Origin of the sequence: Acinetobacter sp. CE-15, assembly GCF_051059255.1 — a bacterium.
In the GTDB taxonomy this organism is placed as follows: domain Bacteria; phylum Pseudomonadota; class Gammaproteobacteria; order Pseudomonadales; family Moraxellaceae; genus Acinetobacter; species Acinetobacter guillouiae.
Window position 1 is genome coordinate 2,306,240 of the sequence record NZ_CP192737.1, and the last position, 115,343, is coordinate 2,421,582.

Consider the following 115,343-nt stretch of genomic DNA (forward strand, 5'->3'; position numbering starts at 1 on the left):
TTGTGGTTGGTGCTGGTCAAGCTGGAGTCGCGATGAGTGAGCACCTGACAGAGCTTAAAATTCCACATGTGGTATTAGAAAAAAACCGTATTGCAGAAGCTTGGCGTACACGCCGTTGGGATTCTTTGGTAGCGAATGGACCTTGCTGGCACGATCGCTTTCCCAATATGGAATTTGATCTTGATCCAGATAGTTTTGTACATCATGACCAAGTTGCTGAATACTTTGAAAAATATGCCAAGCGCTTTAATGCACCGATTTATAGCAATGTTGAAGTTAAAAGGGTCCAAGCAAATGCGCAAGCTGCGGGTTTTATTGTTGAAACCTCTAAAGGCACTTTAACAGCACAACGTGTTGTTGTAGCAACAGGGCCTTTCCAAAAAGCCATTATTCCTTCGATTGCACCTCAGCAAACGGGTTTATACCAAATTCATTCAGACCAATATAAAAATCCACAACAAATCCCTGAGGGGGCTGTTTTAGTGGTGGGTTCAGGTTCTTCAGGTATTCAAATCGCAGATGAATTAAATCGTGCTGGTAAAAAAGTTTATTTGTCCGTGGGAGCGCATGAACGTCCACCACGTGTTTATCGTCAACGCGATAATGTTTGGTGGCTCGGGGTGTTGGGCGGATGGGATAGCATAAAAACCGATACAGGGCCGTTGAAAGGTTTGGCTGTGAGTGGTGCTCATGGTGGGCATTCCATTGATTTTAGACGTCTCGCACAACAAGGCATCACTTTACTGGGGATGACAATGCAATTTGAAGCTGAGCGGGTTCGTTTTCAAAATGATTTGCAACAGTCATTGGCCGACGGTGATAAAGCGTATTTTGAGTTTTTAGATGCTGCGGATGCCTATGTTCAGCGTACCGGTATAGATTTACCTGAGGAACCAGAAGCTCGGATTGTTTTAGATGATGCTGAATGCATTCAACAACCTATCTTAGAGCTCAATTTAGCCCAAGCAGGGATCACCTCAATAATTTGGGCATCTGGCTTTGGGTTTGATCATAGCTGGTTGGAAGTCAATGCTTTTGATGCAAATGGTCGTCCTAACCATAAGCTTGGTGTTTCAACAGAACCGGGGATTTATTTTATTGGTCTGCCTTATTTATCTGGGCGTGGTTCAAGCTTTATTTGGGGCGTTTGGCATGATGCAAAACGCGTGGCAGGCCACATTGATATTCAACGTCAGTATTTAAAGTATCAAGATAAAACTCAAAGAAATTTAATCAATAAAGAAGAAAAAACCGCATGAAATAAGTTTTTAAATTTCCAGTTTTAATGCCCACTCTAGGAGGGAGGAGCACATGACAGGCAAGAACAATCAGCAAGGAAGTCGTTTAATCGATCAGGCAAAAAAGGTAAATGAAAAACAGTTAACTTTGTTTAATTTAATCGCTATTGCGGTTGGTTTAGTACTATCGCAAGGTGTGATGGTGATTATTTTGCAAGGATTTGGCTTAAGCGGAATAAGTTTTTTTATTCCGTTGATTATCGGATTCTTTTTAGCACTGAGCTATGCGACCTCTTTTGCAGAGTTGGCATTATTAATTCCTAAAAGTGGCAGTATCAGTGATTATAGTCTAGTTGCAACAGGGCATTTACCCGCAATGCTTTCGGTGTTTTGTGGTTATATTTTGGTGGCGATGTTTGCTGTTTCAGCGGAACTGATTTTAATCGATGATGTAATCAAAAAAATATTTAAACTGGATGTTCCCTATTTTGGTATTGGCTTTTTGATTTTATTTATTTCAGTGGGTTTAAATCTGCTGAAAATTGATATCTTCTCCAAAGTTCAAAATACCGTAGCTTTTGTCATGGTGGTTTTATTACTTTTGCTCGGTATATTTGCGATCAGCGGCTGGGTTTATCCGCATACACAAGTGGTTGATTATACAATTACTTTTGATACAAATACCGTGGCACTGGTTGCGTTGGCTTTTTGGGGATTTGTCGGGGTCGAGTTTGTTGTTCCGATGATCGAAGAATCCAAAAATCCCAGTAAAAATATTCCAAGATCGATGTATATCGGTTTAACCACGATTTTTATCACCATTTCTTTATATGGCGTGGGTGCGCTGTATTTCTTACCCCAAGAGCACTTGGTTAATTCTTTGACCCCGCATATTGAATATGCAACGGCGGTATTTGGCCCGACAGGCTTACTCGTTATTGCGATTGGTGCTTTATTTGCCACCTTAAGTACCTTAAATGCGACTTTAGCTGCCTTACCGCGTATGTTGCAGGGCATGGCAAGCAATAAACAAGTGTTATCAATTTTTGCCCGAGTCAATCAGAAGAATAATGTGCCTTGGGTGGGCGTTGTATTTGTTGCTGTCATCATCATGATACCAATGCTGTTCTCACAGAATGAAACCGAAGTGATAAAGGTGCTGTTAACAGCCGCATGTATCTCTTGGTTGATCGCTTATGTGATTGCACATATCAATGTGATTGTGTTGCGTAAACGCTACCCACAGATGGCAAGACCTTATAAAGCACCATTTTATCCATTCCTGCAAATCATTGGCATTATCGGGATGGTACTTACGATTTTCTATGCTGTGCCTACCCCAGATTTGAGAGTCAAAATATTTACTTGGGTCGGAATTGTGATTGGTTTTACCACAATCATCAGTATTCTTTGGATCAAATTGGTGATGAAAAGACAACTCTTTCAACCAGAATCCATCGAAAGTTTGACCAAATAAAAGCAGAATTTTAACAAGGAGTTATCTTATGAAGCAGTTATCAACAACAGAAATTACAGAAGTTTGGAAAAAAGATAAAGATCACCATATTCATCCATGGACTGACTTTGCAACCTTTAAAGATGAAGGTGCCATGATTCTTGCACACGGTGAAGGGTGTTATGTTTTTGATGCTGAAGGCAATAAATATTTGGATGGTATTGGTGGTTTATGGTGCGTCAATGTGGGTTATGGGCGTCAAGAAATTGCCGATGCCATTTCAGAACAGATTATGCAAATTCCTTATTATTCTGCATTTGGTCACCATACTTCGATCCCCGCTGCAAAATTATCTGCAAAACTGGCTGAACTGGCACCTGGAAATTTGAATCATGTACTGTTTGGTTGCGGAGGTTCAGTTGCCAATGATACTGCGGTACGACTCATTCACTTTTATTTCAATCAACTTGGTCAACCAAGCAAGAAAAAATTAATCTCGCGCAAAGATGGTTATCATGGCAGTACCTATATCAGTATGTCATTGACCGGTGTTGAGTTTGACCATATCGGTTTTGATATCGATCGTGAATTGGTCCACCAGATTTCATGCCCAAATCCATACCGTAGAGCGGAAGGTCAAAGCTTAGAAGCGTTCTGCAATGAAAAGGTACAAGAGTTAGAAAATAAAATTTTGGAATTGGGCCCAGAAAATGTCGCTGCGTTTTTTGCAGAACCAATCATGGGTGCTGGCGGTGTTATTGTACCTCCGCCGGGCTATCATAAAAAAGCCCTTGAAGTGTGTCATAAATATGGGGTTTTATATGTGTCCGATGAAGTTGTGACTGCGTTTGGACGCTTAGGGCACTTTTTTGCTTCAGAATCCGAGTTTGATATCGTTCCAGATATTATTACTTGTGCCAAAGGCTTATCTTCAGGCTACTTACCTTTAGGTGCAACGATTATATCTGATGATATCGCAAAAGTGATTGGCAAACCTCAGGCGGATGGAGCGTTATTTACCCATGGATTTACCTATTCAGGTCATCCAGTTTCTTGTGCAGCGGCATTAAAAAATATTGAAATTATCGAACGTGAAAATTTACTGCAACATGTCAATGATGTAGGCCAATATTTTGAAGATCAATTACACACATTGGTGGACTTAGACATTGTCGGTGAGGTTCGTGGTAAGAAGTTTATGATGTGTATTGAAAACTTAGCCAATAAGCAAACCAAGGAACTTTTCCCAAGTTCAGTCAATGTAGGTTCTCGAATTGCCGATTATTGCCAGAAAGATGGGTTAATTATTCGTCCAGTTGGCCATATGAATATCATGTCACCACCCTTAATTTTAAATAAACAACATGTAGACTTTATCGTGACCACATTACGTAAAGCGATTCTGAGTACCACGGCGGATCTTAAACGTGAAGGTTATTTGTCTGGTTAAACTTACAGATAAATCTAAGCAAACAATTTAAGCGATTTATGGCCCTAAACTGAATCCAAAGTAGCGGGGCCATTTACTGAGTTGACCATTCAATATGGATTAAATACAGCTTAAGCTGTTGAATGATTGCTTGGATGGTATTTATTTAAAAATGCTTGCAGATCGGCAAGCATTTAATTTAACACACTGAATAGCTTGTCTTTTAATTGTTGCCAATTTGTCGAAATCCAACACACTAAAGAGCCTGAAGTCACCAAGATCACGCCATACCAAAACTCTGTTGGTAGATTGGTTTGTAAGATAAACATTGAAATCAAAGTTGAAATGACTGGACTAAAATAAGATAAAGTCACCAAAATCGTAATATTGCCTTTGATAATGCCAATATTCCAAGCGGCATAACCCAAAGCCATCACCACTGAAACAATGCCTAATAATCCAATTGTTGTAAGTTCAACTTCTGGAATTGCATTTAGACTCAACCCATGTGACCACAAGTATTTAGTCCACAGCACTATACTGATCGCCACAAAGAAAAAAGAAATTGGATTATGCCCATCACTATATTTTTTGGTAATGACACAATATAAGGACCACAGCGTTGCCCCAACAAATGCCAAAATATAACTGATTGGATTTTCAAGAATATTGGATAAAATATTAGACCAAGTTAAAGCACCTTGCCCGGTTTGAATCAAAATAATCCCACTTAAGCTGATGGCTAAACCGACAATAACAAAGACATTAAATTTAATTTCTTTAAAGAGGATCAGCATCGCAACAGTTAAGCCCGGCCACAGGTAATTGACCAGACTGACTTCTATGGCTTGTTGGGCGGTTTGTGCCAGTGCAATGGCATAAGAAAAACATAATTCATAAATAACAAACAATAAGGTAGAAAAAATCAGATATTTTTTTGAAATTAATTTTAAATTTGGGATTTTAAAAAATATTAATAAAATACACGTGCTCAGTGTATACATCAGCAGCACAGCCAACTCAGCGCCCAAACTAAAACTAATTTTTTTCAATAAACCGACAATGGAAGACCATTGTAAAATGGCACTTAAACCAATCAGGGTTGCGAGATTTTTTGACATATTGGGCTTTAAAATCTGAGGATTCAGATTAAGGTAAGTAATGAAACAATTATAGCTTAGAATTCTGCGATTATTTTTAAAATATCACCCAGCATAAAACAAATAATATGTCAGGATAAGTTCAATTTAAAAACAGCAGATTTAAGCAAAATTTGATATTTGGATAAAAAATTAGGTATTAAAAATGATAAAAAAGCTTTGTTTTTAGTTCAATTTTTTATATAAACATATGCATAAAGATTAAAAATTAACGAGACATTAAACAGAGATAAACAAATGAGAAGATTACCCGTATATTTATTATTAGATACCTCAGGTTCGATGCATGGTGAACCGATTGAAGCCGTTAAAAATGGTGTTGAAATACTGGTTTCCTCACTCAGACAAGATCCTTATGCGCTTGAAACAGCCTATTTATCTATTATTACTTTTGATACTCAAGCCAAACAACTGATTCCCTTAACTGAAATTGCGATGTTTCAACCCCCTCAATTACAGGCAACGGGGACTACACAGTTGGGCGAAGCACTTGGATTACTGGCAGATAAAATTGATCAGGAAGTGCAAAAAACCACACCAGACACCCGTGGTGACTGGAAACCCTTAGTTTTTATTATGACAGATGGTGCACCAACGGATGACTGGACCAAAGGATTTGCAAAACTAAAACAAGCTAAGACGGGGATGATTATTGCTTGTGCTGCGGGACATAATGCAGATAGTAGTATTCTCAAACAAATTACAGAAGTTGTGGTAGAACTTGCAACCGCAGATTCAAACACCATTAAAGCTTTCTTTAAGTGGGTTTCTGCAAGTATTTCTACAGGAAGCCAAAAAGTAGATGCAGGTCAAAAAGAAGTCACAGGTTTAAATGATCTTCCACCACCGCCACCTGAAGTAAATGTGGTTTTATAAAAATAAAGGAAACTAGCATGGCAATTACATTGGCGAAAGGTCAAGGACTCAGCCTTGAAAAATCTAAACATGATTTAGAACGAGTGACGATTGGACTCGGTTGGGATATCACTGAGCAAAAGAAAGGCTTTTTAGGCGGATTATTTTCAGGTGCAAAGAGCGAAGAACACGATCTAGATGTGGTGGCATTTTTATGTGATGCCAGTGGAAAAGTAAAAGATCTGGGCTGGAATGCCGCAGGTCAAGCCACACTCGAAAATAGTGATGTTATCTTTTTTAATAATTTAAAGCATCGTTCAGGACAAATCTGGCTGACTGGAGATAACCGTACGGGTGCTGGTGACGGCGATGATGAGCAAATTATTGTCAAATTAAATAGCTTGGCAGCTGAATATCACAAGATTGTTTTTATTGTGCAAATTTACAATGGTGCAAAAAATAATCAGCATTTTGGTCAGGTGAAAAATGCCTTTATTCGTGCTGTCGATGGTACTGGCAAAGAAATGGTGCGTTTTGATTTATCAGGTATCGGTCAATATGATCAACAACGTTCATTATTATTTGCTGAACTGGTCAGAGAAAATAGTGGTTGGAAATTTAATGCGGTTGGTAATGCATCACCCGCGGATAATTTCGTGGAATGGTTAAAAAAATATAGTTAAAAAATGAGAATATAATGCGCCGTTTACCTGTATATATTTTATTAGATACATCTGGCTCAATGCGTGGAGAGCCAATTCACTCGGTGAATGTGGGCTTGCAGTCGATGCTTAGTGCATTAAGGCAAGATCCTTATGCGCTTGAAAGCGTGTATTTAAGTGTGATCACCTTTGATATTGAAGCAAAAGTTTATTTACCGCTTACCCCTTTGGATCAAGTTCAAATTCCAGATCTAGATGTGCCGAATGTGGGTGCAACATTTATGGGTGCAGCATTGGAATTACTGGCACAAGAAGTACAACAGAATGTGCAGAAAAGTAGCAATGATGTTAAAGGCGATTGGCGCCCGTTATTGTTTTTGATGACAGATGGTTCACCCTCAGATGTCTATGCTTATCAGCAAATCGTTCCCACAATTAAACAGCTTAATTTTGCCACGATTGTCGCTTGTGCTGCGGGGCCAAAAGCGAAAACTGAATCCTTGTTGCAACTGACGGATCAAGCAGTTGTGTTAGACACCATGGACTCAAATAGTTTTGCCAGCTTCTTTAAGTGGGTTTCTGCAAGTGTAGTCGCTGGCAGCAGTAGTGCAGGGGTATCCGATTCAATTTCTTTACCACCACCACCCGCCGAAATTCAGTTGGTTTTATAACTGAAGATTATGTGACGATAAAAATGCTAAATCAAACAGATCAGCGCTTATCTTTTTGATTTAGCTATTTGAATAATATGATAAAAATAATGTAGGTGAAGTTATGCGCCGTTTACCGGTATTTTTTGTTCTTGATTGTTCTGAATCAATGGTCGGGCAGCCGCTTGAATCAGTTCAAGAGGGTGTGGAATTTATTTTAAGCAGTTTAAGAAAAGATCCTTACGCACTTGAAACTGTATATGTTTCAGTGATTGCATATGCAGGGATTGTCAGAACATTGGTCCCTTTAACTGAGTTATTTGCCTTTAATCATTTTAATTTGCCCTTGGGTGGTGGGACACATTTGGGTAAAGCTTTAGATCATTTGGGTCAGGAAATTGATCGTTATGTGATGAAAACCACCAGTGAAGTCAAAGGCGACTGGAAGCCAATGGTCTATATATTTACCGATGGTCGTCCAACCGATGAATATGATCAGGCAATTCAACGTTGGAATGCCAAATATGCGCATAAAGCGACGGTTGTCGCCATTGGTCTAGGTGCAGATGTTGATTTTTCTGTGCTGAGTAAGATCACTGAAAATACTATTTCAATTGATCAGATCAATCAAGAATATGTCAAAGGTTTGTGTAAGTGGATCACAGCCTCTGTAGTGTCACAAAGTATCAGTATTGGTAGCCATCAACAAAAAGATGACCTGTTGCCGATTGATGAGCGTTATATGCGTTTGGCAAAAGATGCATTATCTCTACAAAAAAATAAAGCCGATGATCATTGTGCGATATTTGTCGGTCGCTGCCAAAAGATGAATAAACCTTATATCATCAAATATATACGTAATTTACAGTACAAAGGTCCAGCTGATTTAAATATCAATATCTATAATTTTAAGTTAGATACCTGTAGTGCGATATCTGAGGAGTATTTTACTTGGTCAGATCATAATGCATCCAATAAGCAGATCAATACGGCTGAACTCGATGGTTTCCCTGAATGTCCACATTGTTTTTCTGAGACCGCTTTTGCGGTATGTGGATGCGGTAATTTGATGTGTTATGACGGCTATCGGGAATCTGTGGTTTGCCCGTGGTGTCGTCGACAAATCAGTTTCTCGTCTGGTGATGGAGATTTTGATTTAACCCGTGGGCAAGGTTAGGCTTTATCGGTTGATGTGTTGATACATGATTAAAGCATTGCTGCATTGAACAATATTAAAAATCTATATCGCTTAACGCTTAAGTGCATCGTGATTGGTGAGTGACCAAGTGACCAAGCAAATAGAATAGAAAAATGAGTAGAGGGTAAAATGGACAGTGATGTATGCAAATTAAAGCAAATTTTGGAACAAAATCCTGCTGATTTCAGTGAGGATTTTTCACAATTTTTATTAAGTGATCCACAAAATCTCAAACAACTTTCAAAACTCATCAACGAATTGGAAAAAGTGAAGATAGCTGCACCGCGTTTGAGCAATATTCATGAAGCTGATTTATTGGATAATGCATCTACTACACAGTCTCAGCATGAAACTATAAGCTCGGATACAACCCAAGCCACTGTACAAAAGAATGTTCAAGAGCAAGTCGGTCTTAATCAGCAAACAGAAACCAATCAACACGCTAGAGTTGATGAACACGTCAAGCTTGATGAAAATATTCAACAAAATTGTGCTGAGCCTTTAGTCAATCTGGATCAATTCCACACATCATCTGAAAACACCAACTCAGTTGGAGCAATTTCCGAAACGCAAAATATCACTTTAGATCTTCACACAACATTGCAACTGGCACCAATTCTACAAGTTGAACAGCAAGTTGTTGCAGATCAAGCCGAGCAAACATCAGCCTTTGCAACTGAACCCAATTTAGAAAACAAGCCGACGATTGATTCTGAAAATATAAGTTCAACCCCTGAAATAATATCTTCTGAGACTGAGAAGAATAGATTAGAGATCGAATCTGTGTTTAGACGAAGTAAATATGAAGACATTAAATTTCAGGTTGAAAATGCCCGAGTTGGACAACACTATCAATCTCAAATTTCAGTGATTTCACAACATGATGTCAATCAATTAACGTTCAAATCTGAAAGCTTTAAATTTCCAGATACAAGTTTTTATTTCGATGAAGCCACACAACGTATTCATGGTGAACCACTACAAGCAGATTCAATCGAATTTTCTTTTCAGTTTATCGCTGATGGAGAAACACGCTCCGCCCAGTGTCGGTTGAATATCATTGCAGACCCACGTAGTTTATGGAAAGTCATTGAACCAGAGTCTGGGCAAAAATTTAGCAAGCCACATTTGGATCAAGCCTTGATTGATGCCGTGGACTATAAAATTATCGCTGCAAGTCGTCGTGGCCGTTCACATGAACATGCAGGCTTATTTAGAGATGACGATTTTTCTATTACCTTAATCGACAATACACCTTGGTCGGTTTTAACTGTGGCAGATGGTGCAGGCAGTGCGCAATACTCCAGAGAAGGCTCTCGAATTGCGGTAGAGATTGTTGAAAATGAGTTTAAAAACTATTTAAACCCACACACGGTTGAAAGCCTGATTGCTGATTTAGAAAAGTGGGAAGTGAGCAGTCAGGATGCTGAAACTGTTGCAGTTGCCAAAAAGTTAAATGAGCAGTTTCATCATGTATATTATGAAATTTATAAATCAATTATTAACCAAATCAAATTACAAGCAGAGCAGATTGGGGCAAATACTAAAGATTTTTCAACCACATTGCTGGTTGCGGTCGTATGTAAATTAGCTGACAAAACCTTTATCAGCGCATTCTCAGTTGGAGACGGTGCAATCGCAGTATATAGCGAGGACAATGTGCGCCTGATGAATGTTCCAGATGGTGGTGAATATGCAGGACAGACCAAGTTTCTAGATCTGAGTATTGCAACAGAATTTCCAAACCGTTTAAAAATAGGCTGCTTTAAAGATACTCATGCGATTATGTTGATGACAGATGGTATTTCAGATCCAAAATTTGAAACAGATTCTGGCTTATCCAACTTTGACAAATGGCAAAGTTTATACCGTGAACTGGATCCGTTGCTACAGGATGAAGCAGCTGATACTGCGTTGTTGGAATGGATGCATTTCTTTACAGCTGGGCATCATGACGATCGTACCATGGCCGTATTATGGAATAAGCATTCAACAATATCTGTATAAATAATATCTAAGTATTTGAAAAATATAGTGTAAGGTGGCAAGTATGTCAGCAAAAATTATTAAATGTACCACCGTTGATGGACGTGAAATAGAATTTGTAGATGAAATTATCGGTTCAGGTGCAATGAAAGATGTATATTTTTCACCTGATCGTAGCTATGTGGTGTGCTTTTTCAGTAAAGAAAAAAATAAGTTTTATGATTCTAAAGCCACCTTTGAGCAGCAAAAAGATCGTTTAAAAGAAATTGTAGGCAATAAATGGCAAAGTATCTTTAATGGGATTGGTGGGGACTATTGGAAAAATATTTTCTGTTGGCCCGACGGTTTAGTTGAATATAATAATTTGCTTGGGATTACCGCCCCAACCTATAGAAAACAATTTTTCTTTGAATATGGTTCAAAAAATAATGATTTTCTGCAAATCAAAGGCAAAGAAAAAGAAGGGAAATGGTTTGCAAGTGCAAATAACCAAAACAGATTTCTCGACGACAAAGAAAAAGGCACTTGGCTAAATTACCTTAAAATAGGAATTCTAATTTCTCGCGCAGTACGCCGTATGCATGCTGCGGGTTTGGCCCATTCAGATTTATCTTATAAAAATATTTTGGTCGATCCTGTTTCTGGGAGTGCCAGCGTTATCGATGTTGATGGTTTGGTGGTACCAGGAAAATACCCACCTGATGTTGTCGGTACTCCTGATTTTATTGCGCCAGAAGTGGTACGCACCAGTCATTTATCCAAGGATAATCCCGATCGTTATTTACCCAGTATTGCAACAGATAAACATGCTTTGGCGGTATTGATTTATATGTATTTGCTCTATCGACATCCGTTACGTGGTGGAAAAATTCATGATATGAATGATCCGCAAAAGGATGAAACGCTGGGAATGGGTGAAAAAGCGCTGTTTATTGAACACCCAACAGATCATAGTAATCAGGTGAAACCGACTCAACTTAAAGTCAGTCAGCAACCGTGGGGGGATCCTGCAAAAGTACCATTTACAGTGACTGGACCGTATTTGTCTGAGCTCTTTATCAAAAGCTTTGTCGACGGTTTACATGATCCTGCCAAGCGCCCCTCAGCCAACGACTGGGAAACAGCTTTGGTTAAAACAGTGGATTTGATTCAGCCGTGTCATAATCACCGTTGTGGTCAAAAGTGGTATGTCTTTGATAATTCCACTAAACCTGAGTGCCCATTTTGCCATACGCCGTTTAAAGGTAAATTACCTATTCTCAATTTATACTCAGCACGGCAGCAAGGTAATTTTAGACCCGATAATCATCGTTTAATGGTGTGGACAGGCCAATCTATTTACGCATGGCATACCAATAATATGATTGCACCGAATGAACGCTTGACTGCAGAACAGACCAAGCGAAAAGGCTATTTCGTCTTACATAATGATGTATGGTGGTTGGTCAATGAAGATATGCCTGATCTTACCGATGTTGCCAATAAAACGCAGATTCCGATTGGCGGTAAAATTGAATTAAAAGATGGTGTTCAAATTTTATTTTCTAAACAAGATGGCGGTCGTTTAGCTGTAGTACAAATGGTTGAAGCATAATTTGCTGCTTCAACCTCTAATCAAGGCTTATACCACCAATATTTTGTCATGTGTTGAACACGATGATTTGACCAAACCAAAAGTTTTATATCTAAGTAAAATCATTTCAGCCCAGTTTTTATGGGTTGCAGGTTCGATCATTGAACCATGACATTTAAATACACTTTTAGCATCGTGGGCTAAGATTAACTGAGCCTCATGAAACTCTTCTGGTTGAACTTGTAAGGCATGATGAATATGACCAATTTGAGCAGGATGAATTGCCGTTTTGGTATAAATTCCATTATTCATGTCTTGTTCCAGCTCTTGCATCAATAACTGTGTATTTTCAAAATGTTCACAGACGGGTGAACTCAGCTGAAAACCATTGGGAATAAATAATCCCGCCAATTGTGAAATCAAAATGCCCACAGGCGTTTGATAAATCGTGGTGTTTTTGGGTCTACGCAGATTTAAACAGGACAAGAGGTCATTGCCACCAATTCTTAAACATAATGTTTTATGAAAGTCATATTTAAGGGCTTGGTAAAGTTCAATATTGTGTGCCACATCAAAGATTTCTTTGGTTTCAAGTGTCGGCATATATTGCAAATTGGCAGGTAATACATTCATCCAATTTTTTAAATTAAATACATTAAACTTAGGTAAAATCATGCCATTAAATGTTTGATTTAGATCCCAGTCGACAATGTGCTTTGCCATTTCCATATTTCTTGGGCGGATAAAAATGGCAGGGGCTTTTAAACTGGGTTCATCCAGTCGTCTTTGCAATAAATGTTTTAAATTCACCATCGCCGTTTGAACATCTGATTCGAGTACAGCATCTTCAAGGCATACCGCAATTGATTTAATCTGCGGAAATTTAATTCCTTGGGTAACTTCCCACAATTGTTCATGTGTTGCTGGAATATACATGGTCGCGCCAAGTTCAATGGCGTGTAAAAGTGGCTTCATTTGTTCTTCTCTACTTTTTTTATCAATGTTGCTGCGTGATAAGGACCTAATTTTGTTCCCAGAATATCGACTGGAATATTTCGCTCACGTGCAAAGTGCAATAATAATTGTACATGAGGATTAGATTCGTCTTTTAATAAGATTCGCTCAGGTACGCGTCTTAAAACTGCACGGGTTGCTTCAGCAATACTGGGTTTTATATGGTTAATATTTTGAATCGCATATTGTGCTGCAATCCAGTCAATCGTTTCTGCACATTGCTGCTGTTGTACTAAACGAATTTGATTGTTCCAGTTCACCTGTTTATCCGTTGGGTTTTGTTCAATCAACAGTCGTATTTTCTCAATAAAATTAACAGAAAGGTCATAAGGTTTTAACTGATCATAGATCAAACAACTATGCCATTTTTGTGTCTGGTAGCAATTGTTTCGGGCATCTTGCTGTTCTATGCTTTCTTTCAAAATCGTCCGAGAAGTCAGCCCAGAGATCACTGAACCCAATATCCCAAATGGAATCAACCAATCATCTGTACTGGCACTTAACCAAGAATAACCACCCAAATCAGACAGGGTAACTAAACGCGGGATCTGCCAATTTTTATCAAAGAGCTCAGGAATGTCTTGTAGATTTTTTGTGAGTTCTTTGCATATCGCGCCTTTACCTGTCCAGCCATCTACAAAAACGATATTTTCAGCACCATGTTGTTCAATAATCGCTTGCAGTGCAGCAAAGTCGACACCACGATCACGAATAATACTAATACCATAGTGATAGCAAGACTGATGCTTTTCAAGGTAATGCTTAAGTAAAACACCTAAAGGAACACCAGCACGAACCAAGCTCACCAAAACAATCTCTTGTTTGGGAAAACGTTGCATCAAACTGTTGCCAATTTTCTGAACTTCTTGGGCAAGGCGCTGTGCACCTTGTTCAAAGGCATGCTGATAATGTTGCATCTGTTCATCCGTTGGTGGATGTTCAGCACTGATCATTTGTGAATAGTGCATTTTTCCTGACTGGATCAGATATTCTTTTTCTTCAACTGCAGTGGGTTGAATATCATCAATCTGCATCAAAAAAGTGACATCTTCGGAACGATATGAACCGTGAAAGCCAAGTTCGCTCAAGATTGGATTGAGTGGTGTAATCAATGCATTAGACATGACCTAAATATCCTTTAGTGTCAAAATCATGGCTTAAATGGGTATTGAGAAACTTATCCAACTGACTGCTTTTCGGCATTCCAAACCAATCACAACAGCTGAGGAATCCGGCATCCGATAGACTATCGCCCCAACCTAAAATAATACGTTCCCGTTGCGGATCATGTTTTTGAATATAAAACTCAACCGCGCTTTGTTTGCTGACATGATGTGGAATAATCGCCAGATTATTGCCATTGATATGGATATAGCACTGTTCCAGTAGCGGTTTAGGTAATTTCTCAACAAGCCGATCTAAAAATAACGCACCAGCTTGCTGTTGCTTCGCAACAGCATAAATACTCAGTTCATTTTCAACTAAAGTCCAAGTTCTGACTTCACCCAAATCTTTGGCATAGTCATGCAAAGCTTCTGGCAAGTCAGTTAATATGCCATTGAGTTGAATTTCATGTTGTTTTTGAAGATCAAACCAGTCAGTATCCACAGCTAAATTTTGATCCAGAATCGTGCCACCATGGGAACAAATCGCACCATATTGAAAGGGGATTTGTACACGTTTAAAGCCTTCAACTGAGCGAGCAGTCACAGGCACAACTTCAGCAGATTCAAGCAACCAATTCAAAAAAGACTGCTGTTTTGGACTCATATATGAAAGCGGTTGTCCTGAAACATCTGTAGTCACCATTTGATGTTGTGGAGTCGGTTGCTGTTTTCGATAAGTTTGAAATAAAGTGTCATCCAAGTCGACAAAGACTAAAGGTTTAGGGTTCATAACTGATCACTTCCAAATTTTTAATTTGTTCAAACAAGCTTGGGTCTACGCTATCTTGGTGTGTTTCAATCACCAAAAGCACCCGATCAAATTCTTGATGTTTTACGTTATAAGCAAAGTTTTGGATATTTAACCCATAATTATCATGAAACTGGCAAATACTTTTTATCGCATGTCCTTGCATGATCGGTGAACGTGTTGTTGAACTAAAGTAAGTTTCAGCACCTTGTTGTTCCAACTGTTCTGCAATAAGAAAAGGGATCCAACTAAACTCACCTGAACCCAGTACAAGTATTTTTTCGCCTGGATGATTAATGTGAATATGTTCCCATGGCGTACATTCTAAATAACCTGGCTCACGTCCCCAATTATTTGGTGCAATAATTTTCTGTGCATGTTGCTCAGTGGAGCTGACATTGGGCATATTAATCTGAATATTGTGCTGATTCGCTTGCCACTGCCAATTCCCTTGCAATAATGAAACCACTTCCACAGGGATATCAAGCTCATCCGTTGCAAGACTGTGCTCAGCCCAGTTCACCAACGTGACCAAGATCACGCGTTCAACTTGCTGCAAGCCGGAATTGGTTAAGCTGTTGATCAGATTTTTAAAGGTTTTTCCTGTTGAAATTTCATCATCAACTAAAATCAAAGTCTTTGAATCAATCACTTGCTGATGTTTGGCTAAATCATGACTACTTAGAATAAACTGATCCTGAGCATGGCTATGTTCTTCTAGAAAAAGCCCCAACGTGGGTAAAGTCGATACAGGGTGTCGTGTTGTCGTTAAGAAAATCGCATTTTTGCCATGTTGTTTTTTTAATTCACGATAAACACCAGCACCTAAACCGACGGCTGTTTCGGCCATACCAATGACACAGATTGACCCAGCCAAATCTGTAGGTACTAAACTGGCTAAATCGCTATAGCTACGCTGCATGACAGAGGGTGCAACAGGAATATGTTTCCCCAATACTTTGGAAACAAATAAAAATGCTCTTTTAGGATTAATTCTTTCTGCAAAATCTAATAAATCATCTAAAGCCCAGTGGCTATGTTGTTGGTTAACTTGAACAGTGATTCGCCCACGACTTAAATCTATATGCTTCATCTATATTACAAATCCAATTTTATACTATGGGCAATCGGTAAAGCTTTAACAGGCGATTGTTGCGGTGCTCGAACTAAGTTCAAATTTAATTTTTCAGCAATCAGTTCGGCAATTAAATTGACTCCCGTATGTTGTGTATAAGCAAAACCACCAGCAGGGCGTGGATTAATCTCAAGAATATGCCATTGCAAGCTTTCATCTTGTTTAAATTGGATGTTAATTAGTCCATCACATTGAAAATAATCGACTAAATCTATACAAATTTGATGACAAGGATGTTGCAAAAAACACTCTTGAAAATAAACATGTTTGATTCTGGTTACTTGAGCAATGATCTTTCCTTGACTACAAGCAATATCAACTGAACATTCTTGCCCAGCCAAATAAGGCATAATCAGATATTCAACAGGCTCTTCCTGTTGATTATATGCCTCTATAAATTGCTGGGTATTACATTTGGTTGGTGAGCTAAAGTTTTTAAAGTACGACACATGATTCTGTAAACGGACAAAACCTGCACCATAAACCCCATAAACAGGCTTAGCGCAGATCTCACTATGTTGTAGCTGCAATGTTTCAATAGATCTTTTCAGCGTTTCTGTGGAATTTGCTAATAACGCTGGAATGACAGATAAATTTTGCGCTTCGCAATGTAAGGTAAACTGGTATTTATTGTTCATCAACTCATGCTGTTCTGAGCTGAGTGTACCAGTAATCAACTGAATAGCATGTTGTTCAAATTGGGCTCTAAACGGCTCAATATGTTGGCTGTGCTTTCCACAGAAGAGCAGTTGAATATTATGTTCAATACATTGTTCTAATAACCATTCAGCGCTCTTTGAAATAGCAGGTTGCTGAAGATAAACATCAGCACTTAAGGCAAGTTCGGGGCGATTACGGCTATGAGAACAAAATATAGTCAGTTGTTTTGATATATTAGAACTTTTCAGTAATTGAATCATATCATTTTGACAGGAATAACACTCGGCGATCCAAATTTTATATTGCTGTAGCACGGCTAATTTAATCTCAAATTTTTATAAAGAATAACGAAGTTTTTAAAGCGATTAATCTGATGCGCTGGAAAATATAACAATTCCCCGTAGTGATACAATATTTAATTTTAATATTTTGTAAAAGTAATCAAACACCAAGAAAAAAAACACTGAAACACTTGAGATTAGTCATTTTTATGGTAAAACATAACACATCTATTTTTATTTGTTTTTTATAAAGAAAGTTAATTTAAAAAAACTTCATTTGAATAACATATGATTTTAAACTCATTTTATCAAAAAGCGATAATATATCTATAAAGTGGAGGGTTTATGCAGCTGGTTGCTGGTGGAAATATTCAAATACCTGCTCAGGATATTGAAATTTGTATTAAAACAGGTTTTTCTTCTGAGATTGAATTAGATGTTACTGCGTATTTACTGGCCCAAGGCACGCTTAAAGTGCGTGGTGATCAGGACATGATTTTTTATGGGCAACGTCAAACATCCAATCAAAGTGTGGTTTTGCTAGAATCGTCATCTAAGAATCCAAATCTCACCAAATTAAAAATCAATACTGCACGTCTAGATGCACAAATTCAAAAAATCGCCATTTGTGTCACGATCAATGAACCAAACACTATTGGAAATATTGTTCCGATTGATATTGAGCTTTATGTAGCACAACAGCGTATTGCGACTGCACATTTGGACACTCGCAATAGAACTGAAAAAGCCTTAATCCTTGCCGAGATTTATTTACATAACAACCAATGGAAGTTTCGCTTTGTTGGCCAAGGATTTAATGGTGGATTAAAGTCATTGGCAGAAAACTTTGGTGTTGTGATTGCCGATGAAGTGAAAAACACTACACCTACACCTACACCTACACCTACACCTACACCTACACCTACACCTACACCTACACCTACACCTACACCTATACCTATACCTACAAATTCAAATATTAATTTGTCTAAAATCAGACTAGATAAAAACAATTCAACCATCAATTTAAGCAAAAAAGGCAATGGTTTTGGGAAAATCTCAGTCAATTTAAACTGGAATAAAAGCCAGCCCAAATCCCAATCATTTTTTCAGAAACTATCGGGTTCAAGTGCAATAGATCTGGATCTTGGTGCGATGGTACAACTTAAAAATGGTGAAATTGATTTAGTGCAACCGCTGGGCAATCGTTTTGGTCGTTTTGAGATCAAACCATTTATTCAGCTTGATGGCGATGATCGTACGGGTTCATCTGTACAAGGTGAAAATCTACATATCAATGGTAATCAGTGGGATCAAATTGAACGCATTGTGATTTATGCTTATATTTATCAGGGTGCTGCGCAATGGGCTGCAACAGATGGTGTGGTCACCATCAAGATCCCAGACCAACCTGAAATTGAAGTTCATTTGACGGATGGTAATCAATTGACAACATGTTCTATTGTAGAATTAAAGAATAACAATGGCACTATACAAGCCAACCGAGAAGTTCGTTATTTTAAAGATCAAAAATATTTAGATGAACATTATGGTTTCGGTTTCCGATGGACACATGGTTCTAAAAATTAATCGACTGCATATATTTAAACAATCAATGCACACTGCAATAAAGTAGAGGAAATATAAATGGCAATTTCATTAAACAAAGGTGGCAACTTATCTTTAAGCAAAACTGACCCAAGTTTAAACCAAGTTTTGGTCGGCTTAGGTTGGGATGCGCGTGCAACTGACGGAACAGATTTTGACTTAGATGCTTCGGCATTTTTATTAAGTGAAAGCGGTAAAGTCCGTGGTGAACATGATTTCATTTTCTATAACCAAACCCGTTCACCTGAAGGTTCTGTTGAACATACAGGCGATAACCGTACAGGTGCGGGTGATGGTGATGATGAAGCGGTTCGTATTAATCTGGCGAAAGTACCTGCAGATGTTCAAAAGATTGCGATTACAGTTACCATTCATGAAGGCGAAAGTCGCGGTCAAAATTTTGGTCAAGTTCAAAATGCGTTTATTCGTGTGGTAAATGATCAAAGCAATACTGAAATTGTTCGTTTCGATTTGAATGAAGATTATTCAACAGAAACTGCCATGATTTTTGGTGAATTATATCGCCACAATGGTGAGTGGAAGTTTCGAGCTGTAGGACAGGGTTATGCTGGCGGTTTAAGCGCAATGTGCCAACAGTTCGGTATAAGCATCTAATATAAGAGTTCAATGGATGAAACATTTTCGCTTTTCGATTCTTTTTACCATCATTTGTTTAGCAATTTCAGCGTATTGGGGTTTTACACATGGACCCCAAGCCGGCTTAATGACCATGTTCAAGGCATTGGCAATTACTGCAATTCTTGCAGTAATGGAAGTTTCTTTATCATTTGATAATGCTGTGGTAAATGCTTCAGTACTTAAGCACTGGAATCATTTCTGGCGAACCTTATTTTTGACAGTCGGTATTGTTATCGCTGTATTTGGTATGCGTTTAATCTTTCCATTACTCATTGTTGGCGTCACTGCAGACATGGGGATGATAGAAGTCGCAAAACTCGCGTTGAACGATCCGAAAACCTACTCTGAAAAACTCATGGCACATCATGCTGAAATTGCAGCATTTGGTGGTATGTTCTTACTTTTGGTGTTCCTTAACTTCTTATTTGATGATGAAAAAGATGAGCATTGGTTCCATTGGTTGGAGTCAAAACTCGCTGATCTAGGCAATATTCAAGCGATTTCAGTGTTTATTTCATTATGTGCATTATTGGTTATGGCTAATTTTGTACCTGAATCTTCTCGCCTTGTTGTAACTATGGCAGGGATCTGGGGAATTGTGGTTTATGTCGGTGTTCAGGTGATCGGACACTTGCTTGAAGGCGGTTCACATGATGATGAGCAAGAACCAGCGACTGAACAAAGCAGTTCAAATAATGGTGCACCTGTAACAGGTACAATTATCAAAGGCGGTATCGGTGGCTTCTTGTATCTTGAAGTACTTGATGCGTCTTTTAGTTTCGATGGTGTAATCGGTGCTTTTGCAATTACCAGTGATGTGGTAATTATTATGCTGGGCTTGGCAATCGGTGCAATCTTCGTGCGTTCGATGACGGTTTACCTAGTAGAAAAAGGTACACTTGATGCTTATGTTTATTTAGAACATGGCGCGCATTATGCGATTGGTGCACTTGCATTCATCATGCTTGCAAGTGGTACAGGCTTACATGTACCTGAAGTCGTAACAGGCCTGATTGGTGTCGCGTTTATTGTTTGGGCAGTGATCTCATCAATTTCTTATAGTAAAAAACAATCTCTTGAAACAACAACTGACAAAGGAAACTAAAAATGGCTATTAATTTATCAAAAGGCGGTAACATCAATCTGTCTAAAACAGCGCCTACAATGAATAAAGTAGACTTAGGTTTAGGCTGGAATCCTCGTGTGACAGATGGTAAAGCATTTGACTTGGATGCTGTTGCTTTTCTGACTGGTGAAAATGGCAAAGTTCGTTTAGATGGCGACTTCATCTTCTTTAACCAAAAAACTTCTCCTTGTGGTTCTGTCAACCATAACGGTGATAACCGTACAGGTGACGGTGATGGTGATGACGAAACAATTTCAGTTGATTTATCTAAAGTTCCAGCAGATGTGGCTAAAATTGTATTTGCTGTAACCATTCATGAAGGCCAACAAAATGGTCAAAACTTCGGTATGGTCGACAAAGCCTATATCCGTGTAATCAATAAAGATAGCAATGCAGAAGAACTTGCTCGTTTTGACTTATCTGAAGACGGTAGTACAGAAGTTGCGATGATCTTTGGTGAATTATACCGTCATAGCGGTGAGTGGAAATTCAAAGCAGTTGGTCAAGGTTTTAACGGCGGCTTAGGCGCTTTGGCTGCAAGTTATGGTGTTGCAGTTTAATTTTCAAAATCAGTACTAAAAGATTTATCTTTTAGTACTTGAAAGTGATTCGGTTTAAATCGGTTCATTTATGGACACAGTAAAAATTATTTTCAAGTACTAAATAGAGAACAACAATGCAATTCATCACTGGCCAAAAAATGGCACTTCACCAATTGTTGCAGACAGAGACACAGTTTAAAGTACGTGTACAAGTTCAAGCACCTTTTGAAATCGATATTTCTAGTTTTGGTATTGCGCCAAACGATAAACTTTTCCATGATGATTATATGACTTTCTATAATCAGCCACAGACTCCGAAAGGCGAAGTTCAATATCAGCTTCAAGGCAACATACATAATTTTACCTTTGATTTAAACAAGATAGATGCAACACGAACGTCACGTTTTGTTATTTGTGCAACCTTAGCCAATGAACAGTCTCAAATCCAAAATATACAATCGATTCAGGTTGAGTTATCTAATCAACAGGGTCAGGTTGTTGCCAGTTATGTTTTAAATGGTTCTAATTTTAGCCAAGAAAAAGCTGTGATGCTGACTGAGATTTACTTTAAAAGTGATGCTTGGCGTATCGCTGCAATTGGTCAAGGTTTTAATGGTGGCTTAAAGGCTTTAGTTGAGCACTTTGGGGGAGAAGTTGAAGAAAGTGCAACAGCTACTCCATCAACAGCAAACCCATCGATAAGCAATAGCGCATCTACGATTGATCTGAAAAAGAAAGTGGTATTGGATAAAATCCAAAATGCAGCACCACACTTGGTAGATATTACTAAAAAGTCTTTGATCAGTTTAGAAAAAAATAATTTACTCGATGTAAAAGCTCGCGTAGCTTTGGTGCTCGATTATTCTGGTTCAATGCACCAACAATATATAAAAGGTGATGTGCAAAAAGTACTCGACCGAATTATGCCATTGGCAGTCAATTTTGATGATGATGGTAGTTTTGAGTGCTGGGCATTTGCAGAAAAATCCTTGCGTTTAAGCGATGTAACCTTGAACAACTTAGAAAATTTTGTCAATACAGATCAAGGCGGTCATCCAAAGTGGAAAGCGGGTGCACGTTATAATAATGAACCCGCTGTACTTGAAGCCGTGATCCAGTATTTCACCCAAGAAAATCCATCTCATTTACCCGTATACGTGGTATTTGTTTCAGATGGCGGGGTCAGTGAAAGTAAAAAGATTAAAAATATTCTTAAAAATGCATCCAGTTTTCCTATTTTTTGGCAGTTCGTGGGTATCGGCGGCCGTAACTATGGTGTGTTGGAACAACTCGATACCATGGATGGGCGAGTAGTAGATAATTGCAATTTTTTTGAAATGAGCAATATTCAAAGTATGCCTGAAGCACAACTGTATGATGCGCTGCTTCAGGAATTTCCACTGTGGTTAAAAGAAGCGAAAAATAAAAACATTATTCGATAAAGTGAGGACAATCGATGGCTAAATTTGAACTTGTAGGCAGCCCAGAACCATTTCTATTGGTCGATTTGGTACAGGGAGAAAAAATATTTTGTGAATCTGATGCAATGGTCATGATTGAACAAAATTTAGAATTGGCAGGGAATTTACGTGGCGGCTTATTTCAATCATTTATGCGTAGATTTACCACAGGTGAATCGCTGTTTCAGCAAGAAATCAAAGCATCATTTGGTCATGGACAGTGTCTACTTTCTCCAAACATAGATGGTGATATGCAAATTCTTAACATTGGCCCTCAGCAATACACTTTATCTGATGGGGCTTTTGTTGCAGCAACAGAACATGTCAATGTCAAAGCCAAGATTCAAGCAAATTTAGGTGGTGGTTTCTTTGGTGATACGGGTGGTTTTGTGGTGATGGAATCATCTGGACAAGGTCAATTGTGTATTTCTGGTTGTGGCACCTTAATGGAAGTTGATGTAAGCACTCAGAATGGAGAAACCACCATTGATAATGGTCATGTTGTGGCATGGGATTCGTCTTTAAGTTACAACATTGGTATGCCAAGTTCACAAAACCGCGGAATTGTTGGAAATCTTTTAAACAGTTTTACCAGTGGTGAAGGTATGGTGCTTAAGTTTAGAGGCAATGGCAAAGTCATTATTTGTTCCCGAAATCGCAAGAGTTACCTCACCTGGTTATCTTCAGCTTTAAATTTAAATAGAAACAATTAAATCTATGAGGGAAACACATGAGTATTAGTTTAGTAAAAGGTCAAAAAATCTCTTTAGAAAAAGGTGATGGTTCATCTTTGACCAAAATTTATCTTGGTGCAGGCTGGGATGTGGCTAAGAGTGGCGGATTTTTAAGTGGCCTTTTTGGTGGCGGTGGTGGTGATTCAATCGACCTTGATGCGTCTGTCATTATTTTTGATGAAAACAATCAACCGCTTGATGCAGTATGGTTCGGTCAATTAAAAAGTAAGGATGGCAGTATTTGGCATTCAGGGGATAATCGGACAGGTGCTGGTGATGGCGATGATGAAGTGATCCATGTTGATCTAACCAAAATTCCACCGCAAGTCAAAGCACTGGTTTTTACAATTAGTAGTTTCCGTGGTCAAACTTTTGAAAAAGTTGAAAATGCCTTTTGTCGTTTAGTTGACTCAAATACCAATACTGAAATCGCAAAATATAACCTTTCAGCAAAAGGTAATTATACTGCTTTGATTATCGCTAAAGTCTATCGCCACAATGGTGCATGGAAAATGTCTGCGATTGGCGATACCTGCAATGGTAAGACCATTCATGACATGCTTCCTTCGATCATTCCAGTGCTTTAAGCGCGGCTGTAAAAATTTTTAATCAACAAAGCCATTTCTAGAAATGGCTTTTGTTTAAAGTATTTTCAATCTTTCCATTCTAAAGTTATCAATTGTGTAAAATAATTCTATAATAGCGTCCATTATTACTGACCTCAGTTGAGGTTGGTTCGTTTTAAGTCAATTTCTTCTCCGTGATTCGGCTTATTTTTCAATATTTAAATTTTATGTGTCCATGCCAACACATAAGAATATTTAGGTGCCCACATGGAAATCAAAGTCAATTACCTCGACAATCTTCGACAAGAAGCCAAGTTCGATGACTTTACAGTAATTGCTGATCAACCCATTCGCTATAAAGGTGATGGCTCTGCGCCGGGTCCTTTTGATTATTTTCTTGCATCATCTGCTTTGTGTGCTGCTTACTTTGTAAAAGTGTATTGTGCAGCTCGTGATATCCCAACAGATAATATTCGTTTATCGCAAAACAATATTGTCGATCCTGAAAACCGCTATAAACAAATTTTTAAAATTCAGGTTGAGCTGCCTGCGGATATTTCGGATAAAGATCGTCAAGGTATTTTGCGTTCGATCGACCGTTGTACTGTTAAAAAAGTCATCCAAACAGGTCCTGAATTTGTTATTGAAGAAGTTGAAAGTATTGATGCCGATGCACAAGCATTGCTCATGCCCAACTTAGCACAAGAAAGCTCAACTTATATTGAAGGTAAAGATCTGCCTTTAGAGCAAACTATTGCCAATATGTCAGAGATTCTGGCAGGTTTGGGAATGAAAATAGAAATTGCCTCATGGCGAAATATTGTTCCAAATGTATGGTCATTACATATTCGTGATGCGCAATCTCCAATGTGTTTTACCAATGGTAAAGGTTCAACCAAAGAAAGCGCTTTGGCTTCGGCATTAGGCGAGTTCATTGAGCGTTTAAATTGTAATTTCTTCTACAACGACCAGTTTTGGGGTCAAGACATTGCCAATGCTGAGTTTGTACATTATCCAGATGAAAAATGGTTTAAACCAGGACCAAATGGAGCGCTACCTAAAGAAATACTGGATGAATATACATTAGAGGTATATAACCCAGACAATGAATTGTTAGGTACGCATTTGTATGACACCAACTCTGGTAATACTGAGCGTGGGATTTGTTCATTACCGTTTGTACGCCAATCAGATCAAGAAGTTGTATATTTCCCATCAAATTTGATTGAAAACTTATATCTAAGCAATGGTATGAGTGCAGGAAACACCTTAGCCGAAGCTCAAGTACAGTGTTTATCTGAAATTTTTGAACGTGCGGTTAAACGTGAAATTTTAGAGGGAGAAATTGCACTTCCAGATGTACCTGAAGACGTTTTAGCAAAATACCCGCGTATTGTTGAGGGCATTAAAGGCCTAGAAGAACAGGGCTTTCCAGTCTTGGTTAAAGATGCATCGTTGGGTGGTGAATTTCCAGTGATGTGTGTCACGTTGATGAACCCACGTACAGGTGGCGTATTTGCATCGTTTGGTGCACACCCTAAGCTTGAAGTTGCTTTAGAGCGTAGCTTAACTGAATTGTTACAAGGTCGTAGTTTTGAAGGTTTAAATGATTTACCAAAACCAACCTTTAGCAGTAATGCGGTGACTGAACCGAATAATTTTGTTGAACATTTTATCGATTCAAGTGGTGTGGTGTCTTGGCGTTTCTTTAGTGCAAAATCAGATCATGACTTTGTTGAGTGGGATTTTAGCAGTGCGGGTGAAAATGCCAATGCTGAAGAAGTAAAGACCATGTTGAACATTCTTGAGGAAATGGGCAAGGAAGTCTATATGGCTGTCTATGAGCACTTAGGCGCGACAGCTTGCCGTATCATTGTGCCTGATTATTCTGAAATTTATTTGGTTGAAGATTTAATTTGGGACAATACCAACAAAGCATTGTTATTCCGTGAAGATATCTTAAATCTTCATCGTTTAGATGATGAGCAACTAGAAGCTTTAGTTGAACGTCTTGAAGAGGTTGAAGTGGATGATTACACCGATATCGTGACTTTAATTGGGATTGAATTTGATGATAATACTGTGTGGGGACAACTGACCATCCTTGAGTTAAAACTGTTGATTTATCTTGCTTTACAACAGTTTGAAGAAGCCAAAGATTTAGTTGAACAATTCCTGCAATACAATACCAATACTGTAGAACGCGGCTTGTTCTACCAGTGTATGAATGTAATGCTTGAAGTTGAACTAGATGACGACATGGATTTAGATGACTATGAAGCGAATTTCCGTCGTATGTTTGGTGATGAACGAATGGATGCAGTTATTGGTTCTCTAGACGGCAGTATGCGTTTTTATGGTTTGACTGAAACCAGTATGCAGCTTGAAGGGCTTGATCGTCATTTAAGACTTATTGACAGCTATAAGAAATTACATAAGGCACGTGCTAAAGCTGTTGGCTTAGCAAGTTAAACGCATATTATTAATAACTTAAGTGAAAAACCCAAGATTCGTCTTGGGTTTTTATTTTTAAAAATAATATCAATAATTTAAATTTATATCTCTCTATGAATATTGAATTTGGAACACAACAATAATCCAGTAAATTTGAGCCATACTAAATTTTATGTTAAGTTTTACTTACCAATTGTAAGGCTATAATAATAAAATGTTGAATAATATTTCTATCTTCTTGGATAAGTTTGGCTTCGGAACTCAAAAACGTGCGATGAGTGTCCAGTTTTCAAATTTTGAACTCAATTCCCAGATCATGTTGCAACGTATTGATGGCTATCATGCTGTCAACGAGGGCTTATCCGCAGAACTGATCTGTTTATCCTTAAATCCATTTATAGAATTAAAACAATTCATTGGTTGTCAGGTGAGTGTGGACCAAGTTACAGATTCAGGCAGGTTGTTTAGAACGACAGAGATTATCACAGGTGCAAGTCAGGGACAATCCGATGGTGCGTTGAGCCTTTATCGCTTGACCATGCAAGATCCAACCAGTTTATGGCATAAAAGACGTAATAGCCGCGTGTTCATGGATAAGCGTGTTGTGGAAATTTGTGAAATTATCGTAAAAGAATGGCAATCCAAAAGTGCCTTGTTTGCAGCAAGTTTAATACTGGATAGCAGTGGCTTAACCAAAGACTATGATGTTCGTCCATTCTCCATGCAATCAAACGAATCTGATTATGAATACCTTACTCGAATTTTACGTGAAGAATCAATTAACTGGCTGATTGATGAGTCGAATTACTTGGTTTCTAGTAATAGACATAGTATTGAACCACAGAAACTAAGATTAATTGATGACAATGCCCAATTTAAGGCCCTTGAGCGTAGAACCATTCGTTATCATCGATCGAATGTGACGGAACAGTATGACAGTATCACCAGTTTTATCGCAAAGAGACAATTACAATCTACAGCAATCCACGTCCAGCGTTGGCAAGCAGACAGTTTAACTCAAGAAGACGCCAGTGGTTCCGTCCTCAGTTCACACAAACACAGCGCACAACGCGACAATGAGAGTCTAAGTCTAGAACAAGCTTGGAATATCTCTCCTGCATGGATCCGTGACCTTAAAGGTGAAGACCAAGCCACAGCATCAGGAAATAGCCAACTCGATAAACTGAATAAACAACTGAATCAATATCAAGCTTTGCAAGCCAAATACTTTACCGCGCATAGTAGTGTCCGTGATACACAGGTTGGCTATTGGTTTCAATTGACTGATCATCCAGAGTTGGACAGAAATCATCGTGGAAGTGATAAGGAACTGCTTATACTGAATAAGCACTTTTACCATCAGAACAACTTTCCCAAAGATATTCAAGATCAAGTTGAAAAACTCTTAACTTTAAGTCATTGGCAAAGCAATAAAGACAGTAAACAAGAACGTCAAGCCAATGAGCTTACCTTAGTTCGTCGTAACATTGATATCGTTCCAGAATATGATCCTTTAAAACATCGCCCAACGGCTCACGTACAACGTGCCAAAGTGGTCAGTGATGGTGAAGAAATCTATGTGGATGAATGGGGGCGGATTAAAGTTCGTTTCCTGTTTACTCGAATTGAAGATCATGTCCATGATGGAGGTGCTGGTTCAAACGATACTGATACTGATTCTGCATGGGTCGATGTACTCACGCCATGGGCGGGTGAAGGTTATGGTGCAAGATTTCTACCTCGTGCTGGTGAGACGGTAGTGATTGATTTTTTTGATGGTAATCTTGATCGTCCATTTGTGACAGGTCGAATCCATGAAGGACATCGAAGTCCAACCCAATTTGATATCAAAGGTAAACTGCCAGAGACCAAAAAGCTGAGTGGTATTCGATCAAAAGAGATTTCGGGGGAAGGCTTTGGGCAACTCAGATTTGACGATAGCACTGGGCAACTGAGTACACAGCTACAATCTAGCCACGGTGCAACACAGCTAAATTTAGGCAATCTAAGTCATCCCAAAGAAACCGCAGAAAGTGATGGCCGTGGTGAAGGGTTTGAGTTAAGGACCGATGATTGGGGCGGAATACGTGCGCCTAAAGGAATATTAATTACAACAGAAATAGCGAGTAATGCTGCTGGAAACCAACTTGATCGCGACAATCTTCAAAATAATATCGAAAAATTCTTAGCAACTAATCAAGCCATTCAGGAAGCAGCGAAACAACACCAAACTTCTGCGCCAGAATTGGAGTTACAAGAAGCCATAAAAATAGCGCTTCCAAACTGGAATGAATCAGATTCAACTCCTTATATTGCAATCGATGCAAAGGATTCACTTATTTTCGATGCAGATAAAGGCATAATTGCCCAAGCCAAAGAAAACATTGATATAACTTCAGAACGTAATGTTCAAATTTTTTCAGGTCGAGCTTTTCTGGCAAATGTTTTAGATAAAATTTCACTCTTTGCTCAAGCAGCGGGTATCAAAATCAAAGCTGGACAAGGTGCAGTCGAAATTGAGTCACAAGCAAGCAGCATGAAAATCGCCTCACAAGAACTGATGCATATTTATGCGATTAATGACTTTGTCAAAGTCGAAAGTGGTAAAGGAATATTGATCTCATCTGGTGGTGGTTTCATTAAAATTGAAGATGGCAATATAGATATTGTTTGCCCAGGCACCCTATCCTTAAAAGCAGGGCAAATTAAAACCATGCCAGGCAGTACTTTAACTACTGATTTAGCAGCCATGCCAAAACTTCAAATGGATTATGGTGAATGCTTTGTGTTACGTAATAAAGCAGGCAAAGCCATGCCAAATATGAAATATAAAATAAAAACAGAAGATGGCAAAACCATCGAAGGTATTACGGATTCCGAAGGTAAAACAGAGAAAGTAACGTTACTGGCTATGACCAAAGCAGTCATTACATTATTAGGATATGTCGATGAATAAATTACGCTCTTGTTTATTATTCACTATTTGTATGATCAATACAGGATGTGCATTTGCAAAATCAGAAATAAAAAATACTGGAAATAACATGATCAATTTAGAAAAAACCAAAACTTATTGCATTGGGCGCTATGTGGTTGATATCCCCGCTGAAGCGAATCCATTAGAACGTTATGATAAATATGATTCTTTTACCATTAAGGCTCAAACTAAAGCAACACGTCAAGATTTTGATACTGCTATTCAAAAAGTGAGAAAAGAATATTCTGATGATGGTTGGTTTATCACCGATGATCCTCAAGAACAAAAAATTGATGGACGTATTTCTAAAATTATAAAAGGAAAAAAATCGAAAGATAAGGGGCATCCTTTTACGGTCTTTGGATTTGTACTTGATAAAAATACGTTATTTTTAATTGAAGGCGGACATAGTGACTCCCCAGAAAGAACCAAGAAAAGTAATGAAGCGATTCAAAATTTAGTGAAAAACTTACGCTATCGTAATGAACATGAGATTCCCAAAGAAATAGGACAATGTATTTATCAGGGTTTTATTAAAGATGAAACTAGACAGTACCGCTATAGTATCCAAAAGCTTGGTTTTAGATTTAAGGACTATCCAACAGTGGTGTTACGTTTTGAAGCAGAAACAAATGATGAATATGTCTTAGCAATGATTCCCCGGATAGAAAAAAAGTTTAAAGAGGTTGGGCAAAGCCAACGTCAAATTGATAAAGGCAATATTCGTAAAGGTGAAAAAAATACGGCTCATTTAACAGGGCAAGAATGGATCTCAGTTGAAAAAATGAAAGGCAAAAATGGCATTAGCGCCCTATGGGAACATACGGGCAGCGCCAATAATAATCAAGATCCATTGATTAGTTTTGAGGTAGATACAGCACGTTCATCTCCGCTTACACAGAGTAGTAGTTTACAACAATATGACGCCTTAAAACTTTATGAGTCGATTTTAAAAACCATACGTAAATTCTGAGAATAACAATGTCAAATCATATACATCGTCATGAGGCCTATGAAAGGCTTTATAAATCTGGAAGTGTTTCCTATGTTTCACATACCACACCGGATAGTGTTAATACCGAGTGTGAAATCCCAGCACCTGTAACACATGTCGTGCCGATTATTTTTATTCCAGGCATTATGGGCTCAAATATTAAAGATACCGCAGATGATAAAGAGGTTTGGTATCCTCGAATATCACTTTCCACCATTATTGAATACAGTAAACGAGATGCACGAGAACGACAAATTGCCTTGAATCCAGCAACAACTCAGGTGGGTTATGATGGCGATGTAAAAATAAGTAAAAAGCGAATTCCACATATCACCAAAGACGTGGCTTTGGCACGCGGTTGGGGCTCAGTGATTACCATTGGTTATGCAGATTTATTGATTTTTATGGAAAGTCAGCTTAATCAACCCTTTAAAAAGTTAAGTGAGCACAAAAAAGACCAGTTTAATGGTACAACTGAATGGGAAAAAATTGTCCATCCGGGCAATAAAGCAACTGAAAAAATACTTAAAAATTGGTCTGCTGAAAAAACAGTTGAATTATTAGGTTTAGAAAAGCATGAGCAATTGGCTGATTATGCTTTTCCAGTGTTTGCCTGTGGCTATAACTGGTTACAGACCAACATGAAGTCAGCGGATCATGTTGCGGACCGACTCAATAATGAAGTTATGGCACAAGTTAAAAATGAATTTCCTAGCGCAAAATTTAAGAAATTTATTATTGTCAGCCACTCTATGGGGGGATTGGTGACTCGTGCCTTGATTCAAAATGAAAAAGTTAAAGATAAGATTGCCGGTGTGGTACATGGTGCGATGCCTGCCAGTGGAGCACCAGCGGTATATCAGCGTCTCACTGTAGGCTGGGATGGTTGGAAAGCTTCAACAGGACTCTTTAAAAGTGCTGCTGCATGGGCAACTAAATTTATGTTTGGAAATACTTCTGAACGTCTCACCGCAATATTGGCAAATGCGCCTGGGGGATTAGAACTATTACCTTTCTCAAATTATTCCAATACTGTGGATTTTCCCAAAAATCCTAAAGCATGGTTAGTCATTAAAGCCAAAACACCTAGCGGTGAAATTACCGCCACATTACCAAAAAGTAATGACCCATATAATGATATTTATAAAAGAAAAGATTGTTGGTGGGCGATGATCAATCCTGATTTTATTGATCCTGCTGGATTGGTTGCAAAAACTGTAGATAAAGACGGATATGATAGTATTTTTGATGTTTATAGAGATACTTTAGTTATTGTCAAAAAATTACATGATCATATTAAAGATGCTTATCATCCCAATACGTATGCCAATTATGCTGCTGACAATAGTTTTAAAGCATTTGGTCAGGTGGTGTGGCGCTGTAAAGAAGAGTTAAATATTAGCAGTGAAAATGAATTGATTGAATTAATGAGCTTATATGGCAAGAAAAAATTAATCCAGTTCCCGGATATCAAAGATCGAAGTGATATTAAAGAAGCTGATCCCAATAATCCTCCAGAAAATGATGCAGATTTAAGCATTAAAGGCTCGAAAACTCATAATTTACAAGACAACGCCTATAAAGAAGATGGTGTAAGAGAAATTTTGCTTGATGAAAAATCTAAAATTTCTAAAACCAATAAAGCCACATTTTATTTAGATCTTAAACCCACTTCAAAAGGAGATGGAACGGTATGTTATCAGTCTGGGCAAGATGTTCGTGCAGATGGGCGTAGTCCAATTGAAACCTTTATTATCAATGGCTATGAACATGCAAAGAGCTATGACGATAAACATGTCCAATTGAATACAATATACTGCATTGCAAACATCATCGATATTATTAAACAAACTTCAACATCAGAAAAATGCGAGAGTGAAACTAAGCGTTTATAATTTTATATGAGTTTAAGGACTTCTAAGGTTAACAATAGAAGTCTAATTTTATCTGGTCTTAATTATTTTCAATATTCCTGACTTTATATTAAGGGAAAATTTGAAGACCATTTAGGCAATATTTTATAAAATCAATAATTTAAATAAATTTAAATTCTACCGAAAATCTTTAATCCATCAATAAGTTTTGATATTTATCAGCTTGTGTTCTTAAAAAATCCCAAACCAATTTTATACGTGGTTCATGCTGTAAATCGACTAAAGTTAGCATCCAAAAAGTATGAATAAAACGAACTTCATCTTGTAATACCTGTTTAAGTTCTGGCTTATTTTCTGCCAAAAACTTCGGCAAAATTGCCAATCCAGCACCTGCACTCACAGCAACTTGTTGGGCCAAAATACTGCTACTTCTAAAATTTGCATTGAGCTGTAAGGGCAGACGTTCTAAACAATACAGTTCAGGGCTATAAATTAAATCGTCAATATAGTTTACAAACTGATAGTTTTTTAAATCTTCAAGTTTTTTAATCGCTTGGGTACTTTCTAAATAGCTTGTACTGCCATAAATTTTAAGACAATAATCGGTTAAACGAGTAATGATATAAGGTCCTGACTTAGGACGATCAATGGAAATCACAATATCAGCTTCACGATGCGACAGCTTAATCATTTTTGGAACCGGGATAAGATCAATCGTGAGTAAAGGGTATTGTTTAGACAGTTCTGCCAATAGCTGGGCTAAAAATGCTGTTCCAAAACCCTCAGGTGTGCCAATTCGCACATGTCCTTGTAAAGGTAAGTTGGGCTTTTCAATTTGCAAGAATGCTTGTTCCATTTGCTCAACACGGGGCACCAGTGCCAAGCCTTCCATAGTCAGTTCATAGCCTGTGGCTTCTCGTCTAAACAACGGCGTTCCTAAAGCTAATTCTAGCGCCTGTATCCGTCTAGACACGGTACTGTGTTCGACCCCAATAATACGAGCTGCATTGGTTAACGTCTTGGCACGCGCTAAAACTAAAAAAAACTGTAGGTGATCCCAATCGACTTTCATTGTGTATGACATCCTTGTGCATATTTGCACATTCATTGTGCGTTAATTTCTATTGGTCATCTATATTTTCTTTGTTAGTTTGATTTGAAACAGCACTGATGAAAATACTGCTTTTGGCTATTTTCTAAAAATGTAACAACAAAAAATATTGCCTATGGAGAGGTTATGAACACAATGTCAAATATTCATTCGACGACGGCTAAATTATTAATTAATGGAAAATTTACCGAATCAAATACTACTGAATGGCAAGACATTCTAAATCCAGCGACCCAAGAGGTGCTTGGTCGTGTCCCAATGGCAACTCTAGACGAAGTTGATGCTGCAATTGATGCTGCACAAGAAGCATTTAAAACTTGGCGTTTTACACCGATTCAAGCCCGTATGCGTATCATGCTGAAACTGCAAGATTTGATTCGTGACAATATGAAAGATATCGCCCGTGTTTTGACCGCAGAACAAGGTAAAACCTTGGCTGATGCAGAAGGTGATATCCAACGTGGCTTAGAGGTGGTTGAACATGCTTGCTCGATTGGCACCTTGCAAATGGGTGAATATACTGAAGGTGTAGCTCGTAGTGTAGATACTTATACCTTGCAACAACCATTGGGTGTATGTGCTGGAATTACCCCGTTTAATTTTCCTGCCATGATTCCACTATGGATGTTTCCAATGGCGATTGTTTGCGGCAATACCTTTGTACTTAAACCGTCTGAGCAAGACCCATTATCGACCATGATGCTGGTAGAATTGGCATTACAAGCAGGTGTACCTGCTGGTGTACTTAATGTGGTACATGGTGGCAAACAAGTGGTAGATCGTCTATGTACGCATCCAGACATTAAAGCCATTTCATTTGTAGGTTCAACAGCGGTAGGCACGCATGTCTATAACTTAGCGGGTCAGCATGGTAAACGTGTGCAATCGATGATGGGTGCAAAAAACCATGTCGTGGTGATGCCAGATGCCAACAAAGAACAAACCTTAAATGCTTTAGTTGGTGCTGCATTTGGTGCGGCTGGACAACGGTGTATGGCATTGTCTGTTGCTGTCATGGTCGGTGAAACTAAAAACTGGGTGGATGAATTGGTTGAAAAAGCCAAAACACTCAAAGTCAATGCTGGGCATGAACCGCAAACAGATATTGGTCCCGTGATCTCACCACGTGCTAAAGCTCGTGTTATAGATTTGATTGATAGTGGTATTGAACAAGGTGCACAACTCTTACTCGATGGTCGAGGCGTACATGTCCAAGGCTACGAAAATGGCAATTTTGTTGGTGCAACCATATTCAATCAAGTTACTACCGATATGCGTATCTATACTGAAGAAATTTTTGGCCCTGTTTTAGCCATTATTCATGTTGATACGCTTGAACAAGCCATTGAATTGGTCAATGCCAATCCGTTCGGGAATGGTGTGGGTTTATTTACTCAAAGTGGTGCAACTGCGCGTACTTTCCAAAGCACCATTGATATCGGTCAAGTTGGGATCAATATTCCAATTCCTGTGCCGGTTCCATTCTTTAGCTTTACTGGGTCAAGAGGTTCAAAATTAGGGGACTTAGGGCCTTATGGTAAACAAGCAGTACAGTTCTATACTCAAACCAAAACCATTACCAGTCGTTGGTTTGAAGACACACAAGAAAAAGGTGAAGTGAATACCACCATCAGCTTGCGCTAATACAGGAGTTCAAGGATGAATATTGCATTTATTGGTTTAGGCAATATGGGCGGTAAAATGGCCCATAATTTACTCAAAGCAGGCTTGACGGTTTATGGCTTTGATTTAAGTGATGTTGCAATCGCACATTTCACCGAAGCAGGCGGAATTGCCTGTAATAGTCCACAGAAAGCAGCAGCAAATGCAGATGTGGTAATTACCATGCTGCCAGCCGCAAAGCATGTTAAAGAGGTCTATTTGGATGAAAATGGGGTACTTGCTGTGCTTAAACAAGGCAGCTTATGTATCGACAGCAGTACCATTGATCCACAAACTATTAAAGATATTGCTGCAATTGGTGCAGAGCAAGGAATTCAAATTTGTGATGCACCTGTTTCAGGTGGCACGATCGGGGCTCAAGCAGGTACGCTAACCTTTATGGTAGGAACTGATGATAAAGCATTTGAACAAGTCAAATCTGTGCTTGCACCAATGGGTAAGAACATCGTGCACTGTGGTGAAGTAGGTGCAGGGCAAATTGCTAAAATTTGCAATAATCTCATTTTAGGTATTTCAATGGCCGCAGTGGCTGAAGGCATGGCGCTCGGGGCAAAACTCGGTATCGATGCACAAGCGTTGGCAGGCGTAATCAATAGTTCGAGTGGTCGTTGCTGGAGCTCGGAAGTGTGTAACCCATGGCCGGGTATTTCGGCTAATGCACCTGCTGGACGTGGTTATAGTGATGGCTTTGCCTCTCAACTGATGCTTAAAGATTTGGGTTTGGCTGTTGAAGCCGCAGGCCAAGTCAAACAACCTTTGCTTTTAGGTGGTTTGGTACAGCAGCTTTATCAGCAACTGTGTATGCAAGGTAATGCTCAACTCGATTTTTCCAGCATCATTCAGCAATATTTGCCTAAAGAAACTTAATCATCAATCGAAGCACAGTCAATTTCACCACCCATGGGTGGTGAAAAAACAATAGGTTCACTCGTGTCATGAATAACAATAAATCCAGGCCGGAGTATATAATATGTTGAATTATCATGATGTTGCTAAAACATTTAATTTAGATGGTGCGGTTCAAGAAATGCTCTCAGGTTCGGTTGATCAACTGAATGCCTGTTATGAATGTTGTGACCGACATGCGGAAGCAGATCGCGAAAAAGTTGCCCTATATTGGCAAGCTAAAGATGGCCGTAAAGAACAATACACCTTTGCTCAACTGAAAAAATGGTCGAGTCAGTTTGCCAATTTTTTAAAGTCACAGGGTATTCAAGCAGGTGATCGTATTTCGGGTTTATTACCAAGAACTCCCGAATTATTGGTGGTGATTCTCGCTGCTTGGCGAATTGGTGCAGTTTATCAACCGCTATTTACGGCATTTGGCCCAAAGGCGATTGAACATCGAGTTCAGCTGGCAAAAAGCAAATTGGTTGTGACCGATATCGGCAATCGTAGCAAACTGGATGAAGTTGCACAGTGTCCACAAATTATGACTGTCGCTGATCGACAGGGTCATGCTGTACAACAAGGCGATTTAGATTTTTGGAAAGAACTCAATCAACAGGCTGAACAATGTGATCTGGTCATGCAAAGCATTCAAGATCCATTTTTACTGATGTTTACCTCGGGCACCACGGGGCCTGCAAAACCTTTGGAAGTTCCACTCAAAGCCTTAATTGCTTTTGGCAACTATATGAAAGATGCGATCGGCTTACGCGCAGATGATGCATTTTGGAATATTGCTGATCCAGGTTGGGCGTATGGACTTTATTACGGTATCACAGGACCATTATTGTTAGGCCATGCCACTTTGTTTTATGAAGGTGGTTTTAGCATAGACAGTTTGTGTCAAATTATTGATGATTATAAAATTAATAATTTGGCAGGTGCACCTACAGCATATCGGATGATGATGGCCGCGGATCCCACTCAAATGGCACAACTAAAAGGTAAATTCCGGGTTGTGAGTAGTGCTGGTGAACCTTTAAATCCTGAAGTTTTTCGTTGGTTTAAACAAGTGCTTGATGCGCCTATTTTTGATCATTATGGACAGACAGAGGTGGGCATGGTGGTTTGCAATCATCATGGTTTAAGCCACGACGTCCGTGCAGGCGCTGCTGGTTTTGCCAGCCCAGGTTATCGTGTTGCTGTGGTAGATGATCAAGGCAATGAGTTGCCTGCCGATACCGCTGGAATTTTAGCGGTAGATATCAGTCAATCACCGATGATGTGGTTTGGTGGTTATAAAGAAAGTCGTAAATCACCATTTATCAAAAATTATTATTTGACCGGTGATACTGCTGAACTACATGCAGATGGGAGTATGAGCTTTGTTGGACGTAGTGATGATGTGATTACCACCTCTGGATATCGTATTGGACCTTTTGATGTAGAAAGTGCATTACTTGAACATGAGGCAGTGATTGAAGCTGCTGTTGTTGGAGTCCCCGATCCAGAGCGAACAGAAATCGTTAAAGCTTTTGTGATTTTGGCAGAAAATAAAACACCATCTGAGGAATTGGCTGAACAACTTGGGCAATTTGTCAAAAAACGTCTGTCTGCCCATGCTTATCCAAGACAAGTTGAATTTGTTACTGAACTACCCAAGACCCCAAGTGGCAAGATTCAACGCTTTTTACTACGAAATCAAGAAATTGCTAAACAACAATTAAGTGCATAAAGCGAGTAAGGATCATCCTACACAAGCTAAACTTGCCGAATGTAGGATGTTAAATGATGCTAAGGAATATGAAATGCAATTTACTGAAGAACAATTATTGATTCAGGACATGGCGAAAAGTTTCGCCCAAGAACAAATTAAACCAAATGCAGCGGAATGGGATAAACACAGCATTTTCCCCAAAGAGACCTTGTCACAAATGGGGCAATTGGGATTTATGGGGATGCTGATTTCAGAGCAATGGGGTGGTTCAGATACTGGTAACTTAGCCTATGTTCTTGCACTTGAAGAAATTGCGGCAGCAGATGGTGCAACCTCCACTATCATGAGTGTACATAATTCAGTTGGTTGTGTTCCGATTGCTAAATTTGGTAGTGAAGAGCAAAAACAAAAATATTTAATGCCTTTGGCACAAGGTGAAATGATAGGTGCTTTCGCATTGACCGAACCGCATACTGGTTCTGATGCAGCAGCACTGAAAACCCGAGCTGTCAAAGATGGTGAGGATTGGATTATTAACGGTGCAAAACAATTTATTACTTCAGGAAATAATGCTGGTGTAATTATTGTATTTGCAGTGACCGATCCAAGTGCTGGTAAAAAAGGTATCAGTGCCTTTATTGTGCCACGGGAAACTGCGGGCTATGAAGTGATTCGGACTGAAGAAAAACTGGGATTGCATGCTTCAGATACCTGTCAAATTGCATTGACTGATGTGCGTGTACACAAAAGCTTAATGTTAGGTCAAGAAGGTGAAGGGCTTAAAATAGCACTGTCTAATCTGGAAGGTGGTCGTATTGGTATTGCTGCGCAAGCGGTGGGTTTGGCACGTGCTGCCTTAGAAGAAGCCAGCAAATATGCCAAAGAACGGATTACTTTTGGAAAACCGATTTTTGAACATCAGGCAATCGCTTTTCGTTTAGCCAGTATGGCAACAGAAATCGAAGCAGCTCGTCAATTGGTCCATCATGCTGCACGCCTAAAAGAAGCAGGCAAGCCCTGTCTCAATGAAGCCTCTATGGCAAAATTATTTTCCTCAGAGATGGCAGAGCGAGTCTGTTCAGCAGCTTTACAGGTCTTCGGCGGCTATGGTTATTTAAAAGATTTTCCAATTGAACGGATTTATCGTGATGCACGTATTTGTCAAATCTATGAAGGCACCAGTGACATACAGCGTTTGGTGATTGCGCGAAGTTTATAAATAGAGTTAATCGCTGTGTATCAGATGATAGGATAAAACAGATAAGGAAATGAATATGCAATTTGAAACCATTTTACTGGAAAAACACAAAGGCGTAGGCTTAATTACACTCAATCGCCCAAAGGCTTTAAACGCATTAAATTCAAAATTAATCCAAGAAGTAAATTTAGCTTTAGATGATTTAGAAAAAGATCAGGATATTAGTTGTATGGTGCTGACTGGTTCAGAAAAAGCCTTTGCAGCAGGTGCTGATATTAAAGAAATGGCGGGATTGAACTTTCCCAATATTTATTTTGATGATTTTTTTAATCTTGCCGATCGAATTGCGCAACGCCGTAAACCCTTAATCGCAGCTGTCAGTGGTTATGCCTTGGGTGGTGGTTGTGAGTTGGCACTGATGTGTGATTTTATTTACTGTGCGGATAATGCCAAATTTGGCTTACCTGAAGTCACTTTAGGCGTGATTCCAGGCATTGGGGGTACGCAGCGTTTAACCCTTGCCATAGGTAAAGCCAAAGCGATGGAAATGTGTTTAACCGCTCGACAAATGGGGGCAATTGAGGCAGAACTGAGTGGTTTAGTTGCCCGTGTGTTTAGCCCCGAAGAGCTTTTATCCCAGACTTTAAGTGCTGCTGAAAAAATTGCTGAAAAATCATTGGTGGCAACAATGATGATCAAAGAATCAATTAATCGTGCCTTTGAAGTGAGTTTGGCGGAAGGTTTACGTTTTGAACGACGAACCTTTCATTCAATTTTTGCTACTTTGGATCAAAAAGAAGGCATGCAAGCCTTTGTTGATAAACGCCAAGCCAACTTTAAAAATCAATAATAGGATGAAGATGGGATGAATACTGAAAATCATTTAATCATCGAACAGAACGCAGCGCTGGGTATAATTACTTTAGATCGAGTGTCCAGCCTAAATGCACTGACTTTGGATATGATCAATGGTATCCGTACTCAAGTTGAAACTTGGCAAAATGATGCTGGCATTCAAGCGATACTGATCAAATCCAATAGCCCAAAAGCATTTTGTGCAGGCGGTGATATTCGTTATCTTTATGATTGTTATCAAAATGGTACAGATGGCCATAAAGGCTATTTTATTGCTGAATATGACATGTTGAATAGCATTCGCGCGTCTAAAAAACCGATTGTGGTATTGTTAGATGGCTATGTCTTAGGTGGCGGTTTTGGTCTGGCGCAGGCCTGTCATATTATTGTTAGCAGTGAAAAATCACGTTTTGCCATGCCTGAAACAGCGATTGGTTTCTTTCCTGATGTTGCAGCAACGCATTTCTTGTCGCGTTTAGATGATATTGGGGTCTATCTGGCAACCACAGGCGACCAGATCAGTAGCAGTGATGCCTTATATTTAGATTTGATTGATTATCATGTTCCTAGCCAACAGTTTAATCCCTTACTTGATGCGCTGAGCCAATCAAGCAATTTAAGCAAAGACCATATTGAACAGATAATTTCTAAATTCATTACCCGTCCTGTAGAAAGTGAACTCAGTGCATCGGTCGAAAACATTCGTAAGCATTTTGGCTTTGAAAATTTGCAAGATATTGAAAAAAGTCTTGAAAATGAAAAAGACCAACAGCATCAAGCCTGGGCAAGCAAAGTCTTAAGCACTTTGCAACAACGTTCTTGGGTGGCGAAAAAGACCAGTTTAAGACTGCAATACTTGGGACGGGGATTGTCATTACAACAATGTATGCAGCTGGAACGAAATTTACAGGATATCTGGTTTGAACATGGTGATATTCTTGAAGGTGTTCGCGCTTTAATTGTCGACAAAGATAAACAGCCCAAATGGCAGCAACAGAATGCAACGCTAGATAAAATATTGGCTGAATTAGGTTAATATCTTTAATGCGTATATCAGTTCTGTTTTATAAACATTCAGATACTTTTAAAGGCAACAAAAAAGGAAATCACGCGATTTCCTTTTTTCACGATGATCAAAAGCACCTATAAATCAATCTTATCGTATATAGCGTTGGCTTTCTCTGTGATTGCAGTCATATGGATTGCACCATGAATCATTCCTGCTAGAAAATCAAATTTCACCGAGACACCAGCATCTCTCAATCTTTCAGCATATTGTTCACCATCATGGCGCAGTGGATCATATTCACAGACAAAAATTGTTGCCTCAGGTAAGCCTTGTAATGACTGTGCCAGTAGGGGGCTCACCAACTCATTGGTTTTGTCAGAATCACTATTTAAATATTGATCCCAACAATACGCCATTGTTGCAGTGGTTAAGCCATAACCATCCGCATAAGTTTCATAGGATTTACCCTGCATCGTGGCATCTAAGGCTGGATAAAACAGCAGTTGTTGACTAATCTGGATTTCTGGATGCGCTTTAGCGAGTAAGCATGCAGCCGCTGCAAGGTTAGCGCCCGCACTATCACCGCCCACAGCAATACGAGTTTGATCAAGACCTAAACTTAAAGCCTGTTCTTGAATATAACGAAGTGCTGTAAAAAAATCTGTCAACGGTACTGGAAATTTGAATTCAGGCGCTAGGCGATAATCCACTGAAAAGATAACATGCTGTGTTGATTCTGCCAGTAAACGACATGAACGATCCCATGCATCTAAACTCCCCAAACACCATCCGCCACCGTGGGCAAATACTAAAGCTGGGTTGCTTTGTAGCTGCACCAAAGCATAGGGCGTATATACCCGAACTTGGATTTGAGCTTGATCAGAAGTTGTGACCCAAAAACTGAATTGATAGCTGGGATCTTGCTCAATACCTTGCTGTTGTATGATGTCCTGATTTACCTGCGCTCTTAATTCACAAAGTGTGTTTGCAGTTGTTGCAGCAGGTCTAGCGTTAAGCCAGTCTGCAATTTGATGATCTAAAGACATCTTATTGCTCCTGTTGTAGAAATTCTAAAATCAGGGAACAAAACGCTTCGGGTTGTTCCTCCATAATAAAATGACCACAATCTTTGACAATTGCACTGGTTAAATGTGGTGCAACTTTTTTCATGGTTTCATAAGGTGCATCATTGGTTGCCTGTTCTGCACCAATCGCCAATACAGGCATTTCTAGATTTTTAGTTGCGCGGATTTTATTTTGATGAATGGTTTCGGGGATTGAACGATAGTAATTAAAACCTGCTGTTAAACGTCCCGATACTTTATAAGCCTCAATATAAGTTGCAGCGGCGACTTTATCTCTGTGCCACGACCACTTATCAAAAATATAATTAAGATAAGTTTCTTCACGTCCACTGACCAAAGCTTCAGGTAAGTCCATCACTTGATTAAACATGAAATGCCATAGAAAAATATTTTCATCAGCTGAAACAAAAATAGGCGGTGGCGTTGCCAATCCGGGAATAACGGCTTCAGTCACAGCCAGAGAAGTAACAGATTGGGGAAAATCAGCTGCAAGTGCATAAGCAACCCACATCCCGATATCGTGACCAATCACTGAATAAGTATCATGTCCAAGTTTTGACATTAAGCTGGATAAAATTGTCGCAATTCGCCCCGTATCATAACTTCCATTCAGCGGAACAGAATATCCCGTCCCCGGTGGATCCACAGCAATTGCCTGATAACCGTTGGCTGCCAAGACGCTCATTACATTTCGCCATGCGTACCATGTTTGTGGCCAACCGGGGATAAGTAATACAACAGGACCACGGCCTGTAGAGACATAATGAAGTTTTTTACTGTCGATATGGATGTAATGATGCTGAAATTGATCGACTAAATTTTCATGTGTTGTAATGCTTGTCATAGTAAATTCCAATCGCTGCCTTAGATACCCAAAAGTTGATTTATTTGCAATTGATTGACAGGCGCTGCGGCAAAATCATCAAAGGTTTTATCAGTAACATGGATAATATGCTGTTGAATAAACTCAGCACCTTCACTTGCACCATCCTCTTTATTTTTTAAGCAACATTCCCATTCCAAAGTTGCCCAGCCCTGATAGTCGTTATGTGCAAATTTTGAGAATATTGCTTTAAAATCAACCTGACCATCTCCAGTAGAACGGAATCGACCTGCACGATCTCCCCAATTTTGATAGCCCCCATACATCCCTTGGCGACCTGTCGGGTTAAACTCAGCATCTTTAACATGGAACATCCGAATAAAATCTTTATAGATATCGATGTATTCCAAATAGTTCAGTTGTTGCAGCATAAAATGACTCGGGTCAAAAAGAATCTGACAACGTGGATGGTGTTGTGTCCGTTCTAAGAACATTTCAAAGGAAATGCCATCATGTAAGTCTTCGCCAGGATGAATTTCGTAGCACAGATTGACATTATGTTCATCACAAGCATTGAGGATCGGCATCCAACGACGTGCAAGTTCATCAAAAGCAGTTTCAATAAGTCCAGCGGGGCGTTGAGGAAAAGGAAAGATATAAGGCCATGCCAGTGAACCTGAAAAAGTTCCCATATCTTGTAAACCTAAACGGGCAGATGCTTGCACAGAAGCCAACATTTGTTGTTCAGCCCATTGAGTTCTAGCTACTGAATTTCCATGTAAATGTGAAGGTGCAAAACCATCACATAAAGCATCATAAGCTGGATGCACAGCCATAAGTTGGCCAAAAATATGCGTTGTCAACTCACTAATTTCTAAACCATTATTTTGTAAAATCCCTTGTATTTCATCGCAATAATCTTGACTTGTGGCTGCTAAATTAACATCAAATAAACGCTTATCCCATGCTGGCAGTTGTACGGCCTTAAAGCCTTTATCGGAAACCCATGCGGCAATGCCCTCTAAATTATTAAATGGGAAAATATCATCACTGAATTGTGCGAGATGAATACTTGGACCTTTGATGGTTTGCATAGCTAAACTCAATTGGTTGTCGATCGACAAACAATAGGCTTTCTTTTGAATAAAAACAACAAGTTTTTAAAAAAGAATCTAAAAAAGGGCAGCCTCTCCAACAAATCCTATTGATTTATTTGCGAAATTTATTTTTTCGAATGATAATAAAAAATACTAAATCGGATTGAAGCGTCGTTATGGCTGGTAGACCAAGAGAATTTGATAGGGAAAAAGCACTGATTCAAGCGCGTGATTTTTTCTGGCAACATGGCTATGAAGGGACTTCGATGTCAGATTTAGTCGAGGTCTTAGGTATTGCTTCAGCACGTATTTATAAAGCCTTTGGCTCTAAAGAAGCGTTGTTTCGAGAAGCTGTTATACACTACGAAGAAAATGAAGGCGGCTTTGCGATCCACGCTTTACAACAAGCAAATATTAAGGATGCGATCAGTCAATTATTTCAAGATGCAATCAAACTCTATACCCAGAATAACCATTCATATGGCTGTATGGTTGTGTCATCTGCAAGCGTATTAAGTCAGGAAAATCAAAGCCTTTTAGACTGGATGAAGCAACAACGTATTGAACGTGGTCAAAGTCTGGTTAAGCGCTTTAAACAGGCGAAAGCGGATGGGCAATTATTAGAACATGCTGACCCTGAAATATTAGGGCAGTATTACGGACTAGTACTACATGGATTATCCGTTCAAGCCAGAGATGGTTATTCAGAGCAAATGCTTTTGCAAATCATCGATTTTTCCCTTAAAAATTTAGATCAATATCTAGTTTCATCTTCAAAAGCTTAGACCTAGATCAGCAATAAAAATGTATAAGTGATGAATATTGACTTGGAATATACATCGTATGATTGCGACTTATTTTGTTGAGTTTTAAGCCTTGCTTTACGGCGAATAAATTGGCGTTTCTTCACTTTGAAAGGGCAATATTGAATGGGTTTTAATTGATGAACAAATTAAACTTTAACAATATATTTCAATAAATTATAAAACTTCATGAGCTAGGCTCTATGTTATTCAAAATAATATTAAGAATTATTTTAGCGATTTAACACGAGATAAAGTAAACATAAAAATTAATCTGAAAAAATCTGTTTTAGTCCATTTAAAATTGATCAATTTAAGCACTGTTTTTTTTGGTAAAGAATCTATCTTGACACAGCTAAAATATTCAATATATAGTTAGTCACCATACTATATGGCTAAATACTAAATGAGTCTAGAACAGAAATACACCGCGCTTTTGCATGAAGCGCAACGCCGTAAAATGGCAGATATTGAAAATTTACGCCTCTGTTTTCAAACGCTTTCACTCGCTTCAAGTATTGATCGAGACTGTGCCGCACAGCTTGCGCCTTATGGCTTATCTGAAGGGAGATTTGTGCTTTTATTTCTCCTTGATGCAGCTAATGATGCTGTAGCGCCTAAAACTTTGGCTGAACAAGCGGGAATTACCCGTGCCACAGTCACTGGACTACTGGATGGTTTAGAACGTGAACAATTGGTAGAACGTCACGCAGATCCGGAAGATCGTCGCGCGTTATGTATTCAGCTGACGGCAAAGGGCAAGCAAGTCGCAAAAACTGTGTTTGATCAGCATAGTCGCTGGATTGCCAGTCTGTTTGCTGGGTTAACCCAAGCTGAACGTGAACAATTAACAGGTTTACTTGAGAAAGTGGCGAAAAATCTTGTTGATAAGCGCTTATAAAATATTTATATAAAAATCTTTTTAAATTATCGATATAAAACGTTGAATTAAATCAAGGAATAATCATGAATCACTATCTCATTGAACTCTATACACCCAATGCAGTTTGGCAAGCTTTACCTATACAAGAGCGTCAACAATATTTGGCTGATGTTGGCGCAGCTATGGGAGGCTTGTCTAGTCTGGGTGTCGAGCTTTTAACACTCACCGAGATTGATACTGTAGTTGATCAAAGTAGTTATCATCGCTTTATGGGGATTTGGCGCTTTCCAAATCAACAGGCACGTGATGCATTGTTAACAGGTATTCAAGCAAGTGGTTGGTATGATTACTTCGATCATGTAAATGCTGCAGGGACGGAAGGTGATTTCCAGCAACACCTTGATGCTTTAGCAAAGTTTTAGCTTAAGAAGTAAGGGCTTATGATAAAATATTTTGTTCTAAATTATTAATTAACTTTATTATTAAGTACAATTTATGACTTAAATTAATGAATTTATATTTAGCAGGAAGGACAACAATAAAGTGGTTGAAAACTTATATAATATGGAGAGGATTTGAGCAATGGCGACTAGTCTAAGTGGTTCTTTGGATTTAACCCAAATCGCATTAAAAATAATTGAAAATACTTATGGATTAGTATTTATCAGTGTGCTTTTGGCTTTAATTACATTTGGTGGTTTTGTTTATCTTCTCTCGAAATCTGGTGTCTTCTCCAGTTTTGCAACTTATACAGAACATACGAGTAAAAAGTTTCACAAAGAAATTGAGTATAAAGAAAAGCTTATAGATGATACTTCACTAAGTGAGTTTAAAAGTGCTATGGAGCACCACATAAAAGTATCTAAACTTGAAAATTTTTTAAAGTATAAGAATAAAGATATTGATGTATTGAAATATGCTCTTTTAAGTATGGATAGCAAAAGAGCTTTGAAACTTTATAAACGGGGTAAAGATTTCTTAGTAAAAGATCCTCAGACAAAAATGTTTAAGCTTAAAGAGGGGATGACACTGGAAAAGATTAAGCGGAGAGAAATATTTGGTCTATGTGTATACATTTTTATTAACTTGATTGGTGCTGCGCCTTATTTGGTACAAGTTATTATTACTCTATTTAGGATCAAAGGAATTCAGTGGTTTAGTTTATTCGATCAACTCATGATTTTTATCGCATTTTTAATCCTCTCGCTGATAATAGTGGCATTTTTGTTTAACCCAAGAGCAGCTCAAAGCTTCCTAGAAATCGAAAAAATTTAATCTAAATCAAACCAAATTGATATACAACATATTCAAGTTGCATATCGAATTTGAAACAATGAGGCATAAATTCCTCTCGAGAATTTATATCTATTCCACTCTATCGAAATATTTTTTAAAGCTTAAATATCTTATAGAAATGCTTGTTCAATCGAAGAAAATTGTGAATACTCATGCGCATAAATTTAGGCTGTAAGATTATCTTTGGGGTTAGACAATTACTGTGAAAACGTATCCATTTTCTCGTTTACAAAAAGCATTACTGGCAATTGGTTCATTTTCATGTCTAGGGCTAAGTTCAGCATTGGCACATGCTGATACTGAAAAAGATAAACAACAGCTTAAAACGATTAAAGTAAGTGTTCAAACAGAAGAAACAACATCAACTGCTTATTATCAACCCAAGGTAAATTTATCAGGATTTACTCAGCAAAATCTTGCTGAGATCCCTGCATCTATCAGTACAGTCACCGCTGAACGTATCGTTGACCAACATGCAAAAAACCTGACGGATGTTGTTAAAAATGATGCTGCAATCGGTGATGGCTATGCGCCCATTGGTTATTATCCAAACTTTATTATGCGTGGTTTTGGGTTAAATCTTGGATCAAGTTATTTGCTCAATGGTCATTTGTTGCGTGGCGAGCAAAATGTGGCGCTTGAGAACAAAGCACAAGTTGAAATTCTAAAGGGTATAAGTGCAATCCAAAGTGGGATGTCAACACCGGGTGGTGTCATCAATTATGTCACTAAACGTCCAGAAGACATTCATGCTATTACCGTTGAAGTAGATAGTCATGGTGGCAATCGTGTCGCAACTGACTTGGGTGGCTGGTTGGGAGAAGAGCAGCAGTTTGGTTATCGACTGAATCTGGCCAAAGAGGAAATTCATCCTTATGTTGAGCATGCAGATGGGCAGCGTTTATTTGGTGCTTTGGCTTTAGACTGGAAGATTTCAGATCGCTCAAAATTAGAATTTGACATTGAACCACAGCGTCAACGTCAGCGCTCAGTCGCAGGTTATCAGTTACTGGATGGTACAACTGTACCCACTGGGGTTAAATGGGATCGTTTACTTGGCTATCAAAGCTGGAGTAAACCAGTGACCAATGAAAGCCTAAATGCCAGCTTAAAATATATTTACCAAGTCAATGACAACTGGACAACAAATCTGTCTGCTGCACAAAGCCGTGTCGTGATTGATGATTATTCAGCATTTCCGTGGGGTTGTTATAGCAGTACTTGCCAAACGACAGGTTTAGGTAATACTTTTGACCAAAATGGTAACTATGATATTTACGATTTCCGTAACCCTGATGACAGCTTCTTAACCAATCAATTTAAAGCAGGATTAAACGGCAAGTTTAGCACTGGGGCTTGGCAGCATAAGCTAAGTTTAGAACTGTCACATACAGGGAAACGGCATACACAATATAATGCAATCAATGAATTGGTCGGTACAGGAAATATTTATAATGATCCTATAACGTATGCGCCTACTGATAAAACTTTAGGTAAACATTATAAATCATTAGACAGTCAACAAACTGCACTGAACTTAATTGACCAGATTGACTTTAACGCTGAATGGTCAATGCTGTTGGGTGGTAAATTGATGCACTTAAATGAAAATGCCTATGATGAAGATGCAAACAACATCCGAGAGACCAATTTTAATCGTTTCTTGCCACAGTTTGCGTTGATGTATCAACCTTGGGAACAGACTCATCTCTATGCTTCTTATGCCAAAGGATTAAGTGATGGTGGACAAGCCCCTTGGTTTGCTACTGGTATTCCTGATCAAGGTATTGAAGGTAATGCTTTTAAAACGTTAGCACCGATAAATTCAACTCAGTATGAATTGGGTCTTAAGCAGCAGTGGCAAACATTACTGTTTACCGCGGCATTGTTCGATTTAACCCAAGACAATCAATACACCAACGCAGACAAATACTTTGTCACGGATGGTAAGCAACATAACCTTGGTTTGGAATTGGGCTTACAGGGACGCTTCGGGCAAAATCTAGATATGACTTCTTCTTTAGCTTTGATCCGTTCACGTTTAAAAGAAATACAAGTGGCAGATTATCAAAGTCATCAAACTCAGAATGTACCAAGTGTCCGTTTTGCTAATCATCTGTCGTATCGAGTACCACAAGTAGATGGCTTACGTTTATTGGCTGGCATGCAATACAGCAGCAGTAAATATGCCAATAAAACAGGTACAGTAAAAGTATCAGGCTATAGCGTGTTTGATATAAGTACAGCTTATAACTTCCGTGCTTATGGTTATGACAATACGCTTCGATTCAACATTGATAACGTGTTTAATAAAAAATACTGGCGCGATGCGGGGAGTTTTTTAGGCGATGACTATTTATTTCTTGGTGCACCACGTACAGCACAACTCTCGTGGACTGTGGGTTTTTAAAGTAACTTGCTGAGCCTATTGGTAATTTAAATTGAGATGTAAACTAAGTTAATATTTGACAGTTAGATAATTTAATTAACGAACCATCAATAGCATCTCATTTTTTATTAGCGTAGAAGTTACCCATGTTGTTATAATAGAGGGGCAGTTTTATTAAGGAACTTTGTGATGCTGAATGTGAATGAAATTCCACATAAAGGGTTGAAAAGATATATAGCGAAACTTGCACGTCAAAACCATATAAGCTATATCAATACTAGAAGTAGTCTATTGGCTCAAACGATTACTCGTTTAGCTGATGATGATGTTAAACCAGACGAAACTGAAAAATTAGTGATTGCTTTACGTCGAGCAAATGTGATCGATGGTTCACAAATGTTGATTTTGCTTGGCCGTTATTTTGATGAAACTCAACATGTTTGATCCCTTTAATGATTTTGAGACAAATGGTTATTTACGCAATTTCAGAAAAGATAAAAATTTAGAAATCGTTAAGCGTTTTGAACATGCTTATTTTGAAGCGAATATTGATACAGCCTTAGATTTTTTAGCATCATGTCCACGAATAACTTATGCGGACTTCCTAAAAGTTCATCATATTTTGTTTTCAGATTATTATCCTTGGGCTGGCCAAGATAGATCAATCACTTCACCAAATTGCGCGATAAAAAAAGCAGATACATTATTTGCACATCCTATGTCAGCACAGCTTGCTATAGAACAAGGCTTAAGTCTAGCCAATGATCCTAAAATGATGAATCACAAGTTTGGCGAGACCATGGGATTATTTGCATATGGCCATCCTTTTTTAGATGGAAATGGTCGTACTATGCTGCTAGTTCATATTGAACTTTGTTATCGTGCAGGATTCTCAATAGAATGGGATAGAACAAATAAAATAGATTATCTCGTAGCATTGAGTAATGAGATTGATAAACCAGGTAAGGGAATCCTAGATAATTATTTACTCCAATATAAGACGACTGCCGCAGACCGTACTTCTTGGAGCAATCACATTTCAGCAATTCATGGCTTAAATGGAATTCATGGTGATGTTCAAATTGGTGAGGATTTATCTGATCCAACAATTGCCGAAAAGTATGAAAAATTTGAAGAACAGCGTGGTTACACGTATATCAATGTAACCTCTGAAAAGTCTAAATCTAAAAAGTGATCTCAATAAGAAAAATAGTGTTGTATAGACAAGGTTCTTAAATATTTTATTTAAGTCTCAAATAAATTTATGAAACTAAGCGTGATATTTAAAACACTCTTCAAGAAATAGAACAATAATTTAGTTATATCAATACCTTAGAATTTTTCAAAAAGTCCTTTTTTAAAACTATAAATCAACATAAAATTCCCCTAATCCTAGCTTTTCCCGTGGGGAGAAGGAACTTTCAATACCAATATGATTCACTCAACATGATCATTTTTTGCTTTAGGAAAGAGATTTATTTAAATAAATATCAAAAATTTAGATAGTATAAACTTAAAAATATAAATTGGATTTATTCTAAAAAATAACCAATCATAGAATTCTAAGCGATTTAGTAAGGAATGCTAAAAATGGACAAAAAAATTAGAGTTGCTGTGATTGGTGGCGGTATTGCTGGATTAGCACTCACGACTCAATTGGTCAAAAATAAACATTTAGATGTACATCTCTTTGAATCCGCATCGCAGTTTTCCGAGATTGGTGCAGGGATTTCGTTTGGTGCCAATGCAGTTAAAGCCATTCAATTATTAGGTCTAAGTCAAGAATATGAATCTATTGCAGATCAGGTAAAGGCACCATACACCGATATTTGGTTTCAATGGCGTAATGGTTATACCGATGAGTATCTATCCGCATCGATTGCGCCACAAGTCGGACAATCTTCGGTACATCGTGCAGATTTTCTCGATCGTTTAATTCCGTTAGTGCCTTTAACAAATGTACATTTTAATAAACGTGTACAAGAAATTGAGGCAGATGAAGAACAAGCGACAATTCACTTTATGGATGGTCAACATATTACATTTGATTATGTGATTGGTTGTGATGGGATCCGTTCAGTCGTCCGAAACCATGTGCTTGACTCTAATCAATTAGCGCGTGTTGAACCACAATTTTCGGGGACTTGGGCATATCGTGGAATTATTAAATTTCAAGATTTTAAGCAAGCTATTGCAAAACTGGGAAATGATGCAGAAATTGCCGATGTACCGCAAATGCTTTTAGGGAAAGATAAACATATCTTAACTTTCCCAATCCGTCAGGGTGAAGAAATTAATATTGTCGCGTTTAAGTCAGATCGCACGCAAACCGTATTAGCAGAGAATACACCATGGACATCGCCTGTTTCAAAACAAACGATGCTGGCTGATTTTGCAGACTGGAGCGAGAGTTGTAAGGCATTATTAGATCTGATCGACTCACCAACAATTTGGGCATTACATGAAATTCAACCTTTAGAAACCTATAAAAACAAAAGCAATAATGTGATTTTGATTGGCGATGCTGCTCATGCCATGTTACCGCATCAAGGTGCTGGTGCCGGACAAGGTTTAGAGGATGCTTTGATTTTAGCTAAATTATTAGAAAACCCTGAGCTGACATCTGAATCTATCAAAGCTGTATCTGAAATCTATGAGCAAGTTCGATTAGCGCACGCCGTGAAAGTTCAAAATACCTCGCGTGAATCAGGTGAAATCTATGAGCTATATTCATCGAAATATCCTGATTTTGAATCAATAGGGCAGCATCTGGCACAGCGTTTTGACTGGTTGTGGCAGCATTCGCTTGAAAATGATATTCAGACAGCTAAAGCAGCATTAGCAAAACAACTACAACACACTGAAATGACGACTTAAACAACAAAGATTACAAACAGGACAATATGACCAGGGAGGTCTATTATGCAAACCATAAATGCAAATGAAATTATTGATCATGCCAAATTAAAAGCCATTCATTGGCGGGTGATTTTACTCAGTGCATTGATCATTATCTTTGATGGTTATGATTTAGTGATTTACGGTGTTGCTTTACCCAAGTTGATGGCAGAATGGAAAATTGACAGTATTACGGCTGGATTTCTGGGCAGTGTCGCTTTATTTGGGATGATGTTTGGTGCAATTATTTTCGGTAGCCTGAGTGATAAATTAGAAAGCTATGGATTTAGCCGCAAAAAATTAATTATTTTATGTATCTGTTTATTCAGTGGTTTTACTTTACTTTGTGGTTATGCCAATAATCCACAAAATTTTGCAATCTTTCGGTTTTTGGCTGGTTTGGGTTTAGGCGGAGTCATGCCAAATGTAATCGCCTTGATGACGGAATATGCACCTAAAAAACTACGTTCAACCTTGGTTTCCTTAATGTTTAGTGGTTATGCAGTTGGTGGGATGTGTTCAGCTTTATTAGGAATGTGGTTAGTCCCGCAATTTGGTTGGAAAATCATGTTTATTCTAGGAGGCACACCACTTTTACTCATTCCCATAATCTGGAAGCTGTTACCCGAATCGATTGATTATTTGGTACGCCGTGATAAAACCGACCAAGCCATTGAGATTCTTAAACAAATTGACGGCAATATTACCTATACGTCTCAGACTCAAATTGGTCTTCATCAAGACAATCAATCCACCTCTAAAACCCCGATCAAGGATTTATTTGCAGAAAATCGTGGGATGGTAACACTCTTATTCTGGGGCAGCGTATTTATGGCGCTTGTACTGGTCTATGCTTTAGGTAATTGGTTGCCTAAATTAATGGTAGAAGCAGGCTATGATTTATCGACCAGTCTGGTTTTTCTATTGGCTTTAAATATTGGGGGAATGCTTGGTGCAATTTGTGGTGGCTACTTAGCGGATCGTTTTAATCTGGCAAAGGTATTATGCTCACTGTTTTTAAGTGGCGCGATCGCATTAATCTTACTGAGTTATAATTTACCAATGGTCATTCTTTATTTTTGTATTGCGGTTGCAGGTGCTGCATCAATTGGTGGGCAAATCTTATTATTGGCGTATATGTCCCAATTTTATTCATCCAATATTCGCGCAACAGGCTTAGGAATGGCTTTAGGTGTGGGACGCTTAGGTGCAATCTTAGGGCCAATCTTATGTGGTTGGTTGCTAAGCTTAAGTCTGCCCATTAATTATAATTTTATCGCATTATCAATCCCCTGTATTATTGCGGTAATGAGTGTTTCAATGATTCACTTACGCTTGAAAAAAAAATTGGCGGTGAAAGCGCTACAAATCTAAAAGTAGAGCAGGGAGGTCTACCTCCCTCATTCAATAGAGATATTACAATTGATTGATCTAAGTCTTATTAAAGTTTTTATTATCGTTTTTGAAACTAAAAATATTAGTCATGCGGCTGAGCGCCTCAATTTAAGCCAACCTTCTGTCACCTACAATCTAAATCGCCTACGTAAATTTTTAAATGACCCTTTATTTGAACGAGACAAATTTGGGGTCAAACCGACCAAGTTGGCACAAAGTTTATACCCAAGCTTTAGACAAGCAATTACCGATATTGAAATGGCAATTACAGCGTCTAAATACTTTGACCCAAAAACCTCAACTCGGATATTTCGTTTAGGCTTATCTGATTTAGGTGAAATATGTCTACTACCTTCGTTAATTCAATACCTTTCTAAAGAAGCACCATTTATTAAGGTGGAAATTGAAGAAATTCAATCGCATAAAGTAGAAGACTGGCTGACTGAAGGTTTTTTAGATGTTGCTGTATTCAATAGTAGTTATACCGTTATGCCTAAAATTGAATCACGTAATTTATTTGAAGAACGCTATATGTGCATTGCGCATAAGTACCATCCACGTATCAGGGATACACTGAGTTTAGAACAATATTTTCAAGAAAATCATGCTGCTATTAAATCTTCAACGGGTCATATTGAAATTGATCAAAGACTGAAAGAACTGTCCTTAAAAAGAAAAATCATGCTTGAGCTTCCTCATTTTAGTGTTTTACAAGATGTTGTGACCAGTTCTGAATTATTAGTGACTTTGCCTTCACGGGCGGCAAAAGTTTATGCGCGTAATGGTGATGTCAATATTTTTGAATTACCATTTTCAGTTAAACCATTTAATGTGAGTGCCAATTGGTATAACCATCGAGATGACATAGAAGCCAGAACATGGTTTATCCAAACCCTACAAGAACTTTTCCAATCGCTATAACGCCGTATTCTTATTTGCAATGCATTAAAAAAACAGTGAATAGAGCCATAACTTATCTGAACTACTCTTAATTTGAATGAGAGTTTCAAGTAATCAGCACTAAGAATTAAAAATCTATTTATCTTGTCAAAAATAGAATATCATTCCAATCATAGATAAATCAGTGACTCATTTTTTTAATTTCTTATATAAAGTGAACTGCATGAAATTACAGCTAGATAAATACGATCGAGGCATTTTGGAACTATTACAAAAAGATTGTACCTGGGCGATTGGCGATATCGCAGATCGTATTGGATTAAGTAATACAGCATGTTGGCGACGCATTCATAAAATGGAAGAAGAAGGCATCATTCGCGCTAAAGTTGCTTTATTAGATCGTAAAAAACTAAATATCAATGTGATTGTCATGGTTTTTATTAAAACAGCACAACATAATGCAGAATGGATTGAAAAATTTCACAATCATATCCATACAATCGATGAAGTTATAGAAGTGTACCGAATGGCTGGAGAGACTGATTATTTGTTAAAAGTCGCTGTACCCGATGTGCTTGAGTATGACAAAGTGTATAAAAAAATAATTCAAATTTCTGGTCTTACTGATGTGAGCTCCAGTTTTGCGATGGAGCAAATTAAGTATACAACTGAATTACCTTTAAATTTTCTTTGACCATTGATATTTTTCATGAAAATTGAAGAAATCTCTTGATTGAGGCAATTAGAAAATATGTGGGTGGGTATTCCAAGCTTCTATCCAAGTTATAACTTAAATGTAAGGAACAGCAAGAAATTTAAACTTTTAAATATTCAACAGCAAAATCATACGCCGTTAATGCTTTAACAAGGGAAAAATACCAATTGATCACTATAACCAGCCATTTTTCCTCGCTATGGCAACAGCTTCTGTACGAGAGTGTGCATCCAGTTTAGAGTGTATACGTCTAAGATGGGCCTTAACCGTTGTTACTGCTAAAAAAATTTTATCTGCAATTTCTTGATTACGTAGTCCTTCAGCGGCATGACTTAAAATTTCTAATTCTCGTTTGCTTAAAGCTTCATAAAATACATTTTTTCTATTTGGAGGTGTTTCTTTGATTGTAGAATAATCGACTAGCGAAATTAAAATTTCCAAAATTTTACGAGTATTTGAATCTAGATGAAATGATTCCCTATAATTTTCATAAAAAGCATAAATCAATTTATGCATAATAGGACCTTCATCTAAAAAGCTTCTAAGGTACTTTTCATTACCAATATCTAACAATATGCTTCTAAAACAATCAAATGCTTGTTTCTGATTATTTTCGCTAAAATAAAGAGTAGAAAGTATCATTTTTAATTTAATTGCACGTCTTTCATGAAGTAAATTTTTTGTATGTTTAATTAAATCTTGAATTTTTCGCTCATGCTTTTTCCCGTCACTGTGACTTATATCAATTCGCCATATAAGCATTTGAGGGGTATCAAGATACTGAGCTGGCATATAAAAATTATCTAGCGTATGCCAAATATCCCAAGCAATGATTTCATTCAAAATGTTCCGCGCAAGATAATAATCTTTATTCAGCCAATGTATTCGCGCTTGTTCAAGGAGAGCACTGGCCTTAACACGCATAAAGTTAAAATCTGCTCCAATATATTCTAGTTCTTTAAGACAACATAGTGCTGCTGTTTTGTCATGATGTAATGAATATTCAATTTTAGCGGATAGTGTATAGGCAGATATTAATGAATCTATATGACCATTTTGACGTGCGTAGGCAAGACAATTTTTGACTAAACTTAATGATTCTTCTAATTGATTTCTTTCATATAAAATTTCAGCTAAAGGAACTCCAATCATTGCTTGACCACCAGCTACATCATTTTGATGATCTCGCCAACTCCAATTATAATTTGTATACAATCGAATATAAGCCTGATTTAAATGCCCGTGTTGTAACTCTATACATGCTTCATTGTACTCATAAATAGTTTGTATAAAAGCATTTCTATTATATCGAGAATTATTAATAATTTTATGAGTTATTTTTCGAGCATAATCAATTTTGTTATTTGCGATTAAATAATGGCAATAAATTAAAATAAAAAAATGATTCAACAAGTTATCATATGTATTTTGATCTTTATAAATTATTTTACAGATAGCAAAACTTTCCTCGATATGATCAGTCATTGTGAGCCATATGCAATCTAATATTTTAGTTTCAATATAAGATAGCAATTTTTGCTTTTTCATTTTATCGATCACATATTTAGCTTCAGCATAACGATGATTTAAAATTAAAGCCAATGTATATGCTGTTTGTAAGTGTTGCAAATTCTCAAAAATATGGGTTGGTATTTGATCCAAACAGCGTAATAAAAACCGTATTCTACCTTTTTCTAGCAATGTTTGGCTATGTAGAGTCAAAATCTCGATGCACTTGCCAAACGCTTTTGCTAATAAATAGTGTTCAATCGCTTCAATCGGTTGGTTTAAATAAAGTAGACGCTCTGCAGCACGTAAATGCAGTGATTTAAATTTTATAGGGTATAAACTTTGAAACTGATTCCGTAAATAACTTAAAAATAAACCATGGAAACGATATTTTTCATGTTGCTGATCCATAGGAATAAGAAAAAGGTTTTTTTGCTCTAATTGTTTAAGTAAATAAGCACTATTATTTATTTTGAGCAACCAATCACAATCGGCCACAGAAAATTGCGAGTAGACACTACAATTCAATAAAAAATCCTGAAGATTATTGGGTAATTGATTTAAAATTTCTTCGCTTAAAAAATGATTCAGTTCACTATGATGAATTGAAAACTTCTGAATCTGTGTATGTAGAGAATGTCTCGAAGTTAACGTTAAACCGAATTGCTGAATAGCAATAATCCAACCTTCTGTTTTTTTGAGTAATAAATTAATTTCATTTGGATGAAGCTGAAATCCATAATTGTTTAGGACCAGCTTATTTATCTCATCTGCACTAAAACTGAGTGCTTCTTGAGTAATTTCTAGTATTTGACAATGAATACGTAATGAGGCAATTTTTAAAGGCAATAACTGGCGGGAGCTGATGATAATTTGGCTATGTAAGGGTAAATAATCGATGATCTGCTGTAAAAAATTGAGCGTTGATACATCATAAATATGTTCTGCTTCATCCAAAAAAATTGAAAAAGGTTCTGAATACTGAGTAATATTTTCAAGAAAATTACTATTAAAAGCTTGATTAGTCGTTTTAAACCAAATATATGATAAATGTTGAATAAAATGATTGCAGTCATTGTCTGCATTATCAAGCGTCATCCAAATGACTTTACGATATTTCTTTTGATGAATATAAATTTGGCTTAAAAATGCTGTTTTACCAAATCCAGCAGGTGCCATCACAGAAATCAATTTAACCTTGGTATTTTTGTTTAAATGATTAAATAAGTGAGTTCGTTTAATCTGTGGTTTTATTGATATTGGTGGAATGAGCTTTGTCATCAAAATATTGTTATTTAAGCTTGTATTTGAAAAAAGATTGTCCATTTTCTCACTCCTTGAAAAAATAAATCTTTAGAACACTTACAATGAGGCAAAGATCAGTCATTACAGATTGATTGCCTCGAAATGAGTTTTAAAATATTTCCTCAAAATCTTCTTTAGTTGCACCACAATCTGGACACATCCAATCATCTGAAAATTGATCCAGAGATGTTCCTGGTGCTATCCCGTCTTCAGGAATTCCAACTTTTTCGTCATAAATAAATGAACAAAATCGACATTGCCATTTTTTCATCTTATGTACTCACATCATTTGTCGTTTTTGACTGGTCATTTTTTACTGGCGCAAGACCAAAAGTTTTTATGATCAACGGGTCATTTGCTATATGATGGCCATGTTTTAATTCCCACAATTTCAACATGCGGTAGAAGGGTGCAGTAGGATAAAGATGATGCATTAAGTGATAATTTTGGTACGCAAGTAGTGGCGTAAGTAACCATTCAGCACCTGGGCGCACATTAGTTGCCCGATACTCATTTTCTTTGGCTGTACTTTGAAATGGTTCATGTGGCAAGAATACAAATGCAGTAACAAATAAGAATGAACTAATTCTTGTTGGTAAAATCCATAGCATAAGCGCTTCAAGACCATATCCAAAATAAATTAGAGCTGCTAATACAGCAATGATTGAAGAGAAATGAATGACCAAGTGAGGTAGTAAACGTTTACGCATTGCCTGACTAGCACGTAAAAAGAAATATTTTGAATAATAATAGTCAAAATTGCTCCAACGTAATGGAAAAAAAATATCCATCTTGTGTCCAAAATAATCTGGGTCATTTTCTTTTTCATTGGTACAGCGATGATGCTGCATATGGATAAAACGTGCTAGATTAAATGGCGCGATCGGACCAAAGAAAATCATACCAATATGACCTGGAATTTCATTGATCCATTTTATTTGCGAAAATGCTCCATGAGATGCATCATGTATTGGGCTAAATAAAAAATAGATTGTAAATCCATTAATGATCATACCTACCCATAGTGGAATCATCCCAAGGATTACACAGTAATCAACAATTGCCAGAATGGCTAGGCAGATAATAAACAAGAATAAAGTTGGTAAAGCAATTAAAGGGGCTTTAGTTAACTCACGTAATGCGTGATCGAATGGCTTAGACTTACTGATCGTTCTCATTGTCATTTCCTTGGTTTTCACCCTGATGCAATTTGGTATCTTCATCAAGATGACAAAAAAATGGAGAAAATAAACCTGAGAAAAAGGTTGGTTTTTGTCATTACGTTTTTTTGATTCGTTATTTCTACTTGGCTAATGGCTAAAACTTAAGGCAGGTAAAACTATAAATTAGTTCTTTGTGATGAATAAATCAGAGCCACCTTTTGTTAGCTTGCCTTTTGTTTGTTTTTAATCCAGTTATTAAAAAACAATAAATTTTCTGAAACTCATATGAGTTTAGCTTCTGGCTTGGAAATAAGGCCATAAATAAAAGGATACGTTTATGAATAAAATTTTAATTTTCGTAGCAAGTGCTTTTCTAGCTTCTGCTTCTTGGGCAAATGATTCGATTCAAGGCACAAAGTGGAAGACCATTGATGATAAAACTGGCAAACCCAAATTTCTTATAGAAATTAAAAAAGTAAAAGACAATATCTATAATGGCAGTATTGTAGATGTCTTCGATGTAGAGAACAAATTGACTTGTAAAAGTTGTAACGGTAGGTTAATGGGAAAACGCCTACAGGGTACAACCGTAATTAATAGTTTAAAATTAGTAGAAAGTGGAAAATTTAAAGATGGAAAAATTTTAGATCCTGATTCTGGTCGTATTTATAGCTTGGAAGGAGAATTAGTTGAAAACGGGAAAAAACTTAAGCTTCGAGGCTATTTAGGAATTTCAGCATTGGGTAGAAGTCAAACTTGGTTAAGGGTTAATTAAATATAAATTCTCCCATACCGATTCTGGGTGTTGCAAATTTAGTTCAATACCTAGAATTAAACTTTCTCAATAATCGTAATTTGAATACAATCTTTTTTGTCATATTGAATTTGCATGCCATATCTTGCCTGAGTAGTTATTAATGCATGGCATAGCGTCGTCATCATACGTGTACTTATAGATCCACATGATTCACCAAGGGCTAGTGTCCCACCATGAATATTTAATCTATCTGGGTCAGCCCCAAGAACACTCAACCAAGCGAGTGGAAGAGGGGTAAAAACCTCATTCATTTCATAGAGATCAATTTGATTAATGGTCAATCCTGTTTTTTCTAATGCATTTTGTGTGGCAAAAAATATATTTGCATCGATGTCATTGTGGTTGGACTGCAAGCTATTCATATACAAAATTCGAGCAATTGGCGGTGTTTTCAATAATTTTAGACCTCGATCATTAACAATGATTAATCCTGATGCACCATATGCATTGGAACTGATATGTTTAGATGTCATCGGGATATCAGGTAAAATAGTCGGAGATTTAGTAAAAAAAGACCAAGACATATATTCAATTATAGATTCATCTTGAATACGCATATGGGGTGCATAGGAATTTTTAAAGTTGTGTAGCATTGGAATGATTTCAGCTTCGAATTTATTTTCTTGCCAAGCATTGAGTGCCTTAAAGTGACTATTAAAGCTATAATAATCAAGCAAATCTCGATTTAAGCGATATTTTTTTAATAACTCCATAGCATAGCTTAGTTGCTTTACTGAAAGCATATGCGCATTTTGATCTAAAGCGGTATCCTTTAAAAAAAATGTAGATTTATTTGCATGGCTGGGTACCCACGTCTGCTGATCACAACTGAGATGATTTTCGACTCCTGATGCAATAACAATATCGTGTGTTTCAGATATTACAATCTGTGCTGCATAGTGTAACGTTTGCTGTGCAGTATTATGTTGATATTCAAGCCTATTTACCAGTTGCTGCGGGGAGAGTATTGAGTGTGCTAAGGCGTCATTTATAATTTTTTTGATATTTGAATTTGGATGATTTACGAAACCGATTAAAACACGCTCAATAAATTTAGGATCACATTTAGTTTTTATAATTAATGAATTAAAAACAAAAGATAATAATTCACTTGGTATAAATGACGAAATTATTCCATTACTTAAGCCGTTAACTGTACGCGTTGCAGCAATAATATAGGCTTGTCCCATCTTAATTCCTTGATTGCCAAAGTGGTCGAATATAAAAATTGTATAAACATTTTTTTTAAATACATCGATCATATGGACTAATTATAATAATTAAGGTGGCTTCAATTTTAATTAAAATTTTAAAAACAGATACTTATAACCTATTCAAAGCTCTTCATTTTAGATTAGTCCTTTTTGACGATGTGCATATTTTTTTAATCATTCATAGTAAAAAAATAAGAAAAATTAGCACTTTCATTGAGGTTTTAATGTGAGGCGAATTTATTTAAAAGGAATACGAGAATGAATGCTGAAACTTTGCACTTTTCCGAGTCTGAGAAAAATGCTCCAAATGATGAATTAATACGTGTCTTTAGATTACAACAACCTGCTGCTTTAAGATTACGTAATTCAACTGTTGGTCAAAGAATTGCGAAATTAAAAAAATTGCGTAAAAGCATAGAAAATAATAAAGCCGAAATTATTGTTGCTGGTGCTGCTGATTTTAATAAACCAGCCATGGAGCTAGAGATTACTGAAATTTTATCGGTAATCATGGAACTTAAGCATACTTGTAAGCATTTAAAAGCATGGCTCAAACCCAAAAAAATTAAAACAACAATGATGATGTTCGGTACATCATCACAAGTACGTTACGAGCCTAGAGGCCGCTGTCTAATTATATCTCCTTGGAACTATCCACTGACATTGACTTTAGGACCTCTCATTCCAGCAATTGCTTCTGGAAATACTGTCATGATTAAGACTTCTGAATTAACTCCAAATTTATCTAAAATCATGGTGAAAATAATTCGTGAAGCATTTGATGAAAGCGAAGTTGCTATTTTTGAAGGAGATGCTTCTGTTGCTACAAATTTATTAAATTTACCTTTTGATCATATTTTCTTTACTGGATCACCTGCTATTGGAAAAGTGGTGATGGCTGCAGCGGCTAAAAATTTAACCAGTGTGACTTTAGAACTCGGGGGTAAGTCGCCCACCATTATTGATGAAACAGCTGATTTGGATATGGCAGTGAAAACGCTTGCTTGGGGGAAATTTTTGAATTGCGGTCAAACCTGTGTAGCTCCAGACCATTTATATATTGCTGAAAATATTAAAGATAAATTCATTTCCAAGTTTAATCAACATATTTCAAATATATATGGTGAAGGTGAAAATGTAAAAAATGCTCAGCTGGCACGTATTGTAAATGAGCGCCACGCAGCCCGTATTACACATTTACTCGAGGATGCCAAAGAAAAAGGCGCACAAGTACTCTATGGGGGGATCGTTATACAAGAAGAATGTTTTATTTCCCCTACATTACTTACAAATATTCCAGCTGATGCTGCAATCATGCAAGAAGAAATTTTTGGACCAATATTACCCATTATTTCATTTAAAAATATTCAAGAAGTCTTAGATAAAATTAATGCTGCTCCAAAGCCATTAGCACTGTACATCTGGAGTAAAGATAAAGTACGTATTGAGCATGTGATCCAGAACACGAGTGCTGGAGGAACTTGCATAAATCATACGATGGTGCATTTTCTTCAAAATAATTTGCCTTTTGGTGGCGTAAATAACTCTGGAATTGGCAACTACCACGCTGAGTGGGGGATTAAAGCTTTTTCACATGAACGTGCAATTTTAACAACGAACATGCTTTTGACTCACATATTCTACCCACCATATACCAAAACAACACGATGGATTTTAGATTTCCTATTTAAGGTTATATGAAAAAAATCATAGAAAAAGGGATTGAATAATGAAAATTATTGCTGCTGTTTCATACGGTTTAAGTCAGCCATTTAGTATTCAACAACTGGATCTTACTGGACCAAGTGATGAAGACGTATTGGTTAAAATTGTTGCTGCTGGAATTTGTCATACAGATCTTGTTGCGCACGCAGGGGTTTTTCCTATTATTTTGCCTGCAGTGCTTGGTCATGAAGGGGCGGGAGTGGTAGAGAAAATTGGTAAAAAAGTATCCAAAGTTAAAGTTGGTGATCATGTCGCAATCAGTTTTTCCTCATGTGGTGAATGTAAGAGTTGTAAGAAAAATCAGCCAGCATATTGTTATTTCTTTGCGTCTTTAAATTTTGCAGGAACACGAAAAGATGGCCCAATCTTACATGATTCCAAACACAATCCTATTGGTGGCAGCTTTTTTGGACAATCATCTTTTGCAAGTCATGCCATAGCTCACCAACGTAATGTGGTTTCAGTACCTAAAAATATCCCATTAGAGCTAATTGGACCATTAGGATGCGGTATACAAACGGGTTTTGGTGCAATTACTCGCTCTTTAGCATGTGAACCTGACTCTTCAGTATTGATTATTGGTGGAGGTACAGTTGGTTTGACCGCAGTAATGGCTGCTGTAATTCAGAAATGTAAACATATTATTTTGATTGAACCTTATGAAGCTAGACGTCGCTTAGCCCTTGAGCTAGGTGCAACAGCTGTGATTAATCCTCACCAACAAGACATTGAAACTGAAGTCCATAAGATATTACCGGCTGGTGTGAATTATGCTTTAGACACTTCAGGCGTAAACATCGTTATGGAGCATGTTTTTAATGTTCTGGCTCCCAAAGCCGTCTATGGATTTGTAGGTGTACCGCAAAAATTTGAACAAAAACTACCCGGAACTATTATGCAAATGGTACCCGCTGGGATTTGCTTTAAAGGAATTATTGAAGGCGATAGTGATCCAGATCAGTCTATTCCTGAATTAATTCACTATTACGAAAAAGGACAATTACCCATTGATAAATTGATCAGAACTTATCCATTCGAGCAAATCAACGAAGCCATTAGAGCCAATCAGCTTGGGGATTGTATCAAGCCTGTTTTATTAATCAGTCAATAACTTAAATATTAATAAAAGGATAAAAGGATGAATGTTGAGAAGACAATCCGCTATGCAGGAATATATGCGACAAAAACTCCCGATAAAGCAGCGATTATTATAGCTGAAACTCAACAAGCTCTAAGTTATAAGGATTTACATGAATATGCATTAAAATTTGTGAATATTTATGATTCATTTGGCTTGTTATATGGTGATCATGTTGCTTTTTTGACAGAAAATCGAATTGAGTGCCCAGTTTTGCAATGCGGTGCACACTATGCAGGTCTGTATTACACCTTTATTAATACTCGCTTAAAACTCGCTGAAGTGCTTTATATCGTCGAAGACTGCGATGCAAAAATCATTATTTTAAGTGCTCAATATTGTACTCAAGAGTTGGTAGATGCGATTCAACGATTAGAAAAAAAACCAATCGTGTTCGTTTTAGATGATTCAAATGTTTCTGGCATTATCATTCTTGAGCCTCTTCTAGAAGCTGCATCTATACAAGTAAATCGAACACTACTTGAAGGGAATGAAATGTTATATTCGGCGGGGACGACTGGTCAACCGAAGGGTATTAAACCTGAATTAACTAGATTACCTGTTGGTACAACAGAAATTATTGCCAACCAAGTTGAAAAAGCTTTTGCCGTAACGGATCAGACGATCTATTTGTCACCAGCGCCATATTATCATGCGGCACCAGTTAAATGGTGCAGAGCGATATTAACGCTGGGGGGTACAGTAGTGATAATGGAAAAATTTGAAGCTGAAAAAGCATTAGAAACGATAGAAAAATATAAAATTACCCATAGTCAGTGGGTACCAACCATGTTTCATCGCATTTTGGATTTGCCACCTAGTATTCTTAATCAGTATGACTATTCAAGTTTGAAAGTTGCAATCCACGCAGCCGCTCCATGCTCCATTCCAACCAAGCAGAAAATGATTGAATGGTGGGGACCTATCATCTATGAGTATTACGGTAGTACTGAGCAAATTGGCATGACGATGTCAAATACTCAGGACTGGATTGATCATCCTGGTACTGTGGGCCGAGCAATTTATGGGGTTATCCATATTCTTGATGATGAAGGTGAAGAACTGTCAGCAGGCAAAATTGGAAATGTATATTTTTCTGACTCTGCAAAATTTTCATATCATAAAGATCCTGCAAAAACTCTAGATGCTTATAACATTAAGGGTTGGGCATGTGTAGGAGATATCGGTTATCTAGACGAAGATAAATTCTTATATTTGACTGATCGTAAAAGCAATATGATTATCTCTGCTGGAGTTAACATCTACCCTCAAGAAACTGAAAATGTCTTGATTCAACACAGTGAAGTTATGGATATTGCAGTGATTGGCATACCAAATTCATATTTTGGTGAATCTGTGCATGCGGTGGTGCAATTGTATCATCATCATCATGCAAGTGATGAGTTAATAAAAGAATTGGATCGTTTTTGCCGAAGCCATATTTCTTCCATCAAATGTCCACGCAGTTATGAATTTCGTCAGGATTTACCTCGAGAACCTAACGGAAAGTTGTTGAAGCGTTTATTACGTGATGAATATTATTTGAAATAATTAAACGATGTGAAGGGGGCTGCTGCTAGATGAGTCAGAAATGTATCATTGTTGGGATGGGGCATGCAGGCATCCATCTTGCTACATCATTAAGACAGTATGGGTGGCAAGGTGAAATATTGATGATTGGTAATGAGGATATATTACCTTATCATCGTCCACCACTTTCAAAGGCATTCCTAAAAAATCAATCAGATATAACTTTAATTTATCCAGAATCAAATTTTGAAAAATATCAGATTCAATTTCGATTATCTACATCAGTAGACTTTATTCAAATTCATAATAAAAGCATTGTATTGGATTCTGGTGAAGTAATAAATTATGACAAATTAGCGTTATGTACAGGTGGGAGAGCTCGAAAACTCAATATTCGCGGCTCTAAGTTAGAAGGTGTACATTATCTGAGAGATATTCGTGATGCTCAAAAACTACGAGAGCATCTTAAATATGTTAAAAAAGTCGTCATTATTGGTGCTGGATTTATCGGTTTAGAAATTGCAGCAGTACTCGTAGAACAGGGCATTGAAGTAACAGTTGCTGAAGCACATTCAAGAATTTTGTCAAGAAATCTTGATGAAGTTATGTCGAATTACTTTATTCAACTTCATGCTGAGCATGGTGTTGAAATAAAAACGAATATCGAGATTAAGGAAATCCAAGGGAAGTACCATGTAGAAAGTGTGTTATGCAGTGATGGCTCTAAATTCGATGCAGATGCTGTCATCATCGGCATCGGTGTGATACCGAATGTAGAATTAGCATTAACTGCAGAACTAGAAATTGAAAATGGAATTGTCGTAGATAAATTTGCCTGTACTTCCAACATAGATATCGTCGCAGCTGGTGATTGTACTTTCTTTCCTAGCGATCATTTACAACGATCAGTTCGATTGCAATGCTTAGCAAATGCAGTTGATCAAGCCAAGACGGCAGCAGCTACACTCAGTGGAAACTCAATCCCGCATAGTGCATTACCATGGTTTTGGTCTGAACAATATGACAACCGTTTACAAATAGCTGGTGTAATAGATCGCTATGATCAAGTCATTACTCGGCAGAGTTTGGCAAATGGTGGATTTTCAAGATTATACTTTGAAGGTAATCTGCTAAAAATGGCAGTCTGCGTAAATTCAGCAAAAGATTTTATTGCAGCAAAACAACTCATTGTACAAAAAACTGCGCTTGATTTAAACCTAGTTCAAACTGAGTCTGATTTAAAAAAATGTGTGCTTAAAAAATAATCACAATTTCATTGTCATTCAAAAAAAATATAACCTACAATAAAGATATCGGAAGAAATTATCATTATTAGAATAGCTATAGAGAATTTTTAAATAATGATAAATTATTTATGGAAGAAAGATAATGCTTTCAGCAAGCCAAGGAAGGCACAATAAGAATGAAAATATTTATATTCATTCCTGTTTTTATAAAGTTCGGCAATCTATAGAGAATATCCAGCTTAATTTCTTATTTGCACCAGGCGGTTATGGTAAAACATCAGTTTTGACCTACTGTTTCGAATATTTCAAGAAAATAAGTAATGGTATTTGCTGTATTTGGCTAGATGAGACAAATTTTGACCCAAAGCAAAAAGGTTCTTTGTTGGCGGCCTTAAGTCTTTTTTTTAATCATCAATTGGAACAAGATTCAACGATTGAAAAAATTTTACAAAGATATACTTCAGGTCAATGTTATATTTTTATTGATGATTACGAAAAAATAGAGTGTGCTTGCTTTAATAATGAAATTGATAATTTATTAGATAACAAAAAAGTTAATTGCCATGTGATCATTGCATCACGTATATTTCCAAAATTTAGAATATCTTATTTAGAGCTGAATCAGAAAATTAAAATAATTAATTCATCAAGTTTAAGCTTTAATAGTGTCGAAGTTTTCGAGTATTTAGATACCAATATTTCAGCTAGTCAACTTGAATTTGTGTTTAATAAAACACAAGGATGGCCATATGCCATATCTATTTGTAAGGATTTATTAAATAACCAAGAAAATGCACGAAAGTTATTTGAGCTTTCGGGTGAGGATTATGTATTTTCACAATTCTTTAAAGAACAGATTTTAGATAATTTAGATTCTGATATGCAAGAATTCCTGATTGGTTTGTCTACTCTTGAAACGGCGAATGCTGAACTTTGCAACTATGCATTAAAATTTACTGATAGTAAATCTAGATTAAAACAGTTGTATCATAGCGGAGCATTTATCGAAAATACAGATCGAAATAATCGAGAATTTAAAGTCCATCCACTCTTGCGTGAATTCATACTCAGTCAACAAATTGATAATAATTCAAAAAAAATACTTGTTCGAGCATCAATCTGGTCAATTAAAAACCAACATTATAAAAAATCTGCTTATTATGCAAAATTAAGTCAAGACCATCATATTCAAAATCTAGTTATTGACAAAACCAGTGAAATTTTAGTTAAGAACTTAGGTGAATTACCTACAGTGATTAACTGGGTCAAGGAGTTAAAAGATGAGAAATATTTTAATTGGAATAAAATAATTTACTGGCTGGCATGGTCGCTCGCATTTTCATATCAATGGGAGGAGTCAAAACAAAGAGTAAATGATCTCAGACTAGCTTTACAAAATGATCAGTATCTAAATGAACTGGATTTTCAATTTTATTCTGCTAAATTAGATTCGATTGAAATTGTCTTATTAACATTTCAGGATAAACGCCAAATAAGTTTAGAAAAATCAAAAATTTGGTTTAAAAAAAATAAAAACACCGATAATTTTGATAAGGCAGTTGTATCTTGTGCAAGTTACTTAAGTTACAGATTGAATGTTGAGTATGATTTGGCTCAAAAATCAATCAACTATGCACTACAAGTGATTAGAGATACAGGCAGTATATATGGTGAAATTTGGGTTAATCTACTTTACGGCTTATTTCTTCTTGATTGTGGTCTATATAATCGTGCACAAAAAGTTTTAGAAAGACAATTTTATAAAACAATTGAAGAAATAGGTGAAGATGCTTCTATTTTACCTACAATTTCACAATTATTATCAGCCATTTATTACGAAGTCAATCAAATTTCAAAAGCCCAAGAATATTTTGAAATTGGATATAGAAATATTAAAAATCATGGTTTAGTTGAAACAGCATTCGCTGGAATATCGACTTCTTATAAACTTCAAAAACGCTGGGCTGACACACAAAATTTAAGAGAGAACCTTCAAGGTATTATCTCAATTTATCCGAAACGGTTGCATATATTACTCCAGTACCAGCAAGTTGAATTGTATTTGCTTTCAAATAAAACTGAAAAAGACTTTAGTTGTTTAAATAACATAGATATTAGGGTGGAGGATAGTACTGATCAGTGCGCAGAAGTTAAAATTTATCATAAATATATCAATATATTAATGCAACTGAATGAAAATAACTTCAACTTAGTGTCTAAACTTCTCGATGAGTTTCTTTATGATAATCAATTGCAAAAAAACCAATTTTTATTCAGTAAAATTTTAATTTTAAAATCATTTATTGCCTTAAAATATGAAAACAATAACAAAGAAGCATTGGAACGGATTAAACATGCTTTATTTTTGGCTACTGAAAATGGATATTTTAGAGTATTTATTGATTTTGAAAAATTTTCTATAGCTTCACTTCAATTAATTAAGAGTTCAGCATCTACTTTAGATGAAAATTATAAAAATTTGATCAATGAATTAAGCAACCACCTTTGCTTAGATGTTGAAAGTGATCAGATTAAATTTAATAGAGCAGCTTTCTCAAAAAGAGAATTAGAATTACTGCGCATGTTAGAGTCAGGTTTAAAATATCAACAAATAGCAGATGAGCTTTTCATTTCACTTTCAACTGTAAAATGGCATATTAATAATATTTACATAAAATTAGGTGTAAAAAATAGAACAGGGGCATTAGTTATTGCTAGAAAATATGCATTAATTTAAAGAATAATCTCTCTTTTTTGAGCAACAACAAAAATATTAGCTTTACCTCATCATTAAAAATTTCTAATAAATTAGTTCTTTTTGACGATACAAATTAATTCAATTTTGTCGTCAAATATTCATTCAAAATATTAAAATCTATTGGATGGATCCATGAAATTAAAAAATTATATATATAGTTTAGCTATATGTGCTGTATCTGCACAAACTGTTTATGCCAGTTCCTATTTTAAACCAAGTGATAAAACAGATTTTAAACGCTATTCGATTTCTATCGGCTGGTTGTATGCAAAACCCTTAGGTGATGCAAACAATATAAATAATACGACCGCGATCTCAGCAGGCAGTACTTATAGAGTAGGTGATGTCTCAACCCAGAATATTCTGGGCGCAATTGATCAGTCAACAACTCAAGGGCAACAAGCACATACGGTAATTACCAGTATACAAGGCCTAGGCATAACAAGCCTTTCAGCCGATTTAAGTGGTAATGCTACTCTAAATCAACCTTCTAATTGGACTAGCCCTAATACAGGCTTGGAAGTTGAAAACATTAATACCATGGGTATCATGTTTAATTATTATTTAAATGATAATATTTCGTTAGAGCTTAAAGCAGGTATACCACCTAAGGTTAAGGCAAAAGGAATTGGTCAGGTATATGCTCCAGTTATTGGTCAGGTTAATTTACCACCCACATCAACAGCACTTATTGGTACAAATACTATTCCCATTTCACAACAACTCTATATAACGGATCTTACCCAGTCCAAATATGCAATCGATACTAGAGTTTGGATGCCCGCAATTGAAGCCCATTATCAGTTTGGTGTAAGCGGTATTAACAAATTCCGTCCATATGTTGGTGTTGGCATACTATATGCCTATTTAGAAAATGTAAAAATCAATTCAGGTATTGAAAATGACCTTATTCTTGCTGGTCATCGGGTGCAGAATATTCTAACCGGTAATGCGGGAGATAGCCTTGCTGGCATAAGTTCAGATGCCAAACCTATTATTAAAGTCAGCACTAGAAATGCTTTTGCGCCAATATTTAGTGTCGGATTTAATTATGACTTTAACTCGAATTGGTTTGCTGTAGCTTCATTATCTTATTCAAAAATGGATATTGACGCGAAAATTGATGTAAATAACCAAAATAACAATCAAAATCTGATTTCAGGAAAAGTTAAAATTGATGTTGATCCATTGATTAGTTACATGGGTATTGGCTATCGCTTTTAAAACAGCACTTATAGGTATTAAAGGAAAACTGTTCAATTATTACCTTTATCGGGTGCATGTAATCTATGAAAGGAAGTGTCAAAAGTAATCATTTTGGAGGTGTGCCATATGGCACTTTTTGTTTTATTTATATAATTTTTCTTAATGATAATATGGAATATTCATATGGATACGCTAATCAGAAATTCTGAAAAAATGTTTAATGATATTTTTTTGCCTGAAGAAACCAAAGAAATTCGGAATGAAGCTCGATATTTTGCAGAGAAGTATATTAAACCAAAAGCACATTTATTAAATAATACTGTAGAAAGTAAATCCAGTTTTCCAAGAGAAGTTTTTGATCTCATGGCCGAGCATGGTTTATACCAAATTCCTTTTGCACAAGATGTAGGTGGGCGTGGTTTAAAATATCCAGCTTTAGCAACGTTAACCGTTATGGAAGAACTTGCTTATTATTCAGCTGGCGCTACTTCTGCTTTATTTGATGGCCAAGCGCTACTGGTTGGCAATACTTTGGATAAAGCAAGTTCATATTTGCGAGAAAAGTATTTAAGTAAATTGGTAAAAGGTACGTTTGTTGGAGCATTCGCAACAAGCGAGCCATTAACAAGTACAGATTTAAGTGTTCGATCTATGCAGAGCTATGCTCAAAAAGTAGAAGGAGGCTGGATTGTTAATGCGCATAAGCGCTGGATTACCAACTCAGTAGTTGCAGAATATATTTTGGTGTTATGCGCTACAGATTACGGTTTGACCATGTTTTTCATTGATATGGACAATAAAAATATTCATGTTGGTGATCCAGATATAAAAATGGGCAATAAGGCACAGCTTACAGCAGACGTACACATCAACGATGTTTTTATTTTAGATAGCTATGTTGTTGGTGAAGTTGGAAAAGGACTCAATGTTGCTTTAGCTGCTTTGACTCTTGGAAGAATGGGTATTGGTGCGATAGGTGTAGGCATGGCTCAATCAGCGCTTGATTATGCTATTCATTACAGCAAAAACAGAAAGGTTTTTGGTCAAGAGTTAGCCCGTTTTCAACATTGGCAATATACTTTTTCTGATCATGCACTCAATATTGAAAATGCCAGAAATTTATATATTAAAGCTGCTTATCGTTATGATATTGAAGGTAACGCAGAAATTGAAGCAGCAATGTCTAAAATTGCAGGCAGTCAATTGGCAGTAGAGGTCTCCCGAGATGCAATTCAAATTTGTGGTGCATATGGCTTTGTCCAACAGCTTAAAGAAACAGGGGAATATTATCCACTGGAATCTATCTATAGAGATGCCAAAATTGGAGAAATCTATGAAGGAGCCAATGAAATTCAACGTTGGGTGATTGCACGAAATCTTTTTGGTAGAGCATTTTCCGGTTAATATTATTGAGTTTTCTCAAATATAGAACCAAGATTTTTGTCAATTTATACATTATTTATCCAACAATTTTAGCATAATAATTTCTTGCATTATTTTAGTGGTCTTCGTGTAAATACACTGTATATCAGCGTTGGATAGATAGACTTTTTAGTAATCGAAAAATAAAAAAGAATTGCTCAAGTAGTTCTTAAAACATTTTCACTTTTGACGACATGTATGATGATTGTATTCATATACGTTCTAAGCTGTTTATAACAGTGTTGAAAATTTAATATAAAAATAAGGATTTAATTATGTACAAATACGTTTTAGTCACAGTAGAAAACGCTATAGCGTATATCAAATTAAATCGGCCCAAAAACGGTAATGCCATCACGCTGAATCTTGCTAAAGAATTATTAAAAGCAGTTATTTATTGTGATCAAAATAAATTCATACGCTGTGTTGTTCTAACGGCAGAAGGTCGCTTTTTTTGCACAGGAGGTGATTTAGATGAATTTCAAGCTGCGGGTGAAAATATCTCAGAATTTTTAAGCGAACTCGCTGGAATTCTTCATCTCGCGATTTCTCGTTTGATTAGAATGAATAAACCACTTCTAGTTGCTGTAAATGGTACTGCTGCTGGCGCGGGTATGAGTTTATCACTCATTGGTGACATCGTTATAGCAAAAGATTCAGCTCAATTTTGTCCAGCATATACAGGTATAGGGCTTAGTCCTGATGCTGGACTCACGTGGTATTTACCCAAAATTGTAGATTTACGACGAGCTCAAGAAATTTTAATGACAAATAAAAAAATGAGTGCAAGTACGGCATTTGAATATGGATTATTAACAATGGTTTCTTCAGATGCAGACTTTGAGCAACGAGTAAAAGAAAATGCAACTTTGTTGGCAAATCAGCCTTTGCCTGCACTCAATAATATTCGCCAATTACTACTTTCTAGCCATCAAAATAGTTTGGAAACTCATTTAGAGCTAGAAGCACGAGCGATTGCAGCAGTTAGTTTCGATGTCACCGTTAAGGAGGGTATTGCTGCATTTTTAGAAAAAAGACCTCCAGATTTTAAAAAAGTTTAAAACGCTACAGATCTCTATATAAATGAATTTAGACCTTAATAGGTAAAGTTGCGATTTTAAGTATTGTCCAAACTTCATGGATGGTCTGACTAGTAACGAGCAATAAATAGTAGAAAAAGTAAATTGCCAATAAAAATCAGATCTACGAATCATATTTTTAAGCAAATGCCACTTAAAAAATTATTCGAGATAAAGCAATAAAGATATCAACCAGCCATATCATAAATATTTACCTTATTATCTCAATATGGAAATAAAATTCCTTTTACTTGCATAAATATGGATTGAAATTCTAATTTATTAGAAAAATAGTGATTTATTTAAAATAAAAATTCTATGCATTTTATCTATCATTGGTTGTAGAAATATTTGTTAGAAATCATGTTGGTGCTGCTATGAATCACTTTTGTACACAAGTCATAAATTTGGGAAGAACCCCTCAGCGTTTTGATGGTTTGGTGAATACACCTGTTTACCGAGGCTCAACCATCGTTGTCGATAGTTTTAAAGAATGGGAAGATCATAAGCAAAATGGCGGTGTTTATAAACATTATGGCCGTTTTGGTGCTGCTACAGCAAAGTCTTTTGAAAGTGCAATTAATGCATTAGAAGGTGGGGCAGGATGCATGGTTTTTCCATCTGGACTATCGGCTTGTACACATGCATTAATGGCATTTGTTGCTGCAGGTGATCATGTTCTGATTGCCGATAATATTTACGGGCCAACACGAAGTTTTGCAGACAGTATGCTGCCTAAACTGGGAATCCAAGTTGAATACTTTAACTCATGTGATTTAGATGAGTTAAAGAACAAAATTAATCAAAAAACCAGTGTGGTCTTTGTAGAGTCACCAGGTTCAATTACTTTTGAAATTAGCGATATTGCTGCAATCTCAGAAATAAGCCATGCTATGAATGCCAAGGTTTTAGTAGATAACTCTTGGGCAACGCCATTGTTTTTTCAACCTTTAAAACATGGTGCAGATGTTTCAATTCAGGCTGTCACAAAATATATTGGTGGGCATTCTGACATTCTCATGGGGACTGCAACAGCAAATGCAGCATCTATAGAGCAATTAAATAAAGTTGTACACTTTTTTGGTGAAACGACTAGTCCAGATGATATTTATCTAGCATCACGTGGATTGCGTAGTTTAGCCGTTCGCTTAAAACAACATGAAGAGAATGGCGTGATACTCGCTCATTATCTAAATGAACATCCAGCAATTGATGTGGTAAACCATCCAGCTTTAGCAATGAATCCATATCACAAACTATGGCAACAGAGCTTCTCTGGTTCTACAGGCTTATTTTCCTTTTACCTCAAACAAAACAATCCGCTCTTTGTTGAGGCTTTCTTTGATTCTTTAAAGCTTTTCCACATCGGCTTGTCATGGGGTGGATTTGAAAGTTTGATTTTGCCAGTTGGAACGCCTTATCGAACTCAAAGTCATTTGCCTAGTCGTGGATATTTGGTGCGTCTACATGCAGGACTTGAACATGTAGATGATTTAAAAGCGGATTTGAATGAGGCTTTGGCTATTGCTCAGCGTGCGATAGCTTAATTCTTGGAGTTTTACATTTTAATTCCCATTGCAATCGTTTTGTTAAAGCTGGATATCTACGGCTTGATTCTATCAACCATTAATTTAAGTGGCTGTTGAAGTCATTTTTTAATTCTTTTGTTGTTGGAATAGCAGGGTATTCAGCATTTAATCTACGCCCATTTCTATTGATATTCTTTTTTCTATTTGGGTTTATTCTTATAAAAACAACCTCATCTGGTTCATTTCTATGATTAATTTCACAAATCATAACTGTGCCAAATTTCTCAATAATTGTATGTTTTGGAAAGGTTCTTTTAACTAATTGCTTTAAATTTTGTTGATTGGATTTTTTACTTTTAACGATAAGAATTCCAAGAGCCACAATGATTAAAACAATAACTAGAATTTTCATTTATTTTCCATGAAAACAGGGTGATTTCTCACCTAAAATATACTCAAATGTTAATCTATATGAATGATTAATCTTATTTTTTAGTATATCTGTTCTATATTTCATTAAATCATTTATTTTACATTTTTTTAAGTTCTGAGCAAAAAATTGCACATTAAAGATATAGATTAAGTAATTTTGAGCAAATATATTCACATTTTTTAAACAACCAAACTCATGGGGCTAAAACAACCATTAATAAATAAAAGTGTGCGTGCCTAAATAAATTACAGAGATGCCTCCACTCTCGTTTTGACTACATAGAAGCTGAATTGAAAAGATGGGAACTTTTATGAACATAAAAAATCAGCCAAAAGACCATGAGCAAGTTCTTATTTATACACACAAGACAAAGTCAGCCCTAGTTTTATCAAAAGAAGATATAGATGAAAACAATAGGGCTATATCACTGAATATAAATACCTTTAAAAGAGGATTGAGGGACGTAAATAATTTAAAAATGATTGAAAAAATTACGGACGCCACCAATAGTTTTCGACATTTGGCTCGTTTAAGCTCAATACTTCACCCATTTGAGGCGTACTAATCGCTAAGTCGTTTTGATGAGCCAAAGCCACAATCCGTTCAAATGGGTCATCCCAAGCATGAAGGGCCAAGTCAAAAGTCCCATTATGGACAGGTAACAAATGACGTCCTTTTAAATCGATATGCGCTTGTAAAGTTTGCTCAGGTTGCATGTGAACATCTGGCCATTCTGGATCATACGCCCCAGTTTCTAGCATGGTAAGATCGAAAGGACCATAACGATGTCCAATCTCTTTAAACCCATCGAAATAACCAGTATCGCCACTAAAAAACACCCGTAGATCATTATCAATAATCACCCACGATGCCCAAAGCGTTGCGTTGCTATCACCCATACCACGGCCTGAAAAATGATGGGCAGGGGTAGCAATCAGCTCAAGACCATCCACATGGGTTGTTTCCCACCAGTCAAGTTGCTGAATCTTTTCTGCTGGCACGCCCCATTTAATCAGTGTGTCACCAACACCAAGTGGTGTTAAGAAGTGTTCAACTTTGTCTTTGAGTTGGATTACTGCATGGTAGTCAAGATGGTCATAGTGGTTATGCGACAAAATCACGCCTTTAATGGGCGGTAAGTCCGCAATGCTAATCGGTGGTTGGTGAAAACGCTTTGGGCCAATCCATTGAAAAGGCGAGGCACGCTCAGAAAAAACAGGATCGGTTAACCAAAATTCATTACGTAATTTTAATAAAATGGTCGAATGCCCAAGACGAAATAGAGAACGGTCTGGGGCACTCATGAGCTGTTCTTTTGATAAACTTAACACAGGAATTTCTCGGTTTGGCACCGTATTTTTGGGTTTGTTAAATAGAAATTTCCACATTAAGCCTAGCGTTTTTCCGAAAGAATGTGTGTGCAGATTCGGCCGTGTATTGCTATATTTCCCATTGTACTGCTGTGATGACATGACGGGAGAAGGCAAGTCTGTTGCGTTTGAAATTGTCATTTTATTTTCCTTGAGTGGAACAAGCTATATCTGTAAATAAGAACTTGAGATAAGTGCTTATTTTGATTTATTTAAATGAGTATTTAATCACTCATTAATTAATTTAAAAAATAAGAATGCTGCACATCCTTACTTTAGTCTTTATCTACATTGAAACTGCATGCCAAAACGCTTCAAAACCTGACTTCCGATAAAGATCAGCTTGAGAAGGGTCTTGAGCAATAAAGTTGAGTGTGACTTCGGCAAGTGCACCCAAAATCGAACCGATAAACAAGGGTGGATAATCTCTTAATTTGCCGTCATCAATATGTTCTTGAATAGTCCTAGTAAAATCACAAAAAGTTTGCATACCAATGTGTTTACTCTGCTCTGTAATTTGTTCTGAAGTCGACAACTGTGCCATCACTTTACGTTTGAGTGGGGCATCTAAACTCCAGTCCAAATAGCTTTGCCAGATATAAAACATTTGGCTTTGTAGGTCTGAGTTGTTCGGATAATTCAGCATTATGACCTGACGCAGTTCGGCCTTTAGCGAAAGGTATAATTGGTTAAGTAATTCCTCTTTATTACTGAAATAAGTAAATAAAGTACCTTCTGCTACACCAGCGACTTTGGCTATTTTTGAAGTAGATGCACGCTCTCCAAGTTCTGCCAATGTTTCAATAGCAGCATTTAAAATTGCATTACGTTTATCTTCACTACGAGGACGGGCCATAGATAAATAGATTAATTGAGTGATTACTCAATCATAAATTGAAATAAATAAAGCGCAAGATATATTTTAAAAGGGATGGGCTTTTCAAGATCACAAGCTATAGATGCATCACATAGACAGGCCCACACAGCAAAGTTAGCGCTTTAATTAATAGTCATAATTATAATTTCCGCAACCGATAAGATGCGAGAAACTATTGATCAGTGTATGAAATCACGTGAGTCAGGTAATGCTTCTATAGAATAGAACTATTTTTAAGTCTTTGATCTATATTTTAAAATTTAAATCACGGACAACTTTTCAGAGATATGTGTAATCCTGAATATCTGCTGTTACAGCATGTGTAAATTGCTAGATTATCTCATCAGATTGTTTCAGTATAGATCCAGACACTCAAATTTACAGGACAATCATCATGATATTGAGATATCGTATATTTTTAAAATATCTTTCTATTTTAGGTTTTGTGGCAAGTTCTGCTGTGACTAGCGTAGCTTTCGGAAGTTCCGAGCAGGCATGGAACAAGCATGATCAGGAAATAAAAGCGGCTTGTATAAAAGCAAGTCAACTTAAAAATGCCAAGACAGTAAGCAATGTCATGCTGTTTGATGATCGTGTTGGATATTCGGCACTCTTGATTCAAGGAAAATATCCGCAAGCACACATGAAAAACAAAACAGGGCAAGAACTGTGTTTATGGAATAAGACATCGAAGAAAGCTTATTTAACTGAAGCAAATACGAAAGTACATTGAAGTCATAACCATACAAAATCGAGTAGCGATCTGATTTCAGCATAACTTATATTATGTTACTTGGGATACTCAGCAACTTGAATATAATTTTACTGATTCAAGTTGCTGAGCTGTAGCAACAACAGCATTGTGTAGCCACAGTCTCTGATATTCTATTTAACTTATGTTCACCTAGAATTTATTTCACAATTAAATTTAATTACTTAGAACACTAAAATAACAATTTATAAAATATTTGGTTTACGATTTCTGTTTGGCTTTTTGGCGTAAGACATACAAATATAAGCTTTCTACTTTTTCACGTGCCCATGGGTTAGTACGTAAGAATCGCAATGATGACTTAACACTTGGATCTATGCAAAAACATCTAATTTCAATTTTACGACTTAAGCCTTCAAAGCCATCGAAGTAATCTAATAATTCATCCAAAATGTCAGCAAGTTTTTTGCCGTGTAGAGGGTCATTGGAGGCGTTCATAATAGATCAACCATATTTTGGGAGGCCATCATTATAACCTGAGTTAGTTGAAAAATGAGAGGGTTGGAATTTAAGCGTAATTAACATAGAAAATTACAGCTTATTTTCTAGTTAACTTTTTCTAAATATAAATTAGTCAAATTCTAATAACTAGGTAGCCATTGCAAACAACATGTGAGTAGACAACTTACATAATATTCTATTTAACATAATATACATTATGCGAAATTAGTATAATTAAATATTTGATATACATAGTTTTAATATTTATGAAATTCACACCTGAGTCAGGCTAATCTTAATTTATTAAGACTTAAAAGCTATCAATCCATCTAGAAATGAATTTTATCTCGATGCATCTCTACAATCGTTAACCAAGCTTTGGTTGCTGGACTCATTGCTACAGTCGTATTCCAAGCCATACTCAATGTCCAATGTAATTTAGGCTCATTAAGGATTGCTGAGCAAAACTTCCCTTGATCTAACTGATCACAATAAATTTTGGGCAATATGGCGATCCCCATATTAAACTCCACCATTTTGGTGATAAAGTCCCACTGGCTACTTTTACACACCACTTTTGGTTCAAAACCTACAGAATTTGCAGCCTGTATAATCATCTTATTTAATGTAAAAGAATCAGCGTAAAGTAAAAAAGTTTCTTCTCTAAGCTCATGCAAATTCACTGAATCTCGTTGATTCCAATGTGAATTTTTCTTAGCCAATAAACACATTGGTGAGTCTATCACAGGAATTGCCGCAAAACTTGGTCTTAAATTACCGAGTAAAATCCCAACATCAATACTTTTATCAGCAATTGCTTCCTCAATACCATTGGCACCAACTTCTAAGAATTTCAATTGAATATTAGGATGATTCTGGTGAAATAAAGCAATTAAAGGGCTAAGTAATACCGAGCCTAATGGTGGTAAGCCTATGGTTAATTTACCTTTTTTTAACTGCTGTACTTGATCAATATTTTCAAATATTTGCTTTTGTTCATTTAAGATATTTAAAGCATGTTGATAAATTAATTCACCAATATAGGTAAGTACAACTTCCCTTTTTCTTCCAGCTTCACCTTTTTTAAACAAAGCTGTGCCAAGTTCTTCTTCTAAATGTTTAATTGATTTACTGAGTGTAGGCTGTGTCATAAACAAACGATCCGCAGCCAAAGTAAAACTTTCGCAATTAACGATTTCTACAAAAATTTTAAGATTTTTAATGTCCATCAATTATTCCAAAAACGCATAATTATGGTTTAATTATTCATAATATGCTGTGATGTTTGCAACTAAAATAACGTATCTTTTTAAAATATCTGCAATAAAATGTCTACGCGCACTCAAAGCCATCAAATTTCATCAATCTATAAAGTCACATTGCAAATTGGGCTTTTAATTTTGATTTGGTGGATTGGTTCAATCATTCAAAAGCAATTTAATTTACCTATTTCGGCAGCTGTGATTGGCTTATTTATGGTTTTGATTGGGCTCATGACAGGTATTTTTAAGTTAAATTGGATTAAATCAGGCTCAGATTTCATTCTAGGTGAATTGGTACTATTTTTTATTCCTTGTTTTATCGGGTTAATGAAATATAAAAACCTATTTATCACTGAGGGTTGGCAACTGATTGTTGTGGTTGTACTGGGCACAATTTGTGTGATGGTATTTACTGCTTATAGTGTGCATATAGGTTTTAAACTAGAGCGGAAATTGAAACAACGTCATGTTCATAAAACCGTACATGTATTACAGGGAGATAAATAATGTCTGTCATTTCAATATTTTGCCTAGTGATCACATTAGTCGCTTATGTGTTGGTCAAAAAGCTTTATCGTAAATTTCCATACTTAATTTTATCTCCAGCAATTTTGGTTCCGATTGTTTTAATCACCATTTTACTGTCAGCACATGTTTCTTATGATGCTTATATGCTTGATAGTCAGTGGATTATATGGATGTTAGGGCCTGCAACTGTTGCCTTTGCAATCCCAATTTTTGAATATCGCCAAATCATTAAAGAACATCTCATTTCAATTTCTATGGGTGTGGTCATTGGTATGCTTGCTGGAATGATCAGTGCATTCTACCTTGCCAAGTTATTTCATTTTGACCAAACAACAACCTATAGTCTAATGGCACGTTCAATCTCCACACCATTTGCAATGGAGTTAACAACCCATATCGGCGGTTCAGTTGAACTGGTGATTTTATTCACCATGATTACTGGGGTGACTGGTATGTTAATTGGTGATTTGGTATTAGGCGGTTTAAGACTGAAATCAAGCTTTGCACAAGGTGCGTCTTTGGGTAATGCGGCACATGGTTTTGGTACAAGTAAAGCTTATATGCGTGATAAAGATGAAGGTGTTATTGCCAGTTTAACCATGGTTTTAGCTGGTATTTTTATGGTATTGGTTGGACCTTTTATTGTACACCTTATTGTTTATTTACTAAATTAACCCGTACAGAATTGATTTGAACGTTCTGAATCTCTTTTCTGCAAAGAGATTCATTTATCTTTGAATCGTTTGTAATGTTTTAGGTAAAAAATTAATCAATAGCAAACCAAGCAATGCTGAAAATCCAGCAATGATAAAAATATATTCTCCTGATAATTTTTCCCAATATTGCCCAGCTAAGATGCTGCCAGATGCAACGCCAAGTCCCCACATGGTACTATATAGCGCTTGCCCTCTGCCCTGTTGTTTGGCTGCAAAGTTCTGCAAAATGACCCGCATTGCAATAATATGAAATAAACCAAAACTAAATGCATGAAAAGTTTGAGAAATAAATTGAATAATGAAACTTTCTGAAAATAAACCTGCCAAAATAAATCGAATACTGGTCATGATTAAACAAAGTGCGACTAAGCTTCGCCATGAAAAACGATTTAGGAAGAAATTTGCATAGTTAAACATGATAATTTCAGCAATCACCCCAACTGACCATAAAAAGCCAATCTGAGTTGTACTGTAACCAGCAAGCTTTAAATAATTACTATAAAAACTATAAAATGGTGCTTGTGCAAAAAGCATAATAAATTCAATGATAAAAAATGAAAAAACCACTGGTCTTTTTAGAATGGGAAGCAATGGGTCTAATATTTTTTGTGCACTCGGTGCAGTGCTGGGTTCCTTAATCGAAAAGGACCAAATAAAAGCTGTAAATGCAATACATAACAACATCATTGGTAAATATTGAATTGCAATAACTTCTAAAATCGCACCGATACTAAATACGCCAATAATAAATCCAATAGAGCCCCATTTTCTAATTTTTCCATACAATGCTGTATGTTGATTACCTAGCCAAAACAGCGTTACACCTTCAAATTGCGCAAGTATGGCATTTTGAAAGAAGCTAAAAATCAGCATCAGAAATGCAATTGATTGCATATTGTTGGGAATGATAAAAATTAAAAACCAGATCGTAGCTTCCATCCAGGTTGCCACACGAACCCACAACATTCGTTTTCCTGTTTTATCTGCGATAAATCCCCAAATAAAAGGTGCAAATATACGGGTTAAAATGGCTATAGACGACAGTAATCCGATTTCTTGATAATTAAATCCTTGATCTTGAAGATATAAGCTCCAATACGGTAAAAAAGTTCCAACTATTGAATAATACCAAAAATAGAATCCACTCAGTCTGTATTGGATTGGCATAGCTTGCATGTCGTTGCATTCACTTGGATTTTCAATATGTTACCACAATTAATGGTTGTAGTGGATTGCTGCCATTTGTTTACTAGTGACAAAAAAATAGCCCTTACATTGAAGGGCTATTTTTTTGAGTATCTGTTAACGAGTTACTCGATCCCAAGCATCTTTTACTGCATGCTTTGCTTCTTCCCATTTTAAACGAGACTCTCTTTTGGTTTTTTCCCATTGAAGCTTAAGATCTGCTTCAACTTCTTCAAACTTTGTTTCATAAGGGTAATTGCTTCTAGAAGTGTACCCTAGCTGATATGCATCACGATAATCACGATCGTAATCTACATTATCATATAAGTTAATCGTGTCTTTATAATAAGGGCGAGTGTTGTAAGTTTCACGCCAATAAACATCTTCATCAGTTGGATTTACAGCTTCAGAAATGCTTTTTCCAGCTAATCCTCCAACAACTGCACCTACTACCCCACCGACTGCAGCACCTACAGGTCCGCCAACAGCTCCAATAGCTGCACCACTTACTGCACCGCCTGCGGCTCCAACACCTGTCCCGATTGGGTGTGCGCCTGGCTCACCGGAAATTGGATCGGCATTCAATTGGTCACGTTGTTCTTTACTGAGATCCTTAACTACTTCGTTATCTATATTAGAATTTGACATATTTAATCCTCTATTTTGATAAAAGTTATTAATTCAATTAATCAATCAACGATAATCATCCTAGATTAAATATTTTTATTTAATATTACTATTTGTTATAGTTTCAAGAAAGGTTTGTACAAAATTAAATTAACCAAATTAAAATAAAATTAGCTCAAAACACCAGCCATATTGAGTATTATCGTTTTAGAAATTTTTAAATAAATAACATCAAATTACAATACAACATATTAAAACCTCACCGTTAATTATTTAAAAATAAAACATTACAAAACACCAACTTACAGCAATAATTTCAAACATCTCATTAAGATCAAAAAAAATAAAATAATCAAAAAAACCTCAATAAAGCTTATAAATTATAATTACATCACAAAAAAAAATGAATAAAGCATAACAAAATTAATTAATTGAGAACAGAATCACATTATTTTTAATTTTATATATTTATTCAAAAATGACATTTATAAATTAAATAAATCTATAAACCTTACATTATTAACTCAACAAAACTTAAAACTTTAAAATACTTACATCACTAATTTTTAAATGTCTTAGACTGATATTTCAACTTGAACAATAGATGAGCAAACATTATGAGTAACGTTAATGCAAACGATATTAAAGAACATGCTTCAGTAATTGCTTCATGTGGTACACAGATCGGTAAGGTTGATCATCTTGAGGGACAAGATTCAATTAAATTGACTCGAAGTGATGATGAACATAATGAACATCATCTGATTCCATTAAGTTGGGTGAGTGAAATTAAAGATGGAAACGTAATTTTGAATAAAAATTCAGAAGAAGCAAGAAATGCGTGGCAAACATTATAGCTTTTACCTAAAGTAATTTGCTATTTCAAGAATGCCAATCAATTTGATTGGCATTTTATCTTCAGTGTTTAGCAGATTTTAAAAGTACAAAATTATCAAATTTAATATAATGGGTCCTAGATGAATTAGCCCTCACTCAGATGACTATACTTTACTCAATCTTTCTACATCAATTACATATTCATCAGTTGCTTTCACATTCCTGTAAATTATGAGATATTATTAAAGTAATTCAAGAATTTCGTGAAATTTGTATTAAATTAATTTTAGATAGTGTTTAAAGAACATAAATTATGAATGCAAAAAAAATTATACAGCGCAATTTTCCTCACAATGACTTATATGAAAACTTATCATTTATAGGAAAGTTGCACGAAGAAAAAATATGGGATATGGAGGAATATTGGCTTTTAGAATGGGGAATTTATAATGTTGAAAGAAATTCATCTGCTATATTAGATTGGGAGCTATTTAGGATTTTTAGCATAATTATGCTTTCTATAAGCTCTCATTTAGATATGAATGACTCCTTTAAAATAGGGAATTTGGAACTACCATTGATATATGAATTTAGGGAACGAACTCAACTAGTATTTGAGGGTTATTTCTCCGAATTAATGCCTAAACAAATTTTTTTTGAAAAAAAGAATCCTTTACTATCTTCTTAGTTCATCATAATTAGAGTTATATGAAACTGCCCTCAGAGTGAGCGCCATGCTTCACTCAATCTTTAAAGATCAGCTTCCTATAAAGATTGAGTGAACCGAAACAGCTAAGAAAAGAGACAAAACAATTAAAATGATTTGATCATTTTCAAATCTGGCTTATCTATCTAAATTTCAAAAGTATAAATCATTAATTAACTAAACTCGTTTTGTTTTTATCAATATATTTATCATATTCATGTTGATACTTTTTAGCTAAGCTTAGTTTTTCATCATCTTTTAAAATTTTGCCAGATTGTTGGAAAAATTTATGCTCTTCTTCATCTAAATGATGATGTACAAGCTTACGTAGCTGATTTGCTATACGTAACCAACTCGGATTATTGAGTTCTTTTTCAGTAAGTTGCTCAAGTAGCTCATCTATTTCGTGATGCTCAGACAGAGCATGCCTTGTAATATTCAAACCTGCATCTGTCATCATAAGAGGTATATAAAAATACCTGTCTTCAGCTACAGCATGTGCAAATAATTCATTTTTCAACAATGAGAAATAATGCTTTCTTTCTTCTGAATTGCCAGTAGTTTCAATTAACTTATCAGATAATTCTCTTTGCTTTTCATGACTAAATTTTAAGACATCAAATATGGTGAGTTGCTTACTATGGCTCATACTTTTATCCTATCGAAAAATTTATTTAATATTCAATCTTAGAGGATAAACTCATATTTATTATTGAACTCTTGTTTCAATAGTTTTTTAATTGTAATAACTGTTTATATTGTAAGATCTATGAAATTCAAAAAATCATTAAGAAACCTAAATTGAGGGTACTTTTCTTCGCTGCATTCAAAGCACTACTCTCATTGTATTTAGCAATATAAAAACCATTCTTAACTCCTTCACCTTTACTAGAGTTAAGTAGAAAGGCAGAAAGTAAATTCATATTAGCAAACTGGTACCTTAAAAAATATTAAAAGCGTATCTTATGGCAATACCACAATTAAAAATACACTCTACTACTTCTTTTTTAAATCTTAGGGGTAGAGTTTATGTCTTTTCAACATCATTCTAATGATTTTCTTCCCCCCATTATGGCAGGTTTAATTTCGGTCATCGTCAATTATGGTGGTACCTTTATTTTAATCTTCCAAGCTGCGCAGATGGCTGGTCTTAGCCCTGAACTCACTGCCTCATGGGTGTGGTCTATTTCTATTGGGGTTGGTATCACAGGAATATTATTAAGTTGGTATACCCGCGAACCCATTATCACTGCATGGTCTACGCCTGCCGCTGCATTTTTGATTACTACGCTTGTAACTGTGCCATATTCCGAAGCAATTGGCGCATATTTACTTTCTGCACTGGCATTTGTGATCTTGGGAATTACGGGCTATTTTGAAAAATTGATTGGTCTAATTCCAACGGGTATTGCCTCTGGTCTCTTGGCAGGTATTTTATTGCAATTTGGGATTGCAGCCTTTACCAATATGACAATTGATCCTTTTTTGGCGATTTCATTATTTTTTATTTACCTGATCACCAAGCGTTTTTCTGCAAGATTTGCCATTATTAGTGTCTTGATTTTTGGCTTTATTTTCTTACTTTTACAATCACGGATTGATTTCTCTGGATTTGAACTAAAATTAGCCTCGCCTATTTTTACCACACCAACTTTTTCTATAAACTCGATACTGAGTGTTGCCTTACCTTTATTTTTAATTACCCTAACAGGACAATATATGCCAGGTTTACTGGTTCTTAAAAATGATGGTTTTTTACACCAATGCTAAACCGATTCTTATCGTGACAGGCTTAGGCTCGTTCCTCATGGCTCCGTTTGGTTCACATGCATTTAATCTTGCTGCGATCACTGCTGCAATTTGCACTGGAAAGGAATCCCACGAAGATCCTTCAAAACGCTGGATTTCAGGGATTGCCGCAGGTGTGTTTTATATTCTTGTTGGAATTTTTGGTGTAACGTTAGCAGCTGTCTTTGCAGCGTTTCCAGTCGCTTTTATAAGCACTCTAGCAGGACTTGCATTATTAGGTACAATTGCTGGAAGTCTTGCAAATGCGATGAGTGATATTGATTGCCGAGAAGCCTCACTCATTACCTTTCTCGCAACGACGGCCAATATCAGTTTATTTGGTGTTGGGGGTGCATTTTGGGGTTTGGTTTTAGGTCTAATTTCATATCTTGTACTCAATGGAAAATTCAAAACCAAGACACTTTCTTGACCCTACCGGACTAAAGAACTGGTAGTATTTACAAAATAATCATTTATAAACAGCATATTACCTTTAAATATGCTGTTTTAATTTATTCAGAGTCTAAAACCTCATTCTATAAATCCAGAGATCATTTGATTGACTACAGCCGGTTTTTCAGCATGTAACCAATGCCCGACTTGTTCAATGACTTTAACTTGACTATGACTAAACTGGGTTTCGATTGCAGAAAAATGTTCAGCTTTTGAGATATAAGGTGAGTTTCCACCTTTAATAAACAATGCTGGAATAGGATTCACCTGCTGATTTTCCCAACTTAAAATATCAGCATAATGATTAAATAAAGCTTGGACATTAAACAGCCATTTTCCCTTACTGAATGATTTTAATAAAAATTGAATCACCATTTCTTCTTTTAAATACTGACGCATAATCTCTGTTGCTTCTTTACGAGATTCAATTTGTGCATTTTCAACCGCAAATAAGGCTTTAAAAATTTGATCATGGTGATTTTCTTGATATGCAAAAGGTGTCATGTCCAAAACAATCATTTTTTGCATACGATCTTGCGCTAAATCTGCAAGTTTCATTGCAATTTTTCCACCCATAGAATGTCCAATCGCAATAAACTTTTCAATATTTAAATGATCAAGTGTTTGCAAAACATCCTGAGCCATCAATTGATAATTCATTTCATCTGAATGTGCAGAATGGCCATGATTTCGAACATCAATTTGTAATAAGTTGAATTTGCCTTGAAATTCACGTGCATTAATGCCCAAATTACTTAAACTTCCAAATAACCCGTGAATCAATACCAGTGTGGCTTTTTGAGTTTCATGGCTATCTTGAGCTTGATCGTATTGATAATTCAGTAACATTAAAAACCATCCAGAATTTAAATATTGCGCTTGCACTATGATGACAAGAAGAGAAATGCAGAACAATAGTTTTATCATTCATTAACAATACTGCGACCTAAAAATAATCAATATCTTAGCTATCTCTCTTCCAATACCGCACTTGATACACTGTTTAAGTTTTATCTTATTTATCCTCTATTTTGTAGAGAATACACATTTGGCTATAAATATAGACAAATGAGCGATGAGCTTAGGGTCTGTTGACATTTCATAAATGGCTTGCGTTGTAGACTAAAATTGAGCAGGCAAGGCAGGAAACGAAGAGAATAGCGAGACTATTTTCGAGTTTCATAACGTAGGCTGAGATAATTTTAGCCACAACCCTTCGGGACTTGTGTGTTTTTTGCCGTTACGTCGTTACGAACTACTCATTTAGAATGACTAAATTTCATATTTCGCGCCTAGTATCGCCTAAAAAACACACGTAGTCGCAAACGTAGACGAATTGTCTACAGACCCTAATCTAAAGTTGAATAAATAATAAAAAATAAACCTCAATCTACTGTTGAGTCGGGGTTTGAATTACCTATATTATCAGACTTGATTTTTTCGATTGATTTAGGACTTTAGACCATGTTTCAACATGTAGATCCTTATGCAGGTGATCCAATTCTTTCTCTAATGGAAGCCTTTGGTAAGGATGAACGGACACACAAAGTAAATTTAAGTATTGGTCTTTATTATAATGAGGACACCATTGTTCCTCAGTTAGACGCTGTAAAAGCGGCTTTGAAAAATATTGAACCAAGCAATGACAAGGTAAAGCTTTATTTACCGATGGATGGTTCAAAGTCTTATAACGAAGCAACCCAGAAACTGGTTTTAGGTGCAGATAGCCAAGCACGTAAAGATGGCCGTGCAGTGACCATTCAAACCCTAGGTGGTTCTGGTGCACTTAAAGTAGGCGCAGATTTTCTAAAAAAATACTTCCCTGAATCTGATGTTTGGGTGAGCCAACCGACCTGGGAAAACCATATTGCAATTTTTAATGGTGCAGGAATCAATTCACATTTCTACCGTTATTTTGATGCAGCAACCAATGGTGTCAATATTGAAGGCATGTTAGAGGATTTACAGCAAATCCCTGCAAAAGGCATTGTTCTTCTTCACCCTTGTTGCCATAACCCAACAGGCGCAGATTTAACACCTGCTGAATGGGATCGTGTAATTGAAGTATTGAAAGCACGTGATTTAATTCCATTCCTAGATATTGCTTACCAAGGTTTTGGTCAAGGCTTAGAAGAAGATGCTTATGCAATTCGTGCCTTAGACAAGTCAGGATTGAATTTCATTGTTAGCAATTCATTCTCTAAAATTTTCTCACTATATGGTGAGCGTGTTGGTGGTTTAAGCTTTATTTGTGATGATCAAGCAACTGCACAAAAAGTTTTAGGTCAGCTTAAAGCAACTGTACGCCGGATCTACTCAAGCCCTCCAACGACAGGTGCCTTAGTGGTTGATAATGTATTGAATGATGCAACATTAACTGAAAAATGGCATGCAGAGCTTAAAGAAATGCGTGAGCGTATTATCCAAATGCGCGAACTATTAAAGGCAAAATTAACTGCTGCTTTACCTGGTCGTAATTTTGATTACCTTACAGAACAACAAGGCATGTTTAGCTATACAGGTTTAACGGCTGAACAAGCGGATATATTGAAAGATCAATATGCCATTTATTTGCTACGTAGTGGCCGTATGTGTGCAGCGGGCTTAAATTTAAAAAATATTGATTATGTAGCAACATCTGTTGCAGAAGTCATTAAAGCAACTGCTTAAATAAATTAATAAGCGTTGATTGGTTCAATCAACTGCCACTTAACTCCCTTTTCATAAGGGAGTTAAGTTTTGAGATGATTCTTTTTTAAATGAACATTTTAAAAGCTGAACATTGACATACAGATTTATTTTTATACAATAAGCATTCTTATCCCCTTTCTTAAAAGAGTAACGCCAATGAAGTAAGTCATTTTCTCATCATTATTTATTTAATTTTTGATGTGCAAAATAGATTCTACTCAAGGCTATACTTATCTTTTGGTTCTGATACCGTCTTTACGATAAATTAAATAATCTACTGTTATTTAAAGCTTTTATTACATACTATTTTGTGCATCCTCTATATGAGGATCATTGAATGCAACAAGCATGTATTATTTCAAATTTGAGTTTGGCATTCCCCACTCAAACAATGTTTACGCAACTAAATTTTGTGCTTTTTTCAGGGCAAACTTCTGCTGTGATTGGCCGTAATGGTTTGGGAAAATCATTACTTTTTAAGGTATTACAGCTACAACAGCATTCAGATTTAGCCTATTCAGGGCAAATTGCATGGCATATCCAACATGATTATTTAGCACAATTACAACGATTAAATGCGAAAACCATAGCTGAAGCTTTAGATATTGCTCATCTACACAATGCTTTTGAGCGTATTGAAAACAATAGTGCCAGTTTTGAAGATTATGATTTGGTGGAAAACTGTTGGGATTTACCTCAAAAATGGCAACAAATTTTAAGCAATGCACAACTGCCGCTTGATTTAAATTTTCCCATACAATACCTAAGTGAAGGTCAAAAAACCAAGCTGGCTTTGTGTCGCTTATTTCTAAAACAAGATCATTATCTACTTTTAGATGAGCCAAGTAATCATTTAGATGCCATGGCAAGAAAATGGTTAATTGAATCGATTCAGGCACATAAGGCGGGAGTTTGTATTATTAGTCATGATCTTCAATTGCTGAATCAAATGCAGCATATTTATGCTTTAACCGCGCAAGGTTTGCAGCATGTTTCGGGCAATTATGCTGATTATGTTCAACAGCACCAACAACAAATCCATGCTTTAACTCAGTCTATTCAACAAGAAAAACGTGAATTTAAACAGTTAAAGCAACAACAGCATGATAGTTTAATGAAAGCACAAAAACGTCAACGTAAAGGTGCTCAATTGCGTGACTCGAACTCTCAAGCCAAGATTCTACTGGATTTTAAAAAAGAGCAAGCTGGGCAAAGTTTTGGGAAATTACGTGCACAGCAAATTCGCCAAGCTGATGAAACACAAAGCAGTTTACAGGAGAAACAAACAGCTTTAGAAAAAATTAAACCACAACGATTTGACTTTCAATTTCAATCATCTAAACAAGGTGAAATATTAAGAATTCACGATCTACAATTGCCTTATGCCATCACACAGAACATAAAGTTGTCACTCCAAGCCGGTGAAAAAATCCAGCTTAAAGGTGCAAATGGCGTGGGTAAATCCACCCTATTAAAAATGATTGATCAATCACGACGTACTGAAATTTTCTTTACCGGGCAAAGTTTATATTTGGATCAAAATTTTAGTTTACTCAATGATGATCTTTCTGTGATCGAGAATCTAGCGAAATTTAATTCAGATATACTGGAGGTCGAATGGCGAAATTTATTAGGTCAACTGCGTATCCGCCGCGAAAAAGCACTCTTAAAATTGGGGCAACTCAGTGGTGGCGAAAAACTTAAAGTTGCATTACTTGGAATAAGTCAGCATCATCAAAATATTGATTTATTATTATTGGATGAACCTGAAAATCACTTAGACATCGAGTCACGAGAATTACTTGCGCAAGCCATTGAGCAATTTAAAGGTGCTGTCATTCTGGTCTCTCATGATGATTGTTTTGTTAAGCAATCTGGAATAAATGAAGCATTTTTACTGAGTTAAAAAGTAATACTTCATTCTGATCATTTTGGAAAACTTTCCGCCAATGGTTTATTGCCCATATGGCGGATTTCATTGGTCAAGATGTTAAATTGATGTTGTAAGGCATTTATCCAACTTTTTCAGCAAAGCCAAGAATATAGCCATTCAGATCTTTTAAATAGAATTCTTGCATACCATACCATGTTGTTTTTAGTTCAGTGAGCTGAAGATTTTTATGCTTTAGTGCTAAATAAAATTCATTAATACCCTCTATTTCCATATAAAAAGATACTATTGCTCCAATAGCTAGCCCTTTTGAAAAAACAACATCATTTTTAAAGGTATCAGAACGTTGAAACATAAATTCCACGTTATCCCTCTGCACCAGCGTATAAACATATTCTTTATTTTCAAGAAAAGTTAGATCGATTCCATCTTGTGATTCTGGAACCGCCATGATCAGATTAAAGCCTAGGTTTTCTGTGTAAAAAGCCGTTGTTTTTTTAATATCAGTCACTTCAAAGTTTGGAGAAATTTTGCAAATTTTCATTTTTAATTCATCTTTAAATTAAGTTATAGAATTATTGCCTTTCATCCATTTTTGATAATTGTAAAAATCGGTCGTTTTTGTTTTTACTTAACGCTTTGGGCGTTACCCCAGTATATTTTTTAATTTCTTTGATAAAATGCGCTTGATCAAAATAGTCAGAATTTGGATTTAGATTACCATTTGAAATTTCTTGGTAAGTCGCATTACAACGTACAATACTTAAAAATTCTTTGAATATAATACCGAAATTGGATTGAAAATATCTATTTATTTGCCTGCTACTCCAAAAAATGCTATTGGAAATTTCAGACACCGATGTAGATTTTTGTTGATACACGATTTCAAATAGTTTTAATTTTCTGCGATCAATGGGCTTTAAGAATTTTATTGAAGCGTCTAAATTGTTCGTTATTTCAGAAACAAATTTATCAAACTCGTCTGAATGATACTCGTCGATTCTCCAAAAAGACTCAGGTAAATTTATCGTCATATCTAAAATAGATTTTATCTGTGTTCTAAATATATACTCAAGAGCTAACAGCTTGAATCTGATCGCAAAGAACTTGGTGTTTTTAGAAATTTGTATGTCTTTTGGTCTTGTCCATATTCCAGTCAGTTTTACTTTTGTTAAATTTCCATCTACGAACTCGATAATTAAGTCAAAGTAACCATCTGGCAAAATGATATGCTGAACATCTATTCCCAGAGTTTCGTAATACCAAAAACACTTCACAAAATTACTCAAAAATCCATTTGGTTCAATTTCCCTGTATTTCATTTTAGTATCTCTCTAAAGTGACATATAACGACAAGAATATGAATTTCAATTGAGGGACAAAACTTGTATTTTGCACGTCATTCCAGATGAAAGCAGCGATTAGCTGTAGTTTTTAAGTACATTGTACGAGATAGCCACTTACCTTTGATTGATCGCACCAAAATACATAACAAATTCCACCGCTTCCAAAATAAACTTCACCGTTTTCAATATCTGGTAGATCTGTATCAAGCTGCATCAGAAAATCCATTTTTTCATTACAAATTGGACAAGTTAAAACTTGAGCACTTTGTATCCAAATCGGTTCACCGCCTAATCTAAAAAGATTTTCTCTACCATTTGAACTGCCCCAACTTTGATAAGTCCATCTATTTGGTGTTTCTGCAAAGCAGATTTTAGTGTTTTTAATTGCTAAGTCGGGATAATTTTCTATTATCTGTGTATTGCCAATTTTTGTCGGCTCACCACGATCATTGTGTTGGTAGAATATTTCACTATATTCATTTAATTCTCTAATATGCATTCCCAATGTAAGGTTTTTTAGCTGTTTAATATTTAAGCCATTAGGAATTTTTTCAAAGGTAATGAGGTGAACAAAAGGATTATCTTTATCATTTTGGATAAGTCCACCAAACTCATATTTTTTATCATTTGGAGTCAAGCGCCAAGTAGGATGCTGCTTTTTATTAATATGGATCGGCCGATTATCACAAAAATATTTCTCTGGAAATTTAAAATGATACACTGGATTTGGACAATAACTTTTAATTTTTCCATTTTTGAATGTAAAGCCAACAGATTCTAAATCGTAAGTTAAATAATCCTCTAAATCCTCCCTTTCAAAAATATTATGCTCAAACGCAAATTGATAAGCAAAATTTAGTGTGTCTAAATCTCTTGTTTCGATTAAACAACGATATAGTCTTCGCTTGTCAGAAAGTGAAGTTGTATGACTTTTCATTTTCAATACAAATGGCTTGATTTGCTCTGCTGATAAATTTCGCCAAGGGTATTCAGCATAAAAAGCTGATTCATTCGCCTTTAGCTCAAAAATAAGCGCTAAATATTGATGAAGTAATTCTGGAAATTGCAAGCTTGCATATTCAATCACTGCCTCTGCATTTTCATTCGCTTGATGTTTTAGAATATTAAGCGAATGAACAATAAGCTCAGAAAATTGTGCTTTCTCAATATAGCTCAGTGAGTCATTAAATATTGTTGCCCCTTTTTCAAAATTTGTCAGAAACAATCTGCAAAACGTAAAAGTTGCTTCAGCATTACCGATAAACTCAAAGAGCCTTTCATAAAGATTTGGGGCCTTCCAACCTTGTTGATTAAAATCTTCAATTAAATTTTTAGCTTTTTCTATCATGGATTGTATTCATTTAAAATGATTAAAAATATTAGAGTGTTATGAGGATTATTTTTCTTTGCATATAGCAATCTGTTTCGTATCACGCAAATATACCCAGACAATATCACCAAGATGCTGGACAACTTGTGGATATTTTCCAAATCCACGAGGAAAAGTGATGTCTGAAATTTCCTTTGTAATTAGAGAGAAAATCTTTTGTTTACCTTTCCACTCATCATTTTGGAAAACAGGTGTAAGCATTAAATACTTCTGTGAACTTCCCAATAAACCATTTACACCACGCTTTTTTTGGTCGATTGAATGTAAGTCACCACTGTCTATAAAGGTTTCAACCACTTTTCCATTTAAATTGCTTTTTATAAAAGCATAGTAATCCATCCCCCACTTGTTTACAGATGTTACTTTCCCACCAGAGCTAAAAACATATAACTCGTTATCTTTCAACATAGCGGTATCAACTTTAGGTGGAGAAAGAACATCTTGATGGTGAGAGAATGACTGCTTTTCAAGTGATAACCACCTTACCCAATAAGCTTGTTGAATTAACACATCCAAATGAAGCATGGCAATATATCTTGTATCATCTCCCAAACCATCCTGACTAAAACAGATCGGTAAGACAGAACAATCGCTTATAGGTGTTTTCCAATGTAGATTAAATCTTTGGGGAAGTATTTCAGTATTTTTGATTTTAATCGTCTCGAACATCTGTTTTTCATTTGAATACAACAATAACTCATCTTTGTTTTTAATTATGCCGAATTTTTTATTTATAGAGAATAAAACAGGTGCATTTTCAAGTTGATAGTATTTATCTGTATAGTCTAAATCTATAATGATGTACTCCTCTTTAGACACAAATAAGAGTTGATAATATTGTTCTTCATTATAAGACAAGAAAACTGCCGTATTTTCATCTATACAAATTGCAGAAAGAATCGGGTTTTCAGGTTCAATTTTTTTGATAAGTTCTAATTTCATAGAATCTCCATTTTTTAATATATGCTTTGTTTTTAAATAAAGTCGTGGCCATTAGATATGCTTTTGTATTATAAAGAATATACAAAACAAACTCATATGCTTGTCTTTCTAGTACATAAGCCAGATTAACTATCTGGATTATTTTCTTTTTCATTTATAAGCTGAAAACATAATTTATCAATGTTTTTCGTTTTTGGATGAAAAGCTGAGAGGTTAGATAGCACAATAACAGCAGTCTTATCCTCAACATTTATTGCCATTGAAGATGAATAGCCACCAGTTCCGCCATTGTGCCAAACCAAATCTTTTCCATTTTGTGATTTCAACAAATGCCAAGCTAAACCGATTTTCATATCTTTGTTCATTTCAAAGGTCGGTGTACGCGTTAAAGACAATTCGGTATTTTTAGGATCGAATTGTGCGATTGCAAATTTTGCTAAATCCTCTGTGGTTGATAATAGCCCGCCAGCACCAAACAAAACGTCAAAATCCCAATTTGATACGATTTGTCCATCAGGATTTTGCCCTTTTACTAACTTAGTATCTAGATTTTGCGAGTTTACAAATGAGTTTTTCATTGTGTATTTATCAAAAATTCTCTTTTGTAATAATGTTTGAAAGCTTTTTCCTTGTGATACGCCAAGCGTATAGCCTAATAATCCCGCCCCTAAATTGGAATAAACATATTTTTTTTCAGGCTCATTTTCAATTTTCAAATCATCTTTAAGGTATTGTTCAATCTGACTTTTACCATAATCTTTGTAGGGATTACTTTGATTCGATAAATCTAGATTCTCTGGTAAGCGCGGTAAACCAGAAGTATGATTAGCCAAGTCTTTAAAATTCAGTTGAGTGTTATTTTTAAATTTTAAAGATGGATAAAATGGATTGATTTCATCCGTTAATTTAATTTTTCCTTCATCAACAAGCGAAGCTAAAACGGTCGATGTAAAAACTTTGGTAATAGAACCAATTTCAAAAACCTTATTCTGGTTTTCAATCGGTTTGATCTTGCCATCAATTTTGATAACCCCATAATATTTCACCTTTTGATTCTGAACGACTGCAATAGAAAGTTGCGTATTATTTGGAAAATTTTGGCTATTCGAAAAAATGATGTCTGAGATTTCTTTTGGATAAGCGTTAAGTGCATTCACAGTATTACTACTGTTTATCTCTTTTTGGACTTCATTAGGCTTCATAATAAGTCCCTTGATATGATTTTCTTGATCAAGCGAAATATTGACCGTCAACACCATTTTCTCGAACTTGGTTTTATAACTGACATAACTTCCTTGTTGATCGCTGAGAAATTCTTTGCTTTCAATTTTTCCTGCCTGAGATTTCAATCCTGAGAAAAATTGCTTTGTCTTTTCAAGCGGCAATGTCTTTTTCATTTCAACAGAAAATTCATCATAAATTTTTTCATACTGATCAGCATTATAGTTGTTTATAAAATTGTCCATGGCAATTTTATAGTTTTCATTCTGAGCAAATATTGAGTTTGATATCAAAATCGTAAATAGGATTAAAAATAGTCTTTTCATAAGGTTTTAATAATAGCTAATGAATTGAAGTCTTGTGCTCTAACGCCACACATCCAAAAGTACAGCTTAAAACATAACAAAAAAACTGCATTAAGCAAGTATTATCTGTCATTCAGTAGCAAAACACTGTTGTTTTAGTCTTTTATAATGATTGTTCTGTATCGAATAGATGAAGCAAATTTGTTAAATTAAACTTTAAAATCATGATTGAACAAATCAGTATTTATTCAATCATATAAGACTTAAATTTGTGTCATTAACCACAAGTCGCTTGGGTAATTTTTTTGGTCGCAGGATCTACAGTTACCGTCACACGTTCAATACGATAATCCATAGTTACCCCTTGATTTGGCGCAACTTTACGTACGATTGATGCCTGTGTAAGCTGCTTAATTTTCGCTTCAGACATATCATTTTGTCCAATCAATTGAGTCGCACGTTCAGCAACACATGTGGTTTGAGTGTTTTGTGCTGTTTGATCTTGCTTTGCATTAGTTTGAAGCGAAGAACATGCTGATACAGTTAAAGCCATGATACCAAGACCTAAAATTGCAACATTTTTCATAAGACGACCTATTTTGATTTTTTGCTTTAAAGCCATAACATAACAAAAAAAGATAAGCTTAGAAAATTAATATATAAAACTCATACATTTATCATGCAAATAAGAACCAGTGATACATGATGTATCACTGGTTCTGGGTGGTGCTCAGTATTTATGCTTAAAAGTTAATCACTGTACGGATTGATTTACCTTCATGCATTAAATCAAATGCTTCATTAATTTTATCTAAGCCCATTGTATGGGTAACAAAAGGTGCAAGTTGGATATCACCTTTCATCGCATCTTCAACCATACCTGGCAATTGTGTACGGCCTTTTACCCCACCAAATGCGGTTCCTTTCCATGTACGACCAGTCACAAGCTGGAACGGACGGGTAGAAATTTCTTGACCTGCACCTGCTACACCAATGATGACTGATTGTCCCCACCCACGATGAGCACATTCAAGCGCTGAACGCATTACATTGACATTGCCGATACATTCAAATGAATGGTCTACACCCCAACCTGTCATTTCAACAATCACTTCTTGAACAGGTTTGTCATAGTCTTTTGGATTAACGAAATCAGTCGCACCAAACTCTTCTGCCAACTTAAATTTTTCAGGATTGGTATCAACAACAATGATACGACCTGCTTTCGCTTGGCGCGCACCTTGTACAACAGCCAGACCAATACCACCTAAACCAAATACAGCAACTGAATCGCCTTCTTGTACTTTTGCTGTGTTATGGACTGCACCAATCCCTGTCGTTACGCCACAACCCAGTAAACAGACATGTTCAGGATTTGCTTCTGGGTTAATTTTAGCCAATGATACTTCAGCAACGACAGTATATTCACTAAAAGTTGAACAACCCATATAGTGGTAAATAGGTTCACCATTATAAGAAAAACGTGTCGTTCCATCAGGCATAACCCCTTTACCTTGTGTCGCACGAACGGCAGTACACAGGTTGGTTTTGCCTGATTTACAGAATAAGCATTCGCCACATTCTGCAGTATATAAAGGAATCACATGATCCCCAGGTTTTACTGAAGTTACACCTTCACCAACTTCGACAACAATACCAGCCCCTTCATGGCCTAAAACTGCTGGAAATACGCCTTCTGGATCATCACCTGATAAAGTAAATGCATCTGTATGACAAACCCCTGTATGGGTAATTTTAACAAGGACTTCGCCTTTTTGTGGAGGAGCAACATCAATTTCCACAATTTCTAAAGGTTTTCCTGGACCAAATGCAACAGCAGCACGTGATTTCATAGCTAAATATCCTAATAGGTTTGTGTTTTAACAGTTGGACTACAGTAACCTTTTTCTCTTTACAGATTCAACCATTAACTTGATGATATGATTTAGTAAAATTTAAAGTACTCATTGAAAGAATGAATCATTCAAAGACTTCACTTGCCTTCGTTATTTTGGCTTTTTCAATCACTGGATGCAGTTTACCTATGAATCAACCAGAACAAGAACAACAAGTTAAAGTATATGCAGAGCATTGGATCAATGAGCCTCAAGCAAAACAGATGCTTACTCAAGGTCTCACTGCATATTTAGCCATGAATGATGCTTTCCAAAGTATCGCGTCACGTATCCATCTGATTCGGAAAGCCAAATATACACTTGATTTACAATACTATATTTGGGCAGATGATTTTATTGGCAATTTAATGCTACACGAATTGCTTAAAGCTGCTGACCGCGGTGTAAAAGTACGCTTATTAATCGATGATCAAAATGGAACAAAAATAGATCGACAATTAAGTGCATTGCTAAGACATCCAAACATTTCGATCAAATTATACAATCCTTATAAATTCAGACACTTTCGTGTAATGGATTATATTTTTAGAATGAACAGAATCAACCATCGAATGCACAATAAATTAATTATTGCTGATGGTGCAATTGCTGTGACAGGCGGACGAAATATCAGCAGTGAATATTTTGACGCCAGTGAATCTTTCCAATTTACCGATATGGATATTTTATTTTTTGGTAAAGCGGTCAATCGTGCAAATGAAGTTTTTACCGACTTTTGGAATTTTCAATTAAGCTATCCGATTGATCAATTTATTGATAAAGGTTCTGAACACGATTTATTAACCTTGCGAAAAAGCTTTGAACGACTTGAACAAGCTGAACATACGACAGATGAAAAAGTAAATCTTGAGCAGAAAGAACTCGCCAATGAGCTTAATCAAAATAAAATCAATTGGGCTTATGCCGATTTTCTGGCAGATTCTCCAAAGAAAAGTTTAGGACAAGCACACGGTAATGAATTAATTTCACACCAAATTCACCAACATTTGGGTGATCCCAAACAAGAAATGGATTTGATTGCCGCTTATTTTGTTCCTACAAAAAATGGGACGGATTTCATCAACCAATTCCCTAAACAAAATGTCAAAGTCAGAATTTTAACCAACTCTTTTATGGCAAATGATGTTGCGCTTGTCCATGCGTTTTATCAAAAGTATCGAGTTGACCTGCTTAAAGGAGGCGCAAAACTTTATGAATTTAAACCTTATATAGAACGCAATCGCCGTACTTGGTATGAGGTCCTTACAGGAAATATCATTCCGAAAAAAGGCAAAAATAAATCCAGTTTGCATGCAAAATTTATCAATATTGATGACAAAGTCTTTATTGGTTCATTTAACCTTGATCCAAGATCATTCAATATCAATACCGAAGTTGGACTGGTTGTTCAATCAGATCCTTTACAAGAGCAAATTTCAAATCTATTGGATCAAACCCTATTTAGGGTTGCTTATGAGTTAAAACTTAATCCACAAGGTGAGCTGATCTGGCTAGATCATCGTGCTGATGGCAAAGTGATTGAATATAAAGTTGACCCTGAAACAACACGATTCCAACGATTTGTCATGTATAGCGTCTCATATTTACCACTTGAATGGATGATGTAAGTTTAGTGTAATGACAACGCATATACCAAACGTATTAAATATTTACTGCTATAAATAACACTCAAACAGACAGAGCCCTTTGATCTCTTTAACCAGTTCTATGTCAGTAAAGCCTGCATATTTTAAGCTTTGAAAATGTTCATGTTTCGACATATACAAGTCATTATTGCTCATCGCATCTGATGCAAAAATATGGTCACAGACCAAATACAGAGCATCACGTTTTAATAATGTCTTTACTTGTTGATGAAATTGATTTGCATAGTTTTTATGGCGTAACTCATGTAAAGCTTGATGAATAATGATGGCATCATATTGTCCAAGCTGATCGCGCCAACCCTCATTTTTAAAATCAGCAATCAGATATTGCACTCTGTCCAACTCAGAAGAAAGTAGCTTACTTTTAGAAAGCTCATGCATTGCATTAGAGAAATCTAGCGCTGTATATTCAATATCAGCACACTGGGTAAGTAAATGTTTGGCAAAAAAACCAGGACCTGAACCTATTTCTAAAATATTGAAGTGCGTGTTTTGATCAGTTTGATAGTGTTTCTCTTTGGCTGCTTTTTGAATTAAATTCACATAATAGTCAAAAAACTCATAACGCCAAGGGCGTTTTTCATTGGCTTCATTTGCCCATTGCAAAGCATCTTGCGGATTTTTTAAATCAATTGGACTTGGTACATCCTGAACACTCATTATAATTATTCCACTGAAATCAATATAAATTTGCTTACTATTTACCCATATTTTAAAGCAATAAGGAAAAGGATTTTCGCTAACTTTGTAAGTTATTTATTTTTAACTGCTGAATTGACATTGCTAAGATATCAAAGACCTTTTTATCCACGCATTGTGCAACATTAAAGCGCATGAACTGTCCTGCATTTTCAGCTTGGCTAAAAGAATTACCTGGCGCAAGAATCACGCCCTGTTTAAGACATAACTTTGATAATTCCGCAGCCTGTATACCATCTGGCAATTTGCACCATAAAAAAATCCCTGCTGTTGGCACAATCCACGGCTTTATACCGAGTTGCCCCAACTTTTGCATCATTTCATTGCTGACTTTAAGCAAATGTTTCTTTAACCAATCTAAATGTTTAGGATAACTGCTGTCCATTAAAGCCTGATAAATAATTTCTGCATTTAAATGACTATTGCTAAAGTTGGTTGCAATTCTTAAATCGATCAATTGATCAATCAGTTCTGACTCTGCAATGATATAACCACAACGAATTGCTGCTGAAAGAGTTTTGGTAAAACTGCCAATCTGAATGACATGCTTAAAACCTGCTAATGAAGCATAACGTGGTGCTGGTGTATATTCAAAATCAGCAAAAATTTCATCTTCAATAATCAATAAATCAGTTTTCTCAACCAGCTTGGAAATTTGATAAACCGTTTGTAGCGAAATCGTGGCTCCTGTTGGGTTATGAATCCCTGAATTGGTTAAATAGATTTTTGGCTTTAAATTCAGTGCTTGTTCAAATTTCTCTACATCTGGTCCTGTTTCTGTAAACGGAATTGGAACGGCTTTTAAATGATGTGCCTTAATCAAGGCGCGGAAATTAAAATAGCAAGGATCATCAATCAAGATCACATCACCTGCGCTAAGCAGGTGTCTAAAAATTAAATCAATGGACTGGGTTGCTGAGTCAGTAATAAGTATCTGATTCAATTTAAATTTTAAATCATACAGTTCTTTTTTTCTGGCAATAAATTTACGTAACTCCAAATGTCCATGCGGTGTTGCATAATCAGTAAGCATGATGATTTCAGATTTGGCAGCTTGTTTTAACGCTTTACGGATCGATTGTTCAGGCATCCAAGTAGTGGGTAACCAGCCACAACCCGGTTTTAGCACATCCGTCTTCGCCTCTAATGATTGCCTTGAAATCCATAAGGGATCTATTTCACGTTGATACTGTATTTCAGTATCAATCATTTGTATCGGTTCGGCTTTACCTAACACATAGTAACCAGAACCAAGACGAGATTCTAAAACACCTTCCGCAACTAATCTGGCATAGGCTTCAACGATCGTTGAAACAGAACAGTTTGTTTGTGTAGCAAACTGACGGACTGAAGGTAAGCGTGAACCTGCAATCAAACTTTTATTCAAAATTTGATTTTTAATCATCAGCACTGTTTGTTCAATTTTAGTTTTTGCCATTTAAAACCACATATTTTAAAGATAAGAAATCTGAGAAAACTCGTTAGATTGAGTAAAATTGTACTGGTAATAACAGCATAACAGTTATTTAAAATTGTACTGTAGTGTATATATATATTTCCAGTAAATAGCGCTTAAATCATCATAAATTGACTGAGTAATTGATGATGGATAAAACAAATATTGGCTGGCTAAATGGTTTTATTGGTGTCGCGATTTTTGCTGGCTCTCTGCCCGCAACCCGTATTGCTGTCATGGGGTTTAGTCCAGAATTTTTAACCACAGCTCGGGCAGCCATTGCAGGAAGTATTGCTTTAATCTGCCTGTTTATTTTACAGCAATCAAAGCCTTCTTTTGCCCAATTTAAATCATTGGTTATTGTGGCTTTAGGTGTGGTGATTGGTTTTCCATTATTTACGGCCTTAGCTTTACAAACAGTATCCTCGGCACATGCTATTGTCTTTGTTGGTCTCTTGCCTTTATCGACTGCAATTTTTGCAGTTTTACGCGGGGGTGAAAAACCTGCTACACAATTTTGGTTATTTGCATTAATTGGCAGCGCCATTGTGGTTGGATTTATGTTTTATGAAAACCGTAATTTAAGTTTTAGTGTGGGTAATCTCTATATGCTTGCATCAATTGTTGTCTGTGGACTGGGTTATGCTGAAGGTGGAAAGCTTTCAAGAGAACTGGGTGGATGGCAAGTGATTTGTTGGGCTTTGGTGGTTGCATTACCCTTGATGCTTATCTCAAGTCTATATTACCTACCATCAAGCTTTGCAAATATTCATTGGCCTGAAACAATTGGTTTAATCTATGTATCACTGTTTAGTATGTTGATCGGTTTTATTTTTTGGTACAAAGGCTTAGCGTTGGGCGGAATTGCCAAAGTTGGACAAATTCAATTGGTACAACCGTTTATTGGTTTAATGCTTTCAGCGGTTCTATTGGGTGAGCATGTAAGTTTTGCAATGATTGTTGTTTGTTTTGCAGTTGTGATCTGTGTTGCTCTGGCAAAACGATTTGCATAGAAAATGCAAAAGCTTAAGCATTTATTGACTATATGTGTATATCGATTTAATCAAGTACAATGGGATAAATGCCTAAGCTAGAACAAAAACTGTCAATTACAGATATGGTTTATTTTGCTAATTTTATTCAACATGTTGACGCTTTAAGGAGAAAAAACATGATTGATTCCCAAAATTGGCAACAAATAATAAAAACCATTTCAACTGCTCAACGTGCCTCTATGCATTGTTCGATTGCAACTGTCGATCAATTGGGGCAACCCAATATAACGCCTATAGGAACCGTATTTTTAAAAAATAATCAAACTGGATTTTTCTTTGATACTTATAGTGAATCATTTAAAGAAAACATTCCTAACAATAGCAAAGCATGTTTACAAGCAGTGAATAGCAAACGTTTTTTCTGGTTGAAATCGATGATTCTTGGTAAATTTTCAGATTTTCCTGGTGTTCGTTTAAATATCGAAATTGGTGAACTACGTATCGCCACTGCTGAAGAATTAGCAATGATTGAACAGCGTATCAAACCTCTCTCATGGACTAAAGGGAGCCAATTGATTTGGTCTAGTTTTACCCATGTTCGAGATTTTAATGTGACTGGTTTTAAATGGGTTCAATACCCAACTATGATGCCAAATCATCAGCTTTAAACTTACTTAAAGTAAGCCTATTTCTTTAAATAAGTTCTTATATGCCTCTGCCTTCTTATCCAGTGCTAATGGATACGCTCTTGATGAAGAAGGCATCCGATATAAACATATCTCTCGTTCAGCAAATATAGCTTGTGAGGATTGCCCTATCTGTGGCTTTTCAGTTTCTTCAGGCATAGATAACATCAGGGTATCTGTTGCCTTATCTCCAGTGGTCATGATGCTGTTACATTCAGGAATTTGCGCTAAAAGCTGTGCTAGGTCTGTGGGGGTTTTAATCTGTAGGAATTTATCTGAGGCATTTCCTTTTAAGCGAATAACTTGATACGCCGTATCAAAAATTGCGATACCTTTTTCGATTAAGAACTCACGAATACGTTGTTCCTTAAAATTTTTATTAGGCAAATCTAAAAAGTGATCTTTATTTTCAAAGAAAATAAGCCCAAAAATCCGCCACATATCATTTTGATAATTCGGATAATAAAAATCCATCTTCCATCTGCTTTGAGGCGGTGGAAAGCTACCAAGCATCAATAGCTTGGCATTTGCAGGAAGAAATGGTTTGAGTGGGTGGGTTTCTATTTCGATATCAGTCATTTATTAAAAGAACCAAAGTTTATAATTTAGTGAAAAATTTTAATGATTTTATCTGGATTTTAATTTTTTACCTATGCCTTTTGGTATCTCTAATTTGTACTTTCAAATTTTTACAGAAAATTCGGGATACTCCTTTTAATACAGCACATTCAATTTGTTTATCTGATAAATGCAATTCCATTTTAAAGCTTGCTTCTTATCCGAAATAATCTATTGAAACAGTATGATTTTTGAATTGTTTTAACCCTCTATAAATAGAGGTTTTTCCATAGATTTGGAATAGAAAATTTCAATTCATTTTCTGGGGGCTGAAAATATAAATTTTATTTTGATCCAAAGGTATTAAGCAATAAAACCACCATCGACACTTAATTCAGCACCACTAATATAACTCGCCTGTTCACTCGCTAAAAATAAAACAGAATTCGCAATATCAATGCCCTCGCCATATCGACCTACGGGAATATTAGGCAGTAATAGGCTTGCTATTGGTCCATCTATAGGGTTCATATCAGTATTGGTTGGACCAGGATGAATGGTATTAATTGTAATACCTTTAACGCCAAGCTCCCTGACTAATCCTCGTGAAAATCCTGTGATTGCACCTTTTGTGAGAATATAAATTGATGCTCCACTAAAACCAGAATAATTGACCATCGTACTGCCTATATTTATTATTCTTCCACCTTTCCCCATGTGTTTTAAACTTTCACGAGTGGCCAAAAATACCCCCGTAATATTGACAGCCACCAATCGCTCGAAAGCACTGATTGATACTGACTCTAGACTGCCTAAATGACTTATTCCAGCATTGTTGATTAATATATCGATTTTATGGAATTTTTTAGCGACATCTTCTATCGCTTTGATTAGCATTTCAGGATTTCCTGAATCTGCTTTTATCGCTATGGCTTGCCCACCATGAAACTCGATTTCTTTAATCAATTCTTCAGCTTTGATTTGCGAAGAATGATAAGTAAAAGCAACTATAGCGCCATGGGCGGCTAACGTCTTGACAATTTCAGCACCAATACTTCGCGACCCACCGGTAACTAACGCAACTTTTCCAACCAGCGATAATTTGTTTAACATTTCACATTACTCTTTCATTAAAGTCTCTCGACTATAAAATCAGTACTCATTGTGAAGTAGAGTGCTTTTGCTATAATCTTTTTCAAGTAAAAATTGAAAATAGAATATGGAAACGCTGTCTAATCTCGAATCATTTATAAAAAGTGCAGAATATGGAAGTTTTTCTGCCGCAGCACGACATTTAAGCTTAACACCTGCCGCAGTGTCTCGAAATGTAGCGCAGTTAGAGCAAAATTTAGGTGTTCGGCTTTTTCATCGAAGTACCAGAAATCTTAAATTGACGGAAGATGGTGAACACTTTTTTATCAGTATTCGAGAAAGTTTAAATAGTATTCAGACAACTATTTCAGAATTTAATGTTGATTCGAGCAAGCCAAAAGGCATTTTAAAAGTCAGTCTAAGTGCTGGATTTGGGGTGGAATATATCCTGCCATTGATGCCTGAATTTATCAGCAAATATCCATATATCAAACTTGAGTGGCACTTATCTAATAGACAGGTCAACTTAATAACAGATAATTTTGATGTGGCAATTGGAAGTGGGATTAAATTAGGTCAAGGCATTATTATCAGACCACTATCCCCACTGCACATGATTATTGTTGCCTCACCTGATTATTTAAAACATAAAACACGGCCCAATCATCCAGCGCAAATTTCCGATTGGGATGGGATTGTCATGAAATCTCCTCAAACCGGTAAGTTACATGAATATCAATTTACAGGTCCAAATGAACAAGAGTTTTACCTTAATTTAAATGAAAAACTTATCGCAGATGATCCAAGTGCATTACATCAAGGCGCTGCTTTAGGATTAGGTGTTGCTGCGATATCCACTGCTCATGCAAGAAAATATATAGAAGATGGAACTTTGATTAGAATCCTACCTGACTGGTATGCAGATTTAGGAAATACCAATCTTTATTTTTCTAGCAAAAAACACATGCCAGCAAAAACTAGATGTTTTATTGATTTTATCGCGCTTAAATTTGAACAGCTAAAATTGAACCAACAACTATCCGCTTTGAATATGGGAAAAAACATCACACTTTCAATTAAAAATTAGTTTTATTGGTAGATTTTCAACAAATCGGAATAACTGTTTCAACTGTTCTACAGCTACAAGGAGCGATTCAATACAACAATAATGTATTGATCAGTCGTTAGATACGGCCCCTATCTATAGCAATGTTGGAGATCTATTTATGAATACTACGAATATACAAAATACTGAAAATCGTGAAATAACAGAAACTTTAGCTGTTTTAGAAAGGCATTTAAATGCTTTCCGTTTAGGTGATGTGGACTTAACAGTGCAAGACTATGCATCTGATGCCATCATTATCAATGGAACCGATACGGTAATACGTGGTACTGATCAGATTCGAGAAACATTTATAAGCGTATATCGGGATTTTTTCCCTAAAGGTACACGTGAAATTAACATAGAAGAAAAAACAGTCTATGGTGAAGTCGCCTATATCCGCTGGTCAGCACCCAACGCAAAAATGGCCACAGATACGCTGATTGTGAAAAACAATAAAATCGTGGTGCAAACCTTTGCTTGTCATTTCGGTTAACGAATCTCAGAAATAAATACGTGTCAGCTGAATTTAAATTAGCCAATACATTCTATCTAGACATTCCCAAAATGGATGAAATGCTTCTTATTTTAAGCAATGAGCACAAGGCATAAATCTGAGTGACGCTGTTTTTTCATCCATTCTACGGAAGATCATCATTTAGGTAAGATTATGCCTCGATCACCCCATATACAGAAATCAACTGATAACCCCTCTGAAACAAAACCTTATACTCTGGCATGGATCAGTATTTTAAGCTTTTTAACCTTGCTCGGCCCTATGTCAATAGATATGTATTTACCTGCATTTCCTGAAATTGCAGTAGAGTTTGGTGTGACAACCAGTGTTGTGTCATCATCATTGCCCGCATATTTTTTAGGTTTAGTCATTGGTCAACTTGTTTATGGCCCGATTAGTGATCGATTTGGACGTAAACCACCGCTATATTTTGGATTAACTTTATTTGTGATCGCATCTGTTTTGTGTATTTTTACCACACAAATAGATCAATTGTTAATGACAAGAGTATTGCAAGCTTTAGGTGGTTGCGTTGGGATGGCAATGGTCCGTGCAGCGATTCGTGATCGATTAACACCTAAACAGTCTGCAAGAGCTTTATCCAGCATGATGCTCATGATGGGACTCGCACCAATTCTTGCACCGATATTGGGTGGATGGCTTTTAGTCAATTGGGGATGGCAAAGTATTTTCATTTTCCTTGCCTGTTTCGGTGTCATCAATATTGTTCTTGTGCATTTTTATTTTGAAGAAACACTGAATGACCATAAAAGAAAATCTCTTCATGTTGGCGATATTTTTATCAATTATTTCCATGTTTGTCGGGACAAAAGTTTTTTAACCCCTACACTTATAGGTAGTTTGTCTTATGCAGCATTCTTTTCTTATATTGCCGCTGCACCAGCGATTTTCATTGATCAATTTCAGATAAAACCTGAAAATTTTGGTTATTATTTCAGTATAAATGCCGCTGGCTTGATTATTTTCTCGCAAATCAATCTTCGTCTGATTGGTCGATTTAGCCTTATAAGAATCTTATTACTTGGTATTCTGATTCAAGTGATGAGTGCGATTTGGCTATTTATCTCGCCTCGATATGATTTGGTCAATCTATCCTCAACCATGCTCGGATTGTTTGGTCTTGTCGCAGGTCTTGGATTGGTAAGTGCAAACAGTAATGCATTGGCACTATCTCAACAAGGTCAACGTGCGGGTACTGCAAGTGCACTTCAAGGTGCTATTCAATTCTTAATTTGCTTAATTGTGGTGCCAATCAGTCATAGCTTTAATTTTAATCCACTTATGAATCTATCAATGATTATTATGCTTTGTACAATGCTGGCATTAATCCTCACAATGATATATCAGAAAAAGTTCCATACCATTTAAGACATCGCTACTGATATTGTGTAAATTGGAATAAACAGGAAATACAAACCTCAAACGCTCAAAATCAATACAGAAAATGAGCGTTTGTAACTTTATATTATCTTTTAAAAATAATTACTTGAGCCTGTAAATTACTTTTCTATTTTAGGGAAACTGATAGATCTTTTAAAATGTTCATTATCTGAGTGCAATTGATAAACAAGCCTGCTGTTTAATCCTCTAAATTATCTATGCAGGCCTATAAAATGAATCAATATTATTTATGCTATAAGCTAAAATTATATTAAAGATGTATGTCATCACATTGCTTTAAAAAAATACCAAATTTAAACAATTTAGGATCTTGCTGACTACCAAAAAAGTGAATTACTTTCATTTCTTCTGCCTGTCTAAAAACCCGACTTGAACCAAAATCATCGTTACAAATTTCCCATTTAAGTCTTGATTGGATTTCATCAGTCTGAAAGTCAGGGATATACTTTATTGAAGCATTATCAATTTCATTATAAATAAGCAAATTCCTCCCTTCTATTTGAATCTTCTTTAATTCAACAAATTTATTGATCTTATAAGGTAGACCTTGATTTATTTGTTTTAAAAATACTTTATGCAGATAATCATCAAAAGCCTGATTATCTACAATTTTATAATCTTGGTTAATAATACCCGCATTCAATAATAAAGCTTCAAGGGTTTCTATCGGTTTAAGTTGCATTTTTGAACCATCAACATCAGCAAAAATATTCAGACTTAACAGTAGTGTAAATAGCAGTAATAATAATCTCATATGTATCTATCTTTCTTTAATATAAAACCACCGGCAGGTGGTTTAAATGCGACAAACACAATAAAACTCAGTAGCCATTCTCGTTTAACTTAACTCTCAAAGGTTCTGATTCAGCTTGAACCATTTCTTTTACTTCATCAGTTATTTCAATACCCATTTCTTGTAACATTAAGAACGTAAGTTCTGAAGTGCTCTCTGCAAAATCTTTGTTATCTATTAACATTTTAGGTAATCTTGTGTTTTTAGGAAAATCTGGAAAGAATTCATTAAAATCCTTTTTATTTTCAACGCCTAAATAAATAAATCTTCGCCATTCATTTGTTTGAATGTCGCGTACAAAAATAACGTCCGCCTCAGTCAGCATAGGCTTTTTTAAAAATTCATCTTGTAATCGCATAGGAACAACACAAATTTCACCTACACTGGAGATATAATTTAACTTTGGTTTAAAAAAAGAAGAAGCTATACTTTTATAAGAACCATCTTTAGCTAAATCCTGTATTGTTTTAATGTCTTCTCTATACTCAGCATCACTGATCCAGTCAGCTGAAGAAAAGGTTTGTCCTTGATGCTTGGATTTAAGTTTACGGTCATATTCAATCTGATCATAAAATTTTAGAACATCATCAAGTGAACCATTTTTTAGTATTTCGACTTCCTTGTCAGCTTGCTTATTAAAAATCTCATAGCTTTTTTCACACTGTAAGTTCTCTGCAAAGGAGAAACTTGATGCTAAGGTTGTTAAAGCAATAATGAATATTTTTTTCATGAAATACCCTCTTAATATTTTGAGGATAAGATACTCAGGTTGAGATCAGAAATAAACCTTACAAAAAATTTATTTAACACAACACATTAGCTGATTTTTTCAACTTGACCACTAAGCTATTATTTTTAAATAAATTTTAACAACATTCTGACAAGACTATTTTGCATCAAATCTCTTTATGACGGGTCAACTCTTTATTGCTGCTGTGATTACTGGCTTTAAAAAATTACTAGAAATTTCATATAGAACAAAGCTTTAATCAATATTCTTAGTTCTAATAAAAGTCGTTGCGTCAATTCCACCCATATAAAAAATACAAAACTTGGCGATATGCTGTTTTTAATCGGAAAGTTCAAATAAAATCATTAAACATCTTGAATTCGTAACAATTTCAAGATATGGTAATAAAAATCATTGCATATCTCGGTAATATATTTGATAGTTAAGGTTCTTTAAGATTTATCTAAATATTAACTGACTTTATACAACCTAAAACTTTTTCTTAACATTAAAAATCAATTCGTTATGAACATTAAACTTTTTACTGCATTATTCTTGATCATTGCCCTCTCTGCTTGCAATAAAGAGCCTGAGCAGCATATAACTGCGCAAACAGATCGACCAACCCTCACTGCACAATTTGAACAATCAGATGAAATGATTAGTAAATATCTTGATCAGCTTGATGATCCAAATACAACATTGGATGATAAGACCAGAATCGTATGTCAAGATTATCCTAAAGAATACAAATCGAATTACATGCCAAATTTACTTAAATTAAATCCTGAGAACTATACTAAAGCTAAATTACTTTCAGACTTAGATATTGCTTTAAACTATTACAAAGAAAAAGAAAATATTCAGTGTAAAGATATAAAATAGTGATTTTAGTTAATTAATTTTTTCTAGCGAAATCAATAAAGCAATATTTTATGAATGGCGTTGATACTTTTTTGAATCGTGCTTTTAGGCTTTTATTATAGTCAAAGATAGAGATTTGAACGTTGTATTAGCTAAATTTGCTAAAAATACACTGTGAAATTTGTTTTGCCCAAATTTGATAAATTTCCTGACTCGGATGAAAACCATCACGTGCCATTTGTAAATTTAAAGTTTTAAGATGGGCTAAATCAAAACGAATCAATTGATAATTGATTTTATTTTCGATGAAGTGGGCTAACTTTTGATTCATTGCACTCGAATACTGTCCAAACAGCCATCCCAGTGGATTTGGTAATGCTGGAAACAGATTCATTGGGGGAACACCCGTGACTAAAATCATCTTTGGTAAAAACTTAGCTTCAATTTCTGTATAAAGCCCCTTTTGTTGCTGAATCCATTTTTGTGGTGAAATAAGTTTTGTGACATCGTTTACTCCAACCGATGTAATCACAACATCAAACTGCTGATTGTCTAATTGCTTGGTTCTTTGCAAAATTTCTAAGGTGCTATCTCCTGTTTTCGCTTCTAATTGATAAGTGACTTCAAAATTAGAGGTTAATTCATCGAGTAAACACCCCAATAATGCTTCACGTTGATCTTCAACTCCTACACCTGCTGCAGCAGAGTCACCCAAAATTAAAATAGATAGCGCTTTTCCTTGTCCTATAACACCTTTTCGCAATCCTTGAGGTTCAGGTAATCGAAGTGTATTTTTCTTGACGCGATAACCTTGAAGAATTAACGCTGGAACGAGAGCAATGGTCGAAATTTTTAAAAGCATATTTGAGTACCAATCCAACAAAGCTATCTCAAAATCAGTCAGAGTCAGATATAGTTTGTCTCAATATTAAAATCATAAAGTTCAATGTCGATTTTACTTAATTGTATGGCCAAGTTGCTATTGGACTAAATCAACAAAATTTAAGGCAAAAGCAAATATAAATGTACCAATAAACTCAAAAACTAAAACCGCATACTTCCTGCTTTTGCTCATCAAATAGGCATTATAGGTCCCGATTAAAATAATACCAAGATACATTAACTTTTGAATATCATCGATTTGCATAAGGCATTGTTGAATTTCACAGTGCTTTTCAAAAAAGAAGAGATACAAGATACGCGCAAGAAAAACTAAAAAGCTGGTCAGGAAAAAACCCAATACGATAAACATATTAAAATTCTCATTATTTTTTATCCAGTTAGATTTTAAAGCTTTATCTATGCAATGCAATAAAAAAGACCCTTGCTGGGCCTTTTAAAACAGAATAAAGCTCAACCAAGTTTATTCACAATTTTTAATGGCAATATTTTCATGGCTAGGCCTATCGGTAACCAAGGCCATTGGGGTACATAAGCTTTAACAGGTTGTTTTTCAATTGCTTTAACCAATAAATGAGAACCTGTTTCAACATCGACCTCAAACGGTAGTTTTTTTGCCCCTTCATTAATTTCAGTACGAATATAACCAGGGAAAATCGTAGAAACTTTAATTTTCGTGTCAATTAACTCAGCACGTATCCCTTCCGCTAAAGCAGCTACACCAGCTTTACTTGCCCCATATGCGGTCAAGTGTTTAGGCATACCACGAAGCGCACTCATAGACGAAATCACAACCAGATGACCGAACTTTTGCTCACGGAATATTTCAACAGCAGCTTCACACTGTGCCAATGCAGAAATAAAATTGGTTTCTACAGTTGCACGGTTAATCTCAAATTTACCATTGCCAATTCGACGACCATCACCAACACCTGCATTGACGATAATACGATCGAGCTTACCAAAGTCTTGCTTAAATGCTCGAAAGACTTGAAAAACTTGCTCATAGTTAGTCACATCTAAAGTTTTGGCAATCACTTTGATACCATATTTAGACTCCAACTCTTGTTTTAAGTTTTCTAAACGCTCTAAACGACGCGCACAGACGGCTAAGTTATAACCTTTTTGCGCAAATTCTCGTGCCATTCCTGCACCGATTCCAGAACTTGCGCCTGTGATTAAAATGGTTTTTGCCATGACAAATTCCTTAAACTGTTTTTATATTTCTAAAAGTGCGACTTTAAATCCACGTCAATAGTTGCGGATCTTCAGCCTTAATAAAATGATGTTCATTCAAGCTCAATAATTGCGGTTCATTTCCCACCAGTCGTAATGTGGTTAAACTGGTATTGGCAATTGCCCAATTCAATGCAAAGGTTTTATTGGCGCTTAACTCCAAGAGTTTTCCTGCAACAACTGAAATAACACCGCCAGAAGTAAATACAATTGCATAGCGAGGGTTGGTTTTTACCAGCTCATCACATAAATTCTGTAAGGCCGTTTCTACACGGTTTTTAAAATCTGGCCAAGATTCGTCATACTCATGGTGATATTCACCACCAGTCCAACGGTCAATTGCCCCTTCAAAAATTTTTGCCAAATAGGCACGTGGACTTTTTTCTTTGGCAACATCCTGTTTAAGTAGATGCGGTTGATTAAAACGCGGATCATATTGAGCAAAAACTTGTTGATGGTTAAATTCATTCCAATGATGGTCCGTCACAATTTGAGCATCAGAAAAACTTTCAGCCAAAGCAAAACTTGCTGTTTGCTGATGGCGTAACATTGAACCTGCAACCACATAAGGCTCTTCTTTCAAAATTTTATCGAGATATTGACCCAATAGTTTGGCTTGTAACTCGCCATTGGGTGAAAGTTTGTCATAACTCTCTGCACCAAATGACGCTTGTCCATGACGAACGAGGTAGATTGTGGTCATTTTCCTAAAATTTCCTTAAATTTTTCAAGATATTTCTGTGCAACTTCATTGGCTTCAATTTTTTGTATACCGATGAGCTTTAAGGCACGAATATGTAAGGCATGAATCACAATCCAAAAATCTTTAAAAGCAGGATTATCTGTTTGTTTATGATAGTAACGATAATAAATTTGCTGTGCGATTACAGCTAAACGGAAAATACCAAATACTTCGTAGAATGCCCAATTATCTGGTTTTAATCCGGTTTTTTCTAAATAATATTCAACCACTTCTTTACGGGTAAGCATCCCTTTTAAATGTGTAGGCTGGCGACGGGTTGATTTAAAAATTTGATTGTCTGTATCTTCCACCCAATAGGCCAAAGCAGAACCTAAATCCATGAGAGGATCACCAATGGTTGCCATTTCCCAATCCAATACACCAATCACTTGGGTTGGGTTTTTAGGGTCAAGAATGACATTATCAAAACGCCAATCATTGTGAATCAAACACGTGTTTGAGTCAGCAGGAATATTTTCATTAAGCCATTTACGTACAAATTTAAAACTCGGCACATTGATGGTGTGCGCCTTTTCATAACGTGCATCCCAACCTTCAACCTGACGACGGCAATACCCATCACCTTTTCCAAGTTTTTCTAGTTCGGTGCCTTGATATGGAACTTGATGTAATTCAATCAGCTTGTCTAAGACATTAATACACAATTCATGCACTTGCTGTTGAGTAAAATTCAGTTCAGGGGGCAGTTTGGCACGCGGAATAATACCTTCAATGCGTTTCATCACATAGAAGTCACAACCGATTACAGATTCATCCTGACACAGCGCAACCATTTCAGGAAGAACTGGGTAGTATGGTGCAAGCCATTTTTGTACATGATATTCACGCGCCATATCATGTGCAGATTTCGCCTTTGTCCCTTTGGGTGGACGACGTAAAATTAAATCAGCATTGTCATATTTTAAACGATAGGTCCAGTTTGAAGCTCCGCCAGAATATTGAGTCACTTCTACATTGCCTGAAATTTCAGATCCATTTTCAATGAGCCAATTTCCGACAGCACGAATGTCCAGCTCCTCACCTTCACGTATACTTCCACCAATATCAATGACTGACATATTATTTCCCTGAATCTTATGTTTTAAACCATACATCTATAAAGAATGATACTTTTAACTAAAAACTTCACTTGCTCACTACTTTATATATAACACCTCTAACATAAAGCAGTTATTTTTTATCAGCAAATTGTTATTTTTTACGCGAGCCATAACCTCGTTTTTTTAATTCTAATTTTGCAATCATCCCTTTATGCACTTCATCTGGGCCATCCGCTAAACGTAAACTGCGGGCTTGAGCAAAGAATCCTGTTAAAGGTGTATCTCGTGATACGCCCATGCCACCATGAATTTGAATGGCCATATCAACTACTTTTTCAAGAACTGAAGGTGCAACAACTTTAATGGCTGAAATCTCGGTAAGCGCAGCCATAGTCCCTTGAGTATCCATTTTATATGCCGCATACAGGGTTAACAGTCGTGCTTGATCAATCGCAACACGAGCATCTGCCACACGTTCTAAATTTCCACCTAATTTAAGCACTTCTTTACCAAAAGCAGTTCGACTCATTCCTCGATCAATCATTAATTCTAATGCTTTTTCAGCAGCACCA

103 protein-coding genes and 1 pseudogene (2 of these 104 running past the window's edge) are annotated in these 115,343 nt (G+C 36.3%); 62 read left to right on the plus strand and 42 right to left on the minus strand.

What is annotated here, in order from left to right; all coding sequences use genetic code 11:
* The 3 genes in view from ACQ7EO_RS10680 to ACQ7EO_RS10690 are tightly spaced (at most 52 nt apart) and all read left to right on the plus strand, a layout consistent with a single transcriptional unit that may run on beyond the window.
* Positions 1 to 1,259, plus strand: partial view of a flavin-containing monooxygenase gene (locus ACQ7EO_RS10680; protein WP_419311700.1) — the 3' portion only. 31 nt of this gene lie to the left of the window's left edge; 1,259 of the gene's 1,290 nt are visible here — the last part of the coding sequence; its start codon lies off the left edge, out of view; it ends in the stop codon at positions 1,257 to 1,259.
* A 52-nt stretch (positions 1,260 to 1,311) separates the two neighbouring features.
* The gene (locus tag ACQ7EO_RS10685) at positions 1,312 to 2,715 is read left to right on the plus strand and encodes an APC family permease (protein ID WP_004821635.1); all 1,404 of its coding nucleotides are present in this window, start codon (positions 1,312 to 1,314) and stop codon (positions 2,713 to 2,715) included.
* A gap of 28 nt (positions 2,716 to 2,743) precedes the next feature.
* Positions 2,744 to 4,144, plus strand: a complete 1,401-nt coding sequence (locus ACQ7EO_RS10690) for an aminotransferase (RefSeq protein ID WP_434279571.1) — start codon at positions 2,744 to 2,746, stop codon at positions 4,142 to 4,144.
* Between the two features lie 173 nt (positions 4,145 to 4,317).
* Here ACQ7EO_RS10690 and yddG read toward each other — a convergent pair whose 3' ends face one another.
* The gene (yddG, locus tag ACQ7EO_RS10695) at positions 4,318 to 5,244 is read right to left on the minus strand and encodes an aromatic amino acid DMT transporter YddG (protein ID WP_234623515.1); all 927 of its coding nucleotides are present in this window, start codon (positions 5,242 to 5,244) and stop codon (positions 4,318 to 4,320) included.
* A 276-nt stretch (positions 5,245 to 5,520) separates the two neighbouring features.
* On the opposite strand from yddG, the gene ACQ7EO_RS10700 reads away from it, so the two are divergent.
* From ACQ7EO_RS10700 to ACQ7EO_RS10725, 6 genes are all read left to right on the plus strand, one after another.
* Entirely contained in the window at positions 5,521 to 6,159 is a 639-nt protein-coding gene (locus ACQ7EO_RS10700; RefSeq protein WP_034613146.1) for a vWA domain-containing protein, read from the plus strand.
* A 17-nt stretch (positions 6,160 to 6,176) separates the two neighbouring features.
* Positions 6,177 to 6,821 (plus strand): TerD family protein, encoded by a 645-nt coding sequence (locus ACQ7EO_RS10705; RefSeq protein WP_151801410.1) that lies wholly within the window; start codon positions 6,177 to 6,179, stop codon positions 6,819 to 6,821.
* A 14-nt stretch (positions 6,822 to 6,835) separates the two neighbouring features.
* Positions 6,836 to 7,471, plus strand: coding sequence for a vWA domain-containing protein (locus ACQ7EO_RS10710; protein ID WP_434279572.1), 636 nt, complete (start codon positions 6,836 to 6,838; stop codon positions 7,469 to 7,471).
* Positions 7,472 to 7,574: 103 nt separating this feature from the next.
* A complete protein-coding gene (locus ACQ7EO_RS10715) occupies positions 7,575 to 8,627 on the plus strand; it encodes a TerY-C metal binding domain-containing protein (protein WP_034613144.1) in 1,053 nt (350 codons plus the stop codon).
* A gap of 150 nt (positions 8,628 to 8,777) precedes the next feature.
* On the plus strand, positions 8,778 to 10,655 hold the full coding sequence (locus ACQ7EO_RS10720) for a protein phosphatase 2C domain-containing protein (RefSeq protein ID WP_434279573.1): 1,878 nt from the start codon (positions 8,778 to 8,780) through the stop codon (positions 10,653 to 10,655).
* Positions 10,656 to 10,698: 43 nt separating this feature from the next.
* Positions 10,699 to 12,228: a helix-hairpin-helix domain-containing protein gene (locus tag ACQ7EO_RS10725; RefSeq protein ID WP_434279574.1), complete on the plus strand. Its 1,530-nt coding sequence runs from the start codon at positions 10,699 to 10,701 to the stop codon at positions 12,226 to 12,228.
* Positions 12,229 to 12,255: 27 nt separating this feature from the next.
* Here ACQ7EO_RS10725 and ACQ7EO_RS10730 read toward each other — a convergent pair whose 3' ends face one another.
* The 5 genes from ACQ7EO_RS10730 to ACQ7EO_RS10750 are packed head-to-tail and all read right to left on the minus strand — an operon-like array spanning position 12,256 to position 17,190.
* A complete protein-coding gene (locus ACQ7EO_RS10730; protein WP_004821613.1) occupies positions 12,256 to 13,182 on the minus strand; it encodes an HpcH/HpaI aldolase/citrate lyase family protein in 927 nt (308 codons plus the stop codon).
* A complete protein-coding gene (locus ACQ7EO_RS10735; protein ID WP_434279575.1) occupies positions 13,179 to 14,345 on the minus strand; it encodes a cysteine protease StiP family protein in 1,167 nt (388 codons plus the stop codon). The genes ACQ7EO_RS10730 and ACQ7EO_RS10735 overlap by 4 nt, the downstream gene beginning before the upstream one ends.
* A complete protein-coding gene (locus tag ACQ7EO_RS10740; protein WP_434279576.1) occupies positions 14,338 to 15,117 on the minus strand; it encodes an HAD family hydrolase in 780 nt (259 codons plus the stop codon). Before ACQ7EO_RS10740 ends, ACQ7EO_RS10735 begins: the two co-directional genes overlap by 8 nt.
* Positions 15,107 to 16,228, minus strand: coding sequence for a phosphoribosyltransferase domain-containing protein (locus tag ACQ7EO_RS10745; protein ID WP_434279577.1), 1,122 nt, complete (start codon positions 16,226 to 16,228; stop codon positions 15,107 to 15,109). Before ACQ7EO_RS10745 ends, ACQ7EO_RS10740 begins: the two co-directional genes overlap by 11 nt.
* A 5-nt stretch (positions 16,229 to 16,233) precedes the next feature.
* Entirely contained in the window at positions 16,234 to 17,190 is a 957-nt protein-coding gene (locus ACQ7EO_RS10750) for an ATP-grasp domain-containing protein (RefSeq protein ID WP_228128950.1), read from the minus strand.
* Between the two features lie 366 nt (positions 17,191 to 17,556).
* Here ACQ7EO_RS10750 and ACQ7EO_RS10755 point away from each other — a divergent pair, with 366 nt between their 5' ends.
* From ACQ7EO_RS10755 to ACQ7EO_RS10805, 11 genes are all read left to right on the plus strand, one after another.
* A complete protein-coding gene (locus tag ACQ7EO_RS10755; RefSeq protein ID WP_434279578.1) occupies positions 17,557 to 18,801 on the plus strand; it encodes a TerD family protein in 1,245 nt (414 codons plus the stop codon).
* 57 nt (positions 18,802 to 18,858) lie between these two features.
* On the plus strand, positions 18,859 to 19,434 hold the full coding sequence (locus ACQ7EO_RS10760) for a TerD family protein (RefSeq protein WP_004821599.1): 576 nt from the start codon (positions 18,859 to 18,861) through the stop codon (positions 19,432 to 19,434).
* Between the two features lie 16 nt (positions 19,435 to 19,450).
* A complete protein-coding gene (locus ACQ7EO_RS10765) occupies positions 19,451 to 20,563 on the plus strand; it encodes a DUF475 domain-containing protein (protein WP_434279579.1) in 1,113 nt (370 codons plus the stop codon).
* Positions 20,564 to 20,565: 2 nt separating this feature from the next.
* A complete protein-coding gene (locus tag ACQ7EO_RS10770; protein WP_004821595.1) occupies positions 20,566 to 21,144 on the plus strand; it encodes a TerD family protein in 579 nt (192 codons plus the stop codon).
* Positions 21,145 to 21,260: 116 nt separating this feature from the next.
* Complete coding sequence (locus ACQ7EO_RS10775) at positions 21,261 to 22,568, plus strand: vWA domain-containing protein (RefSeq protein ID WP_034613113.1); 1,308 nt, start codon at positions 21,261 to 21,263, stop codon at positions 22,566 to 22,568.
* A gap of 14 nt (positions 22,569 to 22,582) precedes the next feature.
* Positions 22,583 to 23,299: a TIGR00266 family protein gene (locus ACQ7EO_RS10780; RefSeq protein ID WP_004720370.1), complete on the plus strand. Its 717-nt coding sequence runs from the start codon at positions 22,583 to 22,585 to the stop codon at positions 23,297 to 23,299.
* Positions 23,300 to 23,316: 17 nt separating this feature from the next.
* Positions 23,317 to 23,907 (plus strand): TerD family protein, encoded by a 591-nt coding sequence (locus tag ACQ7EO_RS10785; RefSeq protein WP_434279580.1) that lies wholly within the window; start codon positions 23,317 to 23,319, stop codon positions 23,905 to 23,907.
* Positions 23,908 to 24,153: 246 nt separating this feature from the next.
* Positions 24,154 to 26,358 carry an OsmC domain/YcaO domain-containing protein gene (locus tag ACQ7EO_RS10790; protein ID WP_151801420.1) on the plus strand — a complete coding sequence of 735 codons (2,205 nt, stop codon included), beginning with the start codon at positions 24,154 to 24,156 and terminating at the stop codon, positions 26,356 to 26,358.
* A 196-nt stretch (positions 26,359 to 26,554) separates the two neighbouring features.
* Positions 26,555 to 29,296: a type VI secretion system Vgr family protein gene (locus ACQ7EO_RS10795; RefSeq protein ID WP_434277238.1), complete on the plus strand. Its 2,742-nt coding sequence runs from the start codon at positions 26,555 to 26,557 to the stop codon at positions 29,294 to 29,296.
* Positions 29,289 to 30,290, plus strand: a complete 1,002-nt coding sequence (locus tag ACQ7EO_RS10800; RefSeq protein WP_434277240.1) for a T6SS immunity protein Tli4 family protein — start codon at positions 29,289 to 29,291, stop codon at positions 30,288 to 30,290. Before ACQ7EO_RS10795 ends, ACQ7EO_RS10800 begins: the two co-directional genes overlap by 8 nt.
* Positions 30,291 to 30,298: 8 nt before the next feature.
* Positions 30,299 to 32,206: a lipase family alpha/beta hydrolase gene (locus ACQ7EO_RS10805; protein WP_434277242.1), complete on the plus strand. Its 1,908-nt coding sequence runs from the start codon at positions 30,299 to 30,301 to the stop codon at positions 32,204 to 32,206.
* Positions 32,207 to 32,375: 169 nt separating this feature from the next.
* Here ACQ7EO_RS10805 and ACQ7EO_RS10810 read toward each other — a convergent pair whose 3' ends face one another.
* A complete protein-coding gene (locus tag ACQ7EO_RS10810) occupies positions 32,376 to 33,257 on the minus strand; it encodes a LysR family transcriptional regulator (protein WP_434277244.1) in 882 nt (293 codons plus the stop codon).
* A gap of 165 nt (positions 33,258 to 33,422) precedes the next feature.
* Here ACQ7EO_RS10810 and ACQ7EO_RS10815 point away from each other — a divergent pair, with 165 nt between their 5' ends.
* From ACQ7EO_RS10815 to ACQ7EO_RS10840, 6 genes are all read left to right on the plus strand, one after another.
* Complete coding sequence (locus ACQ7EO_RS10815; RefSeq protein ID WP_434277245.1) at positions 33,423 to 34,940, plus strand: CoA-acylating methylmalonate-semialdehyde dehydrogenase; 1,518 nt, start codon at positions 33,423 to 33,425, stop codon at positions 34,938 to 34,940.
* Positions 34,941 to 34,955: 15 nt separating this feature from the next.
* On the plus strand, positions 34,956 to 35,846 hold the full coding sequence (mmsB, locus tag ACQ7EO_RS10820; protein WP_434277246.1) for a 3-hydroxyisobutyrate dehydrogenase: 891 nt from the start codon (positions 34,956 to 34,958) through the stop codon (positions 35,844 to 35,846).
* Positions 35,847 to 35,949: 103 nt separating this feature from the next.
* Entirely contained in the window at positions 35,950 to 37,602 is a 1,653-nt protein-coding gene (locus ACQ7EO_RS10825) for an AMP-binding protein (protein WP_434277247.1), read from the plus strand.
* A gap of 73 nt (positions 37,603 to 37,675) precedes the next feature.
* Positions 37,676 to 38,803 carry an acyl-CoA dehydrogenase family protein gene (locus ACQ7EO_RS10830; RefSeq protein WP_419301698.1) on the plus strand — a complete coding sequence of 376 codons (1,128 nt, stop codon included), beginning with the start codon at positions 37,676 to 37,678 and terminating at the stop codon, positions 38,801 to 38,803.
* Between the two features lie 55 nt (positions 38,804 to 38,858).
* A complete protein-coding gene (locus ACQ7EO_RS10835; RefSeq protein WP_434277248.1) occupies positions 38,859 to 39,632 on the plus strand; it encodes an enoyl-CoA hydratase in 774 nt (257 codons plus the stop codon).
* A gap of 15 nt (positions 39,633 to 39,647) precedes the next feature.
* Positions 39,648 to 40,673, plus strand: coding sequence for an enoyl-CoA hydratase/isomerase family protein (locus ACQ7EO_RS10840; RefSeq protein ID WP_434277249.1), 1,026 nt, complete (start codon positions 39,648 to 39,650; stop codon positions 40,671 to 40,673).
* A 107-nt stretch (positions 40,674 to 40,780) separates the two neighbouring features.
* Here ACQ7EO_RS10840 and ACQ7EO_RS10845 read toward each other — a convergent pair whose 3' ends face one another.
* Genes ACQ7EO_RS10845 through ACQ7EO_RS10855 form a run of 3 tightly spaced genes read right to left on the minus strand, consistent with a single transcriptional unit; the run spans position 40,781 to position 43,648 of the window.
* Positions 40,781 to 41,692 carry an alpha/beta hydrolase gene (locus ACQ7EO_RS10845; RefSeq protein ID WP_434277250.1) on the minus strand — a complete coding sequence of 304 codons (912 nt, stop codon included), beginning with the start codon at positions 41,690 to 41,692 and terminating at the stop codon, positions 40,781 to 40,783.
* A 1-nt stretch (position 41,693) separates the two neighbouring features.
* Positions 41,694 to 42,575, minus strand: a complete 882-nt coding sequence (locus ACQ7EO_RS10850; RefSeq protein WP_434277251.1) for an alpha/beta fold hydrolase — start codon at positions 42,573 to 42,575, stop codon at positions 41,694 to 41,696.
* Between the two features lie 20 nt (positions 42,576 to 42,595).
* Positions 42,596 to 43,648, minus strand: coding sequence for a sugar phosphate isomerase/epimerase family protein (locus ACQ7EO_RS10855; RefSeq protein WP_434277252.1), 1,053 nt, complete (start codon positions 43,646 to 43,648; stop codon positions 42,596 to 42,598).
* Between the two features lie 179 nt (positions 43,649 to 43,827).
* Between ACQ7EO_RS10855 and ACQ7EO_RS10860 the strand changes: the two genes are divergently transcribed.
* The 11 genes from ACQ7EO_RS10860 (at position 43,828) to ACQ7EO_RS10910 (ending at position 54,909) form a co-directional block, all read left to right on the plus strand.
* Entirely contained in the window at positions 43,828 to 44,436 is a 609-nt protein-coding gene (locus tag ACQ7EO_RS10860) for a TetR/AcrR family transcriptional regulator (RefSeq protein ID WP_004821566.1), read from the plus strand.
* Between the two features lie 424 nt (positions 44,437 to 44,860).
* On the plus strand, positions 44,861 to 45,355 hold the full coding sequence (locus ACQ7EO_RS10865) for a MarR family winged helix-turn-helix transcriptional regulator (protein ID WP_434277253.1): 495 nt from the start codon (positions 44,861 to 44,863) through the stop codon (positions 45,353 to 45,355).
* A gap of 65 nt (positions 45,356 to 45,420) precedes the next feature.
* A complete protein-coding gene (locus tag ACQ7EO_RS10870; protein ID WP_434277254.1) occupies positions 45,421 to 45,759 on the plus strand; it encodes a DUF6616 family protein in 339 nt (112 codons plus the stop codon).
* Positions 45,760 to 45,919: 160 nt separating this feature from the next.
* Positions 45,920 to 46,612 (plus strand): hypothetical protein, encoded by a 693-nt coding sequence (locus ACQ7EO_RS10875; protein ID WP_314337364.1) that lies wholly within the window; start codon positions 45,920 to 45,922, stop codon positions 46,610 to 46,612.
* A gap of 223 nt (positions 46,613 to 46,835) precedes the next feature.
* Positions 46,836 to 49,043, plus strand: coding sequence for a TonB-dependent siderophore receptor (locus ACQ7EO_RS10880; RefSeq protein ID WP_434277255.1), 2,208 nt, complete (start codon positions 46,836 to 46,838; stop codon positions 49,041 to 49,043).
* Between the two features lie 168 nt (positions 49,044 to 49,211).
* Entirely contained in the window at positions 49,212 to 49,466 is a 255-nt protein-coding gene (locus ACQ7EO_RS10885; protein ID WP_239045623.1) for a hypothetical protein, read from the plus strand.
* Positions 49,459 to 50,217: a Fic family protein gene (locus tag ACQ7EO_RS10890; RefSeq protein WP_434277256.1), complete on the plus strand. Its 759-nt coding sequence runs from the start codon at positions 49,459 to 49,461 to the stop codon at positions 50,215 to 50,217. Before ACQ7EO_RS10885 ends, ACQ7EO_RS10890 begins: the two co-directional genes overlap by 8 nt.
* A gap of 395 nt (positions 50,218 to 50,612) precedes the next feature.
* The gene (gene salA / locus ACQ7EO_RS10895; RefSeq protein ID WP_434277257.1) at positions 50,613 to 51,899 is read left to right on the plus strand and encodes a salicylate 1-monooxygenase; all 1,287 of its coding nucleotides are present in this window, start codon (positions 50,613 to 50,615) and stop codon (positions 51,897 to 51,899) included.
* A gap of 45 nt (positions 51,900 to 51,944) precedes the next feature.
* Complete coding sequence (locus tag ACQ7EO_RS10900; RefSeq protein WP_434277258.1) at positions 51,945 to 53,294, plus strand: MFS transporter; 1,350 nt, start codon at positions 51,945 to 51,947, stop codon at positions 53,292 to 53,294.
* 48 nt (positions 53,295 to 53,342) lie between these two features.
* Complete coding sequence (locus ACQ7EO_RS10905; RefSeq protein ID WP_434277259.1) at positions 53,343 to 54,236, plus strand: LysR family transcriptional regulator; 894 nt, start codon at positions 53,343 to 53,345, stop codon at positions 54,234 to 54,236.
* Positions 54,237 to 54,438: 202 nt separating this feature from the next.
* A complete protein-coding gene (locus ACQ7EO_RS10910; RefSeq protein WP_004720411.1) occupies positions 54,439 to 54,909 on the plus strand; it encodes an Lrp/AsnC family transcriptional regulator in 471 nt (156 codons plus the stop codon).
* 195 nt (positions 54,910 to 55,104) lie between these two features.
* Here ACQ7EO_RS10910 and ACQ7EO_RS10915 read toward each other — a convergent pair whose 3' ends face one another.
* From ACQ7EO_RS10915 to ACQ7EO_RS10925, 3 genes are all read right to left on the minus strand, one after another.
* Positions 55,105 to 57,765, minus strand: coding sequence for a LuxR C-terminal-related transcriptional regulator (locus ACQ7EO_RS10915; RefSeq protein WP_434277260.1), 2,661 nt, complete (start codon positions 57,763 to 57,765; stop codon positions 55,105 to 55,107).
* A gap of 88 nt (positions 57,766 to 57,853) precedes the next feature.
* Positions 57,854 to 58,015: a rubredoxin gene (locus ACQ7EO_RS10920; protein ID WP_434277261.1), complete on the minus strand. Its 162-nt coding sequence runs from the start codon at positions 58,013 to 58,015 to the stop codon at positions 57,854 to 57,856.
* A gap of 1 nt (position 58,016) precedes the next feature.
* Positions 58,017 to 58,922 (minus strand): fatty acid desaturase, encoded by a 906-nt coding sequence (locus tag ACQ7EO_RS10925; protein ID WP_434277263.1) that lies wholly within the window; start codon positions 58,920 to 58,922, stop codon positions 58,017 to 58,019.
* Positions 58,923 to 59,244: 322 nt separating this feature from the next.
* Here ACQ7EO_RS10925 and ACQ7EO_RS10930 point away from each other — a divergent pair, with 322 nt between their 5' ends.
* Entirely contained in the window at positions 59,245 to 59,682 is a 438-nt protein-coding gene (locus ACQ7EO_RS10930) for a DUF2147 domain-containing protein (RefSeq protein ID WP_434277265.1), read from the plus strand.
* Between the two features lie 56 nt (positions 59,683 to 59,738).
* Here the strand turns inward: ACQ7EO_RS10930 and ACQ7EO_RS10935 are convergent, their stop codons facing one another.
* Positions 59,739 to 60,914 carry a hypothetical protein gene (locus tag ACQ7EO_RS10935; protein WP_434277266.1) on the minus strand — a complete coding sequence of 392 codons (1,176 nt, stop codon included), beginning with the start codon at positions 60,912 to 60,914 and terminating at the stop codon, positions 59,739 to 59,741.
* A 282-nt stretch (positions 60,915 to 61,196) separates the two neighbouring features.
* Here ACQ7EO_RS10935 and ACQ7EO_RS10940 point away from each other — a divergent pair, with 282 nt between their 5' ends.
* The 9 genes from ACQ7EO_RS10940 to metC all read left to right on the plus strand — a co-directional run bounded on the left by ACQ7EO_RS10940 (position 61,197) and on the right by metC (position 74,590).
* Entirely contained in the window at positions 61,197 to 62,639 is a 1,443-nt protein-coding gene (locus ACQ7EO_RS10940; RefSeq protein ID WP_434277268.1) for an aldehyde dehydrogenase family protein, read from the plus strand.
* A gap of 28 nt (positions 62,640 to 62,667) precedes the next feature.
* A complete protein-coding gene (locus tag ACQ7EO_RS10945) occupies positions 62,668 to 63,774 on the plus strand; it encodes an NAD(P)-dependent alcohol dehydrogenase (RefSeq protein WP_434277270.1) in 1,107 nt (368 codons plus the stop codon).
* Positions 63,775 to 63,801: 27 nt separating this feature from the next.
* Positions 63,802 to 65,352: an AMP-binding protein gene (locus tag ACQ7EO_RS10950; protein ID WP_434277271.1), complete on the plus strand. Its 1,551-nt coding sequence runs from the start codon at positions 63,802 to 63,804 to the stop codon at positions 65,350 to 65,352.
* Positions 65,353 to 65,381: 29 nt separating this feature from the next.
* The gene (locus tag ACQ7EO_RS10955) at positions 65,382 to 66,596 is read left to right on the plus strand and encodes an NAD(P)/FAD-dependent oxidoreductase (protein ID WP_434277273.1); all 1,215 of its coding nucleotides are present in this window, start codon (positions 65,382 to 65,384) and stop codon (positions 66,594 to 66,596) included.
* A gap of 124 nt (positions 66,597 to 66,720) precedes the next feature.
* Complete coding sequence (locus ACQ7EO_RS10960) at positions 66,721 to 69,315, plus strand: LuxR C-terminal-related transcriptional regulator (protein ID WP_434277275.1); 2,595 nt, start codon at positions 66,721 to 66,723, stop codon at positions 69,313 to 69,315.
* A gap of 153 nt (positions 69,316 to 69,468) precedes the next feature.
* A complete protein-coding gene (locus ACQ7EO_RS10965) occupies positions 69,469 to 70,560 on the plus strand; it encodes an OmpW/AlkL family protein (RefSeq protein ID WP_434277276.1) in 1,092 nt (363 codons plus the stop codon).
* A gap of 165 nt (positions 70,561 to 70,725) precedes the next feature.
* The gene (locus tag ACQ7EO_RS10970; RefSeq protein ID WP_434277277.1) at positions 70,726 to 71,946 is read left to right on the plus strand and encodes an acyl-CoA dehydrogenase family protein; all 1,221 of its coding nucleotides are present in this window, start codon (positions 70,726 to 70,728) and stop codon (positions 71,944 to 71,946) included.
* Positions 71,947 to 72,239: 293 nt separating this feature from the next.
* Positions 72,240 to 73,025 carry an enoyl-CoA hydratase/isomerase family protein gene (locus ACQ7EO_RS10975; protein ID WP_434277278.1) on the plus strand — a complete coding sequence of 262 codons (786 nt, stop codon included), beginning with the start codon at positions 72,240 to 72,242 and terminating at the stop codon, positions 73,023 to 73,025.
* 395 nt (positions 73,026 to 73,420) lie between these two features.
* Positions 73,421 to 74,590, plus strand: a complete 1,170-nt coding sequence (gene metC, locus ACQ7EO_RS10980) for a cystathionine beta-lyase (RefSeq protein ID WP_434277280.1) — start codon at positions 73,421 to 73,423, stop codon at positions 74,588 to 74,590.
* Positions 74,591 to 74,669: 79 nt separating this feature from the next.
* Here the strand turns inward: metC and ACQ7EO_RS10985 are convergent, their stop codons facing one another.
* The 3 genes from ACQ7EO_RS10985 to ACQ7EO_RS10995 form a co-directional block, all read right to left on the minus strand.
* Positions 74,670 to 74,984, minus strand: a complete 315-nt coding sequence (locus ACQ7EO_RS10985) for a hypothetical protein (protein ID WP_434277281.1) — start codon at positions 74,982 to 74,984, stop codon at positions 74,670 to 74,672.
* Between the two features lie 512 nt (positions 74,985 to 75,496).
* Positions 75,497 to 76,516 carry an MBL fold metallo-hydrolase gene (locus tag ACQ7EO_RS10990; protein WP_434277282.1) on the minus strand — a complete coding sequence of 340 codons (1,020 nt, stop codon included), beginning with the start codon at positions 76,514 to 76,516 and terminating at the stop codon, positions 75,497 to 75,499.
* A gap of 145 nt (positions 76,517 to 76,661) precedes the next feature.
* A complete protein-coding gene (locus tag ACQ7EO_RS10995; RefSeq protein ID WP_034613038.1) occupies positions 76,662 to 77,231 on the minus strand; it encodes a TetR/AcrR family transcriptional regulator in 570 nt (189 codons plus the stop codon).
* Positions 77,232 to 77,646: 415 nt separating this feature from the next.
* Here ACQ7EO_RS10995 and ACQ7EO_RS11000 point away from each other — a divergent pair, with 415 nt between their 5' ends.
* Complete coding sequence (locus tag ACQ7EO_RS11000) at positions 77,647 to 77,985, plus strand: hypothetical protein (protein ID WP_056511142.1); 339 nt, start codon at positions 77,647 to 77,649, stop codon at positions 77,983 to 77,985.
* A gap of 240 nt (positions 77,986 to 78,225) precedes the next feature.
* On the opposite strand, the gene ACQ7EO_RS11005 is transcribed toward ACQ7EO_RS11000, so the two are convergent.
* Entirely contained in the window at positions 78,226 to 78,462 is a 237-nt protein-coding gene (locus tag ACQ7EO_RS11005; RefSeq protein ID WP_434277283.1) for a VF530 family DNA-binding protein, read from the minus strand.
* Between the two features lie 332 nt (positions 78,463 to 78,794).
* A complete protein-coding gene (locus ACQ7EO_RS11010) occupies positions 78,795 to 79,694 on the minus strand; it encodes a LysR family transcriptional regulator (protein ID WP_434277284.1) in 900 nt (299 codons plus the stop codon).
* A 99-nt stretch (positions 79,695 to 79,793) separates the two neighbouring features.
* Here ACQ7EO_RS11010 and ACQ7EO_RS11015 point away from each other — a divergent pair, with 99 nt between their 5' ends.
* Positions 79,794 to 80,234: a CidA/LrgA family protein gene (locus ACQ7EO_RS11015; protein WP_004821498.1), complete on the plus strand. Its 441-nt coding sequence runs from the start codon at positions 79,794 to 79,796 to the stop codon at positions 80,232 to 80,234.
* On the plus strand, positions 80,234 to 80,929 hold the full coding sequence (locus ACQ7EO_RS11020) for an LrgB family protein (protein ID WP_434277285.1): 696 nt from the start codon (positions 80,234 to 80,236) through the stop codon (positions 80,927 to 80,929). The genes ACQ7EO_RS11015 and ACQ7EO_RS11020 overlap by 1 nt, the downstream gene beginning before the upstream one ends.
* A gap of 54 nt (positions 80,930 to 80,983) precedes the next feature.
* On the opposite strand, the gene ACQ7EO_RS11025 is transcribed toward ACQ7EO_RS11020, so the two are convergent.
* Together ACQ7EO_RS11025 and ACQ7EO_RS11030 are read right to left on the minus strand one after the other, a co-directional pair.
* Positions 80,984 to 82,147: an MFS transporter gene (locus tag ACQ7EO_RS11025; protein ID WP_004821496.1), complete on the minus strand. Its 1,164-nt coding sequence runs from the start codon at positions 82,145 to 82,147 to the stop codon at positions 80,984 to 80,986.
* 126 nt (positions 82,148 to 82,273) lie between these two features.
* Entirely contained in the window at positions 82,274 to 82,804 is a 531-nt protein-coding gene (locus tag ACQ7EO_RS11030; RefSeq protein ID WP_239045639.1) for a hypothetical protein, read from the minus strand.
* Positions 82,805 to 83,400: 596 nt separating this feature from the next.
* On the opposite strand from ACQ7EO_RS11030, the gene ACQ7EO_RS11035 reads away from it, so the two are divergent.
* The gene (locus ACQ7EO_RS11035; protein WP_244012488.1) at positions 83,401 to 83,640 is read left to right on the plus strand and encodes a DUF2171 domain-containing protein; all 240 of its coding nucleotides are present in this window, start codon (positions 83,401 to 83,403) and stop codon (positions 83,638 to 83,640) included.
* A 293-nt stretch (positions 83,641 to 83,933) separates the two neighbouring features.
* Positions 83,934 to 84,308: an Imm41 family immunity protein gene (locus ACQ7EO_RS11040; protein WP_434277286.1), complete on the plus strand. Its 375-nt coding sequence runs from the start codon at positions 83,934 to 83,936 to the stop codon at positions 84,306 to 84,308.
* Positions 84,309 to 84,495: 187 nt separating this feature from the next.
* Here ACQ7EO_RS11040 and ACQ7EO_RS11045 read toward each other — a convergent pair whose 3' ends face one another.
* Positions 84,496 to 84,975 (minus strand): hemerythrin domain-containing protein, encoded by a 480-nt coding sequence (locus tag ACQ7EO_RS11045; protein WP_434277288.1) that lies wholly within the window; start codon positions 84,973 to 84,975, stop codon positions 84,496 to 84,498.
* Positions 84,976 to 85,355: 380 nt separating this feature from the next.
* Between ACQ7EO_RS11045 and ACQ7EO_RS11050 the strand changes: the two are divergent.
* Positions 85,356 to 86,544 (plus strand): annotated as a pseudogene (locus ACQ7EO_RS11050) (benzoate/H(+) symporter BenE family transporter).
* 101 nt (positions 86,545 to 86,645) lie between these two features.
* Here ACQ7EO_RS11050 and ACQ7EO_RS11055 read toward each other — a convergent pair.
* Complete coding sequence (locus tag ACQ7EO_RS11055) at positions 86,646 to 87,416, minus strand: alpha/beta fold hydrolase (protein WP_434277289.1); 771 nt, start codon at positions 87,414 to 87,416, stop codon at positions 86,646 to 86,648.
* 615 nt (positions 87,417 to 88,031) lie between these two features.
* Here ACQ7EO_RS11055 and ACQ7EO_RS11060 point away from each other — a divergent pair.
* Entirely contained in the window at positions 88,032 to 89,237 is a 1,206-nt protein-coding gene (locus ACQ7EO_RS11060) for an aromatic amino acid transaminase (protein ID WP_151803152.1), read from the plus strand.
* A gap of 358 nt (positions 89,238 to 89,595) precedes the next feature.
* Positions 89,596 to 91,164, plus strand: a complete 1,569-nt coding sequence (locus ACQ7EO_RS11065; RefSeq protein ID WP_434277291.1) for an ATP-binding cassette domain-containing protein — start codon at positions 89,596 to 89,598, stop codon at positions 91,162 to 91,164.
* Positions 91,165 to 91,270: 106 nt separating this feature from the next.
* On the opposite strand, the gene ACQ7EO_RS11070 is transcribed toward ACQ7EO_RS11065, so the two are convergent.
* The 7 genes from ACQ7EO_RS11070 to ACQ7EO_RS11100 all read right to left on the minus strand — a co-directional run bounded on the left by ACQ7EO_RS11070 (position 91,271) and on the right by ACQ7EO_RS11100 (position 98,206).
* Positions 91,271 to 91,693: a VOC family protein gene (locus ACQ7EO_RS11070; protein ID WP_434277292.1), complete on the minus strand. Its 423-nt coding sequence runs from the start codon at positions 91,691 to 91,693 to the stop codon at positions 91,271 to 91,273.
* Between the two features lie 31 nt (positions 91,694 to 91,724).
* Positions 91,725 to 92,471 carry a DUF6597 domain-containing transcriptional factor gene (locus ACQ7EO_RS11075; RefSeq protein ID WP_434277293.1) on the minus strand — a complete coding sequence of 249 codons (747 nt, stop codon included), beginning with the start codon at positions 92,469 to 92,471 and terminating at the stop codon, positions 91,725 to 91,727.
* A gap of 112 nt (positions 92,472 to 92,583) precedes the next feature.
* Positions 92,584 to 93,843 carry a hypothetical protein gene (locus ACQ7EO_RS11080; protein WP_434277294.1) on the minus strand — a complete coding sequence of 420 codons (1,260 nt, stop codon included), beginning with the start codon at positions 93,841 to 93,843 and terminating at the stop codon, positions 92,584 to 92,586.
* A gap of 48 nt (positions 93,844 to 93,891) precedes the next feature.
* On the minus strand, positions 93,892 to 94,827 hold the full coding sequence (locus ACQ7EO_RS11085; protein WP_434277295.1) for a hypothetical protein: 936 nt from the start codon (positions 94,825 to 94,827) through the stop codon (positions 93,892 to 93,894).
* A 125-nt stretch (positions 94,828 to 94,952) separates the two neighbouring features.
* Complete coding sequence (locus ACQ7EO_RS11090) at positions 94,953 to 96,374, minus strand: serine hydrolase (protein WP_434277296.1); 1,422 nt, start codon at positions 96,372 to 96,374, stop codon at positions 94,953 to 94,955.
* Between the two features lie 256 nt (positions 96,375 to 96,630).
* Positions 96,631 to 96,939: an I78 family peptidase inhibitor gene (locus ACQ7EO_RS11095; protein WP_004821486.1), complete on the minus strand. Its 309-nt coding sequence runs from the start codon at positions 96,937 to 96,939 to the stop codon at positions 96,631 to 96,633.
* A gap of 157 nt (positions 96,940 to 97,096) precedes the next feature.
* Positions 97,097 to 98,206, minus strand: a complete 1,110-nt coding sequence (locus ACQ7EO_RS11100; RefSeq protein ID WP_004720535.1) for an S-(hydroxymethyl)glutathione dehydrogenase/class III alcohol dehydrogenase — start codon at positions 98,204 to 98,206, stop codon at positions 97,097 to 97,099.
* Positions 98,207 to 98,397: 191 nt separating this feature from the next.
* Between ACQ7EO_RS11100 and ACQ7EO_RS11105 the strand changes: the two genes are divergently transcribed.
* The gene (locus ACQ7EO_RS11105) at positions 98,398 to 99,876 is read left to right on the plus strand and encodes a phospholipase D family protein (RefSeq protein WP_419257884.1); all 1,479 of its coding nucleotides are present in this window, start codon (positions 98,398 to 98,400) and stop codon (positions 99,874 to 99,876) included.
* A 48-nt stretch (positions 99,877 to 99,924) separates the two neighbouring features.
* On the opposite strand, the gene ACQ7EO_RS11110 is transcribed toward ACQ7EO_RS11105, so the two are convergent.
* Both ACQ7EO_RS11110 and ACQ7EO_RS11115 read right to left on the minus strand, forming a co-directional pair.
* Positions 99,925 to 100,575, minus strand: a complete 651-nt coding sequence (locus tag ACQ7EO_RS11110) for a class I SAM-dependent methyltransferase (protein WP_434277297.1) — start codon at positions 100,573 to 100,575, stop codon at positions 99,925 to 99,927.
* A gap of 79 nt (positions 100,576 to 100,654) precedes the next feature.
* Positions 100,655 to 102,052, minus strand: coding sequence for a PLP-dependent aminotransferase family protein (locus ACQ7EO_RS11115; RefSeq protein WP_434277298.1), 1,398 nt, complete (start codon positions 102,050 to 102,052; stop codon positions 100,655 to 100,657).
* Between the two features lie 167 nt (positions 102,053 to 102,219).
* Between ACQ7EO_RS11115 and ACQ7EO_RS11120 the strand changes: the two genes are divergently transcribed.
* Together ACQ7EO_RS11120 and ACQ7EO_RS11125 are read left to right on the plus strand one after the other, a co-directional pair.
* Positions 102,220 to 103,083, plus strand: coding sequence for a DMT family transporter (locus tag ACQ7EO_RS11120; protein WP_434279612.1), 864 nt, complete (start codon positions 102,220 to 102,222; stop codon positions 103,081 to 103,083).
* A 158-nt stretch (positions 103,084 to 103,241) separates the two neighbouring features.
* Positions 103,242 to 103,733 (plus strand): pyridoxamine 5'-phosphate oxidase family protein, encoded by a 492-nt coding sequence (locus tag ACQ7EO_RS11125; RefSeq protein WP_434277299.1) that lies wholly within the window; start codon positions 103,242 to 103,244, stop codon positions 103,731 to 103,733.
* A gap of 6 nt (positions 103,734 to 103,739) precedes the next feature.
* On the opposite strand, the gene ACQ7EO_RS11130 is transcribed toward ACQ7EO_RS11125, so the two are convergent.
* Both ACQ7EO_RS11130 and ACQ7EO_RS11135 read right to left on the minus strand, forming a co-directional pair.
* The gene (locus ACQ7EO_RS11130) at positions 103,740 to 104,330 is read right to left on the minus strand and encodes a uracil-DNA glycosylase family protein (protein WP_434277300.1); all 591 of its coding nucleotides are present in this window, start codon (positions 104,328 to 104,330) and stop codon (positions 103,740 to 103,742) included.
* 342 nt (positions 104,331 to 104,672) lie between these two features.
* Positions 104,673 to 105,422, minus strand: a complete 750-nt coding sequence (locus ACQ7EO_RS11135) for a 3-oxoacyl-ACP reductase family protein (RefSeq protein WP_034610512.1) — start codon at positions 105,420 to 105,422, stop codon at positions 104,673 to 104,675.
* Positions 105,423 to 105,528: 106 nt separating this feature from the next.
* Between ACQ7EO_RS11135 and ACQ7EO_RS11140 the strand changes: the two genes are divergently transcribed.
* From ACQ7EO_RS11140 to ACQ7EO_RS11150, 3 genes are all read left to right on the plus strand, one after another.
* Positions 105,529 to 106,488: a LysR family transcriptional regulator gene (locus ACQ7EO_RS11140; protein WP_434277301.1), complete on the plus strand. Its 960-nt coding sequence runs from the start codon at positions 105,529 to 105,531 to the stop codon at positions 106,486 to 106,488.
* Positions 106,489 to 106,627: 139 nt separating this feature from the next.
* Positions 106,628 to 107,002 carry a nuclear transport factor 2 family protein gene (locus tag ACQ7EO_RS11145; RefSeq protein ID WP_034610505.1) on the plus strand — a complete coding sequence of 125 codons (375 nt, stop codon included), beginning with the start codon at positions 106,628 to 106,630 and terminating at the stop codon, positions 107,000 to 107,002.
* A 174-nt stretch (positions 107,003 to 107,176) separates the two neighbouring features.
* On the plus strand, positions 107,177 to 108,412 hold the full coding sequence (locus tag ACQ7EO_RS11150) for a Bcr/CflA family multidrug efflux MFS transporter (protein ID WP_434277303.1): 1,236 nt from the start codon (positions 107,177 to 107,179) through the stop codon (positions 108,410 to 108,412).
* Between the two features lie 283 nt (positions 108,413 to 108,695).
* Here ACQ7EO_RS11150 and ACQ7EO_RS11155 read toward each other — a convergent pair whose 3' ends face one another.
* Complete coding sequence (locus ACQ7EO_RS11155) at positions 108,696 to 109,199, minus strand: hypothetical protein (RefSeq protein WP_434277304.1); 504 nt, start codon at positions 109,197 to 109,199, stop codon at positions 108,696 to 108,698.
* 67 nt (positions 109,200 to 109,266) lie between these two features.
* Positions 109,267 to 109,968, minus strand: a complete 702-nt coding sequence (locus ACQ7EO_RS11160) for a hypothetical protein (protein ID WP_434277306.1) — start codon at positions 109,966 to 109,968, stop codon at positions 109,267 to 109,269.
* A gap of 525 nt (positions 109,969 to 110,493) precedes the next feature.
* Here ACQ7EO_RS11160 and ACQ7EO_RS11165 point away from each other — a divergent pair.
* Positions 110,494 to 110,853 (plus strand): hypothetical protein, encoded by a 360-nt coding sequence (locus tag ACQ7EO_RS11165; RefSeq protein ID WP_434277307.1) that lies wholly within the window; start codon positions 110,494 to 110,496, stop codon positions 110,851 to 110,853.
* 127 nt (positions 110,854 to 110,980) lie between these two features.
* Here the strand turns inward: ACQ7EO_RS11165 and ACQ7EO_RS11170 are convergent, their stop codons facing one another.
* The 6 genes from ACQ7EO_RS11170 to ACQ7EO_RS11195 form a co-directional block, all read right to left on the minus strand.
* Entirely contained in the window at positions 110,981 to 111,694 is a 714-nt protein-coding gene (locus tag ACQ7EO_RS11170; RefSeq protein ID WP_434277308.1) for an SGNH/GDSL hydrolase family protein, read from the minus strand.
* 117 nt (positions 111,695 to 111,811) lie between these two features.
* Entirely contained in the window at positions 111,812 to 112,084 is a 273-nt protein-coding gene (locus ACQ7EO_RS11175) for a hypothetical protein (protein ID WP_434277309.1), read from the minus strand.
* Positions 112,085 to 112,185: 101 nt separating this feature from the next.
* Positions 112,186 to 112,929 carry an SDR family oxidoreductase gene (locus tag ACQ7EO_RS11180; RefSeq protein ID WP_434277311.1) on the minus strand — a complete coding sequence of 248 codons (744 nt, stop codon included), beginning with the start codon at positions 112,927 to 112,929 and terminating at the stop codon, positions 112,186 to 112,188.
* 43 nt (positions 112,930 to 112,972) lie between these two features.
* Entirely contained in the window at positions 112,973 to 113,671 is a 699-nt protein-coding gene (locus tag ACQ7EO_RS11185; protein ID WP_419328875.1) for a histidine phosphatase family protein, read from the minus strand.
* Positions 113,668 to 114,789 (minus strand): phosphotransferase family protein, encoded by a 1,122-nt coding sequence (locus ACQ7EO_RS11190; protein WP_419328873.1) that lies wholly within the window; start codon positions 114,787 to 114,789, stop codon positions 113,668 to 113,670. The genes ACQ7EO_RS11185 and ACQ7EO_RS11190 overlap by 4 nt, the downstream gene beginning before the upstream one ends.
* Positions 114,790 to 114,922: 133 nt before the next feature.
* On the minus strand, positions 114,923 to 115,343 hold the final stretch of the coding sequence (locus ACQ7EO_RS11195; RefSeq protein WP_004821461.1) for an acyl-CoA dehydrogenase family protein. It continues 818 nt past the right edge of the window; the window shows 421 of its 1,239 coding nt (coding positions 819-1,239); its start codon lies off the right edge, out of view; its stop codon occupies positions 114,923 to 114,925.

Excerpts from the sequence above, each read along its gene's own strand:
- ACQ7EO_RS10685 (WP_004821635.1), top strand. The coding sequence starts at position 1,312 with ATGACAGGCAAGAACAATCAGCAAGGAAGTCGTTTAATCGATCAGGCA.
- ACQ7EO_RS10690 (WP_434279571.1), top strand. The coding sequence starts at position 2,744 with ATGAAGCAGTTATCAACAACAGAAATTACAGAAGTTTGGAAAAAAGAT.
- yddG (WP_234623515.1), bottom strand. The coding sequence starts at position 5,244 with ATGTCAAAAAATCTCGCAACCCTGATTGGTTTAAGTGCCATTTTACAA.
- ACQ7EO_RS10700 (WP_034613146.1), top strand. The coding sequence starts at position 5,521 with ATGAGAAGATTACCCGTATATTTATTATTAGATACCTCAGGTTCGATG.
- ACQ7EO_RS10705 (WP_151801410.1), top strand. The coding sequence starts at position 6,177 with ATGGCAATTACATTGGCGAAAGGTCAAGGACTCAGCCTTGAAAAATCT.
- ACQ7EO_RS10710 (WP_434279572.1), top strand. The coding sequence starts at position 6,836 with ATGCGCCGTTTACCTGTATATATTTTATTAGATACATCTGGCTCAATG.
- ACQ7EO_RS10715 (WP_034613144.1), top strand. The coding sequence starts at position 7,575 with ATGCGCCGTTTACCGGTATTTTTTGTTCTTGATTGTTCTGAATCAATG.
- ACQ7EO_RS10720 (WP_434279573.1), top strand. The coding sequence starts at position 8,778 with ATGGACAGTGATGTATGCAAATTAAAGCAAATTTTGGAACAAAATCCT.
- ACQ7EO_RS10725 (WP_434279574.1), top strand. The coding sequence starts at position 10,699 with ATGTCAGCAAAAATTATTAAATGTACCACCGTTGATGGACGTGAAATA.
- ACQ7EO_RS10730 (WP_004821613.1), bottom strand. The coding sequence starts at position 13,182 with ATGAAGCCACTTTTACACGCCATTGAACTTGGCGCGACCATGTATATT.
- ACQ7EO_RS10735 (WP_434279575.1), bottom strand. The coding sequence starts at position 14,345 with ATGTCTAATGCATTGATTACACCACTCAATCCAATCTTGAGCGAACTT.
- ACQ7EO_RS10740 (WP_434279576.1), bottom strand. The coding sequence starts at position 15,117 with ATGAACCCTAAACCTTTAGTCTTTGTCGACTTGGATGACACTTTATTT.
- ACQ7EO_RS10745 (WP_434279577.1), bottom strand. The coding sequence starts at position 16,228 with ATGAAGCATATAGATTTAAGTCGTGGGCGAATCACTGTTCAAGTTAAC.
- ACQ7EO_RS10750 (WP_228128950.1), bottom strand. The coding sequence starts at position 17,190 with ATGATTCAATTACTGAAAAGTTCTAATATATCAAAACAACTGACTATA.
- ACQ7EO_RS10755 (WP_434279578.1), top strand. The coding sequence starts at position 17,557 with ATGCAGCTGGTTGCTGGTGGAAATATTCAAATACCTGCTCAGGATATT.
- ACQ7EO_RS10760 (WP_004821599.1), top strand. The coding sequence starts at position 18,859 with ATGGCAATTTCATTAAACAAAGGTGGCAACTTATCTTTAAGCAAAACT.
- ACQ7EO_RS10765 (WP_434279579.1), top strand. The coding sequence starts at position 19,451 with ATGAAACATTTTCGCTTTTCGATTCTTTTTACCATCATTTGTTTAGCA.
- ACQ7EO_RS10770 (WP_004821595.1), top strand. The coding sequence starts at position 20,566 with ATGGCTATTAATTTATCAAAAGGCGGTAACATCAATCTGTCTAAAACA.
- ACQ7EO_RS10775 (WP_034613113.1), top strand. The coding sequence starts at position 21,261 with ATGCAATTCATCACTGGCCAAAAAATGGCACTTCACCAATTGTTGCAG.
- ACQ7EO_RS10780 (WP_004720370.1), top strand. The coding sequence starts at position 22,583 with ATGGCTAAATTTGAACTTGTAGGCAGCCCAGAACCATTTCTATTGGTC.
- ACQ7EO_RS10785 (WP_434279580.1), top strand. The coding sequence starts at position 23,317 with ATGAGTATTAGTTTAGTAAAAGGTCAAAAAATCTCTTTAGAAAAAGGT.
- ACQ7EO_RS10790 (WP_151801420.1), top strand. The coding sequence starts at position 24,154 with ATGGAAATCAAAGTCAATTACCTCGACAATCTTCGACAAGAAGCCAAG.
- ACQ7EO_RS10795 (WP_434277238.1), top strand. The coding sequence starts at position 26,555 with ATGTTGAATAATATTTCTATCTTCTTGGATAAGTTTGGCTTCGGAACT.
- ACQ7EO_RS10800 (WP_434277240.1), top strand. The coding sequence starts at position 29,289 with ATGAATAAATTACGCTCTTGTTTATTATTCACTATTTGTATGATCAAT.
- ACQ7EO_RS10805 (WP_434277242.1), top strand. The coding sequence starts at position 30,299 with ATGTCAAATCATATACATCGTCATGAGGCCTATGAAAGGCTTTATAAA.
- ACQ7EO_RS10810 (WP_434277244.1), bottom strand. The coding sequence starts at position 33,257 with ATGAAAGTCGATTGGGATCACCTACAGTTTTTTTTAGTTTTAGCGCGT.
- ACQ7EO_RS10815 (WP_434277245.1), top strand. The coding sequence starts at position 33,423 with ATGAACACAATGTCAAATATTCATTCGACGACGGCTAAATTATTAATT.
- mmsB (WP_434277246.1), top strand. The coding sequence starts at position 34,956 with ATGAATATTGCATTTATTGGTTTAGGCAATATGGGCGGTAAAATGGCC.
- ACQ7EO_RS10825 (WP_434277247.1), top strand. The coding sequence starts at position 35,950 with ATGTTGAATTATCATGATGTTGCTAAAACATTTAATTTAGATGGTGCG.
- ACQ7EO_RS10830 (WP_419301698.1), top strand. The coding sequence starts at position 37,676 with ATGCAATTTACTGAAGAACAATTATTGATTCAGGACATGGCGAAAAGT.
- ACQ7EO_RS10835 (WP_434277248.1), top strand. The coding sequence starts at position 38,859 with ATGCAATTTGAAACCATTTTACTGGAAAAACACAAAGGCGTAGGCTTA.
- ACQ7EO_RS10840 (WP_434277249.1), top strand. The coding sequence starts at position 39,648 with ATGAATACTGAAAATCATTTAATCATCGAACAGAACGCAGCGCTGGGT.
- ACQ7EO_RS10845 (WP_434277250.1), bottom strand. The coding sequence starts at position 41,692 with ATGTCTTTAGATCATCAAATTGCAGACTGGCTTAACGCTAGACCTGCT.
- ACQ7EO_RS10850 (WP_434277251.1), bottom strand. The coding sequence starts at position 42,575 with ATGACAAGCATTACAACACATGAAAATTTAGTCGATCAATTTCAGCAT.
- ACQ7EO_RS10855 (WP_434277252.1), bottom strand. The coding sequence starts at position 43,648 with ATGCAAACCATCAAAGGTCCAAGTATTCATCTCGCACAATTCAGTGAT.
- ACQ7EO_RS10860 (WP_004821566.1), top strand. The coding sequence starts at position 43,828 with ATGGCTGGTAGACCAAGAGAATTTGATAGGGAAAAAGCACTGATTCAA.
- ACQ7EO_RS10865 (WP_434277253.1), top strand. The coding sequence starts at position 44,861 with ATGAGTCTAGAACAGAAATACACCGCGCTTTTGCATGAAGCGCAACGC.
- ACQ7EO_RS10870 (WP_434277254.1), top strand. The coding sequence starts at position 45,421 with ATGAATCACTATCTCATTGAACTCTATACACCCAATGCAGTTTGGCAA.
- ACQ7EO_RS10875 (WP_314337364.1), top strand. The coding sequence starts at position 45,920 with ATGGCGACTAGTCTAAGTGGTTCTTTGGATTTAACCCAAATCGCATTA.
- ACQ7EO_RS10885 (WP_239045623.1), top strand. The coding sequence starts at position 49,212 with ATGCTGAATGTGAATGAAATTCCACATAAAGGGTTGAAAAGATATATA.
- ACQ7EO_RS10890 (WP_434277256.1), top strand. The coding sequence starts at position 49,459 with ATGTTTGATCCCTTTAATGATTTTGAGACAAATGGTTATTTACGCAAT.
- salA (WP_434277257.1), top strand. The coding sequence starts at position 50,613 with ATGGACAAAAAAATTAGAGTTGCTGTGATTGGTGGCGGTATTGCTGGA.
- ACQ7EO_RS10900 (WP_434277258.1), top strand. The coding sequence starts at position 51,945 with ATGCAAACCATAAATGCAAATGAAATTATTGATCATGCCAAATTAAAA.
- ACQ7EO_RS10910 (WP_004720411.1), top strand. The coding sequence starts at position 54,439 with ATGAAATTACAGCTAGATAAATACGATCGAGGCATTTTGGAACTATTA.
- ACQ7EO_RS10915 (WP_434277260.1), bottom strand. The coding sequence starts at position 57,765 with ATGGACAATCTTTTTTCAAATACAAGCTTAAATAACAATATTTTGATG.
- ACQ7EO_RS10920 (WP_434277261.1), bottom strand. The coding sequence starts at position 58,015 with ATGAAAAAATGGCAATGTCGATTTTGTTCATTTATTTATGACGAAAAA.
- ACQ7EO_RS10925 (WP_434277263.1), bottom strand. The coding sequence starts at position 58,922 with ATGAGAACGATCAGTAAGTCTAAGCCATTCGATCACGCATTACGTGAG.
- ACQ7EO_RS10930 (WP_434277265.1), top strand. The coding sequence starts at position 59,245 with ATGAATAAAATTTTAATTTTCGTAGCAAGTGCTTTTCTAGCTTCTGCT.
- ACQ7EO_RS10935 (WP_434277266.1), bottom strand. The coding sequence starts at position 60,914 with ATGGGACAAGCCTATATTATTGCTGCAACGCGTACAGTTAACGGCTTA.
- ACQ7EO_RS10940 (WP_434277268.1), top strand. The coding sequence starts at position 61,197 with ATGAATGCTGAAACTTTGCACTTTTCCGAGTCTGAGAAAAATGCTCCA.
- ACQ7EO_RS10945 (WP_434277270.1), top strand. The coding sequence starts at position 62,668 with ATGAAAATTATTGCTGCTGTTTCATACGGTTTAAGTCAGCCATTTAGT.
- ACQ7EO_RS10950 (WP_434277271.1), top strand. The coding sequence starts at position 63,802 with ATGAATGTTGAGAAGACAATCCGCTATGCAGGAATATATGCGACAAAA.
- ACQ7EO_RS10955 (WP_434277273.1), top strand. The coding sequence starts at position 65,382 with ATGAGTCAGAAATGTATCATTGTTGGGATGGGGCATGCAGGCATCCAT.
- ACQ7EO_RS10960 (WP_434277275.1), top strand. The coding sequence starts at position 66,721 with ATGCTTTCAGCAAGCCAAGGAAGGCACAATAAGAATGAAAATATTTAT.
- ACQ7EO_RS10965 (WP_434277276.1), top strand. The coding sequence starts at position 69,469 with ATGAAATTAAAAAATTATATATATAGTTTAGCTATATGTGCTGTATCT.
- ACQ7EO_RS10970 (WP_434277277.1), top strand. The coding sequence starts at position 70,726 with ATGGATACGCTAATCAGAAATTCTGAAAAAATGTTTAATGATATTTTT.
- ACQ7EO_RS10975 (WP_434277278.1), top strand. The coding sequence starts at position 72,240 with ATGTACAAATACGTTTTAGTCACAGTAGAAAACGCTATAGCGTATATC.
- metC (WP_434277280.1), top strand. The coding sequence starts at position 73,421 with ATGAATCACTTTTGTACACAAGTCATAAATTTGGGAAGAACCCCTCAG.
- ACQ7EO_RS10985 (WP_434277281.1), bottom strand. The coding sequence starts at position 74,984 with ATGAAAATTCTAGTTATTGTTTTAATCATTGTGGCTCTTGGAATTCTT.
- ACQ7EO_RS10990 (WP_434277282.1), bottom strand. The coding sequence starts at position 76,516 with ATGACAATTTCAAACGCAACAGACTTGCCTTCTCCCGTCATGTCATCA.
- ACQ7EO_RS10995 (WP_034613038.1), bottom strand. The coding sequence starts at position 77,231 with ATGGCCCGTCCTCGTAGTGAAGATAAACGTAATGCAATTTTAAATGCT.
- ACQ7EO_RS11000 (WP_056511142.1), top strand. The coding sequence starts at position 77,647 with ATGATATTGAGATATCGTATATTTTTAAAATATCTTTCTATTTTAGGT.
- ACQ7EO_RS11005 (WP_434277283.1), bottom strand. The coding sequence starts at position 78,462 with ATGAACGCCTCCAATGACCCTCTACACGGCAAAAAACTTGCTGACATT.
- ACQ7EO_RS11010 (WP_434277284.1), bottom strand. The coding sequence starts at position 79,694 with ATGGACATTAAAAATCTTAAAATTTTTGTAGAAATCGTTAATTGCGAA.
- ACQ7EO_RS11015 (WP_004821498.1), top strand. The coding sequence starts at position 79,794 with ATGTCTACGCGCACTCAAAGCCATCAAATTTCATCAATCTATAAAGTC.
- ACQ7EO_RS11020 (WP_434277285.1), top strand. The coding sequence starts at position 80,234 with ATGTCTGTCATTTCAATATTTTGCCTAGTGATCACATTAGTCGCTTAT.
- ACQ7EO_RS11025 (WP_004821496.1), bottom strand. The coding sequence starts at position 82,147 with ATGCAAGCTATGCCAATCCAATACAGACTGAGTGGATTCTATTTTTGG.
- ACQ7EO_RS11030 (WP_239045639.1), bottom strand. The coding sequence starts at position 82,804 with ATGTCAAATTCTAATATAGATAACGAAGTAGTTAAGGATCTCAGTAAA.
- ACQ7EO_RS11035 (WP_244012488.1), top strand. The coding sequence starts at position 83,401 with ATGAGTAACGTTAATGCAAACGATATTAAAGAACATGCTTCAGTAATT.
- ACQ7EO_RS11040 (WP_434277286.1), top strand. The coding sequence starts at position 83,934 with ATGAATGCAAAAAAAATTATACAGCGCAATTTTCCTCACAATGACTTA.
- ACQ7EO_RS11045 (WP_434277288.1), bottom strand. The coding sequence starts at position 84,975 with ATGAGCCATAGTAAGCAACTCACCATATTTGATGTCTTAAAATTTAGT.
- ACQ7EO_RS11055 (WP_434277289.1), bottom strand. The coding sequence starts at position 87,416 with ATGTTACTGAATTATCAATACGATCAAGCTCAAGATAGCCATGAAACT.
- ACQ7EO_RS11060 (WP_151803152.1), top strand. The coding sequence starts at position 88,032 with ATGTTTCAACATGTAGATCCTTATGCAGGTGATCCAATTCTTTCTCTA.
- ACQ7EO_RS11065 (WP_434277291.1), top strand. The coding sequence starts at position 89,596 with ATGCAACAAGCATGTATTATTTCAAATTTGAGTTTGGCATTCCCCACT.
- ACQ7EO_RS11070 (WP_434277292.1), bottom strand. The coding sequence starts at position 91,693 with ATGAAAATTTGCAAAATTTCTCCAAACTTTGAAGTGACTGATATTAAA.
- ACQ7EO_RS11075 (WP_434277293.1), bottom strand. The coding sequence starts at position 92,471 with ATGAAATACAGGGAAATTGAACCAAATGGATTTTTGAGTAATTTTGTG.
- ACQ7EO_RS11080 (WP_434277294.1), bottom strand. The coding sequence starts at position 93,843 with ATGATAGAAAAAGCTAAAAATTTAATTGAAGATTTTAATCAACAAGGT.
- ACQ7EO_RS11085 (WP_434277295.1), bottom strand. The coding sequence starts at position 94,827 with ATGAAATTAGAACTTATCAAAAAAATTGAACCTGAAAACCCGATTCTT.
- ACQ7EO_RS11090 (WP_434277296.1), bottom strand. The coding sequence starts at position 96,374 with ATGAAAAGACTATTTTTAATCCTATTTACGATTTTGATATCAAACTCA.
- ACQ7EO_RS11095 (WP_004821486.1), bottom strand. The coding sequence starts at position 96,939 with ATGAAAAATGTTGCAATTTTAGGTCTTGGTATCATGGCTTTAACTGTA.
- ACQ7EO_RS11100 (WP_004720535.1), bottom strand. The coding sequence starts at position 98,206 with ATGAAATCACGTGCTGCTGTTGCATTTGGTCCAGGAAAACCTTTAGAA.
- ACQ7EO_RS11105 (WP_419257884.1), top strand. The coding sequence starts at position 98,398 with ATGAATCAACCAGAACAAGAACAACAAGTTAAAGTATATGCAGAGCAT.
- ACQ7EO_RS11110 (WP_434277297.1), bottom strand. The coding sequence starts at position 100,575 with ATGAGTGTTCAGGATGTACCAAGTCCAATTGATTTAAAAAATCCGCAA.
- ACQ7EO_RS11115 (WP_434277298.1), bottom strand. The coding sequence starts at position 102,052 with ATGGCAAAAACTAAAATTGAACAAACAGTGCTGATGATTAAAAATCAA.
- ACQ7EO_RS11120 (WP_434279612.1), top strand. The coding sequence starts at position 102,220 with ATGGATAAAACAAATATTGGCTGGCTAAATGGTTTTATTGGTGTCGCG.
- ACQ7EO_RS11125 (WP_434277299.1), top strand. The coding sequence starts at position 103,242 with ATGATTGATTCCCAAAATTGGCAACAAATAATAAAAACCATTTCAACT.
- ACQ7EO_RS11130 (WP_434277300.1), bottom strand. The coding sequence starts at position 104,330 with ATGACTGATATCGAAATAGAAACCCACCCACTCAAACCATTTCTTCCT.
- ACQ7EO_RS11135 (WP_034610512.1), bottom strand. The coding sequence starts at position 105,422 with ATGTTAAACAAATTATCGCTGGTTGGAAAAGTTGCGTTAGTTACCGGT.
- ACQ7EO_RS11140 (WP_434277301.1), top strand. The coding sequence starts at position 105,529 with ATGGAAACGCTGTCTAATCTCGAATCATTTATAAAAAGTGCAGAATAT.
- ACQ7EO_RS11145 (WP_034610505.1), top strand. The coding sequence starts at position 106,628 with ATGAATACTACGAATATACAAAATACTGAAAATCGTGAAATAACAGAA.
- ACQ7EO_RS11150 (WP_434277303.1), top strand. The coding sequence starts at position 107,177 with ATGCCTCGATCACCCCATATACAGAAATCAACTGATAACCCCTCTGAA.
- ACQ7EO_RS11155 (WP_434277304.1), bottom strand. The coding sequence starts at position 109,199 with ATGAGATTATTATTACTGCTATTTACACTACTGTTAAGTCTGAATATT.
- ACQ7EO_RS11160 (WP_434277306.1), bottom strand. The coding sequence starts at position 109,968 with ATGAAAAAAATATTCATTATTGCTTTAACAACCTTAGCATCAAGTTTC.
- ACQ7EO_RS11165 (WP_434277307.1), top strand. The coding sequence starts at position 110,494 with ATGAACATTAAACTTTTTACTGCATTATTCTTGATCATTGCCCTCTCT.
- ACQ7EO_RS11170 (WP_434277308.1), bottom strand. The coding sequence starts at position 111,694 with ATGCTTTTAAAAATTTCGACCATTGCTCTCGTTCCAGCGTTAATTCTT.
- ACQ7EO_RS11175 (WP_434277309.1), bottom strand. The coding sequence starts at position 112,084 with ATGTTTATCGTATTGGGTTTTTTCCTGACCAGCTTTTTAGTTTTTCTT.
- ACQ7EO_RS11180 (WP_434277311.1), bottom strand. The coding sequence starts at position 112,929 with ATGGCAAAAACCATTTTAATCACAGGCGCAAGTTCTGGAATCGGTGCA.
- ACQ7EO_RS11185 (WP_419328875.1), bottom strand. The coding sequence starts at position 113,671 with ATGACCACAATCTACCTCGTTCGTCATGGACAAGCGTCATTTGGTGCA.
- ACQ7EO_RS11190 (WP_419328873.1), bottom strand. The coding sequence starts at position 114,789 with ATGTCAGTCATTGATATTGGTGGAAGTATACGTGAAGGTGAGGAGCTG.